88 protein-coding genes, 1 other RNA gene and 2 pseudogenes (2 of these 91 running past the window's edge) are annotated in these 115,343 nt (G+C 26.8%); 35 read left to right on the top strand and 56 right to left on the bottom strand.

Features of this window, described 5'->3' with window-relative positions:
• The 5 genes from U0T58_00970 to U0T58_00950 form a co-directional block, all read left to right on the top strand.
• Positions 1 to 153, top strand: partial view of a cell division protein FtsQ/DivIB gene (locus U0T58_00970; protein ID XBC42472.1) — the end only. Its footprint begins 465 nt before the window's first position; 153 of the gene's 618 nt are visible here — the last part of the coding sequence; its start codon lies beyond the left edge, outside the window; the stop codon is at positions 151 to 153.
• Positions 154 to 171: 18 nt separating this feature from the next.
• On the top strand, positions 172 to 1,431 hold the full coding sequence (gene ftsA / locus U0T58_00965) for a cell division protein FtsA (GenBank protein XBC42471.1): 1,260 nt from the start codon (positions 172 to 174) through the stop codon (positions 1,429 to 1,431).
• Between the two features lie 31 nt (positions 1,432 to 1,462).
• Entirely contained in the window at positions 1,463 to 2,629 is a 1,167-nt protein-coding gene (gene ftsZ / locus U0T58_00960) for a cell division protein FtsZ (protein ID XBC42470.1), read from the top strand.
• Between the two features lie 213 nt (positions 2,630 to 2,842).
• On the top strand, positions 2,843 to 3,187 hold the full coding sequence (gene erpA, locus U0T58_00955) for an iron-sulfur cluster insertion protein ErpA (GenBank protein ID XBC42469.1): 345 nt from the start codon (positions 2,843 to 2,845) through the stop codon (positions 3,185 to 3,187).
• Between the two features lie 30 nt (positions 3,188 to 3,217).
• Positions 3,218 to 3,946, top strand: coding sequence for a 5'-methylthioadenosine/adenosylhomocysteine nucleosidase (locus U0T58_00950; protein ID XBC42468.1), 729 nt, complete (start codon positions 3,218 to 3,220; stop codon positions 3,944 to 3,946).
• A 245-nt stretch (positions 3,947 to 4,191) separates the two neighbouring features.
• On the opposite strand, the gene lpdA is transcribed toward U0T58_00950, so the two are convergent.
• The 4 genes from lpdA to U0T58_00930 all read right to left on the bottom strand — a co-directional run bounded on the left by lpdA (position 4,192) and on the right by U0T58_00930 (position 11,341).
• Positions 4,192 to 5,631, bottom strand: coding sequence for a dihydrolipoyl dehydrogenase (lpdA, locus tag U0T58_00945; GenBank protein ID XBC42467.1), 1,440 nt, complete (start codon positions 5,629 to 5,631; stop codon positions 4,192 to 4,194).
• Positions 5,632 to 5,772: 141 nt separating this feature from the next.
• Positions 5,773 to 7,026 (bottom strand): 2-oxo acid dehydrogenase subunit E2, encoded by a 1,254-nt coding sequence (locus U0T58_00940; protein XBC42466.1) that lies wholly within the window; start codon positions 7,024 to 7,026, stop codon positions 5,773 to 5,775.
• A gap of 20 nt (positions 7,027 to 7,046) precedes the next feature.
• On the bottom strand, positions 7,047 to 9,713 hold the full coding sequence (gene aceE, locus U0T58_00935) for a pyruvate dehydrogenase (acetyl-transferring), homodimeric type (GenBank protein XBC42465.1): 2,667 nt from the start codon (positions 9,711 to 9,713) through the stop codon (positions 7,047 to 7,049).
• Positions 9,714 to 10,291: 578 nt separating this feature from the next.
• Entirely contained in the window at positions 10,292 to 11,341 is a 1,050-nt protein-coding gene (locus U0T58_00930) for a GMP reductase (protein XBC42464.1), read from the bottom strand.
• 142 nt (positions 11,342 to 11,483) lie between these two features.
• Between U0T58_00930 and coaE the strand changes: the two genes are divergently transcribed.
• Positions 11,484 to 12,146 (top strand): dephospho-CoA kinase, encoded by a 663-nt coding sequence (gene coaE / locus U0T58_00925; protein XBC42463.1) that lies wholly within the window; start codon positions 11,484 to 11,486, stop codon positions 12,144 to 12,146.
• Between the two features lie 355 nt (positions 12,147 to 12,501).
• Here the strand turns inward: coaE and secA are convergent, their stop codons facing one another.
• The 3 genes from secA to truA form a co-directional block, all read right to left on the bottom strand.
• Complete coding sequence (gene secA / locus U0T58_00920; GenBank protein XBC42541.1) at positions 12,502 to 15,018, bottom strand: preprotein translocase subunit SecA; 2,517 nt, start codon at positions 15,016 to 15,018, stop codon at positions 12,502 to 12,504.
• A 540-nt stretch (positions 15,019 to 15,558) separates the two neighbouring features.
• The gene (gene mrcB, locus U0T58_00915) at positions 15,559 to 17,787 is read right to left on the bottom strand and encodes a penicillin-binding protein 1B (GenBank protein XBC42462.1); all 2,229 of its coding nucleotides are present in this window, start codon (positions 17,785 to 17,787) and stop codon (positions 15,559 to 15,561) included.
• A 179-nt stretch (positions 17,788 to 17,966) separates the two neighbouring features.
• Positions 17,967 to 18,770, bottom strand: coding sequence for a tRNA pseudouridine(38-40) synthase TruA (gene truA / locus U0T58_00910; GenBank protein XBC42461.1), 804 nt, complete (start codon positions 18,768 to 18,770; stop codon positions 17,967 to 17,969).
• Between the two features lie 350 nt (positions 18,771 to 19,120).
• On the opposite strand from truA, the gene dksA reads away from it, so the two are divergent.
• The 4 genes from dksA (at position 19,121) to thrC (ending at position 24,951) form a co-directional block, all read left to right on the top strand.
• Complete coding sequence (gene dksA / locus U0T58_00905) at positions 19,121 to 19,576, top strand: RNA polymerase-binding protein DksA (GenBank protein XBC42460.1); 456 nt, start codon at positions 19,121 to 19,123, stop codon at positions 19,574 to 19,576.
• Positions 19,577 to 20,258: 682 nt separating this feature from the next.
• Positions 20,259 to 22,706, top strand: coding sequence for a bifunctional aspartate kinase/homoserine dehydrogenase I (gene thrA / locus U0T58_00900; protein XBC42459.1), 2,448 nt, complete (start codon positions 20,259 to 20,261; stop codon positions 22,704 to 22,706).
• A 19-nt stretch (positions 22,707 to 22,725) separates the two neighbouring features.
• Positions 22,726 to 23,655, top strand: coding sequence for a homoserine kinase (thrB, locus tag U0T58_00895; protein XBC42458.1), 930 nt, complete (start codon positions 22,726 to 22,728; stop codon positions 23,653 to 23,655).
• Positions 23,656 to 23,658: 3 nt separating this feature from the next.
• A complete protein-coding gene (thrC, locus tag U0T58_00890; protein XBC42457.1) occupies positions 23,659 to 24,951 on the top strand; it encodes a threonine synthase in 1,293 nt (430 codons plus the stop codon).
• Between the two features lie 129 nt (positions 24,952 to 25,080).
• Here thrC and ychF read toward each other — a convergent pair whose 3' ends face one another.
• The 3 genes from ychF to U0T58_00875 all read right to left on the bottom strand — a co-directional run bounded on the left by ychF (position 25,081) and on the right by U0T58_00875 (position 27,577).
• Positions 25,081 to 26,166, bottom strand: coding sequence for a redox-regulated ATPase YchF (ychF, locus tag U0T58_00885; protein ID XBC42456.1), 1,086 nt, complete (start codon positions 26,164 to 26,166; stop codon positions 25,081 to 25,083).
• 75 nt (positions 26,167 to 26,241) lie between these two features.
• Entirely contained in the window at positions 26,242 to 26,820 is a 579-nt protein-coding gene (pth, locus tag U0T58_00880) for an aminoacyl-tRNA hydrolase (protein XBC42455.1), read from the bottom strand.
• A 145-nt stretch (positions 26,821 to 26,965) separates the two neighbouring features.
• Positions 26,966 to 27,577, bottom strand: coding sequence for a Fe-Mn family superoxide dismutase (locus tag U0T58_00875; protein XBC42454.1), 612 nt, complete (start codon positions 27,575 to 27,577; stop codon positions 26,966 to 26,968).
• Between the two features lie 224 nt (positions 27,578 to 27,801).
• Between U0T58_00875 and rnt the strand changes: the two genes are divergently transcribed.
• Complete coding sequence (gene rnt / locus U0T58_00870; protein XBC42453.1) at positions 27,802 to 28,440, top strand: ribonuclease T; 639 nt, start codon at positions 27,802 to 27,804, stop codon at positions 28,438 to 28,440.
• Positions 28,441 to 28,555: 115 nt separating this feature from the next.
• Here the strand turns inward: rnt and grxD are convergent, their stop codons facing one another.
• Entirely contained in the window at positions 28,556 to 28,903 is a 348-nt protein-coding gene (gene grxD, locus U0T58_00865) for a Grx4 family monothiol glutaredoxin (protein ID XBC42452.1), read from the bottom strand.
• Positions 28,904 to 29,033: 130 nt separating this feature from the next.
• Here grxD and ssrA point away from each other — a divergent pair.
• Positions 29,034 to 29,391: a transfer-messenger RNA gene (gene ssrA, locus U0T58_00860) on the top strand.
• Positions 29,392 to 29,540: 149 nt separating this feature from the next.
• On the opposite strand, the gene nadK is transcribed toward ssrA, so the two are convergent.
• Positions 29,541 to 30,410: an NAD(+) kinase gene (gene nadK, locus U0T58_00855; protein XBC42451.1), complete on the bottom strand. Its 870-nt coding sequence runs from the start codon at positions 30,408 to 30,410 to the stop codon at positions 29,541 to 29,543.
• Positions 30,411 to 30,528: 118 nt separating this feature from the next.
• On the opposite strand from nadK, the gene grpE reads away from it, so the two are divergent.
• Positions 30,529 to 31,086, top strand: a complete 558-nt coding sequence (gene grpE / locus U0T58_00850; protein ID XBC42450.1) for a nucleotide exchange factor GrpE — start codon at positions 30,529 to 30,531, stop codon at positions 31,084 to 31,086.
• Between the two features lie 8 nt (positions 31,087 to 31,094).
• Here the strand turns inward: grpE and ung are convergent.
• Positions 31,095 to 31,762, bottom strand: a pseudogene (ung, locus tag U0T58_00845) (uracil-DNA glycosylase).
• A gap of 194 nt (positions 31,763 to 31,956) precedes the next feature.
• Here ung and U0T58_00840 point away from each other — a divergent pair.
• A complete protein-coding gene (locus tag U0T58_00840) occupies positions 31,957 to 32,562 on the top strand; it encodes a peroxiredoxin C (protein ID XBC42449.1) in 606 nt (201 codons plus the stop codon).
• 123 nt (positions 32,563 to 32,685) lie between these two features.
• Here U0T58_00840 and U0T58_00835 read toward each other — a convergent pair whose 3' ends face one another.
• A complete protein-coding gene (locus U0T58_00835; GenBank protein XBC42448.1) occupies positions 32,686 to 33,417 on the bottom strand; it encodes a DUF2076 domain-containing protein in 732 nt (243 codons plus the stop codon).
• Positions 33,418 to 34,044: 627 nt separating this feature from the next.
• Between U0T58_00835 and gyrA the strand changes: the two genes are divergently transcribed.
• The 3 genes from gyrA (at position 34,045) to nrdB (ending at position 40,420) form a co-directional block, all read left to right on the top strand.
• Complete coding sequence (gyrA, locus tag U0T58_00830; GenBank protein XBC42447.1) at positions 34,045 to 36,576, top strand: DNA topoisomerase (ATP-hydrolyzing) subunit A; 2,532 nt, start codon at positions 34,045 to 34,047, stop codon at positions 36,574 to 36,576.
• A gap of 362 nt (positions 36,577 to 36,938) precedes the next feature.
• Complete coding sequence (gene nrdA / locus U0T58_00825) at positions 36,939 to 39,224, top strand: class 1a ribonucleoside-diphosphate reductase subunit alpha (GenBank protein ID XBC42446.1); 2,286 nt, start codon at positions 36,939 to 36,941, stop codon at positions 39,222 to 39,224.
• Positions 39,225 to 39,289: 65 nt separating this feature from the next.
• Positions 39,290 to 40,420 carry a class Ia ribonucleoside-diphosphate reductase subunit beta gene (nrdB, locus tag U0T58_00820; GenBank protein XBC42445.1) on the top strand — a complete coding sequence of 377 codons (1,131 nt, stop codon included), beginning with the start codon at positions 39,290 to 39,292 and terminating at the stop codon, positions 40,418 to 40,420.
• 295 nt (positions 40,421 to 40,715) lie between these two features.
• On the opposite strand, the gene pta is transcribed toward nrdB, so the two are convergent.
• Positions 40,716 to 42,869 (bottom strand): phosphate acetyltransferase, encoded by a 2,154-nt coding sequence (gene pta, locus U0T58_00815; GenBank protein XBC42444.1) that lies wholly within the window; start codon positions 42,867 to 42,869, stop codon positions 40,716 to 40,718.
• Positions 42,870 to 42,930: 61 nt separating this feature from the next.
• Entirely contained in the window at positions 42,931 to 44,139 is a 1,209-nt protein-coding gene (locus U0T58_00810; protein XBC42443.1) for an acetate kinase, read from the bottom strand.
• Positions 44,140 to 44,361: 222 nt separating this feature from the next.
• Here U0T58_00810 and nadE point away from each other — a divergent pair, with 222 nt between their 5' ends.
• On the top strand, positions 44,362 to 45,201 hold the full coding sequence (nadE, locus tag U0T58_00805) for an ammonia-dependent NAD(+) synthetase (GenBank protein XBC42442.1): 840 nt from the start codon (positions 44,362 to 44,364) through the stop codon (positions 45,199 to 45,201).
• Between the two features lie 202 nt (positions 45,202 to 45,403).
• On the opposite strand, the gene sirB1 is transcribed toward nadE, so the two are convergent.
• The 3 genes from sirB1 to prfA all read right to left on the bottom strand — a co-directional run bounded on the left by sirB1 (position 45,404) and on the right by prfA (position 48,304).
• A complete protein-coding gene (sirB1, locus tag U0T58_00800) occupies positions 45,404 to 46,213 on the bottom strand; it encodes an invasion regulator SirB1 (GenBank protein ID XBC42441.1) in 810 nt (269 codons plus the stop codon).
• Positions 46,214 to 46,373: 160 nt separating this feature from the next.
• Complete coding sequence (gene prmC, locus U0T58_00795; GenBank protein XBC42440.1) at positions 46,374 to 47,210, bottom strand: peptide chain release factor N(5)-glutamine methyltransferase; 837 nt, start codon at positions 47,208 to 47,210, stop codon at positions 46,374 to 46,376.
• Entirely contained in the window at positions 47,207 to 48,304 is a 1,098-nt protein-coding gene (gene prfA / locus U0T58_00790) for a peptide chain release factor 1 (protein ID XBC42439.1), read from the bottom strand. Before prfA ends, prmC begins: the two co-directional genes overlap by 4 nt.
• A gap of 312 nt (positions 48,305 to 48,616) precedes the next feature.
• Between prfA and lolB the strand changes: the two genes are divergently transcribed.
• From lolB to U0T58_00775, 3 genes and pseudogenes are all read left to right on the top strand, one after another.
• The gene (gene lolB / locus U0T58_00785) at positions 48,617 to 49,159 is read left to right on the top strand and encodes a lipoprotein insertase outer membrane protein LolB (GenBank protein ID XBC42438.1); all 543 of its coding nucleotides are present in this window, start codon (positions 48,617 to 48,619) and stop codon (positions 49,157 to 49,159) included.
• A pseudogene (gene ispE / locus U0T58_00780) lies at positions 49,159 to 50,015 on the top strand (4-(cytidine 5'-diphospho)-2-C-methyl-D-erythritol kinase). The gene lolB and the pseudogene ispE overlap by 1 nt, the downstream one beginning before the upstream one ends.
• 66 nt (positions 50,016 to 50,081) lie before the next feature.
• Positions 50,082 to 51,029, top strand: coding sequence for a ribose-phosphate pyrophosphokinase (locus U0T58_00775; protein XBC42437.1), 948 nt, complete (start codon positions 50,082 to 50,084; stop codon positions 51,027 to 51,029).
• Between the two features lie 167 nt (positions 51,030 to 51,196).
• Here the strand turns inward: U0T58_00775 and U0T58_00770 are convergent, their stop codons facing one another.
• The 15 genes from U0T58_00770 to ndhC all read right to left on the bottom strand — a co-directional run bounded on the left by U0T58_00770 (position 51,197) and on the right by ndhC (position 68,354).
• The gene (locus U0T58_00770) at positions 51,197 to 51,673 is read right to left on the bottom strand and encodes a CvpA family protein (protein ID XBC42436.1); all 477 of its coding nucleotides are present in this window, start codon (positions 51,671 to 51,673) and stop codon (positions 51,197 to 51,199) included.
• A 55-nt stretch (positions 51,674 to 51,728) separates the two neighbouring features.
• On the bottom strand, positions 51,729 to 52,976 hold the full coding sequence (gene folC, locus U0T58_00765) for a bifunctional tetrahydrofolate synthase/dihydrofolate synthase (GenBank protein ID XBC42435.1): 1,248 nt from the start codon (positions 52,974 to 52,976) through the stop codon (positions 51,729 to 51,731).
• Between the two features lie 339 nt (positions 52,977 to 53,315).
• Positions 53,316 to 54,782 (bottom strand): NADH-quinone oxidoreductase subunit N, encoded by a 1,467-nt coding sequence (locus U0T58_00760; protein ID XBC42434.1) that lies wholly within the window; start codon positions 54,780 to 54,782, stop codon positions 53,316 to 53,318.
• A 6-nt stretch (positions 54,783 to 54,788) separates the two neighbouring features.
• The gene (locus U0T58_00755; GenBank protein XBC42433.1) at positions 54,789 to 56,327 is read right to left on the bottom strand and encodes an NADH-quinone oxidoreductase subunit M; all 1,539 of its coding nucleotides are present in this window, start codon (positions 56,325 to 56,327) and stop codon (positions 54,789 to 54,791) included.
• A gap of 121 nt (positions 56,328 to 56,448) precedes the next feature.
• Entirely contained in the window at positions 56,449 to 58,296 is a 1,848-nt protein-coding gene (gene nuoL / locus U0T58_00750; GenBank protein ID XBC42432.1) for an NADH-quinone oxidoreductase subunit L, read from the bottom strand.
• The gene (gene nuoK / locus U0T58_00745; GenBank protein ID XBC42431.1) at positions 58,293 to 58,595 is read right to left on the bottom strand and encodes an NADH-quinone oxidoreductase subunit NuoK; all 303 of its coding nucleotides are present in this window, start codon (positions 58,593 to 58,595) and stop codon (positions 58,293 to 58,295) included. The genes nuoL and nuoK overlap by 4 nt, the downstream gene beginning before the upstream one ends.
• A 34-nt stretch (positions 58,596 to 58,629) precedes the next feature.
• Positions 58,630 to 59,127 (bottom strand): NADH-quinone oxidoreductase subunit J, encoded by a 498-nt coding sequence (nuoJ, locus tag U0T58_00740; GenBank protein ID XBC42430.1) that lies wholly within the window; start codon positions 59,125 to 59,127, stop codon positions 58,630 to 58,632.
• An 11-nt stretch (positions 59,128 to 59,138) separates the two neighbouring features.
• A complete protein-coding gene (gene nuoI, locus U0T58_00735; GenBank protein ID XBC42429.1) occupies positions 59,139 to 59,681 on the bottom strand; it encodes an NADH-quinone oxidoreductase subunit NuoI in 543 nt (180 codons plus the stop codon).
• 15 nt (positions 59,682 to 59,696) lie between these two features.
• Positions 59,697 to 60,671, bottom strand: a complete 975-nt coding sequence (gene nuoH / locus U0T58_00730; GenBank protein XBC42428.1) for an NADH-quinone oxidoreductase subunit NuoH — start codon at positions 60,669 to 60,671, stop codon at positions 59,697 to 59,699.
• A complete protein-coding gene (nuoG, locus tag U0T58_00725; GenBank protein ID XBC42427.1) occupies positions 60,668 to 63,397 on the bottom strand; it encodes an NADH-quinone oxidoreductase subunit NuoG in 2,730 nt (909 codons plus the stop codon). Before nuoG ends, nuoH begins: the two co-directional genes overlap by 4 nt.
• A 65-nt stretch (positions 63,398 to 63,462) precedes the next feature.
• Positions 63,463 to 64,845: an NADH-quinone oxidoreductase subunit NuoF gene (nuoF, locus tag U0T58_00720; GenBank protein ID XBC42540.1), complete on the bottom strand. Its 1,383-nt coding sequence runs from the start codon at positions 64,843 to 64,845 to the stop codon at positions 63,463 to 63,465.
• Entirely contained in the window at positions 64,836 to 65,330 is a 495-nt protein-coding gene (gene nuoE / locus U0T58_00715) for an NADH-quinone oxidoreductase subunit NuoE (GenBank protein XBC42426.1), read from the bottom strand. Before nuoE ends, nuoF begins: the two co-directional genes overlap by 10 nt.
• A 7-nt stretch (positions 65,331 to 65,337) precedes the next feature.
• A complete protein-coding gene (nuoC, locus tag U0T58_00710; GenBank protein ID XBC42539.1) occupies positions 65,338 to 67,104 on the bottom strand; it encodes an NADH-quinone oxidoreductase subunit C/D in 1,767 nt (588 codons plus the stop codon).
• A gap of 140 nt (positions 67,105 to 67,244) precedes the next feature.
• Positions 67,245 to 67,919 carry an NADH-quinone oxidoreductase subunit B gene (locus U0T58_00705; protein ID XBC42425.1) on the bottom strand — a complete coding sequence of 225 codons (675 nt, stop codon included), beginning with the start codon at positions 67,917 to 67,919 and terminating at the stop codon, positions 67,245 to 67,247.
• A 39-nt stretch (positions 67,920 to 67,958) separates the two neighbouring features.
• Positions 67,959 to 68,354, bottom strand: coding sequence for an NADH-quinone oxidoreductase subunit A (gene ndhC / locus U0T58_00700; GenBank protein ID XBC42424.1), 396 nt, complete (start codon positions 68,352 to 68,354; stop codon positions 67,959 to 67,961).
• Between the two features lie 236 nt (positions 68,355 to 68,590).
• On the opposite strand from ndhC, the gene dnaK reads away from it, so the two are divergent.
• Together dnaK and dnaJ are read left to right on the top strand one after the other, a co-directional pair.
• Positions 68,591 to 70,501 (top strand): molecular chaperone DnaK, encoded by a 1,911-nt coding sequence (gene dnaK, locus U0T58_00695; GenBank protein ID XBC42423.1) that lies wholly within the window; start codon positions 68,591 to 68,593, stop codon positions 70,499 to 70,501.
• A 95-nt stretch (positions 70,502 to 70,596) separates the two neighbouring features.
• Positions 70,597 to 71,736, top strand: a complete 1,140-nt coding sequence (gene dnaJ / locus U0T58_00690) for a molecular chaperone DnaJ (GenBank protein XBC42422.1) — start codon at positions 70,597 to 70,599, stop codon at positions 71,734 to 71,736.
• 83 nt (positions 71,737 to 71,819) lie between these two features.
• On the opposite strand, the gene rpsT is transcribed toward dnaJ, so the two are convergent.
• Complete coding sequence (gene rpsT, locus U0T58_00685) at positions 71,820 to 72,083, bottom strand: 30S ribosomal protein S20 (protein ID XBC42421.1); 264 nt, start codon at positions 72,081 to 72,083, stop codon at positions 71,820 to 71,822.
• A 218-nt stretch (positions 72,084 to 72,301) separates the two neighbouring features.
• Between rpsT and ribF the strand changes: the two genes are divergently transcribed.
• The 7 genes from ribF (at position 72,302) to folA (ending at position 83,547) form a co-directional block, all read left to right on the top strand.
• Positions 72,302 to 73,258, top strand: coding sequence for a bifunctional riboflavin kinase/FAD synthetase (gene ribF, locus U0T58_00680; GenBank protein ID XBC42420.1), 957 nt, complete (start codon positions 72,302 to 72,304; stop codon positions 73,256 to 73,258).
• 21 nt (positions 73,259 to 73,279) lie between these two features.
• The gene (gene ileS / locus U0T58_00675; protein XBC42419.1) at positions 73,280 to 76,108 is read left to right on the top strand and encodes an isoleucine--tRNA ligase; all 2,829 of its coding nucleotides are present in this window, start codon (positions 73,280 to 73,282) and stop codon (positions 76,106 to 76,108) included.
• Between the two features lie 576 nt (positions 76,109 to 76,684).
• Positions 76,685 to 77,638 carry a 4-hydroxy-3-methylbut-2-enyl diphosphate reductase gene (ispH, locus tag U0T58_00670; protein ID XBC42418.1) on the top strand — a complete coding sequence of 318 codons (954 nt, stop codon included), beginning with the start codon at positions 76,685 to 76,687 and terminating at the stop codon, positions 77,636 to 77,638.
• Between the two features lie 24 nt (positions 77,639 to 77,662).
• Positions 77,663 to 78,484 carry a 4-hydroxy-tetrahydrodipicolinate reductase gene (dapB, locus tag U0T58_00665; GenBank protein XBC42417.1) on the top strand — a complete coding sequence of 274 codons (822 nt, stop codon included), beginning with the start codon at positions 77,663 to 77,665 and terminating at the stop codon, positions 78,482 to 78,484.
• 110 nt (positions 78,485 to 78,594) lie between these two features.
• A complete protein-coding gene (gene carA / locus U0T58_00660; GenBank protein XBC42416.1) occupies positions 78,595 to 79,788 on the top strand; it encodes a glutamine-hydrolyzing carbamoyl-phosphate synthase small subunit in 1,194 nt (397 codons plus the stop codon).
• Positions 79,767 to 82,997: a carbamoyl-phosphate synthase large subunit gene (carB, locus tag U0T58_00655; protein XBC42415.1), complete on the top strand. Its 3,231-nt coding sequence runs from the start codon at positions 79,767 to 79,769 to the stop codon at positions 82,995 to 82,997. The genes carA and carB overlap by 22 nt, the downstream gene beginning before the upstream one ends.
• A gap of 61 nt (positions 82,998 to 83,058) precedes the next feature.
• A complete protein-coding gene (gene folA, locus U0T58_00650; GenBank protein ID XBC42414.1) occupies positions 83,059 to 83,547 on the top strand; it encodes a type 3 dihydrofolate reductase in 489 nt (162 codons plus the stop codon).
• A gap of 15 nt (positions 83,548 to 83,562) precedes the next feature.
• Here the strand turns inward: folA and U0T58_00645 are convergent, their stop codons facing one another.
• Positions 83,563 to 84,387: a symmetrical bis(5'-nucleosyl)-tetraphosphatase gene (locus tag U0T58_00645; GenBank protein ID XBC42413.1), complete on the bottom strand. Its 825-nt coding sequence runs from the start codon at positions 84,385 to 84,387 to the stop codon at positions 83,563 to 83,565.
• Positions 84,388 to 84,445: 58 nt separating this feature from the next.
• Complete coding sequence (rsmA, locus tag U0T58_00640) at positions 84,446 to 85,237, bottom strand: 16S rRNA (adenine(1518)-N(6)/adenine(1519)-N(6))-dimethyltransferase RsmA (protein XBC42412.1); 792 nt, start codon at positions 85,235 to 85,237, stop codon at positions 84,446 to 84,448.
• A gap of 562 nt (positions 85,238 to 85,799) precedes the next feature.
• Here rsmA and U0T58_00635 point away from each other — a divergent pair.
• The gene (locus tag U0T58_00635; GenBank protein XBC42411.1) at positions 85,800 to 86,549 is read left to right on the top strand and encodes a DedA family protein; all 750 of its coding nucleotides are present in this window, start codon (positions 85,800 to 85,802) and stop codon (positions 86,547 to 86,549) included.
• A gap of 172 nt (positions 86,550 to 86,721) precedes the next feature.
• Here U0T58_00635 and rplY read toward each other — a convergent pair whose 3' ends face one another.
• Positions 86,722 to 87,006 (bottom strand): 50S ribosomal protein L25, encoded by a 285-nt coding sequence (gene rplY, locus U0T58_00630; GenBank protein ID XBC42410.1) that lies wholly within the window; start codon positions 87,004 to 87,006, stop codon positions 86,722 to 86,724.
• Positions 87,007 to 87,127: 121 nt separating this feature from the next.
• Positions 87,128 to 87,964, bottom strand: coding sequence for a deoxyribonuclease IV (gene nfo, locus U0T58_00625; protein ID XBC42538.1), 837 nt, complete (start codon positions 87,962 to 87,964; stop codon positions 87,128 to 87,130).
• Positions 87,965 to 88,466: 502 nt separating this feature from the next.
• Between nfo and glyQ the strand changes: the two genes are divergently transcribed.
• Positions 88,467 to 89,336: a glycine--tRNA ligase subunit alpha gene (glyQ, locus tag U0T58_00620; protein ID XBC42409.1), complete on the top strand. Its 870-nt coding sequence runs from the start codon at positions 88,467 to 88,469 to the stop codon at positions 89,334 to 89,336.
• A 43-nt stretch (positions 89,337 to 89,379) separates the two neighbouring features.
• The gene (gene glyS / locus U0T58_00615) at positions 89,380 to 91,452 is read left to right on the top strand and encodes a glycine--tRNA ligase subunit beta (GenBank protein ID XBC42408.1); all 2,073 of its coding nucleotides are present in this window, start codon (positions 89,380 to 89,382) and stop codon (positions 91,450 to 91,452) included.
• 2 nt (positions 91,453 to 91,454) lie between these two features.
• Here glyS and secF read toward each other — a convergent pair whose 3' ends face one another.
• The 11 genes from secF to ydiK form a co-directional block, all read right to left on the bottom strand.
• On the bottom strand, positions 91,455 to 92,387 hold the full coding sequence (secF, locus tag U0T58_00610) for a protein translocase subunit SecF (protein ID XBC42407.1): 933 nt from the start codon (positions 92,385 to 92,387) through the stop codon (positions 91,455 to 91,457).
• A gap of 10 nt (positions 92,388 to 92,397) precedes the next feature.
• Complete coding sequence (secD, locus tag U0T58_00605; GenBank protein ID XBC42406.1) at positions 92,398 to 94,251, bottom strand: protein translocase subunit SecD; 1,854 nt, start codon at positions 94,249 to 94,251, stop codon at positions 92,398 to 92,400.
• 37 nt (positions 94,252 to 94,288) lie between these two features.
• Entirely contained in the window at positions 94,289 to 94,621 is a 333-nt protein-coding gene (gene yajC / locus U0T58_00600; GenBank protein XBC42405.1) for a preprotein translocase subunit YajC, read from the bottom strand.
• 350 nt (positions 94,622 to 94,971) lie between these two features.
• Positions 94,972 to 97,377 (bottom strand): phenylalanine--tRNA ligase subunit beta, encoded by a 2,406-nt coding sequence (gene pheT / locus U0T58_00595; GenBank protein XBC42404.1) that lies wholly within the window; start codon positions 97,375 to 97,377, stop codon positions 94,972 to 94,974.
• A 16-nt stretch (positions 97,378 to 97,393) separates the two neighbouring features.
• Positions 97,394 to 98,377, bottom strand: coding sequence for a phenylalanine--tRNA ligase subunit alpha (gene pheS, locus U0T58_00590; GenBank protein ID XBC42403.1), 984 nt, complete (start codon positions 98,375 to 98,377; stop codon positions 97,394 to 97,396).
• A gap of 241 nt (positions 98,378 to 98,618) precedes the next feature.
• A complete protein-coding gene (gene rplT / locus U0T58_00585; protein XBC42402.1) occupies positions 98,619 to 98,975 on the bottom strand; it encodes a 50S ribosomal protein L20 in 357 nt (118 codons plus the stop codon).
• A 39-nt stretch (positions 98,976 to 99,014) separates the two neighbouring features.
• The gene (gene rpmI, locus U0T58_00580) at positions 99,015 to 99,212 is read right to left on the bottom strand and encodes a 50S ribosomal protein L35 (GenBank protein XBC42401.1); all 198 of its coding nucleotides are present in this window, start codon (positions 99,210 to 99,212) and stop codon (positions 99,015 to 99,017) included.
• An 88-nt stretch (positions 99,213 to 99,300) separates the two neighbouring features.
• The gene (infC, locus tag U0T58_00575) at positions 99,301 to 99,840 is read right to left on the bottom strand and encodes a translation initiation factor IF-3 (protein XBC42537.1); all 540 of its coding nucleotides are present in this window, start codon (positions 99,838 to 99,840) and stop codon (positions 99,301 to 99,303) included.
• Between the two features lie 3 nt (positions 99,841 to 99,843).
• A complete protein-coding gene (gene thrS, locus U0T58_00570) occupies positions 99,844 to 101,772 on the bottom strand; it encodes a threonine--tRNA ligase (protein ID XBC42400.1) in 1,929 nt (642 codons plus the stop codon).
• A gap of 188 nt (positions 101,773 to 101,960) precedes the next feature.
• Positions 101,961 to 103,007 (bottom strand): 3-deoxy-7-phosphoheptulonate synthase, encoded by a 1,047-nt coding sequence (locus U0T58_00565; protein XBC42399.1) that lies wholly within the window; start codon positions 103,005 to 103,007, stop codon positions 101,961 to 101,963.
• 606 nt (positions 103,008 to 103,613) lie between these two features.
• A complete protein-coding gene (gene ydiK / locus U0T58_00560; GenBank protein XBC42398.1) occupies positions 103,614 to 104,732 on the bottom strand; it encodes an AI-2E family transporter YdiK in 1,119 nt (372 codons plus the stop codon).
• A gap of 388 nt (positions 104,733 to 105,120) precedes the next feature.
• Between ydiK and U0T58_00555 the strand changes: the two genes are divergently transcribed.
• Positions 105,121 to 105,498 (top strand): iron-sulfur cluster assembly accessory protein, encoded by a 378-nt coding sequence (locus U0T58_00555; protein XBC42397.1) that lies wholly within the window; start codon positions 105,121 to 105,123, stop codon positions 105,496 to 105,498.
• 58 nt (positions 105,499 to 105,556) lie between these two features.
• Here the strand turns inward: U0T58_00555 and tyrS are convergent, their stop codons facing one another.
• From tyrS to U0T58_00525, 6 genes are all read right to left on the bottom strand, one after another.
• On the bottom strand, positions 105,557 to 106,831 hold the full coding sequence (tyrS, locus tag U0T58_00550; GenBank protein XBC42396.1) for a tyrosine--tRNA ligase: 1,275 nt from the start codon (positions 106,829 to 106,831) through the stop codon (positions 105,557 to 105,559).
• A gap of 317 nt (positions 106,832 to 107,148) precedes the next feature.
• Positions 107,149 to 107,781, bottom strand: a complete 633-nt coding sequence (gene nth / locus U0T58_00545; protein XBC42395.1) for an endonuclease III — start codon at positions 107,779 to 107,781, stop codon at positions 107,149 to 107,151.
• Positions 107,782 to 109,641: 1,860 nt separating this feature from the next.
• Entirely contained in the window at positions 109,642 to 109,791 is a 150-nt protein-coding gene (locus tag U0T58_00540; protein XBC42394.1) for a hypothetical protein, read from the bottom strand.
• A 446-nt stretch (positions 109,792 to 110,237) separates the two neighbouring features.
• The gene (locus U0T58_00535; GenBank protein ID XBC42393.1) at positions 110,238 to 110,525 is read right to left on the bottom strand and encodes a hypothetical protein; all 288 of its coding nucleotides are present in this window, start codon (positions 110,523 to 110,525) and stop codon (positions 110,238 to 110,240) included.
• 1,875 nt (positions 110,526 to 112,400) lie between these two features.
• Positions 112,401 to 112,562, bottom strand: a complete 162-nt coding sequence (locus tag U0T58_00530) for a hypothetical protein (protein XBC42392.1) — start codon at positions 112,560 to 112,562, stop codon at positions 112,401 to 112,403.
• A gap of 661 nt (positions 112,563 to 113,223) precedes the next feature.
• Complete coding sequence (locus U0T58_00525) at positions 113,224 to 113,829, bottom strand: riboflavin synthase subunit alpha (protein XBC42391.1); 606 nt, start codon at positions 113,827 to 113,829, stop codon at positions 113,224 to 113,226.
• 270 nt (positions 113,830 to 114,099) lie between these two features.
• Here U0T58_00525 and U0T58_00520 point away from each other — a divergent pair, with 270 nt between their 5' ends.
• Positions 114,100 to 115,343, top strand: the 5' portion of a protein-coding gene (locus tag U0T58_00520) for an MATE family efflux transporter (protein XBC42390.1). 103 nt of this gene lie beyond the right edge of the window; only the first 1,244 of its 1,347 coding nucleotides appear in the window; it begins with the start codon at positions 114,100 to 114,102; its stop codon lies beyond the right edge, outside the window.

The raw sequence follows: 115,343 nt of genomic DNA, 5'->3' as shown, positions 1-115,343 counted from the left end.
GAAATAATCCTGGGAAGAATAAAAAATATCACACAACTAAAAAAATTGGTAAATATCTGGAAGATTTTAAAAAAAGAAGAAAAAATAAAAATAAAAACAATAAAATATATTGACTTAAGGTACGAATCAGGTATAGCAATAGCATGGAAGTAATAAATACAGGCTAAAACTATGATCAAAAAAAAAGATAGAAATTTAATAGTTGGATTAGAAATTGGAACTACTAAAGTAATTACTTTAGTAGGAGAAATATTAATAGATGGTATTATTAACGTTATTGGAATAGGTATTTGTACTTCATATGGAATAAACAAAGGAATAATAAATGACCTAAAATCAATTATAAAATGTATTAAAAAATCTATCAATCAAGCTGAGAACATGGCGGACTGTAAAATTTCTTCTATATATTTAGCACTATCTAATAAATATATTAATTGCCAAAATGAAATAGGAATAGTTCCTATATCTGAACATGAAGTTACTATGGAAGATATAAATAATGTAATCCACACAGCACGATGTGTACGAATACATAATGAACGTCACATTTTGCATATTATTCCTCAAGAATACTCTATTGATGAACATTCAGGAATCAAAAATCCAATTGGATTATCTGGGACAAGAATGCAAGCACAAGTTCATCTAATCACATGCCATACTGAAACAAAAAATAATGTTATTAAAGCGATAGAAGCATGTGGATTAAAAATAAATCATGTCGTCTTTTCAGGACTTGCCTCTAGCAAAGCAATATTGACACAAGATGAATGCCAATTAGGTGTATGCATGGCAGACATTGGCGGGGGAACTATAGATATTGCTATGTATTCAAATGGTATACTACAACATAGTTGTGTTATTCCGTATGCTGGAAATTCTGTAACAAATGACATATCTTATGCGTTTAATATACCTTTTAAAAAAGCTGAAGACATAAAAATCCGATACGAACATAAAGAAACGCCTACTGCAACAAAAACATGTAAACAAATTGAAGCACCTAATATTCATAATAAACTTATTAAAACATTCAAACAAGACACATTAACCGAAGTCATTGAAGCAAGATACATCGAATTACTAAGTTTAATAAATAAAAAAATATTAAGCATACAAAACAATACTAAAATGTCAAAAAACTATCATAAACTTGGCGCAGGGATAGTTTTTACTGGTGGAGCTTCTAAAATAAAATTGTTAAAACATAACGCTAAAAATATTTTTAAAATGCCCATAAGAATAGGTATACCAAAAAACATTAGTAGCTTAATAAATAATATTGAAAGTGTAAACTATTCTACTGTAGTAGGATTACTACATTATGGAAAAGAACACATTCAAAGTTTTAAAAAAAATAATGAGTCTAAAAATTTCTTCAAAAAATGGTTTCAGTCTATTAACAGCTGGATAAAAAAAGAACTTTAATAATATAAACACAAACAATGGATACAAATTTATGTTTGAACCTGTAGAAAAAAATAACGATGCAATTATTAGAGTAGTCGGTATAGGAGGAGGAGGAGGAAACGCAGTAGAACACATGGTTCGAGAACAAATAGAAGGCGTAGAATTTTTCGCTATTAATACCGATACACAAGCATTGCGTAAAATAGAAGTTGGAACAACTATACAAATCGGAAATCATATTACAAAAGGATTAGGAGCTGGAGCTAATCCTATAATAGGAAAAAACGCAGCTGAAGAAGACCGAGAAAATCTAAAATCAACGTTAGAAGGTGCAGACATGGTTTTTATAGCAGCTGGAATGGGAGGAGGAACAGGCACAGGTGCAGCTCCAGTTATCGCGGAAATTACAAAAGAACTAGGCATATTGACAGTTGCCGTAGTGACAAAACCATTCAATTTCGAAGGAAAAAAAAGAATGGCTTATGCAGATCAAGGTATCAAAGAACTATCAAAATATGTTGATTCACTGATTACTATTCCTAATGATAAATTATTGAAAGTGTTAAATAAAGGAATTTCTTTATTAGATGCCTTCAGTTCAGCAAACAACATCTTAAAAGGAGCAGTACAAGGAATAGCGGAGCTCATAACTAAACCTGGTTTAATTAACGTAGACTTTGCTGATATACGTACTGTAATGTCTGAAATGGGGTATGCTATGATGGGAACTGGAATTTCTTCTGGAGACAATAGAGCTAAAGAAGCAGCAGAAATTGCTATTTCTAGCCCACTTTTAGAAGATATCGATTTGTCCGGAGCACAAGGAGTACTAGTCAACATTACTTCTGGATTCAACATGAAATTAGATGAATTTGAAACTGTAGGAAATATTATTCGATCTTTCTCGTCAGATAATGCTACTGTGGTAATTGGAACATCTTTAGATACAGACATGAACGATACACTTCGTGTAACAGTAGTAGCTACAGGCATTGGAATAGAAAAACCATCTATGGATGTGTACCTTTCAAAAAACATGTATTCAAATAAATCATTACTTAAATTTGAACAAAAACAGCATGAATCTTTCGATATTGAAAATCAAACTATAGAAGCTAAAAAACAAAAAATTAATAATGATTTTGACACATTGCTAAAAAGAAACAACACCAATTATTTAGATATTCCCACTTTTTTAAGAAGAAAATCTAAATAAAAATCTTTTTAACAATATTAATTGTATAAACTAAAAAATTAAAATATTAAATTATATTAAATGAAAAAGAACTCAAACGCATTATTTTATACGAAAATTCAAAAATCTATATTAAATATACAAAACATACTTTATATTTACTCTTGCATATTAAAAATTTTTTAAATGCTTAAGAAAAGCTATAAAATATTTTTAATGTTTTAGGAATGCATTATGATCAATCAAATTAAGTTGCCTCTATCTTTTTCTAATGCAGCAATTAAACAAATAAATCGAGTTACTAAAAAAGAAAATATCTCTAATATGAAATTAAGAATTTATATTACTGGAGGTGGATGTAGTGGTTTTCAATATAATTTTAAATTTGACAATAATAAACACAACGATGACATAATAATTACTCAATTAGGAGTATCTATTATCGTTGATCCTATTAGTATTCAATACTTAATAGGAGGCAAAATAGACTATAAAGAAGACCTGAATGGATCAAAATTTATTATTTCTAATCCTAAAGCAAAAACTACTTGCGGATGCGGAGCTTCATTTAGCATTTAACAAATACTGATCATTAATGAATATTTTAATATGAACAAGACAAAAATTAAAAAAGATGACACAATTGGAATTATTGGAGCTTTAGAACAAGAAATTATCTATCTATATAAAAATATTCAACATCTCAAAACAAAAAAACTTTACAATTACATATTGTGTACAGGAAAATTAAATAAAATAAATATCGTACTAATCAAATCAGGTATAGGAAAAGTTTCAGCTAGCATAGCTAGTGCTATATTATTACACTTCTATAAAATAGATTTAATTATTAATATTGGCACAGCTGGAAGCTTGCAAACAAAATTAATTCCTGGAAGTATAATATTTCCTCATAGTACATGCTACTATGACGTTAACCTCACTACTTTTGGTTACAGTTTAGGACAAATACCAAATTTTCCTAAATTATTTTTAGCAAACAACTATATGATGCAATTAGCCGAAAAGTACACATTGCAATCTAGAATGAATCATAAAAAAAACCTTATAATCAGCGGAGATTTATTCATTAATAAAAAAACATTCCAAAATACTTTAAAAAAAAAATTTCCTACAGCAATTGCTGTAGATATGGAATCCACAGCGATTGCTCAAGCATGTTATCAATTTAAAAAACCTTTCTTAATTATCAAATATATATCCGACTTTTCAGATGAACGTGCTTCATTAAACTTTAAAAAATTTGTCAATTTAGCATCTAAAAAATTATTGAATGTTATCCAACATTTATTAGACAGTTTGTGTAAAACTACATGATAACCAAAAAAATATTAATCGTAATCTTAAGTAATATATTCAATATAAGATATGTTTTTTAAAAAATATAATTAATATGTATTTCTTTTTACTTTATTATAAAATTGCTACATAAATATTGGATTTAAATTAAACTGAATTTAACTCATTGATATTAAAATCATATTATAATAATAAAATATTTATTATGTAGCTCTTTTGTATACTAAACGTTACAAAATATTGTTTTCATAATATAAAAACATTTAATTGATAGATTCAATATCATTTTTTTTCAAATTTATCATGTCAGTAATAGTACCTTGAAAAATTTGAGCAGATAAACTTATAGATTCATATAAAGTAGGATGCGCATGTATGGTTAACGCTATATCTTCTACATCACAACCCATTTCAATTGCTAGTCCAATTTCTCCTAACAATTCACCAGCGTTATTTCCAATTACAGACCCACCTATAATTTTTTTTGTTTTTATATCAAAAATTAATTTAGTCATACCATGAGAATAATTGGAAGATATCGCTCGACCTAAAGCACTCCACGGAAAAGTTGAAACTTCATATGCTAAATTATTTTTAATCGCTTCTTGTTCTGTTACTCCCACCCAAGCAATTTCTGGATCAGTATATAATATACACGGAATTACATAAGGATTAAAATAATGATTTTTTCCAGCAATAATTTCAGCTACTATATGTCCTTGATGAATACCTTTATGTGCTAACATTGGTTGACCTATAATATCTCCCACAGCATATACGTTAGATACATTTGTGCATAATTTCTCATTAACCTTGAGAAATCCATTACTATCAGTTTTTAATCCTATCTTATCAATATTTAATGAATCTAAATTAGGTACTCTTCCTACTGATACTAAAATAGCATCATATAATTTAACGTTCTGAATATTATTCTTTGAATTTTTTTCAACTAAAAAACCTTGCTCATTTGATGTAATTTTGCTAACTTCAGAATTTAAAAAAATATTAAAATCATCACGTACTGCGCTACAAAACATATTAATTATATCTCGATCTAAATGAGATAATAAATCGTGAGAATTATCTATAACATCTACTTGAGATCCTAATGAACTATAAATAGTAGCCATTTCTAAACCAATTATTCCTGAACCAATAATCAATAAATTACGCGGTATACTAGGAATAGACAAAGCAGAAGTAGAATCCCAAACTCTAGGATCATTAGAAGGAACATATGATAATTTTCTAGCATAAGAACCAACTGCTAAGATTACATTTTTAAACGAAATAATAACACTTTCTTTTTCTCCTTCAACTATAATGCTACTTTTACTTAAAAATTTAGCAACTCCAACAACAATTTCTACATTACGCTTTTTTGCCATATTCTTTATACCTAAACTAAGATCATTTATAACCTTATTCTTCCAATGACGTATTTTCTCGACATCAATAATAGGTTCTAAAAATTTTACACCTACGCGAGATAAATTCTTTGATTCTTTTATGACTTTAGCTATATGTAATAAAGACTTAGATGGAATGCAACCCACATTAAGACATACTCCACCTAAACTGTCGTATTGTTCTACTAAAATAGTTTCTAAACCTAAATCAGCACATCGAAATGCAGAAGAATACCCTGAAGGACCCGATCCAATAACTACAACTTGAACATGTATCTTTTTATATGACATATTTTACCTACTTTAAAAATTACTATATAACGTGATTATAATAAGATGTTTTAAATTAACTACAATAAAAGTTGTAATAAAATGTTAAATATAAAGTTACTAGCAAATTTATTCGATCTTATAGAATAATATTAAAATAACCTAAATCATAAGCAATCTAATATCTGATAACAACTTTTTAATACCAGTCATGAATCGAACTGCCTCTGCTCCATCAATAACACGATGATCATAAGATAATGATAACGGTAACATCAAACGTGGTTCAAATTCTTTCTTATTCCAATATGGTTTTATTAAAGCTTGAGATACACCTAAAATTGCCACTTCAGGATTATTTATAATAGGCGTAAATCCTGTTCCACCAATTCCACCTAAATTAGAAATCGTAAAACTTCCACCTGTCATATTAGAAATACTTAAAATCCCCAATTTAGACTTATTTGACAATGAATTCAATTCAATCGATAATTCTACTAAATCTTTATTATTAACATCTTTAATAACAGGAACTAATAATCCATTCTTAGTATCCACCGCAATTCCTATATTAATATGTTTATTTAATATCAACTTTTTCTTAGTATTAACGCATAAAACACTATTAAATTTAGGAAATTCCTTTAATAATTTTGCTACCACCTTCATTATAAATACTAAAATAGTTAATTTTGAACTAATATCTTCTTGACATAATCTAGAGTTATAATTTTTTCTAAATTCTTCCAGATCTGTAATATCTGATTCATCAAATTGTGTTACATGAGGAATAATTGACCAACTCTTAGACAAATTTTTACCAGATGCTATTTGTATATTTGTCAAACGTAATTCTTTAAATTGTTTAAGTTCATTAGAATCACTTTTAATACAGTCTGTTAAATTATTATCTTTTACAGCATAGTCGTCTTTCTGTTCTTTCAATACTTTTTTAGCATATAACATCACATCTTCTTTCAAAATTCGACCTTTTCTACCACTACCTACTATTTTCTTTAAATCAATATTTAATTGACGAGATAGTCTTCGAATAATAGGAGTTGCATGAACTAATACTTCTTTCTCATTACTACTTTCTGTTAGTGGCATGCGATTAAGAACACTCACTTTATTTTCAGATCCTACATCATTTAAATACACTTCTTGACTGTCATTTAATCCGTCTTGATCATTTAACAACACATCTAAAACAACAATAGATGAACCAGTTTTTACTTTTTGACCTACATGGACTAAAATCGATTTTATTACACCAGAACTCGTAGATGGAATTTCCATTGACACCTTTTCTCCTTCAATAGTTACTAAGGAATCATCTTGCTTCACCATATCCCCTATTTGCACTAAAATTTCAACTACTTCAACTACATCTACTCCAATATCAGGAATTTTCATTTCGATGTCCATTTTACCTCCTATACTAATCTTGGATTAATCTTACTCACATTAATATTAAATTGATTCATTGCATCAACAACAATCGTTTCATCAAAACTATTACACTTAGACAATTCTAACAAAGCAGCAATAACTATATAAAATTCATTAATTTCAAAATAATTTCTTAAATTTTTTCTACTATCAGAACGTCCAAAACCATCTGTTCCTAATACACGAAAACTAATTCCTGGTATATAAGCTCTTACTTGATCAGCAAACAATTTCATATAATCAGTAACAGCAATCGCAGGAAAATTGTTCATTATCTTTGCAATATAAGGAATTTTTTTATCTTTTGCTGTTGGATGCAGCAAATTCCACCGTTCACAATCTTGACCATTTCTAGCTAATTCAGTAAACGATGTAACACTATAAATGTCTGAACTAATATTATATGTTTTCAATAAAATTAAAGCAGCCTTGCACACACATTGTAAAATAGAACCTGAACCCAATAATTGCACTTTAATTTGTGTTTTCCCTATACTTTTTAATTTATAAATACCTTTACATATACCTTCTTCTGAACCTACAGGCATTGCAGGCATTACATAATTTTCATTAAATGTAGTAATGTAATAATAAATATTTTCTTGTACATCACCATACATTCTATTTAAACCATTGTGAATAATTACTGCAAGTTCATAAGAATATGCAGGATTGTATGATACGCAATTTGGTATAGTTAACGCCTGAATATGACTATGACCATCTCCATGTTGTAATCCTTCTCCATTCAATGTCGTCCTTCCTGAAGTTCCTCCTATTAAAAATCCTCTAGCTTGTTGATCACCTGCAGCCCAACATATATCACCTATTCTTTGAAATCCAAATATAGAATAATAAATATAAAAAGGAATCATAGGAAAATCATTAGTACTGTAAGAAGTAGCCGCCGCTAACCAAGAAGCAAAAGCACCCAATTCATTTATTCCCTCTTGCAAAATTTGACCTTTTCGATCTTCTTTATAATATGCTAATTGCTCCTGATCTTGAGGAATATACTTTTGACCATGAACATTATAAATTCCTATTTTTCGAAATAATCCTTCCATACCAAATGTACGCGCTTCATCGGCAATAATAGGAACTATTCTTTCTTTAATACTAATATTTCTTAAAATAATGTTTAATATACGTACGAAAGCTACTGTAGTAGAGATCTCTTTGGTTTGTTCCATTAAAAGTACTTTGAAATCACTCAATTTTGGCAATTCAAGCCTTTTAGTAAAACGAGCGAGACGAAAAGGCAAATATCCTCCTAATTTTTTCCTATTATCATGAAGGTATTTATATTCTTTACTATCAAATTCAAAAGAAACATAAGGTAAAGAACCAAGATCTTTATCTTGAACTGGAATACAAAATCTATCTCGAATATGACGTATCCCTTGTATATCAATCTTTTTTAACTGATGAGCAATATTTTTACCTTCTGCAATATTGCCAAGTCCATATCCTTTTATCGTATGTATTAATATTATTACTGGTTTTTCTATAATTTTATTAGCTTTGTCAAAAGCAGCATACACTTTTTTAAAATCATGCCCTCCCCTATTCAATTTCCAAATCTGTTCGTCGGTCATATCCTTAACTAAATCCATTGTTTCTTTATATTTTCCAAAAAAATGCTTTCTTACATAAGCTCCATCTTTAGATTTAAATGTTTGATAATCACCATCTAAGGTCTCATTCATCAATTTTACTAACTGTCCAGTAGTATCCCTGTCTAATAATTTATCCCATTCACTTCCCCATATTACTTTAATAACTTCCCACCCTGATCCTTTAAAAACACTTTCCAATTCATTAATTACTTTTCCATTTCCCATAACTGGACCATCTAATCTCTGCAAATTACAATTAACAATAAAAATTAAATTGTCCAGCTTTTCACGAAAAGCAATGGAAATAGCTCCTTTAGATTCTGGTTCATCCATTTCTCCATCTCCCAAAAAAACATATACTTTTTGGTTAGACGTATTTTTCAAATTTCTATTTTGTAAATATTTTAAAAATTTTGCTTGATAAATCGCACATAACGGACCTAATCCCATAGATACTGTAGGAAATTGCCAAAAATCAGGCATACATTTTGGATGCGGATAAGAAGGAAGACCATTTCCATTTACTTCTTGTCTAAAATTATCTAATTGTTCTCGATTTAATCTCCCTTCAACAAATGCACGAGCATAAATTCCTGGAGAAATATGTCCTTGAAAATAAACTAAATCACCACTATCCTTTTCATTACGAGCACGAAAAAAATGATTAAAACATACCTCATAAATTATTGCTGCTGATTGAAAAGAAGACAAATGACCGCCTAAATCTAGATTTTTTCTAGAAGCACGAAGTACAATCATTATTGCATTCCACCTTATTGCAGAACATATTTTATACTCTAAAGATAAATTGCCTGGATAAAACGGTTCATTTGATACAGATATAGTATTAACATAATCACTAATTATTCTACTACTTATAACTTTTACATTTTCTCGCTCTAATCTTTTAATAATAGAGTTAACAATAAAACTTGCTCGTTCAACACCTTCTTCACGAATAACTGATTCAATTCCTTTTATCCAATCATTTGTTTCAATGGGATCAATATCATTAAACAAAAAATCTGTCATATGTAATGTTCCTCATAAATTATGTAAATAAATGACCTATTAATTTATTTTTTTATTTAAAAATACAATTTAAATGTACCTATTTACAAGCTTTCTAAAAAGAAATAAAAAATATTAAATCTTAATAATTCAACATACTAATAATTTAATTAATATAAGAGCTATTAAAAAATTAACTAATTAATGCAATTAACACATCTTAGAATAATCAAAGTTATAAAACTCAAAAACATGTTCTAGGATTTAATAATTGATGAACATATAAAATATAAAATATAACTCATATTAAAATTAAACTTTAACATATATAAATGTCATAAAGTGACAATGACCTTTATAGCTTTAAATAATAACAAAAACATTAAAATTATTCGTATAATTCAAAATATTTTCTTAAATTAAATATAAATAAATGACACGTTATTTATAAACATTATATCCAAAATACTTATTGCTTTAAAAACCGCACAAAATTGTGAAACAATACTCATAACGACATAAAAATATTACTTCAAAACAACTATTACAATATACATTATTACCTCATCGTTGCCTTAATCTCATATTAAAATAAAACTTTATATCTCTTGATCATTAAATATTTTGTTTTCTTGTTCAGAAACTTTTATAAATGTTGTACGTTTAGTTAATTCTTTTAAGCTTGAAGCACCTACATAAGTGCACGCAGAACGAAGTCCTCCCAAAATATCACATATCGTTTTATCAACTGAACCACGAAACAATAATTTTACTACTTTACCTTCTAAAGCTTTGTATGCTGCTACCCCTCCTATATGACGATCCATAGCAGGTTTGGAACTCATACCATAAAAAATCATATATTTTTTATTATCCTCCTCAAAAACTAATCCTTCACATTCATTATGTCCCGCTAGCATTCCGCCTAACATTACAAAATCTGCCCCACCTCCAAAAGCTTTTGCTATATCTCCTGAAACAATGCATCCTCCGTCACTTATAATTTGCCCACCTAAACCATGAGCAGCATCTGAACATTCAATAACAGCAGACAATTGTGGATACCCTATAGCAGTTTTAATACGAGTAGTACACACAGATCCAGGACCTATACCTACCTTTATTATGTCAGCACCAGACACAATCAACTCTTCTACCATTTCTCCAGTAACTACATTACCCGCACAAATAATTTTCTCTGGAAAATGTTCTCGTACCTTCTTCACAAAAGAAACAAACTGCTCAGTATAACCATTAGCTACGTCAATACAAATATATTTTAATTTAGACGATAAGGATAAAATTTTTTTTAACTTCTCAAAGTCTTCTTCTGACATACCAGTAGAAACGATGACATACTTTAACACAGTATCAGAAACACTATAAATAAAATTTCTCCAACATGTATACGAATAATACTTATGAACCGCAGTTAATACATGAAATGAAGATAATACTTTAACCATACAAAATGTACCTACAGTATCCATATTAGCAGCAATCAAAGGAATCCCACTCCATGTTTTTCCTGAATTTTTAAAAACAAAATGACGAGTAAGATCAACTTGTAATCGACTTTTTAATATAGAACGCTTTGGACGAATAAGAACATCTTTAAATCCCAACTTGATATCTTCTTCAATACGCATAAATTAATAATCTCTATTTTAAACAAAATAATATTGTTTTTTTTCAAAAAAACAGTTTATAATAAATGTTATTATTACATAATAAGACATATCTGAAAAAATTCAGATCAACTTGTAACACATAACTTCAAACTTATATCTTATGACTTACATTGTAGCTCTTACAGGAGGGATTGGTAGCGGAAAAACTACCATATCAAATTTATTTAAAAACATCGGCATACAAGTTGTTGATACCGATACAATTACAAGAAACATTTTAAAATATGATCAAACAATAATAAATAAAATTATAAAAAAATTTGGAATGCAATTTCTAAAAACAAACGGATCAATAAATCGAAAAACTCTAAAAAATTATATATTTTCTCATAAAATAAAAAAGCTCTGGTTGGAAAAACTATTACATCCCATAATAATCAAAACAATGAAAAAAAAACTAGAACAAGTAACATCTCCATGGTGCTTATGTGTAATTCCCCTTTTAATAGAAATGAAATTATATCGATACGTAAATCGAATATTACTAGTTGATATACCCATACAACAACAACTTCAAAGAACTATAAAAAGAGATAAAATTAATGCAATACAAGCTAAATTAATTATTTCTACTCAAGCCACTCGATTAGAACGCTTATTAATTGCGGATGATATTATAGATAACACTAATACAATAGATGTTGTAAACTCATCTATAAAAAGATTAAACGAACATTACTTAAAGTTAACAAAAACACGATTTAATAGACTACAACAACATACTTTTTACTATGAAAGTAATAAGTATATCAAAACCCTTTGAACAAAACATGAAGCACTAAAACATCACTTAAAACCATATATTATACAAAGAAACATTATAATCATCAGTATTATAACTATCCCTAAAAACTAAAAATTTTTATATATAAATAAAAATATTTAAAATACATCAACTTTTGTTAAATGTTCCTACATGTAATTAATACATAACATATTAAAATACACATTGTAACTTGACATATATAAATTATCAATTAATGTTAAATCAGCAATTTAAATTCCATAAAATTATCAAGTAACATAACTTAATTTTGCATAATTTTATAAAATATATGCTTAAAATTTGATTTTTTTATTATTTAACATTTAATCACAACAATTTTTTAAATACATATTCAAAACATCGTATCTTTATTTATAAAATGAGTTTTAAATAAAGTAGAAGTTACTTCGTACTTTAACAATTCCAACATAGCAGAAAACGTAATAAAAGACTCTCTCTTATATTCTTGCTTAGGGTCTTTTTGTGCATAACCTCTCAAATGAATTCCTTGACGTAAACATTCTAAAAATGATAAATGTTCTTTCCAAAATGCATCTAACGTTTCAATCATAACCGATTTCTCCAATTTACCTATATTATTTAATCCAATAACTTTTTTCTTTTCTTCATAGTTCCTATTAACATATTGTAAAATCTTTTTAGTTAATTCTTCTTCATACAACGTACTATCGTTATTCAACCATTTTGCAATTGGACAAACTAAATTAAAATCCTTATATAAACACAATTCTAATTCAGATATTTTCCATTGTTCCTTTAATAAATTTTTTTTTACATATTTATTAATAACATTAGTAAATACATCATCATAAATTTTTTTAATAACACTACTAATACTGTTAGAATTAATAATACAATTTCTTTGATGATAAATAATACAACGTTGCTCATTTGCAACATCATCATATTCTAATAATTGCTTTCGAATATCAAAATTTCGACTTTCTACTTTTTTTTGAGCACTAGAAATTGCTTTAGTTACAAAAGAATGAGTAATAGCTTCACCATATTTTATACCTAATACTTTCATAATTTTAACAATACGATCAGAAGAAAAAATTCGAAGCAAAGAATCTTCCATAGACAAATAAAATCGAGAAGAGCCAACATCTCCCTGACGACCAGATCGACCTCTTAATTGATTATCTATCCTTCTAGACTCATGTCTTTCTGTCCCAATAATATGCAATCCACCAGATTTTAAAACAAGATCATGTTCTTTTTTCCATTCTCTTTTAAGATACCTTATTTTTTTATCATTAAACGTTCTTTTTTCTATTGAATCTAATTCTAGACTTCCACCTAACACTATATCAGTTCCTCTCCCTGCCATATTAGTCGCAATAGTAACTGCTTGCAATTTTCCAGCTTGAGCAATAATGTCAGCTTCTCTAGAATGAAAATTTGCATTTAAAACATTATGTTTAATACCTAATTTAATTAAACGTTTAGAAATTAATTCAGATTTTTCGATAGATGTTGTTCCAACTAATACAGGCTGATTCCGTTTCATACATTTTTCGATATCTTTAATAATTGCATCTATTTTTTCTAATTCAGTCATATATACTAAATCAGGCATGTCATTTCGCACCATAGGACAATTAGTTGGTATAATAACTGTATCTAAATCATAAATGGAACTAAACTCAGCTGCTTCCGTTACCGCAGTACCAGTCATTCCTGATAATTTATTATATAATCGAAAATAATTCTGAAAAGTAATCGATGCTAATGTTTGACTTTCACTCCTTATTTTTACTTTTTCTTTAGCCTCTATTGCTTGATGTAAACCATCTGACCATCTCTTTCCTTGCATAGTTCTTCCAGTATGTTCATCAACAATAATTACACGTTCATTTTTAACAATATAATCTATATTTTTAAAAAATAAGTTATGAGCCCGTAAAGCTGCTATAATATGATGCATTAACATAATATGTTTAGACGAATATAATAGTTCTGAACTCTTTATTAAATTCTCTTGAACTAACCATTTTTCAGCTTCTATTAAACCTCTTTCAGTTAAACTAATTTGACGTTGTTTTTCATCAACAGAAAAATGTCCTATTCCAGAAAATGTATCTGAATCTTCTTGTTTCTGAAATATTAATTTTGGTACAATTTTATTAATTTTAAAATATAATTCTGAATTGTCTTCTGAATCTCTAGAAATAATCAGCGGTGTACGTGCTTCATCTATTAAAATAGAATCAACTTCATCTACTAATGCAAAATTTAAACCTCTTTGTACTCTATCTTTCTTTGAATAGATCATATTATCTCTTAAATAATCAAATCCATATTCATTATTAGTACCATATGTTATATCGGAAAAATAAGCTCTTTTTTTTAGTTCGTGAGACATACCTGAAATGTTAACGCCAACAGTTAAACCAAGAAAATTAAATAAAATTTGATTATTTTTTGCATCTCTTTGAGCAAGATAATCATTCATAGTCACAACATGAACGCCCTTTCCTGCTAAAGCATTCAAATATACTGGTAAAGTTGCTGTCAAAGTTTTACCTTCACCTGTTCTCATTTCTGCAATACATCTATGATGCAATACCACTCCACCTAATAATTGAACATCAAAATGACGCATTCCAAACACTCGTTTACTAGCTTCTCTGACTACAGCAAACGATTCTGATAATAAATCATTTAATTTATAACCCTCTTTTAGACGAGATCTAAAAACATCGGTTTGATTTCTTAATTGTTTATCTGAAAATTTTGTAAATTTACTTTCTAAATCATTAATTTCTTCCGTGATTTTTTTTACTTGTTCTAATATCCGATCATTGCGATTACTAAACAATTTACTAAAAAATTTGATTATCATATTCATTTATACTCATATTTAAATAGAATATTAAAACGTTATGCTTTTGTATAAAAAGCTCATTAAAAATTACATAAATAGCATTTAACACACAAAAAGTAGAAATTATCTCTATTTTCTATATGTCATTAAGTAATTTTGACTCATTAATATATTATTTAAAATAGAAAAACTAATATAAAATATGTTATAAATAATTCTATATAAAATTTCTGAACAATTTTAAACAAAATTATAAAAATATTATATATATAATCATAAATAAAAGTTAGACATTACATATTCATATGCACAATATTTGTTTATAAACAATATATACTCAAATTTAAAACTAAAAATGTTGTTACTTTCTTAAAACAAAAAATTAAAATAAATTGCTATGTAATTATTGTAATGAAAATACCCATTGTTTTAATTTTTTAAAACACTACTCAAAATTTACCTTATTTCTACTAAAAACTATTAAATACATAAAATTAATTACAATTAGCTAAACATTATCCTACTAAAAAATTATTAAAAATTATTTCAGATAAATATCTAATTGCAAAGAATTACTCCAGTTTTATTCCATATTGGCAAACGACGATAAAATCTATTATCAGAACTTGTATTACACACTATATCTCCTTCAAAACTAATGTTTAACATATTAACATTTTCGGGAGGAGTTAAAATCAAAGATTGAGGTTTATGAAGTTTTAAATAATAATTATAAACTTTCATAGCTCCAGAAGATCCATAGAATCTTGAAGATTTATTATTATCTCTTCCAATCCAAACTATTACTACTTGTTTTCCATCAATTCCAACAAACCAACTATCAACTAAATCATTTGTTGTTCCTGTTTTACCTGCTATAGAAACATCTTTAAATGACATTCCCAACTGCTTTGCAGTACCATACTTAACAACTGATTGCATAGCATACAATATTAAATATGTAGCTTGTACCGATGTTACTCTTTCAGATTGAGAAATACGACTATATATCGTAACGCCTTCATTAGACATTATTGATTGAATAGCAAATAAACGAGATCTATTACCTCCACTAGCTATAACTTGAAATACCTTAGCTACTTCCATAGGGGTTAAATTAATTGAACCTAAAGACATAGCAGGAATCGCAAGTATTTGTTCACAACTTAATCCTAACTTTATCCAAGTTTTGACTAATTGCCCTAATCCTAATCGCATACCTAAATGAACTGTAGGAATATTAATAGAGTTAATCAAAGCATCAATCAACATAACTTTTTTAGAAAACTTAAAATTGTTATTTTGAGGTTTCCATAATTTTCCATTCTTCAATTTTATAGCAATAGGTTGATCTGAAATCCAAGTACTTAAATTGAACTTTTCTGGCTGAGATAAAGCAGTCAAATACGTTATAGGTTTAGACAATGAACCAATTGAGCGACGAGCTTGAATAGCGCGATTATATCCTAAAATTTTCGGATTAGAACTACCTAAGACACCTTGAATTTCCCCATTAATTCTATCAATAATCACCATAGCTGTTTCTAAATCTTCGAGATCCTTTTCCTTTTTTAACAAAGGTATAACATGTTCTATTGCGTGCTCTGCAGATGTTTGAGACGTTGGGTCTAATGTAGTAAAAATTTTTATTCCTGATAAATTCTTAATTTTATCGCCTAACTTTTCTTTCAATTCTTGTTTAACAATTTGCAAAAATGCAGTTTGAGACGAAATAATATCGCCTCGAGATTTAACTTTTAAGGATTTTACTATAAGAGCATTATATAAATTACTATTAATAACATTTTGCTGCAATAACATATGTAACACTATATTACGCCTATTTAATGCCATTTTAGGATTGTTCCAAGGATTATAAAAAGATGCCCCCTTCATCATACCTACTAATAGTGCACATTGATCAAGATTTAATTCATTTATGGGACGACCAAAATAGTATAAACTTGCTAATGGAAATCCTCTAATTTGTTTACCTCCATCTTGTCCCAAATATACTTCATTCAAATATAACTCTAAAATTCGATCTTTACTATATTTCCAATCCATAATTAACGCCATATATATCTCATTTATTTTTCTCCATAAGGATCGAGTATTAGTTAAAAACAAATTTTTTACTAATTGTTGAGTAAGAGTACTTCCACCTTGAATAGTACACCCAGCACTAATATTAGCTAAAAAAGCACGAAAAATAGAATAAACATTTATTCCATCATGATGATAAAAATATCGATCTTCTACAGTCAATAACACATCAATCAACATTTTAGGATAATATTTTCTAGGCAAAAAAAGCCTCTGTTCTCCATTAGGAGGATGTAATATAGTAATTAACTGAGGATCTAACCTTAATATACTAAAATTATGATTATTAAATACATTTTTAATTTTTATTAGTTTATCACTAGAAAAATATAATTTAGCACAAATTTTCTCTTCTATTCCATCAGGAAAATCAAAAGACCGCCTTATTAAGGTTATACTATTTTTTTTTACAACAAATTCTCCAGGTTGTTTTAACATAGATACATGTTGATATTGCATTCCTTTTAATATAGAAATCATATCCTGTTTAGTATAATAATTTCCAGGTTCTAAAGTAATTATTCTACTATATACTAACGTAGGAAATTGCCATATCCTTCTATCTATGAAAGTAGTAATTTTAATGTATAAAAAAAATCCATATATTATTATTAAAATAAATAATATTAAAAAAGTCATAGCTAAATAAACTGCGTTCAATTTTATGTTTATTTTACGCATTTACTAATTAACCTCTAAAATTTTGCACAAAAATCTTAAAAATACAAACGTGAAAAATAAATTACGAAAAACAACTAATAATTCTAATAAAAATCATTAATTGAAACATCATAAAATATACTTTTTCAAAGCTTCAAAAAATACATAAATATTTATGTAAAGTACTAATATTGTACTTATTAATATATGAAAAAAGGACCAATCGACGTATTCGGTAAATTAAAAATATTAGGATAAGTTACTTTTACCAAATATAAACCTTCAGGTTTAGCCGTAGGAGATGCCAACCGTCTATCCTTAGATAACAACAATTCCTTTATCCAATGTTCACTGCGTTTAGAAACACCTATTTCCATTAAACATCCTACAATATTACGCACCATATGATATAAAAAAGCATTTGCCGTAATATCAATAATTACTAATCGATGTATGCTAAACACTTTTAAAGATATAATTTTACGAATAGAACTAACTGATTGACAATTAATAGCTCTAAATGAAGTAAAATCGTGTTCACCAATCAAATATTGAGCAGCACGATTCATCTTTGAAATATCTAACTTTTTATAAAAATTATATAATCCCTTCGAAAAAATAGATGAACGATATTTATAATTATAAATTATATAACGATATCTACGAGATAAAGCACTATGACGCGCATGAAAAAATTCCGGGACTTCTTTCTTCCATAGCACAGAGATATCTCTTGGTAAGTATCGATTTACTCCAAAAATCCAAGAACTACGACTTCTTACAGAAGAGGTATAAAAATGAACTACCTGCCCAGTACTATGCACACCAGAATCAGTTCTTCCTGCACAAAAAACATTTATTCTATGATCAGCTATAGTTGATAATGCTGATTCTAATTTTTCTTGAACATTTAATGCTGACTTTTGATATTGCCACCCATGATAATTACTACCTTGATATTCAATCCCTAATGCAATTTTTACATAATTAACTGTTCTATTCATAAAATATCCTAAGCTACAATGAAAAATCTAAAATATTATTCTATTATCTATAATAACTATGCAATTAATTATTACAATTAATCTAATTTATGTAATACTCGTTACTTTAAATAATAAATTTATTTTTAAAAAGTATAAAATTTACAACAAATTTATATTTTGATATTATTAATACATTATAAAAATTAAAAAATTTTGCACATAAAATTATTTTTCTATCATAAAATATGATAATTTCTGTATAAAATAAATAACATAGATTAACTTCACATGTTGCATTAAAAACGTCTACTATAAAACTATGAAGTTAAATTTTTTGTTTCAAATGCAATATATTTATGGAATATGTTATGCAAAAAGAAAAAAATAAAAAAAGATCTTCTCTAAGTATACTGTTTATGGCAGGAGTACAACCTTATGAAAATTCAAAAAATGAAAAATATATGAATATGAAACAGATTAATCATTTTAAAAAAATCCTTCTAGCTTGGGCTGCTCAACTAAAAAACAACATACCTCAAAAAAAATTATACACACAAGAAAAAGCTACAAATTTTCCAGATCCTATAGATCGAGCTGTGCAAGAAGAAGAATTTAGTTTTGAATTACGTCATCGAGATAGAGAAAGAAAATTAATAGATAAAATAGAAAAAACCTTAAAAAAAGTTGAAGAAAATGACTTTGGATATTGTGATTCGTGTGGAGTAGAAATTGGAATACGAAGATTAGAAGCACGACCTACTGCTAATTTATGCATAGATTGCAAAACATTAGCAGAGATTAGAGAAAAACAAATGCTAGGATAAACATTTTATGTAATTAAAAATATCATAGTGAACGGGATTCTACCCGTTTCACTTTCATTCCATATTAAAATGTACCATATGAAATTTATCTACATAAGTATTTTATCTATATTTATTAATAAAATAAAATTATTTCATTACTACTGTTCTCTTATAATTTTAACAATTTCCGTTTTAACTCATTAATAAACATATTCAATTCAATTTAAATATAACAACTCAAACTAAACTAGATTTCTGTTACATTAATTTAGTAATATAAAAAATATATAAAAATTAAGAAAATGACTAATATAATTAAAATTTATTTTATAATTTTATTATTATATATAGTATGAATATCTTCAAGATAAATATTCTATTTTAGAAAACATATTTTTATAAATGTCTTACATATTTTATTAAATAAAAAATATTTTTACCATAGATATGGTAATATATTAAATAATAAATTCGATATCATACTGTAATAATGAGTTCAATATATTTTAAATTACAAATAGTTATTAAGAATAATGTATATCTTTAAAAATAAAAACATAAATAATTTTTATTCATAAGCATATATTTATGTCTAATAATATACTTAAAATTAATCTAAACTAAACTATATATGCAAAAAAGAGCTTACCCTTTTGCCAAGTGTGGGCTTTTCTTATATTATTTCAGGAATACTTCAAACATGAAAATACTCAAGTTTGGTGGAACTTCACTTTCCAATGCAACGAAATTTTTATCTGTAGCTAAAATTATTAAAAGAAACTTTAAAAAAGAACAAATAGCGGTTGTACTTTCTGCACCAGAAAAAGTTACTAATTTTTTGGTCAATACCATTGAAAAAGCAATCAATAAAAAAAATGTATTATCTGATATAACTGTAATAAAAAACATTTTTTCTAAAATAACTTTTAATATAAATAAAAAACAAAACAATTTCTCATATAATACAGTTACAGAAATTATAAATAACAAATTTTCAAAATTAAAACGTATTTTTGATGGAATAAATTTATTGAACCAATGTCCAGATAACATTCGTGCTAAAATAATATGTTATGGAGAACTACTATCTGTAGCTATTATGGAAAATATTTTAAAATCTACATTCCAAAAAATTACCATTATTAATCCCGTAAAAAGTCTAGTTGCAATAGGAAATTATTTAGACTCTACTATTGACATTTACGCGTCTACAAAAAAAATTAATTCACTACATATACCTAGTGATCATATTATATTAATGGCGGGATTTATTGCTGGAAACAAAGAAAAAAATCTAGTAACCTTAGGAAGAAATGGATCCGATTATTCCGCAGCTATCTTATCTATTTGTTTAAAAGGAACTATTTGTGAAATTTGGACAGACGTAGATGGAATATATACATGCGATCCAAAAACTGTACACAACGCTAAACTATTAAAATTCCTTTCATATCAAGAAGCTATAGAATTTTCTTATTTCGGAGCAAAGGTACTACATCCAAAAACTATTTCTCCACTTAAAAAATTTCAAATTCCATGCTTAATCAAAAACACTGACAATCCATGTTCTGAAGGTACCATAATATGCAAAAACTCTGATAATACTACAATTCCTATAAAAGGAATTACCTATTTAAATGACATAGTTATGTTTTATATTTCTGGATCAGAAATAAGTAACATGCTTGCAGTAGCATCTCGAATCTTATCTGCAATGTCTTTAAACGGTATCGAGATAATACTAATTACGCAATCTTCTCCACAAAATAATATCAATTTTTGTATACCTCAAAGTTGTATGAAACAAGCTCGCAACATATTAAAAAATGAATTTCAATTAGAATTAAAAAATAAATTGTTAAATCCCATAAAAATAATAAAAAAATTAGCCATTTTATCTATAATAGGATCAAAAATAAAAACTCAACAAAATACTTTTTCAAAAATATTCTTAGCACTATCTAAAACTAATATAGATATATTTGCTATTATACAAGGATCTTCTGAAAATTCCATTTCAATAGTAATAAATAATGATTTCACTGTATCTAGTATACAAACAATACATCATATTTTATTTACAAAATTTAGAACAATCGAATTGTTTTTAATTGGAATTGGTGGTGTAGGTGCAACCTTATTAAATCAGATAAAAACACAACAAAATTGGTTAAAATCAAAAAATATAGATTTAAAAGTTTGTGGAATTGCAAATTCCAAAATATTTCTAAAAAACATGCAAGGAATTGACTTAAATGATTGGAACAAAAAATTTTCTATGTCAACTAATTCATGCAATGTAAATGATATAATAAATCTCTCTAAAAACAATACTCTAATAAATCCAGTTGTCGTTGACTGCACTTCCGATCAAAACATAGCTTATCAATATCTTCTATGGCTTACTAACGGATTCAACGTAGTTACATCTAATAAAAAAGCCAATGCATCAAGCTTAAAATACTATCAAGACATTAGATCAGCTGCCTCACATTCCAAAAAACAATTTTTATATGAAACTAACGTGGGAGCTGGTTTACCTATAATAGACAATCTAAAAAATTTACTTCATGCTGGAGATAAACTAATACATTTTAGAGGGATTTTATCAGGTTCATTATCTTTTATTTTTGGAAAGCTAGAAGAAAACATATCGCTATCTGAAGCAACAAAACAAGCTCAAGAACTCGGACTTACTGAGCCTAATCCAAAAGATGATCTTTCAGGAATAGATGTAGCACGAAAGTTATTAATATTAGCTCGAGAAGTAGGAATAAAATTAGAATTAAAAGACGTTAAAATTGAATCTATATTGCCTAATGAATTTAACTATCTTTCAAACACAAATGATTTTATGATGCAACTTAAAAAATTAGATCAAATGTTTTCTAACCGAATGAAAAATGCACAAAAATTAAAAAAAACTTTAAGATTTATTGGAATTATTACAAAAAAAGGACAATGTCAAGTAAAATTAGATGAAATTGATAAAAACGATCCACTATATGAAATTAAAAATGGAGAGAACGCGTTAGCTTTCTATAGTAAATACTATCATCCCATCCCACTAGTATTAAGAGGATATGGAGCAGGAAACAGCGTGACTGCTGCTGGAGTATTTTCTGATATATTGCGAACATTGTTATAAATAAGGAGAGCTTAAATAAATGATAAAAATTTATTCTCCTGCGTCAATTGGAAATGTAGGCGTTGGATTTGACGTATTAGGTGCTGCAATTGCACCGATAGATGGATCATTTTTAGGAGATGTCGTTACAATCACTCCTTCAAAAACATTTAGTTTAATAAACAAAGGCACTTTCTCACACCAATTACCAAAAAATGTTGATAATAATATAGTTTGGAAGTGTTGGACTTACTTTTGTTCCCTTCTTAAAAAAAATCTTCCAATTACTATTGTTCTCGAAAAAAATATGCCAATTGGATCAGGATTAGGATCTAGCGCTTGCTCCGTAGTTGCTTCTATCACTGCTATGAATACATATTTCAACCATCCAATAAAAAAAACAGAATTATTACTTCTAATGGGAAAACTAGAAGGTCAAATATCTGGTAGTATACACTATGACAACGTTGCACCATGTTTTTTAGGTGGATTACAATTAATAATCAATAAAAACAACATCATATGTCAAAAATTACCTATTTTTGAAAATTGGTTATGGATTATCGCTTGGCCTGGAATAAAAATAACAACAGCAGACGCTAGAACCATGTTACCTTTAAAATATAGTAAAGACATTTGTATTAAACATAGTAGGTACCTAGCTGGATTTATTCATTCTTTATATACAAAACAACCTATATTAGCTTCACAACTTATGAACGATGTTATTGCTGAACCATATCGAATTAAACTATTACCTAATTTCTTAAAAACCAAAAAAGAAATAAAAAAAATAGGAGCTATAGGATGTGGGATATCAGGATCTGGACCAACAATTTTTGCTATTTCAGATAATTTAAAAATTGCAAAGAACATACAAAAATGGCTCAATAAAAATTATCTTCAAACCAATAAAGGATTTGTTCACATTTGTAAACTAGATACTATAGGAACCCGTCAAATAGGATAATCAATGAAACTTTATAACCTAAAAAATATACAAGAAGAAGTTAGCTTTTCAAAAGCTGTGAAACTTGGACTAGGAGAAAAACAAGGACTATTTTTTCCAAAAAAATTGCCAATAATTCCATATGAAAAACTATTAGAATTATTAGAAATGAACTTTTTAAAACGAAGCAGTAAAATATTATCTATGATTATAGGAAAAGAAATCTGTAGTTCAAAGTTATCGGAACAAGTAAATACAGCATTTTCTTGCACCACTCCAATAATCGTCCCAATTACAGAAAACATAGCTTGTTTAGAACTTTTTCATGGCCCTACACTAGCCTTTAAAGATTTCGGAGCAAGATTTATGGCGCAAATTATTTACTTTCTTAATCATGATAAAAATGAAACTATAACAATTTTAACAGCTACATCTGGAGACACTGGAGCTGCAGTTGCTCATGCATTTTACAAAATGAAAAATGTAAGAGTTATAATTTTATATCCTAAAGGGAAAATTAGTGAACTTCAAGAAAAACTATTCTGTACATTAGGAGAAAACATAACGACTATTTCAGTAAATGGAAGTTTTGATGAATGCCAAAATTTAGTCAAACAAGCCTTTCAAGATCACGAACTAAAAAAATCTATAGGACTAAACTCAGCAAATTCAATTAACATTAGTAGGTTATTCGCGCAAATATGTTATTATTTCGAAGCATTTTCTTTAATTAATAGTACACAAAAAAAAAATTTAGTTATATCTGTTCCTTGTGGAAACTTTGGTAATATTACCGCAGGATTACTAGCAAAATCTTTAGGACTCCCTATAAAATCATTTATAGCAGCTACTAATTCTAATGATACAATTCCAAGATTTCTTAATACAGGAAAATGGTTACCTAAAAAAACTATATCAACCATTTCTAATGCAATGGATATTAGTCAACCAAGCAATTGGCCAAGAGTAGAAGAACTATGCAAAAGAAAATCTTGGTCTTTAAAAAAATTAGGATTTGGCAGTGTTTCTGATAGTTCAACAGAAGATAGCTTAAAAAATCTAAAAAAAAATGGTTATATTTCAGAACCACATGCAGCAGTAGCATATAATTTGTTAAAAAACAAATTAAAAGATAACGAATTTGGTTTGTTTTTAGGTACTGCACATCCATCTAAATTTAAACAAACCGTAGAAAAAATATTAAATATAACTCTATCTTTACCTTTAGAATTAGCTAACCGAGTTGAATTACCATTATTATCGTATAATATCTGCCCTCGCTTCTCTATATTAAAAAAATTTCTACTAAAAAAATAAAACATCATTTGTATATAGAGACTCAGCTTTTCTCTATATACAACGAATGTTGTATACAAAAAATTTTAAATTATATTTCAAAAAAATAATGCTGTTAAAACTACATTTTATTTTAAATAATAACATATCTTATGTTCTATGCAAAACATGAACAATATCTCCATCCTGTATATGATAGTTTTTTCCTTCCAACCTCATTTTTCCAAATTTTTTAACATTTTTTACTCCACTATACTTTACGAAGTCAGAATATGAAATGACTTGAGCTCGAATAAAACCTTGACTTAAATCCGTATGAATACATTTTACCGATTCCACAATTGTAATATCACTAGTAGTCCATGCATGGACTTCTTTTTTTCCAGCAGTGAAAAATGTTTTTAATTTTAACAATTTATAACCACAGTAAGCAATAGAACTTAATCCTGATTTATTTAAATCTAGTTTTAGATCGTCATAATTTCTATCTATATCATTTTTAATAAAATTATTACTCATAATGTCCATATAAACTAATAATACAGTAGAATTATCTTGTTTGGAAAAATTATAAACATTCTCAACACATACGTTGTCATCAAAATTTTTACTCATATTAATAACATAAATTATTGGTTTTAATGTAATAAATCTTAAATAACTAATTATATTTGTATCTTCTATAGTTAAATTTAACAATTTTAAAGATTTATTTTTTTGTAAAAATGTTAAACAGCGATGCAATATATCGATTTCCTTGTTTACTATTTTTTTACTGAATATATATTGTTTTTCAAGTGTATTTATTCTATTTTTACATATTTCGAGATCAGATAATATCAATTCCAAATTAATTATTTCGATATCTTTAATAGGATTAATCTCACCGTAAATATGAGTAATTTTATCATTTTTAAAACCACGAACTATATGAATAATCAAATCTGTCTGCTTGATATAATTCAAAAATTGATTTCCTAATCCTTCTCCTTTATATGCACCTTTTACTAAACCAGCTATATCTATTAATTCTATGTATGCTGGAATAATACGGCTAGCATTAACTATATTAGAAATAATATTTAATCGTTCATCAGGAACTAACACTATTCCAATATTAGGTTTAATAGTACAAAATGGAAAATTATCTGCTGGCACTTTTAAATTTGTTAAATTATTAAATATAGTTGATTTCCCAACATTAGGTAATCCTACCAAACCGCATTTAAAACCCATAATGACACTTACCCTTATTACAAATAAAACTTTTCGAAATTAACTGTTTATTTTTTAAAACAGCTATATTTAATATTATTGATTTAAAACTTTTTTTTCTATTAATGTATTTCGTTCTTTGATTAAAAGATTGGTCATTTTTATTGCACGCAATATAGATGTTTCAATTAACAATTTTTCTTCTAACGTCGGAGAAGACAAAACAAAATCTGCTATTTGTTTTAACTTATCAGGACGACCAATACCAATTTGAATTCTTAAAAAATTATTTCTTTTTGCTAACACATCAATAATATTTCTAATTCCATTATGACCATTATGTCCACAACCTAATTTAAATCGAACTAATCCAGGATTTAAATCTAATTCATCATGAACTACTAAAATTTCATCTAATCTAATACGATAGAACTTCAAAACAACTGAAATAGATTTACCACTCAAGTTCATAAACGTATTGGGTATAAATAAATATGTTTTGAAATCACAATAAATGAAAGATCCAATATATCCTAAGAATTTTCTACTCATCTTCAAATCTTGATTATGATAGCAAGCCAAACGCTGAATAAACCAAGAACCTACATTATGTCTAGTTTTGTCATATTTAATAATCGGGTTAGCCAAACCAACTATCAATTTAATGTTTTTCAAATAAATCCTATATCACAAAATAATTAAATTTAAATAACAATGTGTTTCTTATTATATTTAAAGATATTACAATTGATCCATATTTAGATATAAAACGTTTATACAACACATTTTTACAAATATATTTTCTATACATCAAATTTAATTATCTATTAAATCGTCTTTCAGCTTCTTCCCAATTAATTACATGCCAAAAAGCATGTATATAATCTATACGTCTATTTTGATATTTCAAATAATAAGCGTGTTCCCAAATATCTAAACCAAAAATAGGAAAACCTGATACTTCAGATATGCCCTTTCCCATCAATGGATTATTTTGATTAGCAGTGGCTGCAATAAATAATGTTGTATCTTTCTTTACTAACCACGTCCAACCAGAACCAAAATGATTCATAGCTACTTTTTCAAATTCACTTTTAAATTTTTCAATAGAACCAAAATTATTTTCTATAGAAGCCTTTAAATTACCTTTTAAAATAGTTCCAATTTTTAATATTGTCCAAAATAAACTATGATTTGCATGTCCTCCTGCATTATTTTGTAATCCTATCTTATTATCAACATCTATAATATCTAATTTAGAAATTAAATTTTCAATAGGTAAATTGTTAAAATTACTATTAAGTAATATATTGTTAGTATTATTTATATATGTTTGATGATGCTTAGTATGATGAATGAACATCGTCTCTTCATCTAAATATGGCTCTAAACTAGAATAAGAATAAGGAAATAACGGTAACGTATAACTCATATCATGTAATCCTATAAAAATTAACGCAGATTTTTAAAAATATATTTCAAAAACTATGACGTTATCAAAAAAGTAGAATATAATCTTATATTAATAATCTAATACCAAACGTTGTACGCGAAAATTTTTAATCACTCTCTAAAATATAAAAAATTCAATACAATATCCATTATACATTTAAATAATAAAAAATTGAATATATTTTAATAAATAATGAGAACCTAATGTATAAAGTTAAAAAACATTACTTTTTAAGCAAACGTTTTCGCACTTTTTATCCTGTAGTCATAGATATTGAAACTTCTGGACTTAATGCAACAACAAACGCATTGTTAGAAATTGCTATTATTACATTAAAAATGAATTCATTTGGATTATTAAAACAAGAAACAACGCTGCACTATCATATAAAACCATTTATAGGATCAATTATCGATCCTAATGCCGTTGCATTCAATGGTATTGATCCTTTTAACCCATTACGTGGTGCTATTAGTGAATATAAAGCACTAAATACTATATTTCAATTAATTAATTCAGAAATGCATCAACAAAAATGTAGTAAAAGTATAGTCGTAGCTCACAATGCAATTTTTGATCACAACTTTCTCATGGCTGCCATAAAAAGAAACAAAATTAAAAATAACCCATTTCATTCGTTTGCTGTTTTCGATACAGCTACATTGAGTGGATTAGCTGTAGGGCAAACAGTATTGGCACGAGCATGCAAGGCAATTGGATTAAAATTCGACAATAATAAAGCACATTCAGCTTTGTATGATACAAAAAAAACAGCTGATCTTTTTTGTAAAATAGTTAATCTATGGAAAAAATTGGGTGGATGGCCACCCAAAAATCAATAATATAACTTAATAAAAAAAATTAAAAAATTTAATGATATTACAATAAAACTATTTACTCGTCAATATATAATTTCGTAATACAACATATTTTATCAATTTTATATGTATTAATAAATTAAACTTTTGATATTCTATCAGACGTATTCTCGTTTTCTCCAGCTTGTTCAACTAAATTCTTTAATTTTCCAGTTTCAAACAATTCCAATATAATATTACAACCTCCTATAAGTTTTCCATTTATCCATAACTGTGGAAAGGTTGGCCAATTAGCATATCTTGGCAATTCCATCCGAATGTCTGGATTTCTCAAAATATCAACATATGCAAATTTTTTTCTACACGATGATAATGCCTGAACAGCCTGAGCGGAAAATCCACAACTAGGTGAATCAGGAGATCCTTTCATATAAATTAAAATAGAATTGTTTTTAATTTGATCTTTAATTTTTTTTATAACACTCATATCAATTATTCCCTAAATAAATTTAAAAGATTATAATTTTAAAATTATATAACTAAAAATTATAATTAAAACGTTTATAAAAACTTTTATTACTAGATTATAATTTTTTTTTATTATATAATCTAAGAAAGGGGCTGATTTTGGATTCGACAAAATTATTGAAAACTAAAGTGCATGCCGAGGGACGGTTTGCCTCGATAAAAGCCGTAAAAAATAGTAGCAAAAAATAAAACCTATGCTTTAGCAGCTTAATATACTGAACTAAAAGCCCTTATTCTTTTTTTATCTCTCAAAATAAAGAAACATTAAGGTCAAAAAACGAGAGATCGCGATCTAAACTAAACTTATAAGTTTTAATCGCTAAAATACTATAAGTAAAAATCTATATCGTGTCTATACGCTTATAGATAGTTGAAAATAATAGACTAAGCATGTAGTACTAGAGTTGTAAAAATTTTGGACGCGGGTTCGAATCCCGCCAGCTCCAAAAATATTATTTCACTTAAACGCGATATAATTCAAAACAAAACAGTTCAAAACTTATATCTTTTACCTAATAACAATTTTAATTATATTTTTAATTGTAATTACATCTTTAACACAAAAATATTATTACTTCTAAAAATTTTTTAAAAAACTATTTTTTCGACCAATTTAATTTAGAACTCAAAATTCCAAAGTAATTGTAATCTTTTGGGTGCACAAAACATAAAGAATCGTTACTCCTTTTAATCAAGATTACGTCATTTTTTTCTACTGATAATATTATTTGACTGTCACAACTTATTTTTAATTTCGACATAGTTTCCATACATCTTAAACAAATTGTACTAGTGCTATCAATTACTAAAGGACGAGAAGACAAGGTATGAGGAAACATAGGAACTAGTACAATTGCTTCTAATGAAGTGACTAAAATAGGACCTCCAGCTGAAAGTGAGTATCCCGTAGATCCTGTAGGAGTAGAAACGATTAAACCATCAGAACGTTGAGAAAAAGCAAAATTTCCGTTAATATATACTTCGAAATCTATCATATGAGCTACATGCTCAGCGTGCAATACTATTTCATTAATAGCTTTATTAATCAAAGGTAGTCCATCCTTTTTAATAATCACCACTTCTAATAAAAAACGATTTTCTTGAATATATTCTCCGGAAAGTACACATGACAACTGCTTTAATGCAGTATCAGGATTTAAATCAGTTAAAAATCCTAAATTTCCCCTATTAATACCAATAATTTTAATTTTATAAGTAGACAATATGCGAGCTGTATACAACATATTACCATCACCACCTACTACTATTACTAAATCACACCGTTTTCCAATATTAGATAATGAATCTATATTAATATTCCCCAAACATAATTGACTAGCTATTTTATCCTCAACAATAACATCATATTTCTCTTTTAACCAATTATAAAGAACTTTATGTGTAGATAATGAGCTAGAATGACGGGGATAACCTACTATTCCAATGCAATAAAAATGTTGTTTCATGAAATTAGTTCCTTTATAATAAAATTGTAAATTGTTATTTAATATATACTGTTTAACAATATAGTATGATTTCTCATATTTAATAAACATAAAATTTAGATACCAATAAGGAAACATTATGAATCATGAAAATCAAAACTTAAATTCTATAAATAACAACGATACAAATATCCAAAATGAAAAAAAACACAAAGAAAATAATTGCTTTAGTAACATAAATCCATTAAATGAACAAATCCTAAATATAAAAAAAAATATAATAGACATAAAATTAAGAGAACAAGCTGAAATAGAAAACATAAAAAAAAAGGCTGACTTAAAAATAAAAGAAATTGAAAAAACACAATTGCAACATTTCTGTGTTCATTTAATTCCAATATTAGATAATTTAAAGAACATAGGAAAAACCATACACAAGTTAAACGTTAAACATAACAAAATTGTAGAAGGAATTTCATTAACATTAAAATCACTATTACATACAATTCAAAAATTTGATCTAGTTATAGAAAACAAAAAAAACATAAAATTTAATTCGTTCTTGCATCAAACAGAACCTAACGAGCAATTAGATAACGTTAATACTTACTACGTCACCTCAATAATCAAAGATGGTTACATATGTCAAGGAAAAATCATACGTAAAGCTACAGTAAGAGTAAAAAAAAAGTTATAAAATATAAATCATAAAAACCAATCAATCTGAATTTTATTTTGCTTTCTTAATAAGATGTTTGTTTTTGAAAAATGGCGGCATCCAAAAAAACCTCGATAAGACGAAAACGGTGATGGATGCGATGCCAATAAAATATGATGTCGATGAACACAAATATTTTTTATTTTCTTTTTAGCATGTAATCCCCACAACAAAAAAATAATTCCTGAATGATACTCGCTGATAATTCTTATAACTTTATCAGTAAAAATTTCCCATCCTAATGTAAAATGAGAACCCGGTTTACCTGATTCTACTGTTAAAACAGAATTTAATAAAAAAACTCCTTGTCGCGCCCAACCTTCAAGACAACCATGTCTAAATAAAAAATTCACACCCATATCATCAATTAATTCTTTGTATATATTTAATAAGGAAGGAGGAATCTTAGCATATTTTTGCACAGAAAATGCTAATCCATGAGCTTGGCCTTCTCTAAAATATGGATCTTGACCAATAATAACTACTTTTATATTAGAAAATTTTGTTAATACAAAAGCATTAAATACTTCATTTTGAGATGGATAAACTATTTTAGTTTTTCGTATTTTAGCAAGAGATCTAATAATATTAACAAAATACAATTTTTTTTTTCTCGTTTTAATACATCTTTCCAATTTATGATATAATTATTCATGAGCGCTTCTTAACTTGTTACCTCAAACTATATTAAAGTATAAATATTATATTACTTGTGTAATTTGTTTATATATTATTGTCTGATTGATTAAAATCAATTCAGAATATTTTTAATGTATAACTAAACAAAACATGCTTATAAATAAAAACAATAATTTAAATCAATAAATAATATATAATAAAGGAGTAAAAATGTTAATAACACAACAAGCACCTGATTTTACTGCATCAGCTATTTTATACAACGATAACATTATTGATAATTTTAACTTTAAAAACTATACTGTTGGAAAAACTACTGTGTTATTTTTTTGGCCTATGGATTTCACATTTGTTTGTCCTTCAGAAATCATAGCATTCGATAAATCCTTACCAGAATTTACCAAAAGAAACACAGAAATTGTAGGAGTATCTATTGATTCAATATACGTACATCATGCTTGGCGTCAAACTGATCCTACAAAAGGTGGTATTGGACCAATAAAATATATAATTGTTTCTGATATAAAAAGAGAAATACAAAAATTATATAAAGTTGAACATCCCACATTAGGAGTAGCATTAAGAGCATCTTTCTTAATTGATAAGCAAGGAATAATTCGTCACCAAGTAATTAACGATTTACCTTTTGGAAGAAACATTTCTGATATCATAAGAATGATAGATTCTCTTAATTTTTATGAAAAATATGGAGAAGTTTGCCCAGCTAACTGGACTCCAGGAAAATGTGGTATTAAAGCTACTCCAACCGGAGCTAAACAATACTTCAAAAATTTTTATGATACGACAAACGCATAATAAAAATCTAAATAAATTCTATTTATGATTAACACAACTGTTTATATAAACCAGCAGAAAAGACAAATTTATTGCTGGTTTTATTCACTTAAATAAAATATACAAAATTAGTTGTTAAAAATTTTAAATAAAATTATCGTCTTCAAAAGTATTACAATCATCATTATTATTGACATCATAATCAGTCTGATTAAACTCTTCCATAGTATTATTTGAATAGGTTGTATCATCACTAATATATTGACTATTATGCATAACATCACTGTCTGAAGTATTTAAGTCTACATCTGAAGCATTCACGTTATGCACTGCATCCATTACTTCTTCTTCAGGCTTTTTAGTTTGAAAAAGATTCATTAACATATTTGCCATCACCACACCACCAGCTACTCCTGCGGCAGTTTGTAATGCTCCACTCAAAAATCCTCCAGTACTATTAACAGGACCAACTTGAGGTATAGCACCAGAACGCATTTGTGTAGGAAAAGAACTAATATTAGAATTAGAACTTTGTACCACATGAGGTTGATTCGTAGTATCATTTGAATACGAATCTGAAACATTTTTAGTTTTTTTTGTCCTAAACAAACTAGATAAAAAACCAGTAGGTGCGCATTTTCCATATTCCCTATGTGTAGCATTATCTTCCAACAAAGAAATTTTATCGTTCAATTTTTTTATTGCTGTTTCTTGAATTAAAATAGTTTGTGCCATATAATATGGTGAATTTGGGTACTTCTCTAACAAATTTTTAATTAATTTCTCGGCTGTATTATCTCTATCAGAAGATTCAATTTCAGTTTTATGTAATCTAGAAAATAAATCCTCTATCAATTTTTTTTCATCATTATTCATAATAAATTCCTCAAATACACATTATAGAATACAATTTTTTACACATATTTTTACAAAGTATTATTTAGTAACAAAACAATGAAAACATAAACTATATTTTAAAAAATAATTTAATATATCTATATAAACTACAACATTCCATAAAATTAATTTGAAACATACTCAAATAATAAAAACTTGTGTATATTCAAATATACTTTAATTATATCAATAACATAGTAATAAAATAAAATTTTTCATTTCAAGTATCACTAAATAAAATAACGTATATATGTTATATAAACATCATACAACAATATTCTGCGTTATTTAAAAATTATTTTAAAAAATCTCTTTAAAACTAAATATCCAAAAAATCGACTCTATCAGTTGTTCTCATCAATTTTAAAATATAATTCATATTATATATATAAATATAATTGACATTAAATTCTTTCAACAATTATTTATAAAAACTTACATTACTACTCATATTATATCCTATACATATTCAAAAAACTTAAAATAGCAATATTAGCATATCATAATACCAAAAAGATAATTACCACATAAAATAATGTTTTTATATTAATCTATTTTTTCATTATGATAATATTATTATTCTTAAAATTATTAAAAAATATAAAAATGAAAAAAATTGCAAAAGAAATAATAAAAATTAACATTGAAGACGAACTTAAAAATTCTTACTTAGACTATGCTATGTCAGTCATTATTGGACGCGCTTTACCAGATGTAAGAGATGGATTAAAACCAGTCCACAGAAGAATATTATTTGCAATGAAAGAGTTAAATAATGATTGGAATAAGCTATATAAAAAATCAGCTAGAATAGTAGGTGACGTTATTGGAAAATATCACCCTCATGGAGATACAGCCGTATACGATGCTATAGTACGAATGGCGCAATCATTTTCACTAAGATACACACTTATTGACGGACAAGGAAATTTCGGATCAATAGATGGAGATTCTGCAGCAGCAATGAGATATACTGAAATTAGAATGTCTAAAATTGCATATGAACTATTAAACGACTTAGATAAAAAAACAGTAAAATTTTTTCCCAACTATGATGGAACAGAAGAAATTCCTGAAGTATTACCTACTAAAATACCAAATCTACTAATCAATGGCTCATCTGGAATTGCAGTAGGAATGGCTACTAACATCCCTCCCCATAATATAAATGAAATAATAAATGGTTGTCTTGCTTTTATAAACAACGATCAAATTACACTAAAAGAACTCATGGAACATATCCCAGGCCCCGATTTTCCTACTGCAGGGATAATCAATGGATGCAAAGGTATTACAGAAGCATATCGTACAGGAAAAGGGAAAATTCATATTAGAGCAAAAAGTAAAATCGAAATTCAAGAAAGAACAAAAAAAGAATCTTTAATTATTTTCGAATTACCTTATCAAGTAAATAAATCACGCATAGTTGAAAAAATAGCAGAACTAATAAAAGATAAAAAAATTGAAGGAATCAGCGGATTACGCGATGAATCAGATAAAGAAGGAATGAGAATAGTAGTCGAAACCAAAAAAGAAGCAAAATCAGAAATTATCCTCAATCAATTATATTCTTTAACTCAATTACAAGTTTCTTTCGGAATTAATATGGTTGCTTTGACTCATGGACAACCAAAAGTTATGTCACTTAAAGACATTATACGTGAATTTATATCTCATCGTAAAACGATAATAACTAGACGTAGTTCATTTGAACTAAAAAAAGTTCAAAAAAAAATACATATTATTGAAGGATTAATAATCTCTTTAAAAAACATTGACACAATAATTTCATTAATTAAAAATTCTAAATCATTATCAGAAGCGAAACAACAACTATTATCCCATAATTGGTATGCAAATAATTTAAAACATACAGACAATATATTAAATGATAGTGTTCTTCAATCGTGTTTTTCACAATCTAAATTCAATCAAAACAATTCGTTGTTTCTGACTCAAATACAAGTAAATGCGATATTAGATTTACGTCTTCAAAAACTAACTCATTTAGAATCTTCAAAACTGATTTTAGAACACAAAAAACTTATAGAATCTTCTATAACATTAAAAAATATTCTACAAGACACTAATAAATTAGTCAGTGTTATGAAACAAGAACTAATTAATATTAAAAATAATTTTGGAGATAAAAGACGTACCCAAATTATAAAAAATTATGAAGATATCAATGTTTCAGATATGATAAATCAAGAAGATGTAGTAGTAACTTTATCACACTCAGGGTATGTAAAATATCAACCACTATCTACTTATGAAGCACAAAAAAGAGGTGGAAAAGGTAAATCAGCTGCAAAAACAAAAGAAGAAGATTTCATAGAAAGTTTACTTGTAGCTAATACACACGATACAATTCTCTGTTTTTCTAGCAGAGGAATAATATATTGGATGAAAGTATATCAATTACCAGAAGCTAGTAGAAATGCCCGTGGACGCCCAATAGTTAATCTTTTACCTCTAGATACGAAAGAAAGAATAACAGCAATATTACCTATTTCAGAATACAAAGATAGTATAAATATTTTTATGGCTACCGCTAAGGGAATGGTCAAGAAAACTAATTTATGTGAATTTAAAAGACCAAGAACAGCAGGAATAATTGCCATTAAATTAAAAAAAGATGACGAATTAATTGGTGTTTCTCTTACAAACGGAGAAGATAAAATAATGTTATTTACTGCAATAGGAAAAGCTGTCCATTTTTCCGAAAAATCAGTTAGAACAATGGGAAGAAATACTTCTGGAATGAAAGGTATTGCAATAAAAAAACAAGACAAAGTTGTTTCTTTGGTAGTACCTAGAGGAACTGGCAATATACTAATTGTTACAGAACATGGATACGGAAAGAGAACAGAAATTTGTGAATTTCCAATAAAATCTAGAGCTACTCGAGGAACAATTGCAATAAAAATCACTAAAAAAAACGGAATAATGATTGGTGCTATGCAAGTAATGGAAAATGATCAAATTATGATTATAACTGACGCTGGAACGTTAGTTAGAACTAGAATATCAGAAATTGGCATTTTAGGAAGAAATACACAAGGAGTCATTTTAATTAGAACTTCAGAAAAAGAAAAAGTAGTCGCTGTACAAAAAGCAAATGAATCATTCTTATAAACAATGCAAAATACTTAATATATGCTAACAATATATTTATCACTGTATATTTTGCATAAAATATACAGTTTAAAAATATATCTCAAAAGATAAAAAAATAAAAAATAAAATATTAATTGTATATCTTTCGTAAACGTAACAATAAAAATTTTATAATACATAATATAATACAATTATTTATTTTTAATATTATATAATAAATCCTTAATGTTACATTAAAAAATTAATTATTTTAAAATTTTAAACTCTATTTTACTAATAAATTTTATAGTTGAAAAATCTTGATCGTAAACAAAATATTCATCCATATTCATACTATATAAAAAATAATAAACAACATATGCTTAAAAATTAGGACAAAGATGAACAAAATACTACTAGTTACAAAACGCAATGGGAAAAAAGAACTAATTAATTTAGATAAAATTCATCGAGTGCTAAATTGGGCAGCGAAAGATCTAAAAGATATCTCTATATCCCAAGTAGCACTAAAATCTAGGATACAATTCTATAACTGCATAAAAACTACTACCATACACAAAACTATTATCAAAGCTGCAGCAGATTTAATTTCTGAAAATTCTCCTGATTACCAATATATGGCTGCTAGATTAGTTATATTCCATCTTCGTAAAAAAGCTTTTGGTCAATTCAATCCTCCTGCTTTATACACACACGTAAAAAACATGGTAAAATTAGGTAAATATGATAAACATTTACTTAAAGATTACTCTGAAACTGAATATATACAAATGAATTCTTTTATTAAGCATTGGCGTGATATGAATTTTTCTTATGCAGCAGTCAAACAATTAGAAGGAAAATACTTAATACAAAACAGAGTTACTAAAAAAATTTATGAAAGTGCACAATTCTTATACATTATAATATCAGCATGCTTATTCAGAAAATACCCACAAAAAAAAAGAATGAAATACATAAAAAATTTCTATAATGCAATCTCTACTTTTAAAATTTCTCTTCCTACTCCCGTTATGGCTGGACTAAGAACTCCTACACGACAATTTAGTTCTTGCGTTTTGATTGAATGCGCTGATAATTTAAATTCTATTAATGCAACTACTAATGCAATTGTAAAATATGTTTCTCAACGTGCTGGAATTGGAATTAATGCAGGAAGAATTCGAGCATTAGGAAGTCCTATAAGAGGAGGAGATGCATTCCATACTGGATGTATTCCATTTTACAAACTTTTTCAAAGCGCCGTAAAATCATGCTCTCAAGGCGGAGTGCGTGGTGGTGCTGCTACAATATTCTATCCTATTTGGCACTTAGAAGTAGAAAATTTGTTAGTATTAAAAAATAACAGAGGCATAGACGAAAATCGTGTACGCCATATAGACTATAGCGTGCAAATCAACAAATTAATGTATCAACGTATGATATCAGGACAACATATTACTTTGTTTAGCCCATCAGATGTTCCAAACTTATATAGTTCTTTTTTTTCTGATCAAAAAAAATTTGAATTTTTATATAACAAATATGAAAATGATATAAACATTCGAAAAAAGAAAATAAAAGCAACTAATTTATTTTCACTAATTATGCAAGAAAGAACATCTACTGGACGAATATACATACAAAACATTGATCACTGCAATACACATAGCGCTTTTAATCCAAAACTTGCACCTATTAGACAATCTAACTTATGCTTAGAAATCACATTACCAACTAATCCATTAAATGATATTAATGATACAAACGGGGAAATTGCACTTTGTACTTTATCCGCTATTAACTTAGGTTCCTTAAAAAATCTTGAAGATTTATCAGAATTATCACATTTAATAGTCAGAGCACTAGATGCAGTATTAGATTACCAGAATTATCCACTTTCAGGAGTTAAAAAATCAGTATTATCCAGAAGATCACTAGGAATAGGAGTAATAAATTTCGCATATTATTTGGCTAAAAATAAAGTAAGATATTCAGATGGAAGTGCAAACTCTCTTACCCATAGAACATTCGAAGCCATACAATATCACTTATTAAATGCATCATGCAAACTAGCAAAAGAAAAAGGTGCATGTACTTGGTTTAATCAAACAACGTACTATCAAGGCGTCTTACCTATAGACACCTACAAAAAAGAAGTAGACAACGTTTGCAACGAACCGTTACATTTAAACTGGGAATCGCTAAGAAAAAAAATAAAAAAATATGGTTTACGAAATTCTACATTGTCAGCATTAATGCCTTCCGAAACATCTTCTCAAATTTCCAATGCTACTAATGGTATAGAACCACCAAGAGGATTCATTAGTATAAAAGCATCAAAAGATGGAATGCTTCGACAAGTTGTTCCTGAATACAAACAACTAAAACCATATTATGAACTATTATGGAACATTCCTAATAACACTGGATATTTGCAATTAGTTAGTATTATGCAAAAATTTATCGATCAAGCCATTTCCACTAATACTAACTATGATCCAAAATCATTTTCTAATGGGAAAATACCTATGAAACAATTAATAACAGATCTATTAATAGCTTACAAATTAGGTATAAAAACTCTATACTATCAAAATACTAGAGACGATGCAAAAGATTGTCAAAACGAACTTTCATTTCTTACAAATAACAATAATTGCGATGATGGAGCTTGCAAAATATAAATTAACTAATTTTTTTAATTCGCACATAAGTAAAACATATTTATTCATGAAGGAAACCATATTATATGGCATACACAACTTTTTCTAAAAATAAAAACAACCAACTATTTGAACCAATGTTTTTTGGACAATCTGTTAATATTTCTAGATATGATCAACAAAAATATGAAATTTTTGAAAAACTAATAGAAAAACAACTATCTTTTTTCTGGAGACCAGAAGAAGTAGATTTATCTAAAGATCTAATTGATTTTCAAAATCTTCCGGATCACGAAAAACATATTTTTATTAGCAATTTAAAATATCAAACTCTACTAGATTCAATTCAAGGTAGAAGTCCTAACGTAGCTTTTTTACCACTCGTTTCCATTCCTGAATTAGAAACGTGGATAGAAACATGGTCATTTTCAGAAACTATTCATTCTAGATCGTACACACATATTATTAGAAATATAATTAATAATCCTTCATTAATATTTGATGATATTATTAACAACAAAAATATAGCGAGTAGAGCACAAGATATTTCCAAATATTACGACAATCTTATTGAAATGACTAGTTATTGGCATTTATTAGGTGAAGGAACACATATAATTAATGGAAAAAGCATTTCAATTAATTTACATGAACTTAAAAAATTGTTATATCTTTGTTTAATCAGTGTAAACGCATTAGAAGCTATTAGATTTTACGTAAGTTTTGCTTGTTCTTTCGCTTTTGCAGAAAGAGAAATCATGGAAGGAAACGCCAAAATAATTAGGTTAATTGCTAGAGACGAAGCATTACATCTAACCGGAACTCAACATATCCTAAATATATTAAGAAATGAAAAAAATAATGAAGGAATGTCTGAAATTTTTCAAGAATGCTACAAAGAAAGTTATAACTTATTTATTGCAGTATCAAAACAAGAAAAATTATGGGTAAAATATTTATTCAAAAATGGATCTATGCTTGGATTAAACCAAGAAATTTTATCACAATATATTGAATACATCACTAATGTTCGAATGAATTCTGTTGGATTACCTATGCCATTTGTAATTACTTCTAATCCTATTCCATGGATAAATTCTTGGTTAATTTCAGATAACGTACAAGTAGCTCCTCAAGAAATTTCTGTAAGTTCTTATTTAGTTGGACAAATCGATTCTGATATTAATGATACTGAATTTAATAAATTTAAATTATAAATGACATATTCAACTATTAAAATTTATAATAAAAACTATATTATTTATTATAAACCACAAAAAATACCTTTACTACTTATACTAAAACACAATAACGTATATATAGAACATCAATGTCAACAAGGATTTTGCGGAGTTTGCAAAGTTAAATTACTTAAAGGTAATATATATTATGAGAATAATATTTCTCCTCTCGCTTATCACGCCTTAGGAGACATTTTCCCTTGTTGTTGTATCGCAAAAAACAATATTGAAATTAAAATTTGAAATTTATAATAACTTTCATTACATTTTCTTATTGTTCAGATTGAACTACTGTTGCAGCAATAGTATATACTATGTCTTGAACTGAAGCTCCTCTAGACAAATCATTAACTGGTTTTTTAATACCTTGTAATATTGGACCAATAGAAATAATGTTCGCAGATCTCTGCACTGCCTTATATGTAATATTCCCTGAATCAAGATCAGGAAATATAAACACTGTAGCTTGTCCACCAAGCGTAGAATTATGACATTTTAACTGTGATACTATACTATCTATTGCTGCATCATACTGAATAGGACCCTCTATAATAAGATGAGGACATTTATTTCGCACTATATCAGTAGCTTTCTTCACTTTATCTACTTTTTCTCCACTACCAGATATTCCTGTTGCATAAGATAACATTGCTATTTTAGGCAATACTCCGAATGATATAGCAGTATCAGCAGATTGAATCGCAATTTCTGCCAATTGATCCGCATTAGGATTAGGATTAATAGCACAATCTGCATACAATAATACACGATCCGGCAATAACATAAAAAAAACAGAAGATATTAAAGAACTAAACTGAGATGTTTTAATTAATTGTAAAGCAGGAAGAATAGTATCAGACGTAGTATTAACAGATCCCGATACTAATCCATCCACTTCATTAGATTCTAATATCAAAGTAGATAAAATAGCATTATTTTCAATCATTTTTTTTGCATCTTCTACAGTTATTCCATAATGAGAACGCAACTGCACTAATCGTTTAATATAATTATTTCTTATTAATATCGGATTTAAAATTTCTACGCTTGATTCTAGTTTAACATTATTCAATTTAGCAATATTTTTAATATTTGTTGGATTTCCCAATAATACACAACGTGCAATTTTTTGAATCGAACAAATAGAAGCTGCTTGAATAATTCTTAATTCATTCCCTTCAGGAAGAAGAATCTTCTTCTTATTTTTCTTAGCTAAATTTAACAAATTATAAATAAATACTGACGAACATACCGGATATTCATACATATATTTATTTTTAAAACATGTTTTCAAACTATTATCAAGATGAATTGAGACATATTTACGAACTACGTTAAATTTATTAATATTTTTAGTAGATATCTTAAAATTAAATTGTCGTAATAACAAAACTGTTTGTAACATATTCTTTTTTACTAATAAAATGGGGAAATAAGCTTTTTTTATAGAAAAACATGATTTTATAAAACGTATACTAAATTCATTACTATCTGTTATCAACACAGCAATAATAGAACTGTATTTCTTTATATTTTGACACATTTTTTCTAAATCATAAATATTTTCGTTACATGAAAACAATAATACTGTACGAACAAAAAAGCTATTATCATATTTAAAAAAATTATTTTTGTCATATATAACAATAGATCTAACAAATAAAGCACTTAAACCATAATTATTTATAACATGTGCTCGAAAGTACAACGATATCTCTTCTAAAGTTGGCTCAATCAATTTTGCATTCCATGGAATATATCCTAATATCGGCATATTATAGTACTTGTACAACATATTTTTATCAACGCAAGTACTAACTTTTATTTTTTGTTCTTTTTTTCTAGTATTAGATATATTAAGATAATTTAAATAATTATAAAATAATTCAAATCTTACTATTTGAAATTCATTAATTATAATACCTTTAACATTAATATTTTTCTTATTTATAAAATATGTTTTAATAACTTCTATCGTATTCTTAATATCAACTATATCATTTCTTCTTATACTGCATATAAAGATAATTTCTGCGTTAATTGCCCTTGCAATTTCATAATTTATTATATTAGACAAAAAGGTAGAAGTTTTTAAACATACCCCTTCAAGACATAAAACACTATCATATTTTTTATTACGATCTATCTCTAACAAAATATCCTTTATAATGTTTTGTTTTTTTCTTTCTATTAAAAAATGATTAATATTATCCACTCTAACTGGTTTAAGACACAAAACAGAACTCATCTTCTTTAAAATTCTTGTAGTATGATCAAGTTTACAATTGTTGTCTATAACATTAAAAATTGGTTTAAAAAAAATTATGTTACAGTTCTCATCATGCATTTTTTGAATGAGTCCTATACTAACAGTAGTCAATCCAACATTCGTTCCTATAGGAACTAACATTAAGATACGCTTCAAAATAAACTCCAAAAATATAAATGTTATTTTAAAATCATTATTAATTTAAAAAAGTTGTATTTCAATAATTACTAGTCAATGACATTGCTTCTTTTGCTATTACTGCTTCTTCATCAGTAGGTATTACTAATATAGATACACTATTTCTTTTATTAATCGAACCTTCTCGACCCAATCTAGTTAATAAATTTAGTTTTTTATCAATGTTACAGTTCAATAAAGACAAATTAGAAATTGTGATAGTTCTAATTAAACAAGAATTTTCACCAATTCCACCGGTGAAAACAATAGCATCTAACCTTCCTTGCATTAAAACAGTGTAAGCACTAATATATTTAGACAAACGATGACAAAATATATCAATAGATAATTTTACTTTTCTATCAAACTCATACCTTTCTTCCAAATTACGTAGATCACTACTAAATTCATTTAATCCTAATAATCCAGATTTTTTAATTAAAGTATTTTCAATATCTTTTATACTCATTTTTAATTTTTTATACATAAAAAAAATAATCGCTGGATCTATATCACCACTTCTAGTACCCATTACTAATCCTTCTAACGGTGTTAAACCCATTGAAGTATCTACACAAACACCATTTCTAATAGCTGCTATCGACGCACCATTGCCTAAATGACAAGTAATAATATTTAATTTTTTCACCGGAATTTTCAAAATTTTAGAAGCACGACACATTACATAAAAATGACTTATACCATGTGCTCCATATCTTCGAATACCATAGTTTTTATAGAAACTATAAGGAATAGCATATAAATAAGACACCTCAGGCATTACACTATGAAATGCCGTATCAAATACAGCTACATTTTTTTTTTTTAAATGAGGAAAAATGTTTAATGCAACCATTATTCCTAATAGATTCATAGGATTATGTAACGGAGCAAAACACGAAACATCTTTAATATATTTTATTATCGTTTTATTCACTATTACTGACTTGTTCATCTTAGATCCACCATGAACTACTCGATGTCCTATACATGAAATATTATTAAAAATCGTTAAATTTCTTTTTAAAATACTATCTGCAACAAATTTAATTATTTTTTCATACTCCATCTTTTTATTAAATTGATAACTATACTTTTTAGTATTTAATTTCCATAAAAAATTTGTCTTGTGAGAAGACAAAAAATCAACTAATCCTGATAATATTATTCGATCTTTATTAGTATTTACAACAGAAAATTTTAAAGATGAACTTCCGCAATTTAACGTTAAAACTAATCGATTAGGCATAAACGTTTCCAAATTTATAAAAAAATTTACTTCTTCATAAAAACATACATTTTATAAAATTTATCTCAAAAAAGATATTCAAAACTAAGTATTCAGAAATATTTGTTAAAAATTTTTCTAATATATCCAAAACAACCATAATTTATAATTGAATTTGTTCTTTCCAAATATTATGTATATAATGCATCTTTAAATGTTTATATTTTATAAGAGATATACACTATGAACTTACAAAAAAAAATTATTACAACTTTAGGCGTAAAACCTACCATTAATCCCAAATTTGAAATTCATAGAATAGTACATTTTATTAAAACATATATGCTATATTATAAAAATATAAAAACATTAGTTTTAGGAATTAGTGGCGGACAAGATTCTACATTAACTGGAAAATTGTGCCAACTAGCAATAAAAGAACTAAATCAAAGTTATAACTATAAAAACTACAAATTAATCTTACTATGCTTACCGTACGGAAAACAAATAGATTTAGAAGATTGTCAAGACGCAATAAATTTTATTCAACCTGAAATAACATTAAATATTAATATAAAAAATTCTGTATTAAGCACCGAAAAATCACTAAAAAAAGCAGGAATAAATACATCTAATCGCATACGAGAAAATAACAAAGCTAGAGAAAGAATGAAGGTACAATATGATGTTGCTCATGCGCATAATGGAATTGTAATCGGAACTGATCATGCCTCCGAAGCAATTACTGGATTTTTTACAAAATATGGAGATGGAGGATCAGATATTAATCCTATTTCTGAACTAAACAAAAAGCAAGGAAAACTTTTACTAAAAGAATTAAAATGTCCATCTCATCTCTATCTTAAACCACCCAGAGCAAACTTAGAAGATACTCATCCATACAAAACTGACGAAGAAATTCTAGGTGTTACTTACCTTGATATTGATGCCTATTTAGAAGGTAAAAAAATTGATAAAAAGTGTCAATTGATCATTGAAAAACATTTCATTAATACTCAACACAAACGCCAAATGCCAATAACGCCACATACACTATCAAAAACTCTAAAAACACTAACATAAATTATATTACATTATATTAATAACAACATTTTATATAGTTTTAAAACAACACAAAAACTAAAGTTCAACATAGTTTATAAATATTTAAAAAAACTACTAATTACAATATAAAAAATTATGTATCTTATTATACGCTCTTACTTGAGATAAGCAAACTTCTAAATACATACTTATATGTAATAAATCAATAAATATAACGCTCTCAATGTAAAACAAATTTTTTCTTTTCTATAGAATGAATTTGAATTTTTATAATTTCACTAATAGGATCTTCAGGGCAATGTTCTACGAAATAAATGAGATCAGTTAATGCAATATGATTACATTCTAATTGAGCATATATCAAACCCCGATCACGTATTTCATAAGGATCGTTGGGATTAATCCTTAATAATGTATTACTAACATTTAATGCTAACTCCATGTTTTTTTCTTCTATTAATGCATTCTTTAATGTATCTAACATTTTTCGTATTACCGTTAAATGTTGAGCTTTTTTTAAATCGTTTTTGTATAGTTCTGCTGTGGGACTTATATTACCTTTCAACCAAACTTCTAAAACATGTTCATCTAATGTTTCTCCATTAAAAGGATTTATTAACCACATTTTTTTATTAAATTCATCACAACGTAAAATAAGTTGAGTAGGAAAAATAACAGGCATAAGAGGAAGATGTAATTGCTGAGCAATATGCAAAAATATTGCTCCTAAAGAAACTGCAGTTCCTTTACGCGTTTTCAAAACATTGTCTAACCATAAAACGTCAGACAATTTATAAACTCCAGTAGCACTACCAAATTTCCAATGACTATAAAATAATTCTATTAACTTCTTCAATTTACCATCGATCTTTTTTTCGGATATTACGTAAGACCTAGCTTCTTCTACTCTATTTTGTAACTCCTTGGCAACCACATCAGCAGGAAAATCCGGTCGAATCAAACACAATGTAGCAACAATAGATTCACACAATGGTAGCTTAGAAACATCAGAACTAAAAAAAGATATCATACTATTCCCAATAATTGTATTACAAACACTTACTATGTAGTCAGTAAAACTAAAATATAATTATTGATTATACATCAACACAATATCATTATAACATGAAATAATTACAATTTATTAAAAGCAAATACGTAGTTTATACATTAAAATATAAAATCTACATTTATTTCTTTTGGCCTACTGTAATTCTATCATTTCCAGAATAATCTTGATAAGTCATTATATTAGAAAAATGATATTTTTTAAACAACGCTTGTACTCGCACTCTTTGCATCCAACTATGTTCTATTAATAACCAACCCATATTGTTTAAATACCTTTTAGAATTCTTAATAATATAACTAATAGCACCTAATCCATTATTAGTAGAAACTAATGCAAAAAATGGTTCGAATAACAACTCTCTATCCAAATTATCAATTTCACTCAAACCAATATAAGGAGGATTACTTACAATAATGTCAAACGTTTGATAAATAGAACTAAACCAAAAACTATGAAAAAATACAACATTATTTAATTGCAGTATTTGCGCATTTTTTTTAGCTATACAAATAGATTCCTGTATACAATCTACTCCTATAACATGACAATATAACTTAATACTAGCCAATGCTAATGCTATGCATCCACAGCCTGTACCCAAATCTAACACTTTTTTGTAATTGACATTTTCTAGTCTTGTTAAAGTGTGCTCTACTAAAATTTCAGTATCTGAGCGAGGAATTAAAGTAGCATGAGATACAATCAAGGACAAAGACCAAAACTCTTTTTTTCCAACCAAATAAGCAATAGGTTCGCCGTTCATTCTACGTCTTAATAAACTATTTAATTTTACAAGATCACTAACAGTTAATTTATAAGAACCATAAATAACTAACCAACTAATATCTTTTTTAGTGACATAACTCAGCAAAATTTCTGCATCTATTCTAAAACTAATAATACCAACACTTTTTAATTTTAAATATGCTGCATTTAACCACAATTTAATATTCATGAAGTTAACATACTGGTATTATCAAAAAGCTTAGATAAACAATTAGTTTGATACTCTTGAACAATAGGTTCAATCAACAAATCTAAATTTCCATTTAATATTTCATCTAGAGAATACAACACTAGATTAATTCTATGATCAGTTACTCTATTTTTTGAAAAATTATATGTTCTATTTCTGTCTGAACGTGCACCGCTACCTAGAAGTTTACGACGTTTAATAGACTCTTCTTTTTGACGTTGAGAAAACTGGTCTGCTTGAATTCTTGATACTAAAACAGACAATGCCTTCGCTTTATTTTTATGTTGAGAACGTTCATCTTGACATTCTACTACATGACCAGTAGGAATGTGAGTAATTCTAATGGCAGAATCTGTCGTATTTACATGTTGTCCACCTGCTCCGGAAGATCTAAAAGTATCAATTTTTAAATCATTAGGATTAATTTTTTTTATTTCTTCTTCCGGCACTACAGGAATAACAGCAACAGTACACGTTGAAGTATGAATTCGTCCTTGAGATTCTGTTTTAGGAACTCTCTGCACTCTATGACCTCCAGATTCAAATTTTAATTTTCCACATACTCCTTTACCAGTAATCTGAACTATAATATCTTTAAATCCACCTTGATCGCTATGAGTAGCATTAATAATTTCAGTCTTCCAATGATATGATTCTGAATATCGAGTATACATCTTAAATAAATTGCCAGCAAATATAGCTGCTTCGTTCCCGCCTGTAGCCGCTCTTATTTCAATAAAACAACTTCTTTTATCATATGGATCATCAGGCAATAACAGCATCTTCAATTGATTTTCTAATTTAAGTTTCTTTAAATAAACTATTTTTAGTTCTTCTTCAGCTATATTGTGTAATTCTATATCATTTAACAAATGAGAGATTGCATCTCTGTCATCTTCATTTTTTTTCCAATCAATAAAACAACTATTTATATTAAACAATTTTAAATGTTCCTTAGACAATTCATGAAATTTATCCTGATTAGAAACAATATTGATATCAGATAACATTCTTTCGATTTCTTCGTATCTTTTGTGCAAAGCTTCTAACTTTTTTATAATAAAAATATTCACTGTATGATGACTTTTCAATTAATAATTCTTGATATAATTATATACATAGTTTTCCTAATTTTTATAGATCTGAAGCTAAAAACAAAATAAAATAGTTATTGAAAACATATAAAAAGTTGCTTTTCAACCATTTCTTTAAAGTTCATATTAAAATAACATTCCTTATAAAATTTATATTACATCCTTTACAAAAAATGATAAAATTTGTTTAATACACATTAAGCGATATACATTGAAATCTTTTTTTATTACATGAAATTTAAGTATTTTCTTTTTACTGTAATATTTAGTCTAATAAGTACTTCATGTGCCATGAAAACGTCTAATGTATTAGAAAATAATTTTACATGGGAAAAACAACAACGTGCTCTGCAAAAAATAAAAACGTTCCAAGCAAATGGTTATTTATTACTTTTATCAAATAGAACCAAAATTTTTAGTAGATTTTATTTTGAAAAACATACACCAACATGTTTTTCAATAACACTGATTAACTTTATTGGACAAACACAATTAAAAACTATTTTTTGTAAAAACATCTGCAAAATTTTAGATAACACAGGAAAAATATACGTTAATAAGCAACCAGAAATAACTTTCTCTGCAATTACAGGTTTAACAATACCATTAGACTGTCTTAATAAATGGATTGTTGGATTACCCGAAAAAATACATAGATATACTTTGAAAAATGCACATATACATACATTACAACATCTTTACAAAAAAAAATTGTTGAAAATAATATATTTATATTACAATAATAAAAATGTTCCATTCTTACCCAATATAATCAAAATGAAACAAGGAAATAATTCTATTGTTTTACACATTAACAATTGGATTTTAGAATAATGCAAACTACCTGGTTTTCTCCTGCAAAAATTAATCTTTTTCTGTATATTACAGGAATACGCACTGATGGCTATCACAACATTCAAACACTATTCCAATTATTAAATTACGGAGATATAATATACATTACTCCAAATAATAGTGGACACGTAAAACTATTAACGAACATTCCAAGAATACCCTATTCTCAAAACATCATCGTCCTAGCAGCACAACTATTAAAAAAAAAGCACAAAGTTACTCGTTAAAACTAGGAGCCAACATTTCTATCAAAAAAAATATACCAATAGGAGGGGGATTGGGTGGAGGATCATCTAATGCTGCAACAATATTACTTGTATTAAACAAATTATGGAATATGAAATTTAAAATCTCACAATTAATAGATCTTGGAACACAATTAGGAGCTGACGTTCCCTTATTTATAATGGGAAAAACATCAATAGCAGAAGGCATAGGAAACATATTATTTCCCATAAAAACAACAAAAAAATGGTACTTAATTACTTATCCAAACATTAAAATTTCTACTAAAAAAATTTTTTCTCACCCAAATTTGAAAAAAAAATCAAGAAGAAAACACATTGATTCATTATTAACAACATCATTCAAAAACGATTTCGAAGAACTTATAAAAAAAAAATTTAAAAAAATAAATAATTTAATCACTTGGCTATCTCAGTATGCACCTTCTCGAATAACAGGAACAGGATCTTGCATCTTTTCTGAATTTAACTCAAAAAAAGATGCAAACAAAATTTTATTTATGTTACCTGCTAAAACTTATGGATTTGTTACAAGCAGTACTAATATTTCAACTTTACACAAACAATTACAATCGCATCATTTATTTTAAAAATCATATTTATAATATTAGAACACATAAAACACTTATACATTCCTATACTTTGAGGTTTTTATCGTGCCCGATATGAAATTGTTTTCCGGAAACTCTATTCCAAATTTAGCAAAATCTATTGCTAATCGACTATACATGAATTTAGGGAACGCATCAGTAGGACGATTTAGTGACGGAGAGATTAGCGTTCAAATAAACGAAAACGTGCGCGGTAATGATGTATTTATTATTCAATCAACGTGTTATCCTACTAATGACAATCTTATGGAATTAATAGTAATGGTAGATGCCTTAAGAAGAGCATCTGCAGGAAGAATTACAGCTGTAATTCCGTATTTCGGATATGCAAGACAAGATCGTCGAGTTCGTTCATCTCGAGTTCCAATCACTGCAAAAGTAATAGCTGACTTTTTTTCTAGCATTGGAATAGATCGAGTGCTAACTGTCGATCTTCATGCTGAACAAATTCAAGGATTTTTTGATGTTCCTGTTGATAACGTATTCGGAAGTTTAATTTTACTAGAAGATATGTTACAAATAAATCTTAAAAACCCCATAGTGGTTTCTCCAGATATTGGAGGAGTAGTAAGAGCTAGAGCTATTGCAAAATTATTACACGATACAGATATGGCTATTATTGATAAACGAAGACCCAACACTAACGTATCACAAGTTATGCACATAATTGGAGACGTTGCTAATCGTGATTGTATTTTAGTAGATGACATGATCGATACAGGAGGAACGTTATGCAAAGCTGCAGAAGCACTAAAAGATAGAGGAGCTAAAAGAGTTTTTGCATATGCAACACATCCTATTTTTTCAGGAAACGCAGCAGAAAATTTAAAAAATTCATACATCGATGAAGTAATAGTATGCGACACTATTCCTCTACCAAATAACATAAAAAAACTATCCAATGTAAGAACGTTAACGTTAGCTGAGATGCTAGCAGAAGCTATCCGAAGAATTAGCAATGAAGAATCTATATCTGCTATGTTTGAACATTAATAATTAGTTGACTTGTCTTTAATATAATAAAAAAATTTGAGTACAATAAAATTATTATTTTTATTTACTGTACTCAAAAAATTATGAATAAAACTAATGATTGTTCTATACGAAATTTAAATTACATTCATATTATAAAAATATTTTGTAAAATTGCATATTAACTACTACATAAAAGTATTTTTTATAAAAAATTTTAAAAACATTTTTATAAAATAATTGTAATAAGGAACTAATAACGAACTTTTAAAAATTCTACTATTGATGAAACCATTTGAAAACTCTAAAAAAAACAATGCTATACAAACAATCAATATGCCTCTTATCATACCAAACACTACTCCTAGTATTTGATTTAAAATAGACAAATGAAATTTCTGTATAACAATAGTAATTAAATAATTTAATACTAACTTTAAAATCAGCAAAAAAATAAAAAAAATTAAAAAATTAATTATATATTTTGTAATTTGATTATGAAAATAAATTGAAAAGAAAGAAAAAATATAATAATACTTGAAATATATATATATTCCTATTCCCCAAATAAAAACAGATATAATTTCTTGAAAAAATCCACTAAAAAAACTAGTTATAGTAGAAATAACCACTATGACTATTGAAATAAAATCTATTATATTCATAAATATTCAATATATCATTTTTATAATGTAAAGAACTTCAAAAAATTTCTTAAAATTATTTATTTATATCTTTAAAAACATCATACATTTCACGTACTATATAGAAAGATCCAAATATTACGATAACATCTATGATTTTTACCATACTTTTAACTTCTTTCCAAGCACATCTAACACTACTAAAAGCTTTAGAAAAATGTATAGGTAAATGTTTTACAATTTTTTTAGCAGAAATACTACGCTGCGTTTTTAATTCAGTACAATACCAAAAATCCACTATGGAAATTAGCGGAGAAACAATACTTAAAATATCCTTATCTTGTAATACTCCTATTATAGCATATATTTTTCCAATTCCTTTTAAATTAGTTAATTTCCTTGATAAATGTTGTGTAGCATGATTATTATGTGCTACATCCAAAATTACTATAGGATGATAAGAATATACTTGAAATCTCCCACAAAGCGACATCTTATCAATACAATTTTTAACAACATTTTTTTTTATAGAAAATGTTGATTCAGAAATAGCAGCTAACGCCGTAGCAACATTAATTAAAGATACCTTTGGCAAAGGAAGATCCAAAAAGCAAAAATCATTGCTTATAAAATCCCAAAAATTGTCATACTTTTTATAAAACCAATCTTGATTTATCCATTTTGCATTAATTCTATTTTTTCTAATAATACATTTTACAATATTTGGAATATTCTTGCTAGAAATAATTGCGACTTTATTGTTTCGAAGAATTCCAGACTTTTCTATACCAATTAAATCACGATTTTTTCCTAAAATGTTCATATGATCCATTGCTATATTCGTAATGATGGAAATATCTGGATCAATAATATTAGTAGCATCAAATCTACCTCCTAAACCAACCTCTAAAATAATTACATCCAACTTTCTATGCTTGAATAAATATAAAGCAGACAAAGTAATAAAATCATGATAAGTTAATAAAAGAGCACCACGAACACGTTCAATGTTAATAAAAGAATCAACATGTAAACGCTCTTCTAATTCATGTCCATTAATACGTACTCGTTCAGTATATCGAAATAAATGAGGAGAAGTATACAGTCCTACACGATAACCATGTTCTAGCAATATTTTTTCCAATACGAAACACGTCGTTCCTTTTCCATTCGTTCCTCCTACTATATAAACAAACCTGTTCAATTTTAATATTCCTAATTTTTTAGCAATATAAATTGTATTATTAATATTATTGCATTTAATATTCAAATAAAATTTTTCGAGATAACTCATCCATTCTAAAAAAGAAAAAGATTTAATCATACTATTTATCCATATATCATCGAAAACATCGTTTCATCCAAAAATTAAAAAATTTTCTGATATTAAGGTTATTCACATGAAACATTAATTATAAACTATATAATTTCGATTATCATTATTAAAATACATTCTAAACACTAAAACTTTTTAATAAAATTTAAAATTATAAAACTTAACTATTTTCATATCATATCAAAGTTAAAATCAATTTATGTTAAAAATATATTATATATTTATAAAATATATAAAATAATAATTATACATGTATAATAATTAAAAATCATACAATTCTATTATCAAAATAAATACAATTCAAAATCTCATCAATATCGAATCGAATTAAAATATAATAGGTTCAGATTTTGAAATTATATCTATAATTGCATTAGGATATATACCTAATATTAATACTAATAACGATATTATAAATAAAAAAAATACATATTTTTTACTATTAATATTTACAACGATTCTTTTTGTATTAAAATTATCAAGCGGTGCTAAATATAAACATGTAACTATTCTTAAATAAGAATACATACCAATAATTGATCCTGTAATAAAAACAATACCTAATAACCAAAAATTTTCTTTAATTATTAATGACAACAAATAAAATTTTCCAATAAAACCAATAGTTATAGGAATTCCAGATAAAGAAAATAACATTATAGTCATAATGCTTGAAAAAATAGGATTGTACCAAAACAAACCACGATAACAAGCAATAGAATCAAACTGTGACTCATCATCTAAATGAGAAATTATACTAATTAACCCTAGTATACCAATACTAGATAATAAATAACTAATTAAATATATACCAATCGATTCTAAAGAAAAATTAAAATCGTTAGAGGATAACAAAGATGTTAACAAATATCCAGACTGAGAAATAGAAGAATATCCTAAAAATCTTTTAATACTAGTTTGAAACAAAGCCATAATACTACCGAAAATAATAGATATACACAGCATAATTTCTAATACAATGTTAAAAACATCTATATGAAAAAATATCAAAAAAATAAATATTTTAAAAAACAAACTAAGCACTGTAATTTTAGTCGCAATAGATAGGTACATTAATGCTACTGAAGAAGTTCCTCTATAAACATCTGGAGTCCAAATATGAAATGGAAATATAGATAATTTAAAAGAAAAAGCTAAAATAACTAACCCTAAACCACATAACAAAACACTATCTGGATGTGTAATAGATACTAATAATTCATATATCAAACTAGAAAATGTAAGACTTCCCGTAATTGAATATATCAATGCAATACCAAATAATGCTAACACCGAAACTGAACAAGATAAAATCATATATTTTATAGCCGCTTCTAAAGAATTTCTCTTAAAATACGTATATGCAATCAATCCTAAAGTAGGTAAAGACATTAATTCCATTCCAATAAATAAAATAGACATATGATTAGCAATAATTAATGAAACACAACCAATAGTAGAAAATAATAACAATAAATAAAATTCTTCACGATTATAAATACAATTTTTCAACCACGAATATGAAAAAATGCACGAAATAATACTCGAAAAAATAATTATAACAAGATATAACAATGAATACTTATCTATATGAAACAACATAGTAACATCTATTGGTACACTCATTCGAACTATGTATAAAGATAATAAAGACAATATTAATCCTATAATAGAACATAAAAAAGTAACAAAGTGATTACGATTACATGCAATAGATAACATTGTAATTATTACAGTTAATAATAAAATTAATAATGGAGAAAATGCTATCAACTGATTTATAGTTATTATCATTACAAATTACAGCCTTGTAGTTAAAATAAAATTAGAAAAAATAGTCCGAATATTATTTAATGGAATTTCGGATATATTCAAAATTATATTTGGAAAGAATCCAATTAATATCAACATTGACAATAATAATACTGATATAAAAATCTCACGAAAAGAAACATATTTTACAATAACTGTATTACGAGTGACAGTAGCATGACCAAAATATGTTTTTTGTATCATGATCAAAGAACATAATGCTGAAACAATCAAAGAAAAAGCAGTAATACTAACTAACAAAGCATGATTTTTAAATGATCCCAACAATATCATAAATTCACCTAAAAAATTTCCAGTACCCGGAATTCCTAAATTTGCCACTGCAAAAAATAAAGAAAAACCAGGTATCCAATTAATACTAGACCACAAACCACCCATATTTCTCATATCACGAGTATCAGTACGTTGAAATAACTGACCTACAAGACAATATAAAGCAGAAGTAGACAATGCATAAGAAATTGTTTGTAAAACAACTCCTTGATAAGCAATTTGACTAGCACTATAAATAGCAATTAAAGCAAAACCCATATGCGATATAGACGTATAAGCAATTAAACGTTTTATATCGTCTTGAGAAAAAGCAACTAATGCTGTATAAAATACAGTAATAAATCCTAACAACATAAAAATATATGAAAAACTAACTGAAGAATGAGGAAAAAAAGGAATATTAAATCGCAATAAAGCATAAACCGCTGTTTTTAACAAAATACCGGAAATGTCTAATGAACCAAAAATAGGTGAATAAGTATGAAAATCTACAAGCCAACCATGAAATGGTACAATAGGAAGCTTTATAGAAAATGCTAAAAAAAAACCCAACATAATATAAGTTTCTAACATACAACTTAAAGAAGTATTACGAAGTAAATCATAATTAAAACTTAAAATATGAGTAGACAAATAATTAGAATATACTAAAAATAATATTGAAAACAACAAAATTAAACCAGAACACTGAGAATACATAAAAAATTTATTAGCAGCAATGTATCGATTACAACAAAATTTTTTGTTATTAATCTTATGTCCCCAAAACATCATTAAAAAATATGCTGGAAATGTTATAATTTCCCAAAAAAAGAAAAATAAAAAAAGATCTATGGAAAGAAAGATTCCCATAGAAAAACTTAAAATCCATAACAAATTCAAATAAAAAAATCCAATATACTTTCGCACTTTGTCCCATGCACACAATATAGATATTATTCCTAAAATACTAGTTAAAATTAACATTAAAATAGACAATCCATCTGCTGCTAAATGAAAAGAAATTCCAAACTGTGGTATCCAAGGAATTTCATATTCAAAGTTCCAATAAGAACTATATATACTAGGAATATAAATAGTTAAATCATAAAATAATAATGAAACAGATAATATTAACACCATACTCATCGATATTAATGCTATATAATGAGATACTTTTATATCATATTGATCAAGAATCAAACAAAGTATTCCACCTAAAAAAGGAACCATAATGAAAATAAGAAGCAACATGTTAATTATATTCCTTATTTTAGTTTATTTTACTTAGCAAATTTAATAATATAAGCAATAAGTTAAAAACTAGCTTAACGTATTAAAATAAGATGCACTTATTTTATTTTAAACGTAAATTTTATATAAACGTTATAATCGTTAATAATGCTAAAAATCCCAAAATCACTAATATAAGATATGTTCTTAAATATCCGTTATGCATTGACACTGCCCTACGATAGCAAAAACATAATAAATTTTTTGGATAATAAACAATGATATCTATAATAGGATCAAAGGTTAAAATTCTAGAAATATAAAGGTAAGGTTTTACAAATAAAATATTATATAAATAATCAAAACCCCATGCATTAAATAAAAAAGAATAAATATGCATTCCAATTCTAGTATGTAAAACGTTACTAATTATTTCTTTATTGACTATCCATAAATAATAAGAAAAAAATATTCCAAAAAAAGATATAAAACTACAAACAATTTCTAACAAAATATTCGAATGAACAAAAATCATTTTTTCAGGAAAAACAAAAGATAATGGTAAAACAATGTAAGACTCAATAAAAGTAGAGAATATTGTCAATAAAATTAAAGGAAAATTATGACTAAATGCTTTCGGATAAACACATTTTAGTTTTGTACTAATACCACCATGAAACATTACAAAAATCATTCTAAACGTATACATTGTAGTCAATAGTAAACCTAATAAGCATGATATAAAAAAAGCTATATAATTGCTTTCCAAAGTAGAAAACAAAATACTTTCTTTACTATAAAATCCAGACGTAACAATAGGAAACGATGACAACGAGGCGCCACCAATTAAAAAAGAAACGTATAACAACGAAGATCTATTTTTTAATCCACTCATTTTGAAAATATCTTTTTCATTTTTTAATGAAATAATAATTGATCCAGCAGTCAAAAAGAGCAATGCTTTAAAAATGGCATGAGCAATTAAATGTCCAATAGCTCCAGTCCAATTTTGAACACTCAAAGCAATAAACATATAACCTACTTGACTCATAGTCGAATAAGCTAATATTCGTTTAATATCAGTTTGGACTAATGCTGAAAAACTAGAAATAATCAAAGTTCCACTACCTATAACTCCTAAAATATATAACACTTCTGGACATAATAAAAATAGAAAATGAGTACGCGCTATTAAATAAACCCCAGCTGTCACCATTGTAGCTGCATGTATTAATGCAGATACCGGAGTAGGACCAACCATAGCATCTGCTAACCAAGTTTGTAATGGAATTTGTGCAGACTTTCCTATAGCACCAATTAATAAAAAAGAAGTAATCCATTGTAATGATTCTATATGCTCCTGTACTGTAACTGTTTTTAAAATTAGTTGTAGTTCTTTAAAATCTACAGTACCAAATTCTTTATAAATTAAAAACATAGACAATAATAAAAAAATATCTCCCACACGAGTAATAATAAATCCTTTTAAAGCAGCATAGCTAGCATTAATATTTTTATGATAAAATCCTACTAATAGGTAAGAACATAATCCTACCCCTTCCCATCCTAAAAACATAAAAACTAAATTATTAGATAATACTAATGACATCATACAAACAATAAATAAATTCATATATGCAAAAAAATTCGATAATTCATTGTTAGCACGCATATACCACACAGAAAATACATGAACTAAAAAACCTATGCAAGTTACCATAACTAACATAGTAACTGACAAACCATCAACTAAAAATCCAAAATCTATTTTAAAATTATCCGTATGTATAAACGTCCATAATTTTTCAGTTAATATTTTTTCGCCTTGATAAGAAAAAGTTATCATCAAATATATTGCAAATAACATTGACATCAAAACAGATCCAACCGAAAATTTTACAATATAATTATCAGAAAACAAATCTTTCAAAAAAAACAATAACGCGCAATTTACCAATGGAAAAAAAATCATTATATAAATAATATTCATCCATGCATCTCACTTAACTTGTCAATATTTGCAGTTTTAAACTGTCGATAACATTGTACTAAAAGTGCTAATCCTATTCCTGATTCTGCAGCTCCTAAAGTGACAATTAAAATATACATTATTTGTCCATCTACTTGATTCCAATAACTACCTACTACCACTAATGCTAAAGCCGCTGCATTAATCATAATCTCTAAACTAATTAACATAAAAAGTATACTTTTATGCATCACTAAAGAAATTAAACCTAAAATCAACAAAATAGATGGCAGAATTAAACAATGAGACAAAGGAATCATACGTAATCCGTCCTAATAAAATTAATAAGATTTATTATATCTTTTTTTTATTTTTTCCAATATGAAAAGTTACTACCAATGCACTCAGCAACAACATCGAAGCTAATTCAATAACAAGGACATAATCACTAAACAACTTCATCCCAATTTCATGTGTACTAATAACTACATTAAATATATATTTATCATTCAAATTAGATAATATAAAAATCATAAAAATAATTAATACTAATGCTAACATGAAAAAAAACATCAATTTAATAATAGACTTACCAGATGTCACTGAATAATGAATAAAATCATTAAAATTAAACATCATAATAATGAATACAAATAACACCATAATAGCGCCAGCATAAATGATTACTTCTAATGCAGCTGCAAAAAAAGCTCCTAATGAAAAAAATACACCCGATGTACACAAAAATGATAACGTTAAATATATCAAAGCATGCATTGGATTATTACTAAAAATAGTTAATATAGTAAATATAATTGACATCAATCCAAAACTATAAAAAGAAAATTCCATATCATCCATCCTTAGGGTAATAATGTTTTTACATCAATAGGATGAGATTCATAGTCTAAATCACCTTTTTTCTTTCCTTCAATCTCTACGCCTGAAAAATTATAAAAATCGTAATCAGAATATTTTCCAGGACCAGAAATTAATAAATCTTCTTTTTCATATACTAAATCCTGTCTCTTATATTCTGAAAGTTCAAAATCAGGAATTAATTGAATAGCTGCTGTCGGACAAGCTTCTTCACATAATCCACAAAATATACATCGAGAAAAATTGATTCTAAAAAACTCAGGATACCAACGTTTAGTTTTGAGAGTAGATTTTTTTAAAGAAATACAACCTACAGGACATACTACTGCACACAAATTACAAGCAACACATCGTTCTTCACCATTTAAATTACGAGACAATATTATACGCCCCCTATATCTTGGAGGAAGATATACAGATTGTTCTGGATACATTATAGTTTCTCGACTCGAAAAAATATTAACAAAAGTTAGCCAAACACTACGTATTTGGCTAATTACAACATATAATTTTTTTGAAATACTCATGAAATTAATCTCTTGCTAAACTCTATATAACATAATAAAAGCAGTAAACATCAAATTTGCTAATGTCAAAGGAAAACAAAATTTCCATCCAAATAACATTATCTTGTCATAACGAGGACGCGGTAATGATGCTCGAATCAAAACAAACAAAAACATAAAAAAGCTAGTTTTTAGAATAAACCAAAAAATAGAAGAACAACCAAAACCCAAATAACCACCAAAAAACATAGTAGTAATTAAACTTGAAATTATTATAATAGAAATATATTCTCCAATAAAAAATAAACCAAATTTCATTCCAGAATATTCAATATGATAACCATCTGCTAATTCTTGTTCTGATTCAGGTTGATCAAAAGGATGTCTATGACATAACGCTAAACCTGCTATAAAGAAAGTGACAAATCCAAAAAACTGAGGAACAACATTCCATATAAACACTTGACTATTAACAATATCAATCATGTTAAATGATCGAGCACGAGCGACTACTCCCATTAAAGATAAACCTAAAAAAATTTCATATGATAATGTTTGCGCAGTAGCTCTAATAGCACCTAGCAACGCATATTTGTTATTACTAGACCAACCTGCAAATAATACAGAATATACAGACAAAGATGCCATCATCAAAAAAAATAAAATACCTATATTTAAATTAATAATAACGAAACTAGAACTAATAGGTATAATTGCCATAACTAACAATAAAGATATAAATCCTAATATTGGAGAAAAGAAAAATATTGCTCTTCTACTAAATGTAGGAATCCAATCTTCTTTAAAAAATATCTTAATCATATCTGCTATTACTTGTAACGTTCCTTGCCAACCTACTCTATTTGGTCCATAACGATTTTGCAATAAACCCAATATTCTACGTTCTACCACACTCATCATAACTGCACAAAACAAAGTACAAAATAGCACTAAAATAGATTCTAAAACTAACACATTCCTTCCTATGAAAATTATTAAAAAACCAATCATACAATCATCTTCTTAAAATCTACAATCTTTTTGTTAGATAAAAAAAGAGGAAAATCAGGAAATCCTATAGGTAATCCTAATTGTCCAGATTGAATGTCTGAAGAAATATATACCATAACTACGAATTTTACACCCAGACAACTAAATTCTATTTTAGATCCAGATTTAATAGATAAAACATCTGCATCATCTTTACTTAAAATCCCTACAACATTACTAGACATACTCTTTTTAATTACTGGAGATAATTGTGACAATTGTTCATTACCAAATAAATAATAATACGGAATAATATAATAAGTGTTGCTAACATTATTATTAACTTTAGTTTCAAACCAAGATATAGATTTGCGCGAATCATACAAAAATAAACGTCTTCCAGAATCTCCACAACGTAATTCTCCATTTATTTCTTTTTGAAACTTATTCCATGCTTGTGAAGAATTCCATCCCGGAACCCAAGCAAAAGGTATATAAGAAGAATATTTATAAGATTGCTGACAACCTTCCATAGAAAAAGAAAACATAGAATTTTTATCTTTAGGTTGACTAATTTCGTGAACATTAATGTGAGATCGACTAGAAGTTCTACCACTACAACGATGCGGGGATCTAGCTAATTTTTGTCCATAAACTTTAAAAGAAGAACCTGGAGCTACAAATTTTAATTGTTCAAAGTTAATATCTTCAGAAGACATACTACAAATAATATCATCTAATTTATGCCAAATTTGACATACTTTATATAATTTACATCGTATACGATGTAACCACATCCAACTATCTAAAACATGCGAATCACCATCATAAAATTTTGGATCGTACACCTGGAAAAAACGTTGTGCTCGACCTTCATAATTTACAACAGTACCAGAACTTTCAAAAATATTAGTTGATGGAAAAACTATTGTTCCCTTTTTCATAGTATTAGTATTAATATGATCCATTACTATAACATTTTTAACATTTCTAAATAATTTTTCAATACAAATGTTTGAAAAATAACGATGCAAATCATTTTCTAAAATTATTAAAGAATCACATTGTTTATTCGAAACATTATTTACTACTTTTTCTAGTGACATTCCACTCAATAAACCAACACCCAAACTATTAAAATTAGATACTAACAAAACCAATCCAACTTTTTTTTCTACATTTTTTAAAGATCTTGCTATATTATGTGCAATTTGAATTAATTCAATACTATTAGAATGAACACCTGAAACAATTAAAGGTTTTTTGGAAGAAAGCAACGAAAAAACAATTTTTTTCATTATTGTAATCAAATTTTCGCTTAAATTGTTTACATGAAAAGAACCCTTATCAATATAATCAGCAATTGCACAACCTAATTGTACCTGATCATCAATTGTCAATACATAACTATTTTCAGAGATATCATCTAATTTAGTTTTATAAGTATTAATAATAAACAATTTGTTTTTTATATTTTGAGAAATATTCTTAGTAGCTAATGCATGCCATTTTGGAATATTATTAGATAGTGCTACCTTTCTAGATTTCCCTTTTATTGCTTGACGAATAGATAAAGCTATCATAGGAGAAGTATTAGTAATATCTTCACCTAAAACAAGAATAGTGTCATAATCTTCAATTTCTCGTAATGTAGGAGTATAAATACCACTATTTTTTAAAATTTTTATAATTAATTTTGTGCAGTCTAATTCTTTTTGTAACATTCCAACAGAGAAATTCTCTATTCCAACTAGTTTTTGAAGTGCATAGTTATTTTCTAAACTAGCACGACTAGAACCAATTCCTATTATTTTAGATGCAGTAGTTAAACGTTTTACTACTAACTCAATAGAATTTTCTACGCTATTTAAAATATGTTTTGTACCTTTACATCGATAAGTAGAACGTTTAGGTCTATCTTCTAAATTAGAATAGCCATAACTAAATCTACCTAAATCACATAAAAAATAACGATTAATACTACCATGATATCGATTTTCTACTTTACATATTTCTCCATATTTTTCTCCTACACTAATATTGCATCCTACGCAACAATGCTGACAAATACTCGGTGCATATTGTAAATCCCATTTCCTAACATATGTTTCCGATTGCACTTTATCAGTAAAAACTCCAGTAGGACAAATATCTATTAAATTCCCAGAAAATTCACTATTCAATGGCCCATCTTCTAAACGTCCAAAATAAATGTTATTGCTAATTCCATAAACTCCAAAATCTGTACCATCAGCATAATCTTTATAATAACGCACACATCTATAACAAGAAATACATCGATTCATCTCATGTCTAATAAATGAACCTAAATATTGATTTTTATGAGTTCTTTTCAAAAATCTATAACGACGAACATGATGTTTAGTCATAACAGTCATATCCTGTAAATGACAGCTTCCACCTTCCTCACAAACAGGACAATCATGTGGATGATTAGTCATTAATAATTCAATAACTCCTTTCCTAAAATTTACTGCTTCACTTTCATTAATAGAAACTATTAATCCGTTCATAATAGGCGTCATACAAGATACTACTAATTTACCCACCTTATCTTCAAAACTATGATATTGTTTTACAACACACTGACGACAAGCACCAATGCTTCCTAATGTTGGATGCCAACAGAAATACGGTATATCAAAACCAAGAGACAAACACACTTGTAATAAATTATTCGAATTGTCAACATCATATTTGTTATTATCTATAAAAATTATAGCCATAAATAATTTTTATTTCCATTTAGTAGAATATTTATAAAGTAATGTAGCATTTACATATATCACATTTAATCATATTTACTTTTAAATTTATTATCATACTCAACTTTATCTAAAATCTCATTATAAGATGAAACATTCTCTATTAATTTAACATCAATAACAGATGATAATTCAACACCACATTCAAATTCCATACGAAAATATTTAATAGCACTTTTTAATGGCGCAACAGCTCCAGGTGCATGTGCACAAAATGTTTTTCCAGGACCTAATTGATGACATAATTGTTCTAAAGTTTCAATATCATGTTTTCTTCCTTGCTTTCTTTCTAAAGATCTTAAAATAGATACAATCCAGGGTAAACCATCACGACATGGAGTACACCAGCCACATGATTCGCGAGAAAAAAATTCTTCTATATTTCTAACCAAAGACACCATATTTGCGTTATTATCTATTGCCATAGCAAGTGCTGTTCCTAACCGACTACCTGCATTCTGCACACTAAAAAAATCCATAGGCACATCAATATGTTCAGATGTTAAAAAATCTGTACTCGCTCCACCTGGCTGCCATGCTTTCAATGTTAATCCATCATGCATACCACCAGCATAATCTTCCAATATCTCGCGTGCTGTAGTTCCAAAAGGCAACTCCCATAATCCAGGATTTTTAACTTTTCCTGAAAACCCCATAATTTTAGTACCAGAATCAACACTCTTTGACAAACTCTTATACCATTCTACTCCATGCAAAATAATTGAAGGCACGTTAGATAATGTCTCTACGTTATTTACACAAGTAGGTTTCCCCCAAACTCCAACCAAAGCAGGGAAAGGAGGCTTAAATCTTGGATTAGCTCGTTTGCCTTCTAAAGAATTAATTAAAGCAGTTTCTTCCCCGCAAATATAACGACCGGCACCACTATGTAAAATGATCTCAAAATCTAGACCAGATCGCAAAACATTGTTTCCTATATATCCATGTTTTTTTGCTTCATTAATAGCTCTAATTAAAATACGCTCAGCATTAACATATTCATATCTTAAAAAGATATAACTTTTTCTAACTCTTAGAGCTAATGAACTAATTAAAATTCCTTCTAATAATTGATGAGGAATTCGTTCTATTAAAAATTTATCTTTATACGTTCCTGGCTCCATTTCATCAGCATTACATAACAAATAGCGCATAGAACTACTATTATTTTGAGACATTAAGCTCCACTTCACTCCTGTAGAAAAACCTGCTCCACCACGTCCTTTCAATCCAGAGCATTTTATAATGTCTATAATTTTACTAGGTTCAATAGTCTCAATTGCTTTTTTAAAAGCAAGATAACCTCCCTTTTTTTTATATTCTTCGATCCATATTACACCTTTATTATCATTTAACCACCAAGTTAATGGATGAGTTTCTGAAGTTAACAATATCTTTTTCACTGATATAATTCCAATAATTCAACTACTGTTTTTAAAGTCAAACGCGAATAAATATTGTCATTAATCATTAAAGTAGGAGCTTTATCACAATTTCCTAAACAACATATCGGTAATAAGGTAAAACGAAAATCCCTTGTAGTTTCTCCAATAACAATATTTAACTTATTCTCTAAACAAGCCCTAATGTTTTCACAACCATGCATATAACATACTACACTATCGCAATAACGTATCACATTTCGTCCTACTGGTCGTCTAAAAATTTGACTATAAAACGTTGCAACTTCTTCTAAATCACTGGCGGACATTTCAAGTATTTTAGAAATTGCATAAATAGCTTGTTTAGAAACCCAACCTCTATTTTTTTGTACTATTTTTAAAGCTTCTATAGAACTTGCACGAGAATCTTCATAATTATTTTTTTCTTTTAATATTGCTTTTTTTTCTTCATTACTTAACATAAAAATGTTGTGAAATTTTTCTTTTAACATATTCACTTTAACGATCAACATCAGACATAACAAAATCAATACTACCTAAATAAACTATTAAATCTGATATTAAACTCCCACGAATAACTGACGGTATTTGCTGTAAATGAGGAAAACTAGGCGTTCTTATTCTAGTTCTATAACTTGTAGTACTTCCATCACTAATTAAATAGTAACTGTTAATACCTTTAGTTGCTTCAATCATTTGAAAACTCTCATTATGAGGTATTACTGGACCCCAAGATACTTGTAAAAAATGAGTAATCATAGTTTCGATGTGCTGAAACATATGTTCTTTAAGTGGAGGAGTAGTTAACGGATGATCTGCCTTAAAAGGACCCTCTGGCATATTATTTAAACATTGTTTTAAAATATGAAGACTTTGCCAAATCTCTTCTACTTTCAACATTACTCGAGAATAACAATCACTAAGACCATCTCCTATAGGTATCTCAAATTCAAAGTTATGATACCCTGAATAAGGTCGTTTCTTTCGAACGTCAAAATCTAAACCAGTAGCACGTAATCCAGATCCTGTAATACCCCATTTTAATGCTTCACACTTATTATATCCTGCTATACCCTTCGACCGACTAATTAAAATACTGTTTTTTAACGAAGTATTAATGTATTTAGTTAATCTATTTGGCATCCATATAAGAAATTTTTCTAATAACCTATTCCACCCTTTTGGTAAATCATGTGCTATCCCTCCAATCCTAAACCACGCTGGATGCATACGAAAACCAGTAATTGCTTCAATAATATCGTAAATTCTTTGACGATCAGTAAAAGCTAAAAATATGGGTGTCATAGCCCCTACATCTTGAATAAAAGTAGAAATATACAATAAATGGCTATTAATCCTAAACAATTCTGATAACATAATGCGAATTACTTCTACTTTTTTTGGAACCACAATACCTGCCAATTTTTCTACTGCTAAAATGTAAGGCATTTCATTAACACATCCGCCAAGATATTCAATTCGATCAGTATACGGAATATAACTATGCCAAGTTTGACGTTCTCCTATTTTTTCTGCACCACGATGGTGGTATCCAATATCTGGAACACAATCTACTATTTTTTCTCCATCTAACTGTAAAACAATACGAAAAGCTCCATGTGAAGAAGGATGATTCGGACCTAAATTTAAAAACATATAATGACTATGTTTTCCTTGCTTTTTCATTCCCCATTCTTCTGGTTTAAATTTTAATGCATCCATTTCTGCATCTTCTTTATATTGATTTAAAGTAAAAAAATCAAATTCAGTTGCCCTAGAAGAATAATCTTTTCGTAATGGATGACCTTTCCAAGTTTTTGGCATAATAATGCGAGTTAAATGCGGATGATCATCAAAAACTATTCCAAACATTTCCCATGTTTCTCGCTCATACCAATTAGCGTTTGGGTATAATCCAGTTAATGTAGTTACATTCAATTTGTTACTAAATAACGCAATTTTAAATATTACATCATTATTTCTAGAAAAAGAAACAAAATGATAAAATACTGAAAAGTCAGCTAACGGTAATTGACAACGATTAGTACGAAATCTTTCATCTACACCATGAAGGTCAAATAACATGTTATATGGATTATATATACTTAATAAAAATTTACCAATTTTCAATAACATATCACTGTCGATCCATAATGTAGGAATTCCCATTAAAGTAGACTGAAGAACAAACTTGTCTCTTCCAAAATACTCAAATAATTCTACTACAATATCACTATTAATATGATCATCAGAAATATGCTTCATCGCATTATCATTCTTAGTTGAAATAGTTACTTTCATAAATTACATAATAATTTTCGTAGTGTGAAATTAATAAAAATACAATACAATAAACTATTTACGATAATAAAATTTTTGAAAACATAGCTTAAACATAATACACCCTAAATTTGATCTGGAGAACGAAGGTGTTTAATAGAAATATATCTCTTTCTACGACGACTCCTTTCTGAAGGCATATTAGCACGATAAACTCCTTGCTCTCCTATCACCCAAGACAATGGACGACGCTCTTCAGATATAGACTTCTGTAATAACATTAATCCTTCTATATACGCTTCTGGTCTAGGAGGACAACCAGGAATATACACATCTACAGGTAGGAATTTATCTACACCTTGAACAACAGAGTAAACGTCATACATCCCCCCTGAATTAGCACAGGAACCCATAGAAATAACCCATTTTGGTTCTAACATTTGATCGTATAAACGTTGAATAACTGGAACCATTTTAATAAATGGTGTTCCCGCTATAACCATAAAATCAGCCTGTCTAGGAGATGCACGTAATACTTCAGAACCAAATCTTGAAACGTCATTTATAGACGTAAACGAAGTAACCATTTCTACATAACAGCATGACAAACCAAAATTATAGGGCCATAAAGAATTTTTTCTGCCCCAATTTACTAAATTATGAATGCATTTACTAATTGTTCCCATATAAACATTTTTATGAATATAATTTTTGAGAGGATCAGACACAATCTCTTTCTTCTGAAGAGGATAATCTTTATTTTTTTTTGAAACATCTACTCTAGTTAATGTATACTTCATAAAATGAATTACCTCAAAATAGCTTTAATATTAATATTCCTAAAAATATTCTGATTTCCAATTTAATGAATTTAAGCGAATTAAATAAACTAATCCAGATAAAAGAAAAAAAACAAAAAACATAACTTCTATAAAACCTATCCAACCTGATTCAATAATACTTATCGACCAAAGATATAAATACAACGCTTCAACATCAAATAATACAAAATATATTGCAATTAAATAAAACTTAATAAACATATTTAAATGAAAAACACTATCAACAGGATCTATTCCTGATTCAAACGGCGTATGTTTATGTCTAGATTGCGATTTTCCACCTAATACTGTGCTCAATGATAATATAGACAAACATATAAAAAAAGCCACCAAAAAAAATATGAAAAAAGCCCATTGTTGAGGACAATGAAATGCATTTATAACATGATGCATAATTTTATCAATTTAGTATATCAATTAAAGTACGAATATACTAAACTAAAAACCAGAAACTTTCTATTTAAAATAAAGTTTTAAACATTTTTAAACTAGTTTTTTTTTTAGCCTTGATGATTAAAAAATTGACCCCATCTACTTATTATCAAGCATTACAATTGTAAAAATTTTAAAATAACTTTAAAACTATATAAAATAAGTTGCACTTCTACATATTTAAATAAGGAAAAACTATGAGTAAAATCATTGGTATCGATTTAGGAACCACTAATTCTTGTATTGCAATTATGGATGGAAAAAAAACACGTGTATTAGAAAATGCAGAAGGTGACCGAACAACACCATCAATAATAGCATATACCGAAAATGGAGAAATATTAGTAGGAAAACCTGCTAAACGTCAAGCCATAACTAATCCAAAAAACACATTATTTGCAATAAAACGTTTGATTGGAAGAAAATTTACCGATGAAGAAGTACAACGTGATATTAAAATAATGCCATATAAAATAATAAAATCTGATAATGGAGATGCATGGATCAACATTAAAAAACAAAAATTAGCTCCTCCTCAAATTTCTGCAGAAGTATTAAAAAAAATGAAAAAAACCGCAGAAGATTATTTAGGAGAAAAAATAACAGAAGCTGTTATCACAGTTCCTGCATATTTCAATGATGCTCAAAGACAAGCAACAAAAGATGCAGGAAGAATTGCAGGATTAGACGTAAAAAGAATTATTAATGAACCAACAGCTGCAGCATTAGCTTACGGCTTAGACAAAGATAAAAACAACAAAATCATTGCTGTATATGATCTAGGTGGGGGAACATTTGATATTTCAATAATAGAAATAGATAATGTCGACAAAGAAAAAACTTTTGAAGTATTAGCTACAAATGGAGACACTCATCTTGGAGGAGAAGACTTTGATAGTAGATTAATAAACTATCTATCTGAAGAATTTAAAAAAGATCAAGGTACTGATTTAAGAAATGATCCATTAGCTATGCAACGTTTGAAAGAAGCTGCAGAAAAAGCAAAAATTGAATTATCTTCTGCACAGCAAACCGATGTTAATCTTCCTTATATCACAGCAGATTCTAATGGGCCAAAACATCTAAATATTAAAGTAACTAGATCTAAATTAGAATCTTTAGTAGAAGATCTAATAACTAAATCTATTGAACCTTTAAAAACTGCATTAAAAGATGCAAAATTGTCTATTTCGGATATTAACGACGTTATTTTAGTAGGTGGGCAAACAAGAATGCCTATGGTTCAAAAAAGAGTAGCTGATTTCTTTAAAAAAGAACCAAGAAAAGATGTTAATCCAGACGAAGCTGTAGCTGTCGGTGCAGCAGTGCAAGGAGGAGTACTATCCGGAGAAGTAAAAGATGTATTATTATTAGACGTTACACCACTATCCTTAGGTATAGAAACTATGGGTGGTATAATGACTACATTAATTAATAAAAATACAACAATTCCAACAAAACATAGCCAAGTATTTTCTACTGCAGAAGATAATCAATCAGCCGTAACAATACATGTACTTCAAGGAGAGCGTAAAAGATCAATAGACAATAAATCATTAGGTCAATTCAATTTAGATGGTATTCAACCTGCACCAAGAGGAATGGCACAAATTGAAGTAACGTTTGATATAGACGCAGACGGTATATTACATGTATCGGCAAAAGATAAAAATACAGGAAAAGAACAAAAAATTACCATTAAATCATCATCTGGACTAAACGAAACAGAAATTAAAAAAATGATATCAGATGCAGAAGTTAACTCTGAATCAGATAAACACTTTGAAGAACTGATCAAAACAAGAAATCAAGGAGATCAAATCTCTCATAGTACTAAAAAACAACTAAAAAATGCAGAAAAAACTATGAGTAAAGAAGATCAAAACAATATAAAAATAGCCTTAGATGAATTAGATAAAGCTCTAAAAGAAGAAAATAAGACCAATATAGAACAAAAAATACAAAATGTATTAAAATTTTCTTCAAAATTAATGGAAAATACTACACCAAACTCAAAACCTAATTCTAATAATAATACAAATTCTTCTAAATCAGAAGAAAACGTAGTAGATGCAGAATTTGAAGAAGTAAAAGATCCAAAAAAATAATATTTATTAATAAATAATTAGAAATGAATAAAAAACACGAGCATAAAATTTTTATTATGCTCGTGTTAAGATTTATACAACCAGGAAAAGTAAGAATGTCAAAACAAGATCTTTATCAAATTTTAGGAATTAGTCAATCATCCGACGAACGAGATATAAAAAAAGCATATAAAAAACTAGCGATGAAATATCATCCAGACAGAAATCAAGGAAACAAAGCATCTGAAGAAAAATTTAAAAAAATTAAAGAAGCATACGAAATTTTAAGTGATACAGAAAAAAGAGCAACATATGATCAATATGGACATGCTGCATTCGAACAAGGAAATACAAGAAACACTACGTTTACTCATAATTTTAGTAATAGCTCAGATTTTAGTGACATATTTGGTGATGTATTCGGAGACATATTTAATGGAAATAGAACGAAAAGGTCTACTAAAGGGTCCGATTTACGTTATAACATGAATTTAACTCTAGAAGAAGCTGTAAGAGGAACCACAAAAGAAATTCATATTCCTACTTTACAAACTTGTCCATCATGTTATGGAAGTGGAGCTCAATCTGGATCAAAACCTAAAAATTGTCAAAAATGTCGCGGACATGGACAAATACAAATAAGAAGAGGATTTTTTACTGTTCAACAAACATGCCCACAATGTCAAGGAAAAGGAAGTATAATACAATTTCCATGCTATACATGTCATGGTCATGGAAAAATAGAAAAATCTAAAATTTTATCAGTTAAAATTCCACCTGGAGTAAACACAGACGATCGAATTCGTTTGAATAACGAAGGAGAAGCAGGTGAAAATGGAGCTTCTTCCGGAGATTTATATGTTCAAATAATAGTAAAAAAACATCCTATCTTCGAACGTAAAGAAAACGATTTATATTGTGAAGTACCAATAAATTTTTCTATGGCTGCTTTAGGTGGAGAAATCGAAGTACCAACATTAGACGGAAAAGTTAAACTAAAAATTCCAGAAGAAACACAATCAGGAAGATTGTTTAGAATTAAAGAAAAGGGAGTAAAATCTATTAGAAACAGAAAAAAAGGAGATTTATTATGTAAGATAATCGTAGAAACTCCAGTAAATCTTAATGAACAGCAAAAATACCTTTTATACCAATTAGGAGAAAGTTTCGATGGATTTAAAGGAGAAAAAAATAGTCCTAAATCAAAACGATTTTTTGAAGGAGTAAAAAGGTTCTTTGATGATCTTACTAAATAAACCTTAAAAAATTTGCTTCTATATAACTTTTATGGAAGCAAATTTTAAAAATGAACGTTTACTACTTTATCTTTCTATAATGTTTAAGCTAATAATTTAATCTTATGTTCTAAATTTGATTTGTGTCTTGCTGCTTTATTTTTATGAATTAAACCTTTAGTAGCATATCGATCTAAAATTGATTGAACCTGACTAAATTGCAATTGTGCCCTTTCTTTATTTCCTAATAATATTTCAACATTTACTTTCTTTATAAAAGTTTTGATTCTAGATCTTTTACTAGAATTACAACGTCTTATTTTTTCAGATTTTACAGAACTTTTTTTAGATGACTTTAAATTCGCCAAAATATGTGCTCCCTATATGACCTTAAACAGAATAATTCAAAATATGTACATAACACTATATAATATCATCAAATGAAACACACACTCACCATATTTATATGTTATTTTAACATGATCTACTATGGATTCTATACAATTTATAAAAATCATTTATGACATAAAAATTATATTTAACTGAAAAATTTATACCATCTTTCATTATTAAAATATTACTTACTATGAAACTAATAAGAAACATTAATCATCTTGAGTTCAAAACTCGTTCTTGTATTTTAACAATAGGAAATTTTGATGGAGTACATTTAGGTCATCAAAAACTACTTAACTTAATTTGCAAAAAAAAAGAAGAACATAAAAAACCAGCTACTGTTATTATATTTGAACCACAACCTAAAGAATTCTTTTATCCAAAAAATCCTCCTACTCGAATAATGACATTTCGAGAAAAAATAAAATACCTATCCCAATGGGATATTGATATAATATTATGCATTTGTTTTAATAAAAATTTTTCTTTAATAAATCCGATGAATTTTGTAACCAAAATATTAGTTAAAAAACTAAATATTTTCTTTTTAGCTGTTGGAGAAAATTTTCGTTTTGGAACAAAAAAACAAGGCAATATCACTTTTTTAAAAGAAATGGGAAAAAATTTCAATTTTGAAGTCTATACAACTAAAATACTTAAAATAAACCAAATTAAAGTAAGCAGCACAGCTATCAGAATAGCATTAAAAAACAACGATTTAAAATTAGCTAAAAAATTACTCGGACGTTCTTTTAGTATCTCTGGAAGAGTTATTCATGGAAAAAAAAATGGAACTTTAATAGGATTTCCAACAGCTAACGTAACTCTATACAAAAATAAAGCTCCAATTAGCGGAGTTTTCGCAGTAAAAGTATTCGTATTTTCGTTAAAACAAATGTTCTTTGGAGTAGCAAACGTCGGAACTCGACCCACCATGCTAGGAATAAAACAAATGCTCGAAGTACATTTAATAAACGTTTCTATAAACTTATATAAAAAACGCATAGAAGTTATTTTCATCAAAAAAATAAGAAATGAAATTTTTTTTTCTTCTATAGAAAATTTAAAAAAACAAATTAAATGTGATGTCAATGAAGCAAACTTACACTTTAATAAATATTCTAATAAAACATCACATTACAAATAAAATACATAAAAAGAGAAAATAATGACTGATTATAAATCAACTCTAAATTTACCTCATACCAACTTTTCAATGAAAGGTAACTTATCTGAAAAAGAACCAACAATTCTTAAAAAATGGGAAAAAAATAACGTTTATAATACCATTAGAAAAAATAAAAAAAATAAAAAAAAATTTTTTTTACATGACGGTCCTCCATATGCTAATGGAAATATTCATATTGGACATGCAGCAAATAAAATCTTAAAAGATATTATTATTAAATCAAAAAACATGTCGGGATTCGATGCTCCTTATACTCCCTCTTGGGATTGCCATGGATTACCTATTGAACATAAAATTGAAAAAATGAACCAAAAAGATGAAATAAATAACATTACGACAAATACTTTTCGAAACCAATGTAGAAAATATGCCGATACTCAAGTAAATCATCAAAAAAAAGAATTTACTAGATTAGGAGTATTAGGAGACTGGAATAATGCATATTTAACGATGAATTTTAAAAACGAAGCACATATAATGAATACTTTTGCTAAAATGATTAAACTTGGTTACATTTATCGAGATTTTAAACCAGTTAATTGGTGCATTAGTTGTTGTTCAGCATTGGCAGAAGCAGAAGTTGAATACGATCTCAAATCGTCTATTTCTACTTTTGTAAAATTTAAAACTACTAATAATAAAATTATTAAAAAAATATTCAATGTTACTAACTTAAATAATTACATTACACCATATATAGTGATCTGGACTACTACACCTTGGAGTTTACCAGCAAATAGAGCTATTGCATTAAATCCTAATTTATGTTATCAGCTTATACAAACACCAGAGCAAACATTAATATTAGCAAAAGAACTAGTACAAACTACTATGCAGAAATGCAAAATTAAACGATGGAATGTTCTAGGTACAACATCCGGAAAACTTCTTGAAAATACACAATTTATTCATCCATTCTTAAACATTAAAATCCCAATTATCTTATCACAACATGCAACATTAGAATTAGGTACAGGAGCCGTACATATAGCTTCAGAATTTGGAAACGATGATTATGAAGTTAGCAAAAAATATAAAATTAATGTAACACAAACAATTGATGGAAATGGAAACTTTATAGCTGATGTTCATCCTAAATTAAACGGAATAAATATCTTTAAATCTATAAAAATAATTATTGAACTGTTAAAAAATAATAATGCCTTATTAAAATACGAAAATTTTACTCACACTTATCCACATTGTTGGAGACATAAAACACCTATTATCTCTCGAGCTACTCAACAATGGTTTATCGACATGAACCATAACAATTTGAAAAAAAGTTGTATAAAACAAATTCAAAAAGTTAAATGGCTGCCAAACTGGGGAAAAGAAAAAATGATTAATTTGATATCTCATCGCCCAGATTGGTGCATATCTAGACAAAGAACATGGGGAGTTCCCATTCCTATCTTTTTTCATAAAGAAACAGGAAAATTACATCCTAAACTATTTTCAATTATCGATCATGTCATAAATAGTGTAAAAGAAAAAGGAATTCAAGCATGGTTCGATTTAGATCAAGATACATTATTGGGTAATGAATCAAACCAATATGTTAAAGTAACAGACATTTTAGATATTTGGTTTGAATCCGGATCTATAATGCTTTCTGACGTGTATAAAAAAGACATTACCCATCATGATCATATCTCTGACTTATACATAGAAGGATCGGATCAACATCGAGGTTGGTTTATGTCCTCTCTCATAATATCTACCGCTATTAATGCTACTCCTCCGTATCGTACAGTAATCACTCATGGATTTATCGTAGATAGAGAAGGAAAAAAAATGTCCAAATCTATTGGAAATACTATCCATCCTGACGATATAATTAAAAAATTAGGAGCAGATATATTAAGATTATGGATAGCTTCTACTAACTACTTTAAAGAAATTATTATTTCCGATAATATTCTTAAACAAACATCAGATATCTACAGAAAAATTCGAAATACAACTAGATTTCTTATCGCAAATTTATATGATTTCAATTATGAACAAGACATGATATCTTCTAAAAATATGATAATGTTAGATCGATGGATCATAGGAAAAACCTTTGAAGTTCAAAATAAAATAATCCATAGTTATAATAGTTATGACTTCCATGATGTAATCAAACACATAACATGTTTTTGTTCAATAGAAATGAGTTCTTTTTATTTAGATATAATTAAAGACAGACAATATCTAACAAAACCCAATAGTGTTGCGAGAAGAAGTGGCCAAAGCGCCATGCATCTTATTTTAAATTCACTTGTAAGATGGATAGCACCTATTCTGTCTTTTACCGCAGATGAAATATGGGATCACTTACCAGGAAAAAAAAGCAAATCTATATTTACCGAAGAATGGTTTGATCAACTATTTTACTTAAATGACAGCTACATTATGAACAACCAATATTGGAATGAATTACTAATTATTAAAAATGAGATCAATAAAGCTTTAGATCACGCTAGGAAAAACAAAATATTAGGTAATTCTCTAGAATCATCAATTACACTATATGTTGATAATAGTCTTAAAGAAAAACTAAAATTATTAAAAAATGAACTAAAATTTTTATTTTTAACATCACAAGTTAAAATAAAAAATTATTCTTTTGCTCCCAATCATTCCATAAAAAGTGCATTAATCAAACATTTTAAAATACACGTCTCTAAAATAAACGGGAGAAAATGTACCCGATGTTGGCATATTATTACTAATATTGAAGACATTAACGAAAATTTAAAAATATGCAAAAGATGTATTTTAAATATTTCAGGATCAGGTGAAACACGTAAATTTCTATAATGAAAAAATCACTAACCCCATTAAACATACTAATTTTATTAAATAGTATTTTTCTAATAACACTATTAGATTTTTTAAGTAAAAGATGGATAAGTAATAATTTTCCATTATTTGAAGTTACACATATTACTTCAACATTAAACATTGTTCATACACACAACTATGGATTAGCATTTAGCCTTTTTTCCAATGTTAGCAAAGAACATAAATATATCTTATATTTTATAAATTTTATAACTATTATTATAATATCGAAGATTATGTGTTTTATTTCAAGCAATAAAACATATTACAATTTCATTTATATTTTAATAATTGGCGGAGCAATCGGGAACTTAATAGATCGATTACGTTTTGGTTTCGTAATAGATTTTATTGATATTCACTTTAAAAATTGGCATTTTGCTATATTTAATATAGCGGACATAAGTATTTTTTTAGGCAGCATCCTACTAATATACATTCACCTTTACAAGAACAAATGAAATAAAACATATACTAACACTTACATAATATATTTTACATAAATATAAAATAATTAAATAACAATATTTACTTAAAATTTTGTACATACATATGAATATTTTTTTAGCAAATCCAAGAGGATTTTGTGCAGGAGTAAAAAGAGCAATCAATATTGTTAATACTGCATTAAAAGTCTGGGGAAAACCTATTTACGTCAATCACGAAATAGTACATAATACATACGTCATCAATGATTTAAAATCTAGAGGTGTTATTTTTAATGAACATATTAATTCTATTCCAAAAGGATCAATACTAATTCTTTCAGCACATGGAGTATCTAAAAATCTAAAAAATAAAGCTATAAAAAGAAAATTAAAAATAATTGATGCAACCTGTCCACTAGTCGAAAAAGTTCATAAAAAAGTATCAAAAGCTAGCAAATTAGGCTTTGAAGCTGTACTTATAGGAACAGCTAAACATCCAGAAATCGAAGGAACACTAGGGCAATATGATAACATTCATGGAAAAATTTATCTTATAGAATCAGTTAAAGATGTGTCAAAATTAAAAGTTAAAAATTCAAATAAATTAATGCTAATGACTCAAACTACACTATCTTTAGAAAAAATTAATCCTATTATTACAGCACTGAAAAAAAAATATCCTAATATTATTAATTCAAAAAAAACAGATGTTTGCTATGCAACCATTAATCGTCAAATAGCAGTTAAAAAATTATCAAAGATATCTGACACTATTATTGTAATAGGTTCAAGATATTCTTCTAATTCTAATCAATTAGTCCAATTAGCGAAAAAAACAGGAAAACATTCTATTTTAATAGACTCTAAAAATGAAATTCATACAAACGATTGGATTATTAAAAATTCTCGGTCTATTGGAATAACAGCTGGAGCTTCCACTCCAAACATTATAATAAAACAAATAATCAAAAAGCTAAGCACAATCAAAAACACTACTATACAAGAAATTACTGGAATTAGTGAAAATATTATATTTCGCATTCCAAAAGAACTGAAGTGTATTAGAAAAAACAAATAATTCTTTATTACTCAGGAAACAAAAATGCAAAATAAACCATTTAAGATTGCTATATCCGGTGCTCTTGGTAAAATGGGAACAAACTTAATTAAAGAGATACGTACAAACAACTATAACAACATCTCTCTTAATGTTGCTATAGTAAAAAAAAAACACACTTCAATTCAAGAAAACATAAAAAAAGTAATAGGAACAAACAATACTAACGTTATTATTTCTGATTCTCTAAAACAAGAAATTAATAACTTTGATGTCCTAATAGATTTTACCAATCCTAAAAGTACAATAGAACATTTAAAAATTTGCGCTTTAAATAATAAAAAAATTGTGATTGGAACAACAGGACTATCCGCAGAAGACATAAATACCATCAAAATATTATCAAAAAAAGTTGGTATTGTTTTTTCTCCAAATTATAGCATCGGAATTAATTTAATGTTACATTTATTAAAGAAAACTACTTCCATTATAGGACAATATTCTGACATTGAAATTATCGAAGCACATCATCGTGAAAAAAAAGATGCTCCTTCCGGAACAGCTATAAAAATGGGAGAAATAATATCACAAGAAATGAACTGGAACTTCAAAAAGAAAGCTGTATATATGAGAAAAGGATTAATAGGAAAAAGAAAAAAAGATGAAATTGGTTTCTCAACAATACGTGCCGGTGATACAATAGGAGATCATAAAGTCATTTTTGCAACTCTTGGAGAACGCATCGAAATTATACATAAAGCAACAAATAGATCAATTTTTTCAAAAGGAGCTATAAAAGCCGCAATATGGCTAATGTCAACAAATGAAATAGGATTATTCAACATGTTTGATGTACTAAATATATAATTTTATTTTATATATAAAATAAATGATCTGTATTAACTATGAATATAAATAAATATTTACTAGAAGATATATTTCTAGTTATGTTTTCTTATTGGAGAATATTTTTGAATATGACAACAACGTCATCATCAGAAGCTGTTTTAATTCTAAAAGACGGGACTATATTTTATGGAAAATCAATTGGCGTTTCAGGGGAAACACTAGGAGAAGTTGTATTCAATACATCTATGACAGGATATCAAGAAATTCTAACAGATCCATCATATTTAAATCAAATTATTACTTTTACATATCCACACATAGGTAACGTTGGAATAAACAAAGATGATTATGAATCCAAAATTGTGCATGCAAAAGGATTAATTGTTCGTGATCTCTCTATTATTCCCAGCAATTATAAAAGTGAAATAAGTTTGTCAACTTATTTAATTAATAATAAAATTATAGCTATTTCAGATATTGATACAAGAAAGTTAACAAGAATACTTAGGACTTCTGGATCTCAATATGGTTGCATAGTTACAAAAAACAAATTTAGTATTCCTAAAATATTAAAAAAAATTCATAGTTCGTATAGTTTCAAAAAAATAGACCTAGCAAAAATAATAAGTACAAAACTTCCTTACATATGGAATAAAAAAAACACCTATATTCAAAAACACTTAACAACTTTATCAACTCAAAAAACACCAACATTGCATATTGTAGTATATGATTTTGGAGTAAAACAAAACATATTAAAAATGTTAGTAGAAAGAGGATGTCACTTAACAATCGTACCTGCACAAACTCCAGCTAAAGAAGTTTTAAAATTATTGCCCGATGGAATTTTTTTATCTAATGGACCAGGAGATCCAAGACCATGTAATTACGCTGTCAACGCCATAAAAAAATTTTTAGAAATCAATATTCCGATGTTTGGAATTTGCTTAGGACATCAATTATTAGCTTTAGCTAGTGGAGCACAAATAATAAAAATGAAATTTGGACACCATGGAGGAAACCATCCAGTAAAAGAACTAAGCTCTAATACTGTTATGATTACTTCACAAAATCATAATTTTACAGTAAATCCTAAAAGTATTCCAAAACATATTCGAATTACACACATTTCTCTATTTGATGGAAGTATACAAGGATTACATAGAATAGACAAAAATGCATTTAGTTTCCAAGGACATCCCGAAGCTAGTCCAGGTCCTCACGATTCCATGCTACTATTTGACAAATTTATAACTCTTATAAAAAATCACAATTATCATATCAACCATAAAGAGGAAAAATGCCAAAACGTACCGATATAAAATCTATTCTAATACTCGGATCTGGACCAATTATTATTGGGCAAGCATGTGAATTTGATTATTCTGGAGCTCAAGCATGCAAGTCTTTAAAAGAATCAGGATATAAAGTCATCTTAGTAAATTCAAATCCAGCTACTATTATGACTGATCCTGATATGGCAGATTCTACATATATCGAACCTATTCACTGGAAGATCATAAAAAAAATTATAAAACAAGAAAAACCAGACGCTATTCTACCAACCATGGGAGGACAAACTGCTTTAAACTGTATTTTAGATCTTAGTATACATGGAATACTAGAACAATTCAAAGTAGAAATTATAGGTGCTACTATAGAAGCTATTAAAAAAGCGGAAAACAGAAAATTGTTTGAAAAATCTATTAAAAAAATAGGACTAAACACTGCAAGATCAATAATTGTCAACAATATAAAAACAGCATCAAAAGCTATTAAAGCAATAGGATTTCCAGCAATAATTCGTCCCTCTTTTACTATGGGAGGGAGTGGGGGTGGAATAGCATATAACTACGAAGAATTTAAAGAGATCTGTGAAAGAGGATTAGATCTATCTCCATCTAAACAATTAATCATTGACGAATCTCTCATTGGATGGAAAGAATATGAAATGGAAGTAGTAAGAGATAAAAAAGACAATTGCATTATTATCTGTTCCATAGAGAATATGGATCCAATGGGGATACATACCGGAGATTCTATAACTGTTTCTCCCGCTCAAACTTTAACAGATAAAGAATACCAAAACATGAGAAATGCGTCAATATCAATTTTAAGAGAAATTGGTGTAGAAACAGGAGGAGCCAACGTTCAATTTGCTATAAATCCTAAAAACGGGCAGATGATTGTCATTGAAATGAATCCTCGTGTATCTCGATCATCTGCACTTGCTTCTAAAGCCACTGGTTTCCCTATAGCAAAAATTGCAGCAAAATTAGCTGTAGGATATACATTAGATGAATTAAATAACGATTTAATCGGATTGCATGCAACTGCATCTTTCGAACCTACTATGGATTATGTAGTCACCAAAATACCTAGATTCAATTTCGAAAAATTTACAGGATGTAATGACAGATTAACAACACAAATGAAATCTGTAGGAGAAGTTATGGCAATCGGAAGAACATTCCAAGAATCTATACAAAAAGCTATAGTAGGGCTAGAAATTGGAGCAAGTGGTTTTGATACAAAAATAAAAAAAAATACACCAGATAATATAAAAAAAATTCATTATGAACTAAGAGAAGCAGGATCAGATAGACTTTGGTATATTGGAGACGCATTTCGTTTAGGAATGTCTATAAATGATGTATTCAACTTAACATTAATCGATAAGTGGTTCTTAGCCCAAATTAAAGAACTAATAGAAATGGAAAAATGTATAAAAAATATAAAAGAAATAGATAATATTAATTATACTATGTTTAAATCAATCAAGAAAAAAGGATTTTCAGATTTAAGAATTGCTATACTAACTAAAACTTCCGAAAGAAAAATTAGAAAAATTAGACATAACTTAAACTTACATCCAGTATATAAAAGAATTGATACTTGTGCAGCAGAATTCAAAAGCGAAACAGCTTACATGTACTCTACTTGGGAAGATGAATGTGAATCAAAACCTATTAACCACAACAAAAAAATTATTATTTTAGGAGGAGGTCCAAACAGAATAGGCCAAGGTATCGAATTCGACTATTGTTGTGTCCACGCATCGTTAGCCTTAAGAGAGAATGGCTTTGAAACTGTCATGATTAACTGTAATCCAGAAACCGTATCAACTGACTATGATATTTCTAATAGATTATATTTCGAACCAATAACGCTAGAAACAACTCTAGAAATTATCAAAATAGAAAAACCTCATGGTGTTATAATACAATATGGTGGTCAAACACCTCTAAAACTTGCACAAAAATTCGAAAAAGAGGGCATTCCTATTATTGGAACTAGTCCAAATTCTATTGATAAAGCGGAAAATAGAAAAAGATTCCAAAAAATTGTATCTGATCTAGGTTTAATGCAACCAGCTAATGCTACTGTAACAAATTTACAAGATGCTTATATACAATCTAAAATTGTTAAATACCCAATTATGATCAGACCATCATATGTTTTAGGTGGACGTGCTATGGAAGTAGTTTACAATGAAAATGATTTAAAAGATTACTTTAAGAATACTGTAACATCAAAAAATAAAAACCCAATTTTGTTAGATCATTACTTAGACAATGCCATAGAAATTGATGTAGACGCTATTTGCGACGGAAAAAATGTTTTAATCGGTGGTATTATGGAACATATCGAACAAGCCGGAATACATTCCGGAGATTCAGCTTGTTCCTTACCTGCATATACTTTAAGTATAGAAATTCAAAATGTTATTAGATCTCAAGTCAAAAAACTCGCATTTGCACTTTCTGTAAAAGGATTAATGAATATACAATTTGCCATACAAAACAAAAAAATATATATATTAGAAGTAAATCCTAGAGCATCAAGAACTATCCCTTTTGTTTCAAAATCTACTGGAATAGCATTAGCAAAAGTAGCTGCAAGAGTAATGATCGGAACTACTTTATTACAACAAGGTTATACGCAAGAAATCATCCCATCTTATTGTTCAGTGAAAGAAGTAGTACTACCATTTAACAAATTTCGAGGATCAATACCAACACTTGGACCAGAAATGAAATCTACTGGAGAAGTTATGGGAATGGGACAAAACTTTTCCGAAGCATTTTCAAAGGCTATGCTAGGAGCACAAATAAGTATAAAAAAATCAAAAAGAGTATTAATCTCTGTAAAAAATAGCGATAAAATAAAAATCTTAGATTTAGCACGAAAACTTAAAAAAATTGGATTTAAATTAGATGCAACATTTGGAACTGCAAAAACACTAAAAAAAAATGGAATAAACGTTAGAACAGTTAACAAAATACATGAAAGAAGACCTCACGTACAAGATCGATTAAAAAATAATGAATATACATACATCATAAATACTAACGATTGTGATCAAAACATTATTGATTTTAAAACAATCTGTCAAAGTGCACTACAGTATCAAGTGCATTATGACACTACATTAAACGGAGCTTATGCTACAATCATGGCTATTAAAGAATGTCCTATTAAAAATGTTATATCTTTACAAGAAAGACACAAAACAATACTAAAAAAATAATTTTATATATTTCCACTTTAAACTAATCTAACCTAATTAGCATCAATTATTAAAATTAATAATGAAAATTAGTATCATTGCAGCAATATCAGAAAATTTTGTAATTGGAAATAATAATTCTATACCCTGGAATTTACCATTAGATTTAATATGGTTCAAAAAACATACGATAAATAAAAGCGTAATTATGGGTAGACTCACTTGGGATTCCATAAAATCTGAACTACCAATGAGACAAAATATAATATTGACTCGTAAAGATATAGAAAGCTACAAAAATGTACATTTTGTAAGTTCTATTAAAAAAGCTATTCAATTAGCAACTAACAAAAATGAAATAATGATTATTGGTGGAGGTAAATTATACTCCCAAATGCTATACTCTGCTAATAAACTTTATTTAACAAAAATAAAAATTAATATTAAAGGAGATACTTATTTTCCAGAATATAGACACATGAATTGGAATACAATATTTTCAGAAAAACATAAAATAGAAAAAAATGGTTTACATTTTCAATTTCAGATTTTAGAACGCATAAAAAAATAAAAAATTGATTTCTTGTCAAACACATATCTCAGATTTTTGATAAAACCATTCGTTATCTTCTAAACAAAACATACTCAATTTTCCACCCCAACAACATCCAGTATCTAAAGAAACAATTTTAGAAGGAGTAATATTATTTTTTAAAGAAGCCCAATGACCAAAAAATATAGAATAATTTTTTAAATTATTATTTTTTATTGCAAACCAGGGTAACATAGGAAACATATTAATAACAGGTGATTGTTTATGCTTCATATCCAACATACCATCGCAATAACAATATCTCATTCTTGTAAATACATTCAAACTAAAACTTAAACAATCTAATTCTTGAAACGAATTATTAATATATTTTACAATATTATTGTTAAATATACTCTCAAATAATACAGCATAATTTCTATTACATAAAATAGATTCTAATTTTCTAGCATAAATTCTAGCTGTGTTAATACTCCAAAAAGGATGAACTCCAGCATGAACCATAATAATCTTTCTCGTTTCATCTACCTGCAATATAGGCTGCTGTCGTAGCCAATTAATTAAAAAATCAATGTCTTTAGCATCTAATATATTTGAAATAATATCGTTTTTAAATTTTTTATGTTTTATATTTGCATAAATAGCAATTAAATTAAGATCATGATTACCTAAAACTACGTGTGCATTCACGCCTAAAGAAGAAACAAATCGCATAACTTCAATAGACTTAGGTCCCCTATTTACTAAATCTCCAGTTAACCACAAATGATCTAATTTTTCATTAAAAGATACCTTTTCTAATAATTTCATCAATTCGTTATAACAACCATGAACGTCACCAACAAAATATGTACTCATATTTTTTGTTTTATCCGAAAATATCTTATGACAAAAATTTCTATATCATTATAAACTATTAATCATCTTGTGAACCAATAAAATTTGATAACTTACAATATTGCATTATCGATATATTTTCAGCACGCAACATAGGATCAATACCAAGAGCAATTAAAACATTCTCACTAAATAATGAAGATAAACTATGTCTTACAATTTTTCTTCTTTGACCAAAAGCCAAAGAAGTCACTTTACTCAAATTCTTTATATTTTTCACATAATATTTCCTACTTTTATAAGGAACTAATCTTAAAAAAGTAGAACTAACTTTGGGAATAGGTTTAAAAGATGTAGGATTAATATCAAATAAACGTATCATCTTACAAAAATATTGAGATATGATGCTCAATCTACCATAATTTTTTGTACCTGGAGAAGCTAATAATCTATTTGCTACTTCTTTTTGAAACATAAAATGCATATCAACAATGTTGTTATATTTAAAAAGATATAATAATATTGCTACCGAAATATTATAAGGTAAATTCCCAAAAATTCGTATAGAATCATAAAATTTCTGTTCTATATGTACAAAATTAAATTCTAAAACGTTTTTCGAAAAAATTGTTATCTTATCAATATTTTGATAAGACAAACGCAATCGAGCAACTAAATCACTATCATACTCTATTAAAAATAATTTATTCAAAAATTTATAAATATAATGTGTTAAAGCACCTAACCCAGATCCAATCTCTATCATTATGTCCGTTTTTTTAGGATTAATGCTACTAATAATATTATTAATAACATCACTATCTATTAAAAAATTTTGACCTAATCTTTTTTTTGCAATATATTTTATCATGCTCTAACTTAATCATATTTATTTGTATTCTAAGATACTGTACATTACAAAATATAAATAATAAATAATTACATATAATTAATTTATATTAAAATAAAGAACTCTAGATTTTAACATAATTTTAAAATATTGTAAATCAATTGGTTTGTTCTATTATAATTGTTACTAAAACCTATTAATGCCTATTTTTTAAAAACATCATACATTTATATAAAATTATATTGTTTTACTTTAATACAATATTGATTTTCTATACTAAAAATATTTGTATAATAAATGCTTGAGATTATAAATAGTTTTATAATATTATATACATAAAGCTACTTAAAAATTCTAAAATGTTTTCATTAATATAAACTACAGTATATGAAGAATTACAATATTAATTCATAAAATACATAAAAAATCTTACAATGAAATCATGCTAATCAATAAAAATATCTTAATTATCACTTAAATATTATAACATTTATACAATACTTTTCTAAGATTTCTAAACATTATTCACATTCTAATAAGTTTTATCATCATTTAATCTTTTATAAAAAATAAACGAGAAAATATGGAAAACTGGTTTTTATATTTAATAACACAATCTATTTTTTATTTATTGCCTATAATAACAATAGTAGCATTTTTAGAATCCTTAGCATTAGTAGGTTTATTTCTTCCTGGAATTATACTTATGACTGCATTAGGCACATTAATTGGAAACGGAATATTAAATTTTTATTCAGCTTGGGCAGCTGGATCTATTGGATGCATATGTGGAGACATAGTTTCATATTATCTTGGTTGGAAATTTAAAAATACTTTAAATAATTTTTATTTATTAAAAAAAAACCAACAAATCTTAAAAAAAATAAAGAACACTTTAAACAACTACGCTGCTATAACAATACTAGTAGGAAAATTTATAGGACCTACTAGACCATTGATTCCCATGGTTTGTGGCATGTTAAATTTATCTTTAAAAAAATTTTTTTCTTCTACGATCTTTGGATGCATATTATGGCCACCCATATATTTTTTTCCAGGAATTATTACAGGAATAGCAATCACTACTACATCGATTAAAAATAATCCATATTTTAAATTATTAATCTTTAGTATTATTATATTGCTTTGGTTAAGCTTATGGCTGATTTGGACGGCATTAAAAGAAAAGAAAAATAATAACACTGATACAAAAAAATTTTTTAGTACGAAACGTTTAGTATTCTTATCTATATTAAGTTTAATACTCGGGATAATTAATATACTTATTTTATATCGTTATCCACAAATAATTATAACTCATAAACTATTTTAGAAAACTTTATTATCGCCACAAATTTTCACTATCATATATTTACTGTTATAATTTAATACATTATGAATATTAATTTAATATCGGCACAAAAACGTGTTAAATTTTAAATTACTAATATTACTATTAATATTTTAATTAATTATATTTTATGTGCCGATATTTAGTATAGTTATTATATTTGAAAAAAATCCATATGCATAATTTTTGGTTTAAATACATGTCTTTGTATTGACTTTACTTTCACTTTATATTTTACATTATCTATTGTAAAAAATAATTCTTCTTGATAAATATCAAGATTTAGCACAATGTTTGCAATCATATTATGATCCAATTCTATACAAATATTAGACCCTGTATTACAATATATCACAGCAGGAAATTTATTCTGTAAACGCAAACGACGACTAGCACTCTTACCTTCTGTTTTACGTTTAATTACATCAATAGTAATCATTTATTTTCGACTTATTTAGTTAAATATAAAAAATAATAATAAAAACAATATTCTTGCATCTACAACCATGTTTACAAATTCTATATTTCGTATAAAAATTTCTATAAAACATACTTACACTTTATAAAGATTTTAGCCAGTCAATTTCTTGTGCCCATAAAGTTTTATCTGTAGTTTCCAATATAATTGGAAAATTTCTGCAATTGACGTTTTTAACAATCCAATTAAACGCTAATTTCCCAATATTTCCTTTACCTAAATTATGATGTCTATCAATACGACTATTAAATACTGTTCTAGAATCGTTAAAATGCATTCCACACAAGTAGTTAAATCCTATAATATCATCAAAACGCTGAAAAGTTTTCTCACACGACGATATTGTACGCAAATCATATCCAGAAGAAAACAAATGACATGTATCTAAACAAACTCCAATACGAGCTTTATCTTTTATTCTATCAATAACAAACATTAAATGCTCAAAAGAATAACCTACATTTGTCCCTTGTCCAGCTGTATTTTCTATTACTAACTTTACTCGAATAGTTTTTTCTAATGCTAAATTAATAGAATCAGCAATCCTATCTAAACACTGTTTTTCAGTAATTTTGTTCAAATGACTACCAGGATGAAAATTTAAAAATTCTAGTCCTAGTTTATGACATCTTATTATTTCACTAATAAAAGATAATCTAGATTTGTTTAAACATTCATCAAGAGGATGACCTAAATTTATTAAATAACCACTATGAGGCAAAATTTGTTTAGAATGATAACTAAAATTTCTACATGCAGATCTAAATTTCAAAATATGCTTATCTTTTAATTCTGCTTTCATCCACCTCAAAGGATTATTAACAAATAATGCAAAAGCAGTAGCTTTCAATTTTTTTGCCCTAATAACTGCTTGATCTAAACCTCCTAATATACTAACATGAGTTCCTATATATCTCATTATTGTTCCTACATAATATTTCATTCATTCATCTTAAACCAAAGCAATATTTTTAAAAAAGTCACATCAATAATATTTGTATTAAAAATATGCTACAAATTTATATAAAAATAATATGTATAAAATTTTATTTTACACATATTATTTTGATAAAATCTAAACTAAATGTTAAAAATTAAAAATATATTAAACAAGTAATATATGTACTTAAAACGTTTTTATAATTTTATATATCATTCACACAAACTTGTTACTATGTTATCTAAAAATAAAATTAATAAAATTATTTAAAACTTAAAATTTTGATTCAGAAAATAATTGTTTTATTATAATCTCACTATTTTATTAATAATTTACTTAAAATTAACTTTTATACAATAAGTGTCATTTATAAACCATAAAACTTTTATAGTTTACTATCATCACAAAAAATTGTTCTATTAAAATTTTAAACAATCCGTCATAAAATTATTTTCCTTTAAATAACACGATTAGGTAAAAAATGAATCATTTAGCAACATTCACTCAAATAATTTTAGAATTAAAAAACTATTGGTACAATCAAAATTGTATAGTTATTCAACCATTAGACATTCCTATCGGAGCTGGAACTTTTCATCATCAAACGTTTTTTGGAGCAATAGGCCCTGAACCAACTTCCATTGCATATGTTCAAGCATCAAGAAGACCATCTGATGGAAGATACGGAAAAAATCCTAACAGATTACAACACTATTATCAATTTCAAGTAGTTATTAAACCTTCTCCAGAAAATATTCAAAGCTTATATTTAAAATCATTACAAGCTTTAAATATAGACTTAAAAGCTAACGATATACGCTTTATAGAAGACAACTGGGAAAATACAACATTAGGAGCATGCGGGCAAGGTTGGGAAGTATGGATCAACGGTATGGAAATCACACAATTTACTTATTTTCAACAAATGGGAGGAATTAACTGTGATCCAATCTCTACTGAAATAACATACGGCTTAGAACGAATAGCACTTCATATACAAAAAAAAAATAATGTATATGATATTGTGTGGAGTAATGATAACAAAAATGTTACTTATGGAGATTTATTTCTAAAAAATGAACTAGAACATTCTATTTATAATTTTGAATATTCTAATGTTGATGTTTGTTTTAATTTATTCCAAACACATATAAGAGAAGCAAAAAAAATAATAACATTAAACATTCCCTTACTACTACCAGCATACGAACATGTATTATACGGAATACATTACTTTAACTTGTTAGATGCAAAAAGAACGTTGTCTATTACCGAACGTCAACAACATATTTTATATATTCGTACTATTATAAAGAGAATCGCTCAAAAATATTATAATCTAAAAAAATAAACTTTCTTTCCATATAAAAATTTAAACAAGGCTATAACTACATATGAATAAAACATTTTTGATAGAAATTGGAACTGAAGAACTACCTGCGAAGTCACTACGAACTATAGCTGAGTCTTGGAAAAATAACGTAATAGCCGAATTAGTCAAACATCGTGTAAAATATGATGAAATATTATGGTTTGCTACACCAAGACGAATAGCTATAAAAATAGAGAAAGTACACATAACAATAAAAAAACATAAAAAAAGATACAAAGGACCTTCTATTCCAAAAGCATTTGATCATTTAGGAAATTTAACTCAAGCTACCCAATGCTGGATGAAAAAACTAAAAATTGAAATAAATCAAACATTTCGTATACAAGAGAAAACAAGAGAATGGTTATGTTACGAACACTTCATTGAAAGTCAGACCATTGAACAAATACTAGCAGAAACATCTATTTCTTCTATTAAAAACATTTCTATTCCTAATTCTATGAAATGGAATACAAACAATGCGCAATTTTCTAGACCAATTCGAAATATAATAATGTTATTAGACAAAAATTTAATACAAAAAAAAATATTAGGATTACAGACTAATAGATTACTTTTTGGACATATATTTATGAAAAAAAATATAATTAACATTCCTCATGCAAATACATATCCAAAAATATTATTGCAACATGGAAAAGTTATTGCTGATTACACTGTTCGAAAAAATAAAATTATAAAAGAATCTCAAAAAATCGTTGATTCTATTGGAGGATACCTAAACATAAAAGATTCATTATTAGAAGAAATAACTTCATTAGTAGAATGGCCTGTTATGCTTTTATCAAATTTTGACGAAAAATTTCTTAACCTACCACATGAAATATTAATATATATTATAGAAAACCAACAAAAACATTTTGCTGTATACGATTTAAACAGTAAAAAACTTACAAACAATTTTATTGTCATCTCCAACATTGAATCAACATGTCCCAAAAATATTATCGTTGGAAACAAAAAAATATTAAATTCTAGATTTTTTGATGCCCAATTTTTTTTCAAAAAAGATCGAAAGATATCATTAAATGAATATCAACCATTATTAAAAAAAGTTATTTTTCAGAACTCTTTAGGATCCCTTTATGAAAAAGTAAATAGAATGAAAAAATTAATTTCTTGGATAACACAATTTACTAAGGCTAATCTAAATGACTGTCTCCGAGCGACACATTTATGTAAATGTGATTTAATAACTGATATGGTATTTGAATTTCCTGAAATGCAAGGAACAATAGGCATGTACTATGCTTTATATGATGGAGAACCAAAAAACGTAGCAAAAGCTATAAAAAAACACTATTCTCCCAAATTTTCTAAAGATATTATTCCATCAAATTCTATCGCTTATTCTTTATCATTAGTAGACAAAGTAGATACGTTAGTAGGATTATTTATCATTAAAAAAAATTCTACTTCTGGAGATAAAGATCCATTTTCTTTAAGAAGATTAGCTATTGGAATAATTCGAATTATTTTAACAAAAAAAATATCAATTGATTTATTAAAACTACTAAAAAAATCACTAAATACGTATAACTTTATAAACGAACGTAATAATATAATACAAACATTAAAAAAGTTCATTTTGGAAAAACTTTATTTCATATATGTGAAACAAAAATATAACTCTTCTATAATAAAATCTGTACTAGCATGCGATATTACAAACTTAATTGATTTAGATCTCCGTATACAAACTATTACTAACATGTACAATTCCAACATTTTTAAATCACTAATTATACTTTATAAACGTATATCCAATATACTAACATCATCTAAAGAAATATTATACGATAGAATAAATGATGCATTTCTAACAGAAATAGAAGAGCAAAATACAGTTTCATTACTAAAATATATAGAGAAAAAAATACAAAATTTTTATTTAAAAAGAGACTATAAATCTATACTATTCGAACTATATAATTTAAATGAACCAGTTTACAATTTTTTTAAAAAAATTAAAATAAAAGATAAAAATATATCTATTAAAATTAATAGATTAACTATATTAAAAAATATACAAAATTTATTTCTAAAAATTACTGATTTTTCGTATTTATGTTAAATTTAAGTATTACGATTTTGTTTTCCATTTATCATTTCGAAAAATTGAAGTGAAAATGATGAAGAAATATAAATAGAAGACAATGTTCCAACAAATATACCAATCATCATAGTCAAAGAAAAATTTTTAATAATTTCATTTCCAAAATAATACAATATTGCTGCTACTGAAAATGTAGTAGCTGAAGTCATTAATGTTCTACTATATACTTGAGTTAAAGAAAAATTTAAAATATCAACAAATAATAAATCTTTAAATTTAACAGTATTTTCACGAATACGATCTGATACTACAATACTATCATTTAAAGAATATCCTACAATAGATAATAAAGAAACTATAATAATAGGACTAACTTCTATCCTAAAAACAGAAATACAACCCAAGGTCAACAATAAATCATGAAACAATGAAAGTATAATTCCAATAGACAAATTCCATGAAAATCTAAAAATAATATAAATAGAAATAAACAACAAAGCTAAAAATAAGGAACAAAAAAACATGTTTAACAAATCATTATCTGCACTAGGACCGACATATTCAATAGAAGTGATTTCAGATTTAAACATCAAGCACTTATGAAAAGCTAAAATAACTTTATGAGAAAAATCTAAAATAGATAAAGTAAATAAATCAGGAACACGCACAATAACGTCATTAATTCCTCCAAAATAATTTACTTGAACGTTCCTTATTCCCATACCTTTAAAAGCATTAATTATTTTGTCAACTTCTATCATCATATTGCAATGTACTTTAACTAGAAAACCACCAGTAAAATCAATATTCCAATTGAATCCTAACATCGAAATACTAATTATTGAAAGTAATACACATATCATTGATATACAAAAAGAAACATTATTAAAACTCATAAAGTCGTAAATCGTTTTTTTTTCATTCAATACATTTATATTATATACATAAGACACAAATTCATCCCTATACAGAAAAATTATTAATTTTATTTTTAGGATAAAACGTTTGAATTATAGTACGAGTAATAAATAAAGAACTAAAAAGCGAAGTAAAAATCCCTACTATAGTAGTTATAGCAAAATTTCTTATGATATCCGTACCAAAAATATACAAAACTATAGATATAATTAACATAGCTACATTCGCATCAAGTATACTAAAATACGCTTGAAGATAACCTTTACGAACTGCCTCACGTATACATAAATGATTATTTATTTCCTCTCTTATACGTTCATTAATTAATACGTTAGCATCAATAGAACACGCTAATGTTAGTAATATACTAGCTATTCCTGGCATAGTTAATACTATTCCTGGTAGTATAGACATTATTGCAATGATCAACAATAAATTAGCAATCAACGCAATAGAAATAATCACTCCAGACTTTTTATAACGTAATATCATTATTAATATACACAAAACAATACTTACTATACAACTTAATATCCCACTTTTTACGTTTTCTTTTCCAATAGAAGGGCCAATAATGTTTTCTTCTACAATCATTACAGGAGCTATAAAAGATCCTGTTTTGAGCAAAATAGACAATTTTTTTGCTTCAGAGATATCGTGTATTCCGACAATAGAAAATGAATTATCTAAAATTGAATTAATTCTAGCTATATTAATAATACTTTCTTTCTTTTTTAACAATATATTTTTACTATCAAATGTCATTTTATCCTTGACATATTCTACGAATAATATAGCTATATATTCTCCTATATTTTGTCTAGTAAAATTAGACATAATATTACCACCAAAACGATCTAATTTAACATTAACTTCAACTCGATTAAAATCATTCATTACATAATTAGAATCTATGATATGTTCTCCTGTAATAAACGCATTGTTATACAATAATATTGAATTAAACCTATTAATCCGATATAATTTAAAACCACGTGGGACATTATTATTTTTAATAGAACCAACATCTTGTCGAGTATCAACTAAATGAAATTCTATTGTTGCATTAGTACTAAGAATCTCTTTTACTTGAGCACTATCTTTAAACCCAGGCAATTCTACAATAATACAATTAGAATTTTGTTGCTGAATCACAGGTTCTGCAATACCTAATTGGTATATACGATTCTTTAATATATATATGTTCTTTTCAATGGCTAATTGAATTATAGATTTTTTATATTCATTACTATAATTGACACGCAATACGTTTTTGGAATCGCGAAAAAAAATTAAATGAGAACGCGGTAAAACAGTTTCATGTTGTATTTTGTCTAATATAAAAATATTTTTAGAATCAAGTTGTATACCATAATTTTTTATTTTTTTAATATTTATATCTACATAATTATTTTTAGACATATACTGCTCAAAATACTTCACTATATTAGATTGATACTTGTTTAATATATAGCTAGTATCTACTTTTAACAAAAAATGAGTTCCACCTTGCAAATCTAACCCTAAACGCATAGGTTTAGCACCAAAGATCTTAAATAATTTAGGATAATCTGTATTAAGAGAGAGAGAAATTGTATTCTTTTTATCTAATAATATTTTTTTTAATTCTTCAAATGTTTTTAATTGCTTATCTATCCGGTCAAAATATAAAAATATACTTCTTTTTTTAATCCGTAAAGCAACATAATTAATCTTTTTATCTTTTAAAATATTAAACAAATTTAACTCATATTTTTTAAACATGTTATCGTCATCTTCTTTATAATGTATCTCTATCGACAAAGTATTATTACATAAACTAGGATACGCATAAATTAATCCTAACAATAATATAATTACCATTGTAAATAATTTAAATAACATAAGACGAGTGAACATATATTAAAAATTCCTTTTATACATAATTTTAACAACACTAAATATTTTTCAGAGTATTCTTCGGTAAAATTAGTGAAATATAATCGTTCTTTATCAATACTTCAATATTGTTGTTCAACTCCAATAAAACATATCCTATTTTAGTAATTCTCTTTACTTTGCCTACAAAACCACTAGTAGTCAGTACTTCATCACCTTTAGATAAAGATCTAATTAACGCCTTATGTTCATTAGCTCTTTTCTTTTGAGGACGAAAGATCACAAAATAAAAAGCTGACAAAAAAAATAAGACCATAAATAATAACGAATATATACTATTTTGCTGAATACTACTACTCGCAGCAAATACTTCAGATATTAAAAAGTTCACGAGATCTTACTCCATATTACGATTCTAGTAATAAAAACATCTTTAAACTAAACATAACACATCAATTCTAATAAAATACGTACATATTTATAAAAAATAACTATTAATTATACGTAAAATTTGAATAAAACTATTATAACTATAAAAAATACAATTGACCTGAAATCATAAAAACTAAACCTAAACTAAAATGTTAATTTATATAAAAATTTTATAAAATAGTTACATAAATATCTAAAATTATTTACATCAATTTTAAAAATATTTTATTCAATACATTAAAATTTTAATAATAAATCTATTAATATTTAAAAGCTATTAATATTTTTAAACTATTAAAAACTTCTAACTTAATGTACAAACTTATGTCTTAATACTGCATCAAACTTTAATTCCAACATTTTAATACATTTTTTTAGAATTTCTGAAATTTCTGGTTCTGTCAAAGTCCTCTCTCTATTTTCAAAGGTAAAACGTAATGCTAAACTCTTTTTTCCAATACCTATCGTATTTCCACGAAAGATATCAAACAAATGTACTGCAATAACTTTTCCAAAAGAAAATTTTTTACATTCAATAATAATATCTCCTGCAGAAATAGCTTCTTTTACAATTATAGAAATATCTCTTGTACTCCTAGGATATACAGAAATATCTCGAACTTTTGAATAAGTAAACGAAGAAGCTATATCGCTCCATATCAACTCAAAAATAACCGTTTTATATTTCAAATTTAATATTTTTTCTAAACTAGGGTTTATAGTGCCTATAGTACCAACCATTTTATTTTTGTAACAAATAGAAACACTTTGACCTAAATGCAATCCTGATGCATTAATTTTTTTAAATGTTACTAAATGTAATTTTCCCAATAAATCCATAATAGATTCTACATCACCTTTTAAATCATAGAAATCAACTTCTCTATCTAATACATCCCAATGAAGTTCATTATTATATCCACTTAGTATTCCAGATAAACATAGAACCTGTTTTATCCCTAAATTTTCTGTTGAATTCTGTACAAAACATAATCCACTTTCAAATAAACGCAAACGGTTCTCTTGTCTATTTTGATTATAAATAACACTCGACAATAAACCCATCCATAAAGATACCCTCATAGATGACATTTCCTTAGAAATAGGATTAGATAAACGCAAAGGCACAACATTAGGAAATAACAACTTTTGAAAATCAGGATCAACAAATCCATAAGTAATTACTTCATGATATCCTCTATCAACCAAAAAAAGCTTAGCCCTGTTTAGTGAAGTATATACTCTATCATCATGTAATACGTTAGAACGCATTGGCATAGGAACAGAAACAACATTATTATATCCTATAATACGTAATAATTCGCTAATAATATCTTCTTCAATACTAATATCAAATCTCCAACTAGGAGATATGATTGACCAATACTGATCATTTTCCATTATTTCGAAACCTAGTTTTTTCAAATTAAACACTACTAATTTATCACTAATCACATATCCAACAATATTATACAATTTTTTTCGATACAATTTAATAATTTTTTTATCAAACATTCCTTTATTTCTAACTTTTGTTACAATATCACTTACCTCACCATGACATAACTTTAAAATTAAATAAGTAGCATATTCCATAACTTCATATTGAATACTGAAATCGATTCCTCTGTCATAACGTTCTGTAAAAATATTTTTGCATCCATATTTAAAAGATCTATTAAAAATATCAAAATTATTATAAGATCCACACCCTAAAAACAAATCTTTTGAATTCTCATTTATTTGAGAAACATAAGAATTAACATGTCCACCTAATGCCAATATCTTTTTTTTATCCGAAACAACTATTACATCATCATCAATAAAAACACTTTCATTATTATGATCTACAAAACTTTCACCTTTACAAGATCGTCTTATAAAAATCCTACTAGAAATACTATTTAAATCAATAATATACAACGGTTGTCCTAATTCTATTAATATATAATTAATGATATTAACAACAATGTTAGAAGACTCTATAGAAGAACGTCTAAGTCTTTCTAACATCCAAAAAGGAGTGTTTTTTTTTGCATTAATATTGCTTATAATTCTTCCAAAAAAACGAAAACATATATCTGGAATATTAATCGATATCTCCAATTTTTTTGAACTGTCTATTAAATTTGAATATCTTTTTAAACATGGTAAAACCATATTATTCCATGCTGCAAGATCTCGCGCTATACCTAATATGCTCAATGCATCTGATCGATTAGGAGTACTACTAATTTTAATAATATTATCATCTAAAGACAAATATTTACTTACATCAGAACCTGCAGTAGCATACATTGGTAGTGTAATAATGTCCTTATCAAAATTCATTATTCCAATGTCTTCACAAAAACAAATAATTCCATTATATTCTATTCCTTTCCATTTTATAAAATTAATAAATTCATAATTAAACAATTTAGAATTTTTAGTCGCTACAACTACTTTCATACCTAGAATAAAATTTACATTTCTTGATATAACATTAATATATTCATTATTACCAACGTGAACCTTTACTAATAGTAGTTTAATAAAACTATCATGTTCAGAACATTCAATTATTTCTCCTACAATTAAATCAGTACATATACTGGAAACGTTAGTAATCTTTTCTACTTCTATTCCTAATTTCGTAATTTGATCACATAATGAATATATACTGATATCAGGAAGATTCACCCATTCTCGTAACCATTTTTCACTAAATTCCATTACTTACATACTCACCTTATTTAAATTGTTTAAGAAATTTTAAATCATTTTCAAAAAAAATACGAATATCTGTAATACCATAACGAAGCATAGCAATTCTCTCTACTCCTAAACCAAAAGCAAAACCAGAATACATTTCTGAATCAATATTAACATTTTTTAACACATTAGGATGAACCATACCGCAACCTAATATTTCCAACCATTTATTATTATCTCCTAAAATATCTACCTCAGTTGATAAAAACGTAAAAGGAAAATAGGAAGGTCGAAATCGAATATTAACATGTTTATAAAAAAAATAATTTAAAAATGATTCAATGATCCATTTCAGATTAGAAAAATTTACATTTTTATTAATGACCAATCCCTCAACTTGATGAAACATAGGAGTATGAGTATTATCATAATCTTTTCTATATACTTTTCCTGGTACAACAATTTTTATTGGTAGTGCCATTTCTTTCATAGATCTAATTTGCATATTAGAAGTTTGAGTCCGCAATAAACGATTAGAATCGAACCAAAAAGTATCATGATCAGTTCTAGTTGGATGATTTTTTGAGATATTTAATGCATCAAAATTATGATAATCATCATCTATTTCTTGCCCTCTGACAATTTTAAATCCTAATTTTAAAAAAAAATTTTCTATATCTCCGATCATATGATGTATTGGATGTAAAGAACCAATATTATTACGACGTCCATCTAACGATACATCAATAAAATCTGTCTGTGACAACATATTGTTAGACAAAATTTCCAATTTCTTTTTATGTTTATCAAATTCTATTTTCAAATCATCTTTAAACTTATTAAGAATAATACCAATTTTCTTTTTCTTTTCTAAAGATACATTGCGTAATTTAAACATTTCAAAAGCAATATAACCCTTTTTTCCTAAATATCTTAACTTCAAAACACTTAATTCCTGTAATGTTTCTACTTTTTCTATTTCTGATCTCACTAATTCTATCGAAGTTAAAAAATTAAACACAATTCTTCCTTACTCTATTATAAATAACAATTAAATTCTATAAACCCTAAAACAGCAAAACGTTTACTATGCTAAAAAGCCTCCAAATTGGAAGCTTTTTTAAATTACCTAATAATTTTAGATAGTGTGAATCATAAATTTATACTATAATACTCTTATTACTCTACAAAAACCTATTTTCTTTATTAAATACTCTTTAAAATTAGGAGAGATCCGATCATTTCCTCCTAAACACTTGTTTTCATTGCAAAAAACTTTTAGAAGTTTGCACTAATGAATCAAAAGCATAACTATCAAAAATTGCAATTTCAGACAAAATTTTTCGATCAATATTTATCGATGCTTGTTTTAGACCATATATAAATTGACTATAAGATATCTGATTTTTGCGTACTGCAGCATTAATACGAATAATCCATAATTTTCTAAATTGACGTTTTTTTTGACGACGATCACGATAAGCATATTGTCCTGCTTTAATCACAGCTTGACAAGCTGATCTATATGTTCTTGACCGTGCACCATAATAACCTTTAGCATTCTTTAGAACCTTTTTATGACGAGCGCGAGCAACCACTCCGCGTTTCACACGAGCCATATTATGCTCTCCTTTTCTTAATACGAATTTAAATTTAATTTACAAATAAGGTAAAAATAAGCGTACCTTACTGCTATCTCCCTTAGATACAATAACTTTTGAGCGTAAATGTCGTTTACGATTAGTAGATTTTTTTGTCAAAATGTGTCTCAAGTTAGCTTGTTTTCGTTTAAATTTACCAGATGCAGTTCTTTTGAAACGTTTTGCTGCACTACGTAAAGTTTTAATTCTAGGCATTGTCATATTCCAACTTAAAATTAGCATAGAAATTCAATAGAAAAATAAATAATGACTATTTTCCTAATTATAATACGTTATAAAATTTTTATCTTTTCTTAGGTGCCAAAACCATAATCATTTGACGACCTTCAATTTTAGATGGAAATATTTCTATTAAAGCTAACTCTATTAGATCATCTTTAATACGACTGAGTACTTTTACACCTAGTTTTTGATGCACCATTTCACGTCCACGAAAGCGCAAAGTAATTTTTATTTTATGTCCTTCCTTTAAGAAACGAACTATATTGCGTAGCTTAACTTGATAATCACTTTCATCAGTCCCAGGTCGAAATTTTATCTCTTTTACATTAATTATTTTTTGTTTTTTTCTTTGTTCTTTGAAAGCTTTACTTTTTTTATACAAAAATTTTCCATAATTCATAATGCGACATACTGGAGGTTCAGCATTAGGACTAATTTCAACTAAATCCATTGCCACTTCCTTAGCTTTTGTCAAAGCATCTCTTAAAGTAACAATACCAATTTGTTCTCCATCAAAACCAGTAAGACGAACTTGAAAAGCACGAATTTCATGATTTATACGATTTGGTTTTGTTATTTGTATTCTTTTTCCGCCTTTAATACTTTATTCCTCCGATAAATATAAATTTCTATTAATAATTTCTCTTTTTAATTTTTCAATAAAATACTGTACATTTGCCATTGAAACACTTTTTCCAGATCGCGTTCTAACAGTAATTGTATTACTAACTATTTCTTTATCACCACAAATAACAACATAAGGAATTTTCTGTAAAACGTACGTTCTAATCTTTAATCCTATCTTTTCATTTCTCACATCCAATTTAACTCGTATACCCAAACGTAACCAATTGTTAAATAATGTTTCAACATATTTAACATGATGTTCATTAATACTAATTAAAACAACCTGAATAGGAGCTAACCATACTGGAAAATTTCCAGAATATTCCTCAGTTAAAATTCCTATAAAACGTTCAATAGAACCCAATATCGCTCTATGAATTACCACTGGTACTTTTTTTGAATTTTTATTATCAATATAAAATGATCCTAAATTTTTAGGCAAATAAAAATCTAATTGTATAGTTGCACATTGCCAAATTCGTCCTAAACAATCTAACAATGATAATTCAATTTTTGGTCCATAAAAAGCACCTTCTCCTGCTTGATATTCAAATGATATGTTATTTTCCGTTAATGAAATTGCTAGATCACTTTCAGCTTGATCCCACATTATATCACTTCCGATCCTATTTTTTGGACGAGTCGATAACTTTACAAAAACTTTTTCAAAACCAAAAACTTCATATATATCATAAATCATTTTTATACAACTACTGATTTCACTACGAATTTGATCCTTTCTACAAAAAATATGCGCATCATCTTGTGTAAAATTTCTAATTCTCATTAATCCATGTAAAGAACCTGACGGTTCATTTCTATGACAACTGCCAAATTCTGAAATACGAATAGGAAGATCTCGATAAGAACGTAAAGTATCATTAAAAATATAAACGTGACCGGGGCAATTCATAGGTTTAATTCCATATACACTATTTTCCGATCGTGTCATAAACATAAAATTCTGATAATTGTCTAAATGTCCGCTATCTTTCCAAACCTTTTTGTTCATAATCAACGGTGTTTTAACTTCTTGATATCGATACTCTTTCAATTTCTCACGTATAAGTTTTTTTAATTCTCGAAAAATAATTAAACCGTTATGATGCCAAAAAATCATACCCGGAGATTCTTCTTGAATATGATATAAATCCAAAATTTTAGAAATTTTTCTATGATCTCTTCGTTCAGATTGATTTATATATTCTAAATGTTGTTTTAATTTATAGGATGTAGGCCATATTGTTCCATAAATTCTTTGCAAAACTTTATTTTCTTTTTTCCCATTCCAATATACACCAGAAAATTTTTGCAATTTAAAATAACGACAAAAAGATATATTTGGAAGTGGAATTCCAATTTGAAAATCAATATATTCTTGATGAATACATAAAGAAACATTCTTATCGATATTAAAATCATTTTTCAAAATTAATAATTTATATATTGCAGAATGATCTGAAAAAATAGTATACGCTTTCTTCCATGTAACTGTTTCAATATAAATATTATACTTTCTTTTAAAAATATTTAACATATTAGCTTCTAATAAACACAAATCTGCATCTTTAAACACAAAATCTACGTCTATATCACAATAAAAACCATTTTCTGTGATAGAATTGTTGGCTATCTTTGAATTTGGCCACAACTCTTTTGCAGCATATCCAACAATACAAGCACAAGTATTACGAATAATGTTTAAAAAAATTATATCGTTATCATAAATGATCCTAATATTAGCGTCATAATCTAAGATAGCATGTTTACTTATACTAATTCCATTAACATATCCAAAACAGCAATGTTTTACTAAACTAGGTGAAATGTTTTTCACAATATCCAATATTGAAATAGCATTTTTATATATGAATTTACGTCCATCGAACAACGTAATAACAGGCATCTCACATCCTTAACTTCAAAAACTTTATTTATTTCATTTATTACAAAATAAAACATAACACATTAAAATTAAAGAACATAAACAACGAATATATTCATATAAAATATAAATTTTAAAAATTAATTAATCAAAAAATATAATTATATATAAAAGATACCAGTTAAAAGTTTAAGACTGGTATCACATGATTAAAATCGACTATTTACAGCATCCGCTAATTTTTTAATAAGATATATACTATCATTCCATCCCAAACAAGGATCCGTTATTGATTTCCCATAAGTTAACGGCTTACTATCAACTACTTTCTGAGAACCTTCTTCTATAAAACTTTCAATCATAACACCAAATATAGCTGTAGAACCATCTCTTATTTGCTTAGCTATAGATTCCCCAACATCGCATTGACGCCGGTGTTGTTTTAAACAATTTCCATGACTAAAATCAATCATTAAATATTCTAAAAGATTAAATTCTTGTAAATATCTCACAGTTAAATCTATATCTTTAGCATGATAATTTGGAGACTGTCCTCCACGCATAATGACGTGTCCAAATGGATTTCCACTAGTATGATTAATAGTCATTTTCCCATGTTTATCAGGTGCTAAAAATAAATGTTTAACACTAGCAGCACGAATAGCATCTATTGCAATACGTATATTTCCATCAGTTCCATTCTTAAACCCTACTGGACAAGACAATGCAGATGCCATTTCACGATGGATTTGACTTTCAGTAGTTCGTGCTCCTATCGCGCCCCAACTAATTAAATCTGCTATAAATTGTCCAATTACTATATCCAAAAATTCAGTTGCAGCTGGTAATCCCAACGCATTAATATCCAAAAGTAATTTTCTCGCAATAGATAAACCATGATTAACACGAAAACTACCGTTTAAATCTGGATCTGAAATTAGTCCTTTCCATCCTACTACAGTACGCGGTTTTTCGAAATAAGTACGCATTACAATTTCGAGACGAGAAGAATATCGTTTACGCAATTCATTTAATCTTCTTGCATACTCTACTGCAGCTAAAGGATCATGAACCGAACAAGGTCCTATTACTACTAATAAACGTGAATCCATTCCTGTCATGATATTAGCTATATTTTTTCTAGCTGTAATGACAGTATCCATAATAGAAGAAGTAATAGGATAACGTTTTGCTAATTCAAATGGAGTAATTAATGGATCAATTCGTATTGTTCTTAACTCATCTGTTTTTTTCATGTTTTTCTCTAAATACGTTCTTATACTATAATATAATAAATTTATTATCAATATCACAATAAATCAATTATAACCATTAAAGCAAAAACACGCTACAAAAATGAAATACTTAATATCATTTCAAATTTTTATAACATCTAAAATTCTAATGAACAGCACTAATTTATTATTGACAAATAACAGTAAAATTATTACATGCATATTAAAAACGTAAATTAGATTTATTTGCCATATCCTATAAAAATAAACACACATATGTTTTTTACGAAATGATTAACACACTTCAAAAACTATACTACGATTATCATAAAATTTTTAAAAACATAATATACTACTTATCCTTAAAACATATCTTAAAAACTAATACAAAAAAATCTTAACACTATACTTAATGGAATACTATAAATTCGTAATAAAAACATTAATCTTATTAATAAATTGCATCATAAGTTACTATTAATAAAATTGTATGTACATACTACACCCGATACATCAAGAGTAAACAACACGATATATAAAAACTATTAAAATGCTTAAATAATTTTATATTCCTATACAAATCAATATTAGTAAAAATAAACGTAAATAATTCTAAATAAACATTTACTAATATTTTTTTTTAATCTTATCTTTTAATAAAAAACGTTTTATTGAGTCTTTCGAAAAAGTGCCTGGAGCTGGTATTTCTTCCATCCACGATAAAATAAGACGATACGATATTACCAATACTATTGGACCAATAAATAAACCAATCATACCAAATGCAATTAAACCTCCTATAACTCCCAACAAAATTAATACAGTCGGAAAATCCGCTCCAATACGTATGAGAATAGGACGTAGTATATGATCCAATACACATACTATACAACTCCAAATTAACAATACTGTACCCCAAGTAGTATTACTACTCCAATATAACCACATAGTTGCAGGAATTAATACAGGCAAAGGACCTAATTGGATTAAGCAAAAAATGATTATTAGCATCATTAATAACGAAGCATACGGAATCCCAGAAACAACCAATCCTATTCCCCCTAAAATGCCTTGAACTAATGCAGTTACAACTACTCCTAAAGCTACTGCTCTAACTGCTTGTCCAGCCAACGACACTACTGAGTCTCCAGAACGTGAACCTAAACGAACAGCAAAATGTCTGATAATATTTCTCATTTTTTCACCGTTCCAGTATAATAAAGAACTAAAAATTAGCATTAAAACTAAATGAATAATAAAACGTCCAAAATGACCTACTTGAATCATAAAAAATTCAGTTGTTTTTCCCATATATGGTTGAATTTTAGTAATTAATTCAAAACCACCTTCTTCCAATAACCTTCTATAACTAGCAAACAACTTAATCCCAACAATAGGAACATCTCGCAACCAATAAAGATCAGGAAATTTTACATTGTCCGAATTTAACCAACTAATTACTGATGCACTATTATCGATCAGACCATTTACTAAAAAAACAATAGGAATGATAAAAATTAATAGTAAAATAATAATCATTGTTATCACAGCACATGCTCGACTTCCACAAAACAAAAACTGCAATTTTAAAAATATAGGCCAAGTAGCTATTACTACCATGCTAGCCCAAGCAAATCCTAAAAAAAATGGACGCATAATCCATAAACTAGAAAATATCATAAAAATAATAAATATTAGAGAAAAAATAGCTTGCAGAAAATCCATACTTTCTCGTTTATTTTGCATATAAATATTATACCTTTATATTTCCTTAATTATTATATATATCAATAATATTATATAAATCGAAAAAAAATACAATTAAAAAATATTGAATCATAATATACTCTACAACAAAAATTTGTAAAGTCATCATAAATACAATAATATTTTTAAAATCAACGTATATTATTATCAAAAATTTATAGAAATTTAAATATTTTATTTTTTAAAAGATAAAACTTTTAATTATACTTGTTTAACATCATATGTTTATATACAAGTTTTATTTGTATATGATAATATTTAAATGTTATCATGTCTCTTAAAATAATCTTATACCAAACCTTAAACCGCACCGCTTCTTTTGTACTAAACATAAAATATGTTTAATATTATTCACACAGGAATAAAAATGAGCAAAAATGATTATTTTACACTATCTTCTGAACAAAAATATAACCAAACTAAGAAAGGAATTAAAATAAGTCATAAGGCAGAACAACAAATATATAAACTGATAAAACAAGAAAAAAAGATAGGAATTAGATTAGGAATAAAAAAATCAGGATGTGCTGGGATGAAATATTATATGGAACTAATAGAAAACATACATCATAAAGACATCAGCTTCACTTCTAAAAATATATTAATACTAATACATTCAGAACACTTATCTATATTAGATGGAATAAAAATAGATTTTATAAAAGAAGGCATAAACCACGTATTTAAATTTAATAACAATAAAATAAAAAACTTTTGTGGTTGCGGTGAAAGTTTTGAAATATAATCACTAACTTGATCTTTAAAACAAAAATTTAAAAAATGATTAATTACATTAATTTAATTCATTTTATCCAACATATTAAGCAAAAATTTTTTTTACCTCTAGATAACAAAGTATATTTTTTAAACAACATATCATTGCTTGAAAAAACATATGTCGCATTGTTTTGCTTAACATTATTAATAGCAATAGCATTAGACATAATCATATTTTTAGCTTGAGTACGAGAACAAGCTAAACAAGAATCTACTAATATTTGTTGCAAATCTCGAATTCCAGATACTTTAATTGAAGGCATGCTGTCTTGTTCCAACTGAAGAAAATCAGATTCTTGCATATCTAGAAAATTCCTATAAAATAAACACGATGAAATGCGTTTAGCTGATTCTTCTCCGCTTTTCCCATGTATCATCTTAGTAAGATATCCTGCTAAGAACAACTTAGCTTTATTTAATTCTTCAATAGAAGCATGAGACTTTATTAAATCTATTTCTGACATCTCTAATAAAGTGAAAAACTTCAAAAATTTATATACATCACAATCAGATATATTAATCCAGTATTGATAAAATTTATAAGGACTAGTTTTATATGAATCTAACCATATTGTATTATTTTCTGTTTTTCCAAACTTAGTTCCATTTTTCTGAGTTAATAGGGGAAGCGTTAAACCAAACGTTTCACTTCGATATAATTTGCGAATTAAATCAATTCCTGATATAATATTTCCCCATTGATCCGATCCTCCAATTTGCAACGTTACATTATATCTATCATGCAAAATAGAAAAATCATAAGCTTGCAATAAATTATAAGAAAATTCTGTAAATGAAATACCTGTATCTATACGACTAATTCTTTTTTTAACTGCATCTCGAGCAATCATTTTATTAACAGAAAAATGCTTTCCTACCAAACGTAAGAATTTTAATAGAGACAAACCTTCAAACCATTCATAATTGTTTACAATTACTGCACTATTAAAATCAGGACCAAAATCTAAAAAACGAGAAATTTGATTAGTAATATTTTGTTTCCAAGAATCAATTAATTCTATTGAATTCAATTTCCTTTCAAAAATTTTAAAACTTGGATCACCAATTAAACTAGTTGCACCTCCTACTAAAACAATAGGTTTATGACCAGCATTTTGAAATCTTTTCAAACATAATAACGGCAAAATATGACCTATATGCAAGCTATCTGCTGTAATATCAAAACCACAATACAAAGTAATACTATTGTTTTCAATAGCATGAATTAATTTTTTTTCATTAGTACTTTGTTTTATTAAACTTCTACGTCTAAATTCATGAATTAAATTAATTTTAAACATAACAATATCCTTATATTAAATATAAAACATATTAATTGTTAAAATAATATTATTAATACTAAATTTATATTATTATTTTAACTACTTATTCAAATATACATAACGATTAAAATAAAAAATCTAACGTACTATTTCTCATAACATACTGTTAAAAATTTTACTAAATAGCAACAAATGTAATATAGCATGTTCATTTCATGACGTTTCAAAAAAATATACCATCTCACACAGTAATTACTTTATCCAAAATTATATCAAATAAAAATTCATACAGTTTAAATTGTAAAAAACTATAAACTATATCATTAAATTATGTATTACATACGCTTGTATTTAAATCCGCATAAATGATTAATTGAGCATATAAAACACTTAGGAAATCTAGACATACATATATAACGACCATGTAAAACAAACCAATTATGAAAATTCAATTTAAACTGTTCAGGAACTATTTTAAGTAATTTTTTTTCTGTATTGAAAACTGTATTTTCTTTTATAAGTCCTATTCTATTACATAGTCTAAATACATGAGTATCTACTGCAATAGTTTTTTCTTTAAAAATACAGTTTAAAACTATATTAGCAGTTTTTCTTCCTACTCCAGGTAGAGATTGTAAATCCAACATGTTGTTAGGTATTTCTCCTTTATACTTATGTAATAAAATAGTACAAGTTTTAATAATATTAGAAGACTTTTTATTAAACAAACCTAATTTTTTTATATATTTTTTTAAATTCTTAACACCAAGTAATAAAATAGAAGATGGTGTATTAGCAACGCTATACAAACTTTTAGTAACTTCATTTACCATACGATCAGTAGATCGTGCTGATAATATTACTGATATCAACAATTCAAAATTTGAAGAAAATTTTAATTCTATTTTTGGTTTAGGATTATCTTTAGAAAAAATTGATAAAATTTTATTTAATCTATCTTCACTCAATCTTTTTGTTTTCTCCTTGACGTAAAAAACATGTGTTCTTGCATAAATTACAATCACTCACACTAATTTTATTATTTATAAAATTTATTTCAGCTAAAATAAACCCTAAAATCACAAAAGCACTAAATGGATATAAAAATAATACAACATACTTTACACTTATTATTCTTGTATACAAAATACAAGACCAAGACCCAAATAAATTTTCAGAACTAAAAAAAATAGTATTCCATTTCTAAATATTTTTCTAATCAATCCAACTAAAAAATTACTAAAATAGATCCCAATCCTAAAAAATCTATCTAAAAACGAAACCAATATGAAACTCTGTACATAACCATAAAATCAGATCAACTACATATAACAAAAGTAATAATAATCAAAAGAACAAAATACCTAAAGATCGACGCAAATTTAACAAATATACATGAACTAAAGAATCGAAGTAATTAACTACAGCATACTAATAATCATTATATAAATAGGAACATAAAAAATATTTTCGATATCCAAAATCTACATACTGATATTATATTAGTACATACTAAAATACATGTTTTGATACCTCTAATTCTAAAGTATTAACCACATTTATTATAACTGGCAAAATAAGGAAGCAAACCTAATAACTATACTAATAATAAAATTCTTAGTCCATATTCCATAATTTAAAATTTTAATAAAATGATTCATAATCAGTATTAAAAATTTTAAGCCTTGTTTCTTCTTTCAATGTCAAATCTTAATGCCAAACTAATAGCACATTTAATTAAATTAATTACTGCTAATGAAGTAATAATAGTTACCAGTAAATTAATCAATATTACCTCCATGTTTTTTCAAAGAAAACTTATTATCATTCAATCTCAAAACTACATCATACCTGAAAATTTAATAATCCGATTTAAAATACAAACATCAATTTTATCTCCTGATCCAGGGGTTTCGTTATGATCTAATATACAAATACCTAAAATTATGTTCTTAGTTGTTTAAAAATAATAATCACTCTTATATTTCCTAAATATCCATCTGATGCTATTACTTCAAAAATCATTACTTTTAATTTATTATTTTTTTAATCATCCAAAATCGATGATTTTTCTCATCTCCTAATAATTTATTACTCACAAAAACGTAAAATTTTTGTATTATTAAAAGACTTCTCAGAAATAATCGCATTTAAAATTTTTTGTTGATAACTTTCTTCTTGTGAAATTATTTTAAATTTAGTAAATACGTAAACTGAAACTACACTACTTTCTGTAACAATAACAACAAACAAAATATAGTAATCAAATTGTTCTTTTTTAAAATGATTATTCTTCTATTTTACCAATAAATGCTAAACTTAGTATAATAATCTATTAACAGGGCAAAAGAACTAGAAAATAACATAGAAAATGATATAATATCAAGATAATCTCCAAAGTTCGCATAATCCAAACTAAAACCCCAATAAAAACTCCAAATATTATACGTCCAATTTTAGTAACTGAAATCGTAATAAAACCCAGTAGCAACAAAAAATTCCTAATATAGTACTTACCTAGAAATAATTAAATTAATGGAAAAATATCAGTTTGTTTAAGATAAAAAAATCTAAGAAACAGAAAGAAATAAAAGATAGCAAAATACTAGATAAAAATCTCCAACAAACAATTTTCTTCATTAATAAAAAAAATTCCTTCTATCAAAAAACTAAAATTAATTAATATCCAATAAAAACAAATAATTATATTATCTAAAGAAAAAGTAAAAACAATAACATTTCTATTAAACAATTTCTATTTTATATTTTAATTTATTCTAAAGGAGTGACTTGAATCATAAATACAGATGTATCGCCAAATTTTGACATTATTCATGATAATTCTCTAAACTATTAAAAACAACTGAAATAATATCTTTTATATCTAATACATCGAACAATACCAAACTGTTTTGAAAAGGCCAACTAACTATTAAAAAAGGGAATGATGTTAATAATGTTATTGCATGTCCTGACATAACAGGATTAAAATATATTACATTCTAATCTTCCATATAGCTATTTAATTACTGCAATAAAAAAATGAACCTGAGATTGATATCCACTACGATAGAAAAGCAGATAAACTAAGTCCTAATAAAATTCCAACTAAATATCAAAGAAAAATCAAATTCACATATATAAATTTTTTACATAACTTTAAAATACACCCCTCAAATATTATCGATAAAATACTAGAAAATAGTATTTGAATTAACACTGCTATCGTAAAATAATAACATTCTATTATTATACCTGATTATCATAACTGATGTTACTAATAACATTATATTGTTAGTATTTCTACAAACATAGATGTCACTAACTTTTGTATATCGATAATCCATAATCATATATTAAAAATTAATTTATATAATATACAAACAATATTGTTATATATTAATAAGTTATTCAATGTTTCTTTTTAATTCAACTCTAAAATTGAAACTTCAAATTCCATTTTCCACATATAAGTACATTTCTCTATCATTGTATATTTTAAAATATTACTACGAGTAACATATTTATCAAGCTCTTCATTTAAGATATGATTAAAATATAAAACGTTTTTTACTAATCCTGAAGAACACAATCTAAATTGATGAGATAAAACGATTTTTAAATTTTTAGATCTATTTTTCTTGCACTTTATTTCATTTAATCGTGTCTTCTCTCGTTTAAAATAAGTTAAAAGAGAAATATTACTAGACACACTTATTCACAAACTCCATATTCAATACATTCATTCATGCAATATGATGGTTAAAACTGATTATGATTACAAGATCGACTATAAAATACAATTTATTCTGGAAACAAACGCATAAGGACATTACTTGTGGAACAAACAGTAGAACAAATGCAAAGACATTCTAATTAGTTACTTATAGTTACGCCTAAGTGCTAAAAAACATAAAATACTATTAGTAGCTTTTAGAACTGAAAAACTAGTATTATCAATTATTAATCCAAATATCGGTCTTCCCATAATAATTCTATTATTCTCAATGTTAATTCCAAATTTAGTTAACACATTGACGAATAGGAATTCCAATTCAAATTAAAACATTTTTTGATATAATAAATGTCTATCTGATAAGGATTATAATCCTTTCAGTTAAAAATTCATTATTCAATATCACTTTTTAATTAAAAAAATAGTAGAAATATTAAATATAACTATTCCTAAGCCTATTAAACTTTTTCCAAAAAAATTTCTTTATTAAAATAATGTCTTTATTAACTGTAACTGCCCACTACCTCCAAATGAATACTTTGTCTTTATTTTACATATTTCAAAACCTATCAAAAATCTTAATTCTTGTTTTTTGTTATAACATATACTAAATTTTATCCTCCTCCATAGTAATTAAAACATATTTAATCTTTAAAATTCACATAACAATTTGACATCCTTGTATAATTTTTTGAGAAATTTTGTATTAAACAACCGTTCGAAACAACATACAATTCGCTTTCAGCAGCATTTACTACTAAAGTACATACTTTTTAATAAAGTATTTTAGTTTTTAAAAGATAAAATCTAACTCTTCCTAATCCAATTATTTCAATATTATAAATAATTTAGAACAGTTCATCAAAACTCATACATTTATAATTATCTATTGAAATGAAACCAATTTATTTATCCTTTCCGTCAGATCTTATATTAACAACACCAAAACATTTATTTAAAAAAAAATTAAAACTCCTTATATGAAATTTCTATAATTAATCTAGATATAAGAATATATTGGAGCTACATGTTTATAGCCTAAATACTAAAACTTGACCACACAAGTACTATTTGTCCTATATTAACTAAAATCTCTTTTTTAAACATTATGTCATCTACTAAAATAGTGAAATTTTTGAAAGGAATACACGATTCAACTAAAACGATAATTTATTTCTCTCCATAGATATACAACTTATTCCTCCATAAAAATTATTTGATTTTTTTTCATAAAATCATTTTTCTAATATAAAAAGCATACTCTCAAACAAGTCAAAACAATACTAAAACACCTAAATAAATATTTACTTAAAAAATTATTCAACATAATTACAAGATAATATCATTTTTCTTCAATGCAGTGAGTAGGATGATACAAAGGCATACATAAACCACAACCAGCACGCATATTAGATAACAACCAAACCATATACATAAAATTATACAATTCCACTACAAGTATCGATAGAAAAAATCAATCTGCATTTTGAACAAACAACACAATTCTCTTCATCAATAATTACTATCTAAAAATATACATCCTTAGAAACACTCAAACACTACATTTTAGTTCACTCTTACTTAAAAAATCTACAATCTTTGAAACAACTTCATTACCACCAGGAATGCACTTTTGTCTATACTTTCATTATTATTAACTACTTGCATCGGCATAAAAGCATAACATCCAGGATAATGACATTGCGTACACTACGTTTATAGTAATAGTACATCAATTCCATTCTACAATAAGATTAAAATCCTTATATCACATCTGTACACTACATAATTCATTAATAACCCTAAAATAATACTCAAAACACCAGAAAAAGAAAAAACGTAAAATAAAAATCATATATTTATACCTACTAAATCATTAAAACCCACAAAAGATATAGATATTAAGCTAGCAGTAATTAATAAAATAAAACTACCTCGAAAAGGAACAGAAACGTCAGATAAAAGTGAATGTTCTCTTATTAAAAAAAGATAACTAATACTAAAAAATCCCAAAGAAGAAAAACATTCATATAAAAAAGATCCTAAAAGATCAAAATCAGAATACGCATTTAATAAAGGAATAAGCCAATACTGAACAATTACTAGTAATTAAAAGAAAACATATACCTAATAATCTATATAAGATAGGACTAAAATTTTTTTATTAATATTTCAATGATCTGTACACTCACAGAAACAATCAACATATACGTCATAACTCCAAGACACGTCAAATTAAACGAAACTAATGTACAAGAATTAACTACCCACGATAGAATAAAAAACACATGTTATTACCAAAAAAAAAGTAGTACATCTTTAAACTCACTGTAGAACTAAACTTTGAAGAAGTCCATGAAAAAGACACAATCCCAAAATTGTGCTAAAATTAAATTGTGTACTAATATATTACTTAAAACAAATGAAAAATAATCCACCGTACATACTCATACCCTACTATTTACATTAATTGGTTACTATCAACAATGTTTGTGCAATCAAAATATGAACAATTCTAAATCTATTTAAGATTAAATTATTAGCAGCTAAAAATATTATTTTTTATAAATTTTCAGTATTGCAATATAAATAACTTATATAACTAAAAAATTTAAAATAAGATAAAATTGTATGTCCTAAATAAATTCTATGCATTAATTTACTATTGTACGTATTAAATTCCTAATAATCGTTCTACACTATCTACAGTAATCTTAGTAAAATAATCTATTTCTACATTAACCAAGTCACCTACAATTTTATCTTTCATAGTAGTATTAGATATCGTTTCTGGAACTAAAAATACGCAAAATACGTTTTTCTTAACAATACCAACCGTCAAACTAACACCATCAATGCATATAAATCCTTTACAAAAAATATACTTCATACAATAAAGATCATCTAACTCAATCCATAATTGAAAATTATGATTACATATTTTAATTTTACATATTTTTGCAGTCATTAAAATATGTCCAGAAACTAAATGCCCTCCAATTTCTTCTCCAAATGTTACAGACCTTTCAATATTAATGTAATGTCCTCTATTAAGATATCCTAAATTTGTACACCGTAAAGTTTCTTGAATAATGTCCACACTAACACTACTATCTACAACAGACTTAACAGTTAAACAGCATCCATTACACGATATAGATGATCCAGGTAACAAGGTTTTCGTGTCAATATTATACAACTCTATAATCCACTGAAAAAAACTTTCATATTTTTTTATCCATACTATTTTTGCAACATCTCGAACAATTCCGGTAAACATAAAATAACCTAATATAAAAAATCATATAGAAAATTTTATAAAATAACACAAAAAACTATAAAAGATCTTCATTAGTAGTCTAAAAAAATTAATTCTTTCTTTAAATAAAATATCTCAGATTGATTATAAATATAAAAGATCAAAAAAATTTGAATACACTCCAATATAGAAAAATGTTATTTTCTGTAACATAAAAATTATAAAATAATATAAAACTACATATTTTAAATTTATGCAACATAAAATAAATTATGTCGTAAAAGGCTAGGAATGAAAGAACATCTAAAAGAAATAAAAACTCTATTAAAAATTACTATTCCTATTATGTTAGCTCAAATATCTCAAATTGGTATGGGACTAATCAATAGTTTTATGGTTGGATCTTTAAATAATACTGATATAGCTGCCATATCAATTGGAATATCAATTTGGTACCCCATTATTCTGTTTGGACATGGGTTGTTATTATCTTTAGTACCTATTATATCATATATAAATGGATCAGGAAAAAAAGAGACAATTTTAAAACAAATCGTAAATGCATATTGGTTAGCTACATTTGTTTCTATAGTTATAATGATTATCCTATGGAATGTTCATTACATAATTAACATCATAAGCGAAGTGGATCCAATAGTAGAAAAAAAAAGTATTGCCTATATCAAAACTTTGTTGTGGAGTACTCCTGGATATCTATATTTTCAAGTAATACAAAATCAATGTGAAGGATTTCTTAGACCTAAACCAGCCATGATAGTAGGACTCATGGGGCTTATTCTAAACGTAATAATAAACTATATGTTATTATATAAACAATTACTATTGTTTAATTTTAGCAGTACAGGGTGCGCTTTTTCAACTATCATTGTATATTGGTTTATGTTCTTTTCTATGAAAATAATCACTAAAAATGATTTCTCAATTCATAATATACCTTGTCGCTACACAAATAACCAATATTATCCTAATTTATACATTATCTGGAACTTATTGAAAATAGGATTACCTATTGCTCTATCATTGTTCTTTGAAGTTACATTATTCACATTAATTACATTACTAATAGCCTCTTTAAACATATCCCAAATTATAGCACATCAAATTGTTTTAAATATTAGTTCATTCATTTTTATTCTTCCTTTGTCAATAGGAACCGCAGCTACTATCCGCATTGGATTCTACTTAGGAAAAAACGATTTAAATAAAATTTCTACTGTTATCATATCATCACAAACTATAGGATTTGTTTTAGCCACTATAATATCTATACTTATCTCCTTGTTTTATCATAAAATAATCTCTTTGTATACCACAGATAATGACGTTATAAAACAAACAGAAAAAATAATGTTAGTTGCTGCCACATACCAAATTTTCGACTTCTTTCAAATTATAGGAAACGGAATTTTAAGAAGTTACAAAGACACTCACACAATTTTTATTATTACGTGTATATCTTATTGGATCATTGGTTTTCCCATTGGTTACTTACTTGCACTAACCGATACAATAGT

Source organism: Buchnera aphidicola (Meitanaphis elongallis) (genome assembly GCA_039830015.1).
Lineage (GTDB): Bacteria > Pseudomonadota > Gammaproteobacteria > Enterobacterales > Enterobacteriaceae > Buchnera_B > Buchnera_B aphidicola_AU.
Note: the sequence above shows the minus strand (reverse complement) of the source record. Positions and strands in the feature narration are given on the sequence as shown.

Bases quoted from the DNA above. Each gene is read 5' to 3' on its own strand.
- ftsA (XBC42471.1), top strand. From the start codon at position 172: ATGATCAAAAAAAAAGATAGAAATTTAATAGTTGGATTAGAAATTGGA.
- ftsZ (XBC42470.1), top strand. From the start codon at position 1,463: ATGTTTGAACCTGTAGAAAAAAATAACGATGCAATTATTAGAGTAGTC.
- erpA (XBC42469.1), top strand. From the start codon at position 2,843: ATGATCAATCAAATTAAGTTGCCTCTATCTTTTTCTAATGCAGCAATT.
- U0T58_00950 (XBC42468.1), top strand. From the start codon at position 3,218: ATGAACAAGACAAAAATTAAAAAAGATGACACAATTGGAATTATTGGA.
- lpdA (XBC42467.1), bottom strand. From the start codon at position 5,631: ATGTCATATAAAAAGATACATGTTCAAGTTGTAGTTATTGGATCGGGT.
- U0T58_00940 (XBC42466.1), bottom strand. From the start codon at position 7,026: ATGAAAATTCCTGATATTGGAGTAGATGTAGTTGAAGTAGTTGAAATT.
- aceE (XBC42465.1), bottom strand. From the start codon at position 9,713: ATGACAGATTTTTTGTTTAATGATATTGATCCCATTGAAACAAATGAT.
- U0T58_00930 (XBC42464.1), bottom strand. From the start codon at position 11,341: ATGCGTATTGAAGAAGATATCAAGTTGGGATTTAAAGATGTTCTTATT.
- coaE (XBC42463.1), top strand. From the start codon at position 11,484: ATGACTTACATTGTAGCTCTTACAGGAGGGATTGGTAGCGGAAAAACT.
- secA (XBC42541.1), bottom strand. From the start codon at position 15,018: ATGATAATCAAATTTTTTAGTAAATTGTTTAGTAATCGCAATGATCGG.
- mrcB (XBC42462.1), bottom strand. From the start codon at position 17,787: ATGCGTAAAATAAACATAAAATTGAACGCAGTTTATTTAGCTATGACT.
- truA (XBC42461.1), bottom strand. From the start codon at position 18,770: ATGAATAGAACAGTTAATTATGTAAAAATTGCATTAGGGATTGAATAT.
- dksA (XBC42460.1), top strand. From the start codon at position 19,121: ATGCAAAAAGAAAAAAATAAAAAAAGATCTTCTCTAAGTATACTGTTT.
- thrA (XBC42459.1), top strand. From the start codon at position 20,259: ATGAAAATACTCAAGTTTGGTGGAACTTCACTTTCCAATGCAACGAAA.
- thrB (XBC42458.1), top strand. From the start codon at position 22,726: ATGATAAAAATTTATTCTCCTGCGTCAATTGGAAATGTAGGCGTTGGA.
- thrC (XBC42457.1), top strand. From the start codon at position 23,659: ATGAAACTTTATAACCTAAAAAATATACAAGAAGAAGTTAGCTTTTCA.
- ychF (XBC42456.1), bottom strand. From the start codon at position 26,166: ATGGGTTTTAAATGCGGTTTGGTAGGATTACCTAATGTTGGGAAATCA.
- U0T58_00875 (XBC42454.1), bottom strand. From the start codon at position 27,577: ATGAGTTATACGTTACCGTTATTTCCTTATTCTTATTCTAGTTTAGAG.
- rnt (XBC42453.1), top strand. From the start codon at position 27,802: ATGTATAAAGTTAAAAAACATTACTTTTTAAGCAAACGTTTTCGCACT.
- grxD (XBC42452.1), bottom strand. From the start codon at position 28,903: ATGAGTGTTATAAAAAAAATTAAAGATCAAATTAAAAACAATTCTATT.
- nadK (XBC42451.1), bottom strand. From the start codon at position 30,410: ATGAAACAACATTTTTATTGCATTGGAATAGTAGGTTATCCCCGTCAT.
- grpE (XBC42450.1), top strand. From the start codon at position 30,529: ATGAATCATGAAAATCAAAACTTAAATTCTATAAATAACAACGATACA.
- U0T58_00840 (XBC42449.1), top strand. From the start codon at position 31,957: ATGTTAATAACACAACAAGCACCTGATTTTACTGCATCAGCTATTTTA.
- U0T58_00835 (XBC42448.1), bottom strand. From the start codon at position 33,417: ATGAATAATGATGAAAAAAAATTGATAGAGGATTTATTTTCTAGATTA.
- gyrA (XBC42447.1), top strand. From the start codon at position 34,045: ATGAAAAAAATTGCAAAAGAAATAATAAAAATTAACATTGAAGACGAA.
- nrdA (XBC42446.1), top strand. From the start codon at position 36,939: ATGAACAAAATACTACTAGTTACAAAACGCAATGGGAAAAAAGAACTA.
- nrdB (XBC42445.1), top strand. From the start codon at position 39,290: ATGGCATACACAACTTTTTCTAAAAATAAAAACAACCAACTATTTGAA.
- U0T58_00810 (XBC42443.1), bottom strand. From the start codon at position 44,139: ATGCCTAATCGATTAGTTTTAACGTTAAATTGCGGAAGTTCATCTTTA.
- nadE (XBC42442.1), top strand. From the start codon at position 44,362: ATGAACTTACAAAAAAAAATTATTACAACTTTAGGCGTAAAACCTACC.
- sirB1 (XBC42441.1), bottom strand. From the start codon at position 46,213: ATGATATCTTTTTTTAGTTCTGATGTTTCTAAGCTACCATTGTGTGAA.
- prmC (XBC42440.1), bottom strand. From the start codon at position 47,210: ATGAATATTAAATTGTGGTTAAATGCAGCATATTTAAAATTAAAAAGT.
- lolB (XBC42438.1), top strand. From the start codon at position 48,617: ATGAAAACGTCTAATGTATTAGAAAATAATTTTACATGGGAAAAACAA.
- U0T58_00770 (XBC42436.1), bottom strand. From the start codon at position 51,673: ATGAATATAATAGATTTTATTTCAATAGTCATAGTGGTTATTTCTACT.
- folC (XBC42435.1), bottom strand. From the start codon at position 52,976: ATGATTAAATCTTTTTCTTTTTTAGAATGGATGAGTTATCTCGAAAAA.
- U0T58_00760 (XBC42434.1), bottom strand. From the start codon at position 54,782: ATGATAATAACTATAAATCAGTTGATAGCATTTTCTCCATTATTAATT.
- U0T58_00755 (XBC42433.1), bottom strand. From the start codon at position 56,327: ATGTTGCTTCTTATTTTCATTATGGTTCCTTTTTTAGGTGGAATACTT.
- nuoL (XBC42432.1), bottom strand. From the start codon at position 58,296: ATGAATATTATTTATATAATGATTTTTTTTCCATTGGTAAATTGCGCG.
- nuoK (XBC42431.1), bottom strand. From the start codon at position 58,595: ATGATTCCTTTGTCTCATTGTTTAATTCTGCCATCTATTTTGTTGATT.
- nuoJ (XBC42430.1), bottom strand. From the start codon at position 59,127: ATGGAATTTTCTTTTTATAGTTTTGGATTGATGTCAATTATATTTACT.
- nuoI (XBC42429.1), bottom strand. From the start codon at position 59,681: ATGAGTATTTCAAAAAAATTATATGTTGTAATTAGCCAAATACGTAGT.
- nuoH (XBC42428.1), bottom strand. From the start codon at position 60,671: ATGATTGGTTTTTTAATAATTTTCATAGGAAGGAATGTGTTAGTTTTA.
- nuoG (XBC42427.1), bottom strand. From the start codon at position 63,397: ATGGCTATAATTTTTATAGATAATAACAAATATGATGTTGACAATTCG.
- nuoE (XBC42426.1), bottom strand. From the start codon at position 65,330: ATGTTAAAAGAAAAATTTCACAACATTTTTATGTTAAGTAATGAAGAA.
- nuoC (XBC42539.1), bottom strand. From the start codon at position 67,104: ATGAAGCATATTTCTGATGATCATATTAATAGTGATATTGTAGTAGAA.
- U0T58_00705 (XBC42425.1), bottom strand. From the start codon at position 67,919: ATGAAGTATACATTAACTAGAGTAGATGTTTCAAAAAAAAATAAAGAT.
- ndhC (XBC42424.1), bottom strand. From the start codon at position 68,354: ATGCATCATGTTATAAATGCATTTCATTGTCCTCAACAATGGGCTTTT.
- dnaK (XBC42423.1), top strand. From the start codon at position 68,591: ATGAGTAAAATCATTGGTATCGATTTAGGAACCACTAATTCTTGTATT.
- dnaJ (XBC42422.1), top strand. From the start codon at position 70,597: ATGTCAAAACAAGATCTTTATCAAATTTTAGGAATTAGTCAATCATCC.
- ribF (XBC42420.1), top strand. From the start codon at position 72,302: ATGAAACTAATAAGAAACATTAATCATCTTGAGTTCAAAACTCGTTCT.
- ileS (XBC42419.1), top strand. From the start codon at position 73,280: ATGACTGATTATAAATCAACTCTAAATTTACCTCATACCAACTTTTCA.
- ispH (XBC42418.1), top strand. From the start codon at position 76,685: ATGAATATTTTTTTAGCAAATCCAAGAGGATTTTGTGCAGGAGTAAAA.
- dapB (XBC42417.1), top strand. From the start codon at position 77,663: ATGCAAAATAAACCATTTAAGATTGCTATATCCGGTGCTCTTGGTAAA.
- carA (XBC42416.1), top strand. From the start codon at position 78,595: ATGACAACAACGTCATCATCAGAAGCTGTTTTAATTCTAAAAGACGGG.
- carB (XBC42415.1), top strand. From the start codon at position 79,767: ATGCCAAAACGTACCGATATAAAATCTATTCTAATACTCGGATCTGGA.
- folA (XBC42414.1), top strand. From the start codon at position 83,059: ATGAAAATTAGTATCATTGCAGCAATATCAGAAAATTTTGTAATTGGA.
- U0T58_00645 (XBC42413.1), bottom strand. From the start codon at position 84,387: ATGAGTACATATTTTGTTGGTGACGTTCATGGTTGTTATAACGAATTG.
- rsmA (XBC42412.1), bottom strand. From the start codon at position 85,237: ATGATAAAATATATTGCAAAAAAAAGATTAGGTCAAAATTTTTTAATA.
- U0T58_00635 (XBC42411.1), top strand. From the start codon at position 85,800: ATGGAAAACTGGTTTTTATATTTAATAACACAATCTATTTTTTATTTA.
- rplY (XBC42410.1), bottom strand. From the start codon at position 87,006: ATGATTACTATTGATGTAATTAAACGTAAAACAGAAGGTAAGAGTGCT.
- nfo (XBC42538.1), bottom strand. From the start codon at position 87,964: ATGAGATATATAGGAACTCATGTTAGTATATTAGGAGGTTTAGATCAA.
- glyQ (XBC42409.1), top strand. From the start codon at position 88,467: ATGAATCATTTAGCAACATTCACTCAAATAATTTTAGAATTAAAAAAC.
- glyS (XBC42408.1), top strand. From the start codon at position 89,380: ATGAATAAAACATTTTTGATAGAAATTGGAACTGAAGAACTACCTGCG.
- secD (XBC42406.1), bottom strand. From the start codon at position 94,251: ATGTTCACTCGTCTTATGTTATTTAAATTATTTACAATGGTAATTATA.
- pheT (XBC42404.1), bottom strand. From the start codon at position 97,377: ATGGAATTTAGTGAAAAATGGTTACGAGAATGGGTGAATCTTCCTGAT.
- rplT (XBC42402.1), bottom strand. From the start codon at position 98,975: ATGGCTCGTGTGAAACGCGGAGTGGTTGCTCGCGCTCGTCATAAAAAG.
- rpmI (XBC42401.1), bottom strand. From the start codon at position 99,212: ATGCCTAGAATTAAAACTTTACGTAGTGCAGCAAAACGTTTCAAAAGA.
- thrS (XBC42400.1), bottom strand. From the start codon at position 101,772: ATGCCTGTTATTACGTTGTTCGATGGACGTAAATTCATATATAAAAAT.
- U0T58_00565 (XBC42399.1), bottom strand. From the start codon at position 103,007: ATGAAAAAAACAGATGAGTTAAGAACAATACGAATTGATCCATTAATT.
- ydiK (XBC42398.1), bottom strand. From the start codon at position 104,732: ATGCAAAATAAACGAGAAAGTATGGATTTTCTGCAAGCTATTTTTTCT.
- U0T58_00555 (XBC42397.1), top strand. From the start codon at position 105,121: ATGAGCAAAAATGATTATTTTACACTATCTTCTGAACAAAAATATAAC.
- tyrS (XBC42396.1), bottom strand. From the start codon at position 106,831: ATGTTTAAAATTAATTTAATTCATGAATTTAGACGTAGAAGTTTAATA.
- U0T58_00540 (XBC42394.1), bottom strand. From the start codon at position 109,791: ATGTCAGGACATGCAATAACATTATTAACATCATTCCCTTTTTTAATA.
- U0T58_00525 (XBC42391.1), bottom strand. From the start codon at position 113,829: ATGTTTACCGGAATTGTTCGAGATGTTGCAAAAATAGTATGGATAAAA.